Genomic DNA, 115,343 nt, shown 5'->3' with positions numbered 1-115,343 from the left:
CAGATTTAGTAAGAGGAGGTCATAAACTTACTAAAGGAGGCTGTAATATTTATTTAAATATGGGAACCAATGAAAACCCCGAATATACTTTTACAGGTAAACTTTTAACAGGAGGAAAACAGGCTTATGTACCTACAGATTGTTGCGTAGGGTTTGTACCTCGTGTGATTGATCTTGATGGAGACGGTATAGACGATATTCTATCTGGGTCTTATCCAGGTCAAGCTTATTTTTACAAAGGTATTGGCGAGGGGATGTATAAGGAATATCAGTTTTTAAGAGATAAAACCGATAAAGCTATGAATCCTGGACATACAACAACCATAGCTCCATTTGATTGGGATGAAGATGGCGATTTAGATTTAGTTTGGGGAGTACGATTTAAAGGAACATTTGTCTCTTTTAACACGGGATCTAAAACAGCACCTCAGTTTGAAGCACCAAAGCATATAGAGATGGAAAAATATGGAGATAAAAAAGAGGACTTATCTAGCCATAGTGTACCTGTAGATTGGGACGGAGATGGCCTTTTTGATTTGGTTTGCGGGAGTGAACATGGGGATGTTTTCTGGTATAAAAACATAGGCAAAAAAGGAAGCCCAAAATTTGGCGACCCGGAAATGCTTATTATCAATAAAAGAGATCATATGAATGCATTAGAAGGAGATAACAGGCCGCACGGCTATAGAAGTAAAGTATTTCCTTATGATTACAATAACGATGGTAAACTAGATTTACTTATAGGAGACGTGTTTAGCACTAAAGATAAGGCGCCTGAATTAACCCCCGAACAGCAAATTGAATTCGAAGAAGAGCTAGAAGCAAAATTAAATCCTAGTGAAGAGATTACTGAATTATATGCAAAATGTTCAGAGTTTGTCAAAGTCAGTCATAAGGAAATAATGGACAATAATGCAGACCTAACGGAACATGAAGCTAGGGGTCTGGCTTGGATGGACTTGCCTGAAGATCTTTTGGATCGAGTTATGGAAAACAATAAAAAAAATGAAGATTTTATGGATATCTATTTCAATTTTAATGCTAAACAGTATAGTCATGGTTATGTATGGGTTTATATAAGAAAATAATAAAATAAAAACGTAATAAAATGAAAAAAATAAATGTGATATTAGTAACAGCTATACTATTTATAGCTTGTAAACAACAAGAATCAAAAACTGATTATACCTTATTGTCTATTCAGGCAAAGAATGCAAAAAATGCTGTTATAGAACTTTATTCTTCGTCTACTCGAGAAAAAGTTAAGGACATCCATCTTGACGAAAATGGTTTTTCAAAAGATACCTTAAGAGATTTTGAAAAAGGAGAGTATGTTTATGGTGACGGCCGTAAAACCCCACAAGTTTATGTATATGTTAAGAATAACTCTGAAGTGGAAATTGCTTACAATTACACAAACCTGTTAGAGCCACCAACAATTGGCGGTATTAATTGCGTAGAAACTAAGTTTTTAAATGAAAAAAAATTATTTGATACTAATTTTTTTGCACCTCATTCAGATATGTGGAACTACGATCCCACAAAATTCATGAAAACCTTCCTACGGTTTGAGAAGGATGGCTTGGCAATTCTAGAAAAGTACAAAGATCAAATAGAGCCCGATTATTATAAAACTAAAGTAGGAGATATAAAGTATGGAACGTTTCAAGTTATGGGTAATTTCGAGTCGATTTATAAGGGAGAATTACCAGAAACCTTTATAAAAAAGCAGCAGGAGGCCAATTTAAATGATGAGTTTTTATTCAAGAATTCAGCGGCATTTGGATCATATGCATATAATTATTTAGCATATGCGTCTCATAAATTTGGTAAAACAGATAAACGTACTATGCCGTTAAAAGTTATGGATAAGATTAATGATGATATAACTAATGATTATGTTAAGGGTGGTATGTTGTCAAACACATTGGAAATGTTTTTGGTAAACACCGAAGATAAAAAAGCACTTTATAATAAGTTTATCACGTATTGTACAAATGCTGAATTTAAAGAAAAAGGAACTACTTTTTATAAAGATGTAATGAAGTTGGAACCAGGATCACCATCACCAAAGTTTGTTAATTATGAAAGTGCCACAGGAGAAAAGGTTTCCTTGGACGACCTTAAAGGTAAATATGTGTTTTTTGATTGTTGGGCAACCTGGTGTGCGCCTTGTATAAAAGAAATACCGTTTTTAAAAGAAATAGAAAAAGAATATCACGGTAAAAACATAGCATTTGTAGGTCTATCTTTTGATACACAAAAAAATAAAGACAAATGGAAAGCCATGGTAAAAGAAAAAGGGTTGGATGCCGAACATCAATTACTAGCAGACAATGCCTTAAAATCACAATTTACTCAAGAATATAAAATATTTACTATTCCAAGGTTTATATTATTGGATCCCGAAGGTAACATTGTGGATAATGATGCGCCAAGACCATCGAGTGGTGAAGAAATAAGATCATTATTGAATAGTTTGGAATTGTAATTGATAATTTCAAAAATTAGGAGCACGTTGGGAAACCAAGGTGCTTTTTGTTTAGGATATCTATAAGATTTTACAACATAAATAGTTAACGATTTTCACGCAATCAATAAAAAAATGAAAAATCTATTTGGACTTTATGCTTTATTCTTAAGTCTAACATGTTTAGGACAAGAAGCACCACAAACGAGTATTTATTCAAGTGTTATTGACAATATTCAACTAAAGCAAACAACTTCAGAAGAACCAGTAAGTATGAATGCTACTTTGGTAAAGAGTAGTATTTCAGAAGGTGAAACAACAAAGTTAATAGTAAAAACAGTTATACATAACAACTGGCATATTTATGCCTATGTACCTGAAGGAGGTTATTTTATACAATCTGAATTGAAAATTGAAGTACCAGAAGGAATAACCGTTAACTTAATTAAAGAACCTAAAATTAAGGGCTATGAAGCTGACCCAAACATTATGATTTATAAAGGGAATCTCATTTTTGTTTATGAATTAGATGGAAAATTTGAAGCAGGAGAACATCCAATTAAAGCTACCCTAACTTTTCAGCCTTGTGACCCATATCATTGTTTAGCTCCAAATGAAATATCAAAAGAATTAAAATTAACAGTAAATTAAATAGAATTAAAATGAAAAAAACAGTTATTCTATTATTGATAGTGCTATTTGTATTACCAATACAGGCTCAAAGCATTAAAAAATCAGATTTAAAAGTACTTTATGTAGGTCAAAATCCAGAAACACCTAACCGTTACATGTTTGCAAATTCTTTAGGCGATAAGATATGGAAGGAAGATATTATACCGGAACGAGCTAAAGTATTTCATGAATTCTTTCAGAAGTATTTTAATACTGTTGATTTGGTTTATGGAGAAGAATATAATGAAGGATTAACTAAAAAATATGATGTAGTGGTTTTTGATGCTGTTCCTCGTCAATTAAATGGAGAGTTAACAGAGAGTGGTTGGGATTTAAAATATATAAGTGATAATTACGACAAACCAACAATTCTAATAGCTGGAGTTGCAGGTCCTATTTTAAGTGAAAAGAAATCAAAAATTCAAGTGTTGTGTAATTGTTTAGATTCTCATGCTTATTATTTTGATGAAAATCATCCTGTTTTTTCTACACCTTATAAACTTCCAATAAAGACTGATACAGAAATGAGGGCACCAAACCAATCTGTTCATGTATATTTTTCAGGAAGAAATTTACCTGAAAAAATGCCGATGTTAAAGATGCAAGATGTGGATTTAAAAAAATATCCACCTGGTATAGTTGCCTTGCCAGGTTTCGATGATTCTCCTGATGCTGAAACCATTGCCTGTGGACCAAGTATTAAGATGGTGGAAGCTGTTTCCATTGGGCGTCACGGAAACTTTTTTCAATGGGGATATAGAGCAGATCCACGTCATTTAACAGAAAGTGGTAAACTAGCTTTAATCAACTCCATTCATTATATCTCTAATTTCAAAGGTCAGAAACCATTTGTTAAGCGTTTAAAACAACCAAGATCATTAGCTTTAAATTTTGTTTACAGTGCTACGGATAAAGCTTATACTTATGAAATTAAGAATAAACTGAAATCACATGATAGGCTTAATAGTGCGAAAATAAAAGAGTTAGGTGGAACACTAAAAGAAGAAAATAAATATATCTTGAATTACGAAACAAAGCTTCCAGATAGAGCTTATTATCTACAACAAGTACCAAAACAATTGCTCCAAAAATTTGGTGATGATTGGAATGCTTACCTGAGTTATTATGAAGCTAACGCTGGGTACATGGGTTTACGAAAAGAGATTACAGATGAAAAAACGGATGGTTTTCTTAAAATTATGTTTGACAAAGATTTGCAAAATTTAGGAATAGCTAATAACGATATTAAATTATTGGATACCTGTATTTTTATGTTGAAGTCTAATGATCGACCAGAATTAGCACAACGATTATTATTGCGTTATACTCAAGAAACATTTACTACCGTAAAACTATGGCAAAAATGGTTCAAGAAAAACAGAGACAAGTTGTTTTTTACAGAAACAGGAGGTTATAAATGGATGATTAATACAATAAGAGATAAATAAAAATAGATAGATGAAAAAAAAATATGTAATATTATTTACAGCTATATTATTTATAGCTTGTAAACAACAAGAGCCAAAAACAGACTATACCTTATTGTCTATTCAGGCAAATAATGCAAAAAATGCTATTATAGAACTTTATTCTTCGTCTACTCGAGAAAAAGTTAAGGACATCCATCTTGATGAAAATGGTTTTTCAAAAGATACCCTAAGAGGTCTTGAAAAAGGAGAGTATGTTTGTGGTGACGGCCGTAAAACCAAACAAGTTTATGTATATGTTAAGAATAACTCTGAAGTGGAAATTGCTTACAATTACACAAACCTGTTAGAGCCACCTACAATTGGCGGTATTAATTCTTTAGAAACGAAGTATTTAAATGAAAAAAAGGTTTTTGAAACTAATTTTTTGGCGTCTGGCCCAGATATATGGAGCTACGATCCCTCAAAATTTATGAAAACCTTTATACAGTTTGAGAAGGATGGCTTGGCAATTCTAGAAAAGTACAAAGATCAAATAGAGCCCGATTATTATAAAACTAAAGTAGGAGATATAAAATATGGAACTTTTTTGATTATGGGTAATTTCGAGTCGATTTATAAGGGAGAATTACCAGAAACCTTTATAAAAAAGCAGCAGGAGGCGAATTTAAATGATGAGTTTTTATTCAAGAACTCACAGACATTTGGAACATATATGTATAACTCATTAGCATATGCGTCTAATAAATTTGGTAAAACAGATAAACGTACTATGCCGTTAAAAGTTATGGATAAGATTAATGATGATATAAGCAATGATTATGTTAAGGGAGGTATGTTGTCAAACGCATTGGAAATGTTTTTGGTAAACACCGAAGATAAAAAAGCACTTTATAATAAGTTTATCACGTATTGTACAAATGCTGAATTTAAAGAAAAAGGAACCACTTTTTATAAAGATGTTATGAAGTTGGAACCAGGATCACCTTCACCAAAGTTTGTTAATTATGAAAGTGCTACAGGAGAAAAGGTGTCTTTAGATGACTTAAAAGGTAAATATGTGTTCTTTGATTGTTGGGCAACTTGGTGTGCACCTTGTATAAAAGAAATACCGTTTATAAAAGAGATAGAAAAAGAATATCACGGTAAAAACATAGCATTTGTAGGCTTATCTTTTGATGCACAAAAAGATAAAGACAAATGGAAAGCTATGGTAAAAGAAAAAGGGTTGGATGCAGAGCATCAGCTATTGGCAGACAACGCCTTAAAATCTCAATTTACTCAAGAATATAAAATATTTACTATTCCAAGGTTTATATTATTAGACCCAGAAGGTAATATTGTAGATAATGATGCGCCAAGATCTTCACAGCCTGAGTTGAGAACTTTATTGAATAGTTTGGAACTTTAGTAAAGAATGATAGTTAAGTATTGAACCGGGTAATTTATATAAAAAGGATTAATACAGATAAAAAGCGTTAGCCTATTAATACTATAATGGTTATTGAATTTTATTATTTCTTTAGATTAGTGACTATAAGAAAAAGATTAAAGGGTTGAGGTTTCAACCCTTTTCTTTTATGTTTTTGTTGTAAAAAAGAGAACCACTAAATATGAGATTTAAAAGAATACATAAAGCTTAACATTTTTTAATCGGAAATAATGTGCGCTTATCTATTACTGCAACAGGTTTCAATCCAATAAAAATTATAAAAGAGAATTTCAGTATTAATTACCTGATACTATCTGGATTTATTTTGATTATGATTGTATCAAATTTATACCACCTTCAAAGTTTTATAAAGGCTATAAACTTACTTTCTGTATCGGCAAATAGACAGCCATTACTTCGCATTAAAAATTACCAAATTTATAATCAAAAAAGCAATCGATAAAGGTATTGGTTATTAAATACAAAAATCATGACAAAATTAGAAGAATTAACAGCACTATTCGTTAATGAAATCAATGATTTTAAAAATGACATAGAGAAATTAGAAAACATCAATAATCAATTAAATGACACCAAAATCAAGATGGATTTATCGGAATATAAAACTATAATTTTTTCACACCAAAAAGAAATGGCATCTCACTTAAAAGCTAATGAAGCGCCTTTAAAATCGATTTAACAATAAAATTAACCAAGCTAAAATTTATCCTAATTGGGCGGTTGTAGTTTTTATAATTGCGGTATTGTTTGGTATTAGTGCAACAGCATTTCTAATATTCTCTGATTGACATTTTTGATAGAGATAGAAATTTAGTAAATAAAAACAATGGAAAACTAAAACGACCAATTATTGAAGCTAGCAGATAGTATTTGGCCTCTTTTAATACAACCAAAGACAATACTTCTAATTAAAATATTCCTTTCCTTTAAGAACGGTGTTCCATAGCATGACCTTAAAATAAACTATCTGTATTAATAAAATTTGCTTAATATTGTAATGTATGGCGCATATTGTAACAATTAAATAAAGTGTTTTTTTATTAAAAACTAATGTCGGTAAATCAAGCAGCACATAGTGAAAAGTTATTGGTTAAGCAAGTTATTGCTGGCAATGAAAAGGCTTTTATAAAACTTTATGATATCTATAAGAATAAAATCTATGGATACAGTTTAAAATTGTTAAAATCTCGGGTTAATGCCGAAGAAATGTTACAAGATGTTTTTATGAAAGTATGGCAAAAAAGAGAAACATTAGATGAGGCGCTCTCCTTTAAATCCTTTCTTTATACTATTACTAGAAATAAATGTTTTGATTTTTTGGAAAAAGCCGCCAATGACGAAAAGATGAAAAGAGCTATTTTCTATCAAAGTCAGAAATCATTCGTGGCTTCAGACAAGCAAGTCATTGAAGCTGATTTTATGCGTATCAAGAGAGAAGCATATGAAAGTTTACCTCCTAAGAGAAGAACCATTTTTAAAATGTCTAGGGAAAAAGGGATGACCTATGATCAAATAGGTAAGGAATTAGGTATTTCTACAAGCACAGTAAAATCTCAAATGAATAAGGCATTAGAGACCTTACGCAATTATTTTAAGGAACACCAAGATGTTTCTTTTACTTTATTATTGATTTTGAAAATTTTTTAGCGCTAATTCTGTAATTCTTTCTTTGTTATTTTACCTGTAATTTATTGAATTTTTTTAAAAAATGTTGAATTTCTCCATATAAGAGTAGTACTCTCTTTCATCTCACCCGTATTAGTAAGTGTATAGAAGATAATATGGAAGATAATATGGAAGATAATATAAAAATTAAGGAATTACTCCTAAAGTTTTTGAAGGACGATTGTAGTCAAATAGAGATTGATAGCGTTGTAAGTTATTTCCAAGCAGCAAAAAAAACAAAAGACTTTCCAACTGTAGAAAATGTCTTTGAGTTGTTTTATGAAATTTCAAAGGTAGATGAAGCTACTTCTAATCAAATTATCAAGAATATCCTATCAGATTCGAAACGGGGAAAAAGATCTAAGCACAGCATTTGGAAATATGCCGCTGCCGCTGTTGTGATTGGTATACTATCTACAAGCTATTTACTGAGAGATAATCTATTTAATAATCCACAAGAAGAGATTCCAATTATAGTTAATAATACCATTCAAACAGGTACAGACAAAGCAATTCTTACTCTAGAAGACGGTTCAATAGTAGAATTACAAAAAGGAAAAAACTTTAAAACTACAAATGTGGAAAGCAATGGGGAAGAGATTATTTATGCTTCTAGTAAAAGAAATACTAAAGAGATAGTTCACAATTATTTAACCATTCCTAGAGGAGGTCAATTTTTTATAGAGTTATCTGATGGGACTAAAGTTTGGTTAAATTCTGAAACCCAATTAAAATACCCTGTAGCTTTTAACCATGGAAAGACTAGACAAGTTGAGTTGATATACGGCGAAGCTTATTTCGATGTCTCTCCGAGTACTGAACATGGGGGAGCAAAATTCAAGGTATTTAATAAATCTCAGGAAATAGAAGTATTAGGTACAGAATTTAACATTAAAGCATATAAAGATGAAACTAATATTTATACCACACTGGTAGAAGGTAAAGTTGATGTAAGTATAGATAACAGAAAACAAAGCTTAATACCAACCCAACAATTAAACTTAAACCTTAATACGAATACAACTATAGTTAAAAAGATTGATGTTTATGGAGAAATATCATGGAAAGAAGGTGTGTTTAGTTTTGAAAATAAACCACTTAAAGATATGATGAAAGTATTATCTCGATGGTATGATGTCGATATAATAATTAAAAACAAATTAATTGAAAATGAAGAGTTTGTAGGAGTATTAAGGAAAAATCAAAGTTTAGAAAAAATACTTATTAGTATTAAAAATTCTGGAGTTATTAAAAACTTTGAGATTGCTGATAAAAAAGTAGTATTAGAATAAAAAAAGGGAACGAAGTCAAAACATTTCGCGGTGTCACAAACCTCGTCCCTCATATTGTATTAATTAAACTAATGTATAACTAACACCAAACAAATTTATGGAAATTAAATTAATTAATGTCCGTTCTCTAGTTAGAAAACGGCTTCTAGTAATGATTATGAGAACATTTATCTTTTTAATGTGCACAACCGTTTTTTGTCTGAACACAGAAAACTCGTTTTCTCAAAAAAAAGTAATAATAGAAAAAGATCAATTAGTTACTATTGATCAGGTATTTAAAATTATTAAAAAGCAAACCGATTTTAATTTTGTTTATCATAAAAGGCAATTTAAAGATATGCCTAAAGTTCAATTAAAAAAAGGTGAGATTCAAATAGCTAAATTGCTACAGCGAACTTTTTCTAATAGCAATGTCTCCTTTGTTCTTTCTACAGATAACACTATAATTATTAAGGAAGAAAAAGCTATTATTAATTCAAACCCTACTCGCGAGGAAATTCAACAAAAGCTGGTAAATGGACTTGTTACTGATAATTTTAGTCAACCTCTACCAGGAGCAACTATATTAATAAAAGGAAAGTCTATTGGCGCAACTACAGATTTTGACGGAAAATTTAGTATAGAAGCAGCGGTGTCTGATGTTTTAGTTTTCTCTTACGTTGGATTTTTAACCAAAGAAATGGTTCTAACCAATGCGAATATAGGATCCATTAAGGTATCGATGCAAGAAGATATTTTACAACTTGATGAATTGGTAATAACTGGAACTTCTGTTTTAACAAAAAAAAGACAGTTGGGGAATGCCATTTCATCTATAAAGAGTAGCGCTATTAAGAGTTCAGGTTCGCAAGATGTTACCGCAGCTTTATCTGGTAAATTACCAGGTGCTTTAGTAAATCAAAATTCTGGTAATCCAGCAGGGGGTGTTTCTGTAACACTTAGAGGAGCAAGTACAGTTTTTGGAAGCTCAGATCCACTTTATGTACTCGATGGTGTCATTGTAGATAACTCTTCAACAGAATTATTACCATTAGGAGGGTACGCGCAGAATCGTTTGGTCGATTTAAATACTAATGATATTGATCGAATAGAAATTATAAAAGGAGCTGCTGCCGCCGCAATTTATGGCTCAAGAGCAAGTAATGGTGTTGTTCAGATTTTTACAAAAAGAGGAGCTTCAGGAGAAACTAAAATATCTTTTTCATCAAGTATTAAAGTTAATCAACTAAGAAAGCAAATTGAAGAAAACCAAGAACCATTTCAATTTGAAGCTCCAGGGAGTAGTGTATTGGTTCCTGTTGAAAGGTTTAGAATGCAAGATAGAATCTTTAGAGATGCTTATGGAACAAATAATAATATATCTATAAGCGGTGGTGATGATAATACGCAATTTTATACTTCTGGTTCTTTTTCTAAAAATGGTGGAATTATTAAAAACACCGATTTTAAAAGGTACACTTTGAGAGCTAATGTTGATGAAAAAATTAATGATTGGCTAAAAGCATCAGTAAGCACTCATTATTCAATAAGTGATAGTAAAGAATTGCCAAATGGAGGTATGTTAGCTCCAGGGGAGTTTTTTGGGGTCTTAACTGGTTTTGCTTTTCTTAATACTAATTATGACCCAGATAGACAACCAGATGGTAGCTACATTAATAATCTAGGATTTACTTTAGCTGCAAACCCAGTCGCAGCAATTGAAAATTATGATTTTAGACAAAAAACAAATAGGTTTATCGGGAGTTTAAGATTAGAAGCTTCATTAAGTGAAAATTTAAACTTAGAATATATTCTAGGTTATGATGGTAGTTCATCAAGAGCTACTGCATTTATACCTGTTGGAATACTTCCTAAAGTAACAGGGTGGAGTAGAACTGCAGAAAAAACTTCGTTGTTATTAAATAATGATTTAAATATCCAATATTCATTAGACTTAACAGAAAACATTAAATCTGTAAGTAGTTTAGGTTTTACGCAACAATATGAAAGAACAACAATTTTATCCAATACGGCAGATAGATTGTCCCCTTCTATACAATCAACAACAGGAGGGAGTATTATAGCTCGAACAGATTTAAGATCCGAAAGATCTATAAGAGGTGGGTATTTTCAGCAAACGCTTAATTTTTCTGATAGATTTTTCTTAACAGGAGCAGTAAGATTAGATCAAGCTTCAACTTTTGGAGTAAACGAAAGAACTCAATTTTATCCAAAGGCAAGTTTTTCATACTTATTGTCTGATGAAGCGTTTTGGAAGAAAAGTTTAGGTAAAGTTTTCAATGTATTTAAATTAAGATCTTCTTACGGAGAAGCTGGAAATCTTACGGCATTATCAGCATTTGATAAATTAACAAATTATAACCCTGTACCCATAGGAGGACAAACAGGATTTGCACCAGATGCGCAATCGGGTAATTTGGATATTAAACCAGAACGTCAGAAAGAAATTGAGATAGGGTTTGATGCAAGTACTTTTGATGGTAGACTGGGAATTGAGTTTTCATGGTTTGATGTGAAGGTAGAAGATTTATTACTTAGTCGTGTACTTGCTCCTTCAACAGGATTTTCTAGAAGACTTGAAAATGTTGGTACGTTAACAAATAAAGGTTTTGAAATTCTTTTAAAAGGACAAATTGCTAGAACAAAAGATTTTTCTTGGGATGTAACTGCAATTTATAGTAAAAACAAGAATGAAGTAAATGATATTGAAGGAGGTCAATTAATATTACCGGACATTTTTGATCAAGCTGTAGTTGCTCAAAACGGTGAGGCTATTGGTGTTTTCTCGGGAACTTATTTTATAAGAGATGCGAATGGTGCTATTTCAACAGATGCTGGCGGTTTACCAATTACCTCAACGGATAAAAGGATTATTGGTGATCCAAACCCTGAATGGACAGGTTCTTTAATTAACGAAATTAGATATAAGAATTGGAGATTAAGAACTCAGTTTGATGCCGTTATGGGATTTGATGTGTTTAACTGGACAGATAGACTAAATAGTTTTACCGATCTTTTTGGAGGCGGACGTAGAGATGCTCAAGAAATAAGAGGAGAACTGCCACGAGGTTATAATGGAGCAACATTTCAAACATTTGAAAGGTATGTAGAAGATGGCTCTTTTGTGAAGCTTCGTGAGTTATCTCTTGCTTATAACTTTAATTTAAAATCTGAGAATATTGACAATATAACTGTAACGCTAACGGGTAGAAATTTGTTTTCAATCGATGACTATAGCGGATGGGATCCAGAAGTGAGTTCTTTTGGACAGAGAAACGGTTTTAGAGGAATGGATTTTAACGAAGTTCCAATACCAAGAACTATAGAATTAGGTGTAAATGTTAATTTTTAATTCGAAATTTTAAAAGATACTAAAATGAAAAATATAATATATAAAATAGTTTTGTTTACATTCTTATTACTTACTATAGGATGTAGTTTAGATTATTCTAATCCTAATGCAGCTGGTGAGGATGAGTTAAATAATAAAGATGCTCTTATTGCATTAGCCATAGGAATTCAGCAACAATATTCAGTTAAAGCATTAGATTTTGCAGTATTTGTGCCCGCAATGTCATCTCGTGAAGTTTCTTTAGTATTAACTAATGTGGCTAATCAAGAATTGGAAAAAGGAGGAACAGGACTTCTAGGAACAAACTTAAGAGTTATAGACTTATTCTCTTCTTTAACGCGTGTAAAAGGAATGGCAGAGACATTATTGGAAACTGCCCCAGAAACAATAGCTCCTGCTGGTACAATCTCTGGGTTAATGGCATGGGGTAATTTTTTTAGAGCCATTACTTTAGGTACGATTGTGCAAAGTTGGGAAGAAGCGCCATTAGTTAATTCTAGAAACAATGATGCTCAGTTCGTAAATAGAACTGTAGCACTTCAGGAAGCTGTTAATTTACTTGAAGCGGCACTTCAACAACTATCAAGCACACCTCCATCAGAAGAGTTCATAAATCTATTAGGTCAGAATATTGATTTAGAAAATAGTATTTATGCCTATTTATCAAGATATAATTTAATGCTAGGTAATTATCAAGAAGTTATTAATGCAGCAAACAATGTGGATCTAAACTCTACCTCTGTATTTAATTACGATGATCAAAATCAAAATCCGATGTATGTAGGGATGTTAAGACCAGGCGAAGTATTGTTCTATGCACCACGTGTAGATTTTGGTTTACCTGCAAGTTTATTGCCTGAAGCTGGAGATGAGAGAATACCGTTTTATTTAACGAGCGATGCTTCTACCAGTTTAAGCGGATTACCAGTTTTAAATGGTACAAATGCACCATTCTTTAACTCACCTACAGCAAGTATTCCTGTTTATTTACCAGGAGAGGTCTTATTAAATAGAGCTGAAGCTTATGCGAGATTGGCTCAAACTGTTAATGCCGTTAGCGATATAGATGCTATTAGAACAAAAACAGGAGCATCTGATGCTTTTGGTGTTGGCGCAAACCTACCAGCTTATACTGGTGGTGTTACAGAAACTGAATTATTAAATGAAATTTATAAGAACAGAAGGATAGAATTACATTTAACAGGATTGAGTTTAGAAGATAGTAGAAGGTTTAACAGAGAAGGGCCAACAACAGACGGTGATTTTTCTACTGAACGGAGTAGGAATTTTTATCCTTATCCGTCTTCTGAAAGAGTTAACAATTCTAATACGCCAGCTGACCCTAATTTATAATTAAGCTATATAAAATTGTCTTAGATTATTTAACAGGCAATGGACCATTGTCTGTTAAAATCTAAACTCGTTTAAAAAATAATGAGTTTAATTATCAATAAAGAACAGTAAGTAAAAAAAAAACAATAAATATAAAAAGATGAAAAACCTTATTAAAGTTTTTTTGCTTATTACAATATCGCTAGTAATAGTAAGCTGTAATAATAAGCCGCAAAAGGAAGAAGTTAGAAAAAAGGTGGGGCAATTATTTTTATTAGCCTTTTCAGGTAACGATATTAATGTTGTGCTTCCTTTAATAAAAGAAAGAGGTATTGGTGGACTCTATTTAAGTAATGATAACCTTGGTGAGCCAGAAGCGACAGCCGTTTTATTAAATAGTTTGCAAAAGGCAGCTTTAGAGGGTATATCAAAAACACCACTTTTAACTGCCGCGGATCAAGAAGGTGCATGGGGAGTTATGGTACCTTATTCGTCTACGGGGCCAGGAAACATGGCGTTAGGAGCATCAGATCCGATTAATACTCGTAAAATGTATTCTGTATTTTCAAAAGAATTATCTGCCGTTGGCGTATTTTGTAACTTATCGCCTGTTGCAGATGTAAATTCTAATGCTCTAAACCCAATTATTGGAACACGTTCATTTGGGGAAAATGCTTCAGATGTGTCTGATAGAGTAAAAGCTGCAATTGAAGGCCTTCATGAAAATGGAACAATTGCTACCGCAAAACATTTTCCAGGGCATGGAAATACTGCAACCGATTCACATAGCGGAATTCCAAAGGTCTCGAGATCACTTAAGGAAATTGAATCTGTTGACCTATTACCATTTAAAACGGCTGTTGAATCTGGAGCAGATATTGTAATGACGGCCCATATAATATACGATGCTATTGATAAAGAAAACCCTGCAACGCTTTCACCAATAATACTTAATAATTATTTGAGAGAAAAGCTTGGTTTTAATGGAGTAATAATAACAGACTCATTTAATATGCAAGCCATTCAAAAAAATTACGATCCGGCTGAAGCAGCAATTTTGGCAATTTTAGCTGGAGCAGATATGATTATGCTAGCAGAAGAAAGATATGGAGAAGATGTAGGGGATTATATAAAATCGCAAAATAGAATGCTGGATGTGGTAGAGCAAGCAGTTATTGATGGTAGAATTCCTATGTCAAGAATTGATGAAGCATATAACAGGTTATTAAGTTTAAAAAAGCGTTATAAATTGGCTGAAAAACTCCCTGTAGATCCTATTAAAGCTAAAGAAATTATAGGAAATGTTGAAAACAAACAAATAGCGCTTTCTTGTGCTGAGGCTGCTATGACTGTTGCTTACGATAACAAACAATCCATTCCTTTATCAAAGGATAGTAAGGTGTCAATTGTAAAATTGGCTAAAGAAAATGTTGACGAAATTATTAAAATTGCAGAAGGAATAGGACCTAATTATGCTAATGCTTACAGCGATTTTGTTATAGAAATGAAAGCAGAGAATTTTGATGTAAAGGAATACAATTTTGATGATAAAGAAATTCCAAGCGAAAATATAATTATAGCTGTGAGTGAAAATTATCCGTTGCCAGGAAAGTCTTTGGATCTTAAAGAACAACGTAGACGTCTATCTAAATTACAAGAAGAAAATGTGGGAACTACTATTATTAATGTGGCTTTAAAAGACCCCTATGATGCAAACTTAGTTAAACCTGATGCTTACATATGTGCAATAGGGTCTAACATATCTAATGTAAAAGCAGTTGTTAACTTACTTACCGGAAAAATTGAAGCTAAGGGTAAATTTCCCGTTACTCCAATTAATTAAATGATTTGAAGAATTTAAGTGTTATTATTTTTGAGTTCGTTTTTTTAGTTTTTAAAATGGTTGATTTGTATATATAAGTCAACCATTTTTCAGTGGGAGTTGTTGCATTTACTTAGACAAAAAATAAACCGATTATTAAATTCTCAACCTTCTGGAGTTGTATATTTAAGCTCGTGGTTAACAGAAAATGGTTTTTCCACGCAGTTGTTAAATCGCTACAAGAAGAGTAATTGGCTTTATTCAATAGGAACAGGTGCTTGGATGCGTGTGGGAGAAGAACCAACGTATGAAGGTGCTATATATGCATTACAAAAACAATCTCAATTGGGCGTTCATATAGGAGGTAAAACAGCCTTGTCTTTATTAGGAAAAGCACATTATTTGGAACTATCAACACAACAAATCATATTGTGTGGTGGCAGTAAAGAAAAGTTACCTGCGTGGTTCACTAAGTATGATTGGGGTGTGAAAGTAAGTTATTTTAGCACTTCCTTTCTACCTTCTAAAGCTGGATTGCAGACTTTAGAACAGAGCAACTTTGGTTTACAAATATCTAATCCCGTGAGAGCGTTATTGGAATGCTTATATATGGCACCAAAAAAACAAAAACTCGTAGAGTGTTATGAAATAATGGAAGGGCTTAATAACCTTAGACCAAAACAAGTTCAAGAACTTTTGGAGCAATGCACCTCTATAAAAGTAAAACGGCTTTTTTTATATATGGCTGAAAAATCAAATCACAATTGGTTTAAGTACATAGATGCAGAAAAAATTGATACTGGAAAAGGAAAACGTTCTCTAGTAAAAAATGGCGTTTACATCGCTGAATATGGCATCACTGTCCCAAAAGAACTAGCAGAATATGAGTAATTATAAAAATCAAGTCGCCCTATTATTACAAGTATTGCCAGAGGTAGCAAAAGAAAAATGTTTCGCGCTACACGGAGGTACAGCCATTAACTTGTTTATTCGGGATATGCCTAGATTGTCTGTAGATATTGATTTGACCTATATTCCAATAGAAGACAGAGATACGTCTCTTCAAAAAAATTATTGCAGCTTTGGATAACATAAAAGGCAATCTTGATAAAATTTTGCTTGATGCAGAAATTACACTAAAGGAAAAGGTTTTAAAACTACAAATTACAACACCCAAAGCGCAGATAAAATTGGAAGTAAATCAAATAAACAGAGGTATATTGGATGAACTTGTCGAACTGCCATTATGCGATAAAGCTCAAGAAGAATATGATGCATTTTGTTCAATTTTCGTAGTGTCGATGGGTCAATTATATGGCGGTAAAGTTTGCGCAGCATTAGACCTTTAAACGAAATGTTGCAACCTAACTTAATTGACCAAAGAGAAGCAATGGTCAATCAATTTGATGGTATGAGTTCTGACCCTTTCACCTACGAAAACTTCGAAAAAACTAGGGCAACATTGATTGATACCATACAGCAAAGTTTAACAACTAAAGACAAGGAGTTTTTAATAAGTTTCAGCAACGTAACACCAGATTGGAGTATTTATGATTTTGAAAGATTTCCAGCCGTACAATGGAAATTGCAGAATCTCACAAAACTTAAGGCAAACAATTTAGAGAAGTTTAATACATTCCATACTGCCCTAAAAAAGCTGCTGGAATAAGAATAATACGTTTATTAGAAATTAATAACTTTATCCAAAGCCGAATCAACATCCTTATGAATAAAGTTGGCTCGGTACTTTATAGTTGCAGTAACGGAAGAATGTCGATATAATTTTGTAGCATCTGAATAGAGATTTTATCGCCCGAAATATTTCCAAAACTGTGTCGGGCAATGTGCATACTCATATTTATTTGTCATAGGATTAATACAGGTTACGATAAGATTTTATTAAAGCACTGTTCAGTTAATGATTATGTTCATGTTACATGAACATAATCATTAACTGAACAAAATAGTCGTTTTGTTTTGATGACGTGCAATTTAAATTTTTTGAATTGTTCTTTTCTTTAGTGTCATTCATTTTAAGCCTACTTGATACGTCAAGTATTTTAAGCAAAAAAGTTGACATATCTTAAATGGAACATATATAAATTTGGGATTTGTTTTATGGAGAATTACTTAAAGAGGAGGATGTGTTAAAAACATTATTAGAAGTGAAACACCGACTTCAAAATATAAAGTGGAATATAAAAGTCAATGAAGGTGAAGTTTAGCGAATCAAAATAAGAGCAAGCTTTTATTAAGCTATCGATGCAAGAGAATATCCTTCATGTGTTAGGTAAAAAAAAGTCGTATCAACTTTAGTAAAGTTTCGATAAAATTACCAGATTTCGGTAATGATCTCGCATTTTTACTAAAAAGTATTTATAACATAGATCCCAAAATAATATCAAAGGAAAACAAAGTATTACACCATATTTACACCTCGTAACCTCCAAAGTAGTGTGTATCAAGGAAAGTTACATATTGTATCGGGAAAGTAATGTATCCATATTTACAGAGGTATAGAATTAAAGGACTACGTTATGAACCGTTACTACTATTCAATTTGGTAGAAGGATAAAGAGGCTTCAAAAACCTTTTATTTCTCTAGACTTTTTAATCTTAATTCCTTTATATTTACTTTTGAAGAAGAAATGATTTTTATATAAAGATCCTTTATTCTATGATTAAATAATCAATGAAATTAAATTCTAAAAATATAATATTTTTTTTTCTAGTTGTTTTAATCGGTTCGTTTCCTGCTAGTTCACAATCCCAACCTATATTCAACAAAATCAATCAATCAAACGGATTATCTAATGGCAGAGTAAGTAGCATTATAAAGGAAACCAATGGCTTTGTTTGGATTGGCACTAATAATGGGTTGAACCGCTATGATGGTCATAACATAAAAGTTTATAATAAGCAAAACAGCAGTCTTAATGCTAATGATATTTCAGACCTGTTTTTAGATAGTAAATCACGTATTTGGATAGGTACATTAGGAGGTGGATTAAATTTATATAATGCTTTAGAAGATACATTCACCGCTTACAAGAGTAGTATAAACAGCCCTGAATCTATTGCTTCAAATGAAATAAATACCATATTTGAAGACTCTAAAGGTAACCTATGGATAGGAACAAAAAATGGTCTATCTGTTTTTAAAGAAAATCAAAACACCTTTACTTCTTATGCACATCAATCTAATAACAGCCAGACAATAAATCATAATGATGTTAGAAGTATTTATGAAGATATAAATGGAAATTTATGGATTGGCACCTACGGAGGTGGTTTAAATAAATTTGCTCCCGAAAAAGGAGTGTTTGAATATATAAAACCATCAAATAATATTTCATCAGATTTTATTCATTCTATAGGAAGCCTGAACAACCATAAAATATTAATTGGCACCAATGGAGAAGGGCTACTTATATTTGATTTAAATACTTTAGAATTTGAAAAAAAGGAGTTAAAAGCCAAAGAACGTATTAATATTGTGCGTTGCGTAAAAAAAGCAAAAGATGGTACTATTTGGATAGGTACTGATGGGAACGGCCTTTTTAAATTAGAAAACAGCGCTCAAGTACACAATTACACCTATAATTCTCAATTAGAATCTTCAATCTCTAGTAATGCTATTTATGATTTGATGGAGGACGGAGACGCTAACATATGGATAGGCACTGCATGGAATGGCGTAAACATTCTAAATGAGAATAATGATTACACCTTTTTATCAAGCACGCTTAGAGGGGAAACACCTTCTCCCGTTTTATCAATTTACAAAGATGAAGATCAATGTTTTTTAGGTTTAGATGGGAAAGGGCTTTCTATTTTACAGGATGATAAAGCCAGTATTAAACGCTACAGTAAGGATAATAAAAAATCAATTGGAGGTGATTACATTCAATTTATTAAAAAAGGAAGCGACCAAACCTTTTGGATAGGGACTTTTGTAAATGGCCTTATTAATTTTAACCCTAAAACAGAAGCTTTTACACAGTATAAACACGAAACAGGAAACACTAAATCACTAAGCTATAATGATGTTCGTTATGTTATTGAAGATGATACTAATAATTTATGGATTGCAACTTGGGGAGGTGGTTTAAATTACTTAAATACTAAAACAAAAGAATTCAATAGCTTTCAAAAGCAAGAGGAAGACTCGCTTTCTCTAAGCAGTAATAACATCATTTCCATACAAAAAGAAGGAGACTCCTTATGGTTAGCAACTTTTGGAGGCGGTGTTAATTTATTTAATACTAAAACAAAGCAGACTAAACAATTTAGATACTCAGAAAACAACCCAAATTCAATTAGTAGTGATTATATCAATACTATTCTAAAAGATTCAAAAGAAAACCTATGGATAGGAACCTCAGGAGAGGGACTTAATTTATACAATGAAAAGACGGGGCAAATTAATCGCTTTGAGAAAAAAGAAAATATTCGATATCAAACCATAACGTCTATTATAGAAGATAATGATGGCCAAATATGGTTTAGTACCAAACAAGGTATTTTTAATTATAACTACGATACAAATAGTTTTAAAAGTTTCTCAAAGCTTTTTGGAGAGTACCATATAAATGCAGCTTTTAAAGACGAAAAGGGGCTATTGTATTTTGGCGGCTCTAAAGGGCTCGTTAGATTTAATCCAAAAACGATACTTACTAAAAACATAAACCCAAAAGTAAAACTCACCAACTTTAAACTTTTTAATAAAGAGGTACCAATAGGAGAAAATGAAGTTTTAAAAAAGAACATTACTCTAGCAGAATCTTTAACTTTAAAGCACAATTTGGATGTTATTACATTTGAGTTTGCCGCTATGGCATTTCCTTTTTCTGCAAATTGTGATTATGCCATTAAATTAGAGAATTTTGACAAAGACTGGAGGACTATTGGCAAAGACAAAACAGTAACTTATACTAACCTTGCACCTGGTGACTATATTTTTAAAGTAAAAAGTAAAACTTCTGGAAGTGACTGGGGAGAAGAAGCGACGTCTATAAAAGTAGATATATTGAAACCATTTTGGCTGGAATGGTGGGCCTTTTTAATTTATGGCTTATTTATCCTTTTTGCTTTCTACCTATTTCGAAAATATATTATTGCCTGGGAGAAAATGAAATCTAATTTAGAATTAGAACGATTAACTCACGAAAAAGATATTGAGCTATACAACTTAAAACAACAATTTTTCACCAATATATCTCATGAAATAAGAACACCTGTCACCCTCATTTTAGGGTCTATAAATAGGCTTTTACAGATTAACACCTTTAAAGAGGAAAAGCAACTAAACCCTGTAAATACCTTAACAAAGAATGCTAAGCATTTATTGAATTTAGTAAATGAACTGTTAGATTTTAGAAAGCTTGAACATAACAAAATTCAATTAAAAGTAACAAAAGAAGATTGGGTGCAATTTTGTGAAGAAACGTATTTGTCTTTTTCTGAAATAGCAAAACAAAAGCATATTGATTTTTCTTTTAATAGTTCTAATTTACAAACCCCCTTATGGTTCGACAAAAACCAAATGGACAAAGTGCTTTATAATTTATTATCTAATGCTTTTAAATTTACAGGAAAAGGAGGGGCTATTAATCTCACACTTTCTGAAACAGAGAAAAATGCTACATTAATTTTAAAAGATGAAGGTATAGGAATTTCTAAAAAACAACTTTCAAAGATCTTTAATAGATTCTACCAAACTGAAACAATAAATAGTTTTAAAGCCACTGGTTTTGGTTTAGGCCTATCCATCTCAAAAGAAATTATAGCCTTGCACCATGGAGACATCCAAGTTGAAAGTAAAAAAGGATTAGGAACTACATTTACAATTGTACTGAAAAAAGGAAAAAATCATTTTAAAGAAAGTGAATTAGGAGGACATGAATCTGATGCAGAACGCATTGAAAATTATTTGGTTGATAAACAAAAAGAAACTAAAAATCTGCCTTCAAACACTGATATAGTTAAAGAACAAACACTATTGATTGTTGAAGACAATAAGGATATTAGAGCCTATATTATAGAGTTACTTTCCGATGAGTACAATATTTTAGAAGCCAACAATGGGAAAGAAGGTTTAGAAATTGCTAGAACCCATTTACCAGATCTTATGATAAGTGATATTATGATGCCTGTTATGAATGGCATTGAATTAACTCAAGAATTAAAAACAAACATTTTAACCAGTCATATTCCCATAGTATTGTTAACCGCCAGAGCATCATTAATAAATCAAATGGAAGGCTTTAATACCGGTGCAGACGAATATGTAACTAAACCATTTAATGAATTATTACTTCGTACCAGAATTAAAAACCTAATAAAAAACAGAACGTTATTGCACAAAAGGTTTCTCTCTGAAGATATTATGCCTATTAGCGAATTAGCTAAAAACAAAACAGATCAGGAGTTTCTTCAAAAATTAGGACAATTAATTGAAAAGCATATAGATTCTGATGCACTAAAAGCCGATTTTGTTTCTCAAGAATTAGGTATGAGTCATTCTGTAATTTATAAAAAACTAAAATCGTTAACCAACCTGTCTTTGATTGAATATGTTAGAGACTACAAACTAAAAACAGCTAAACAACTGCTCATACAAAAAGGGTATACAGTTGCAGATGCGTGTTATTATGTAGGCTATTCCGACCGGAAGTATTTTAGCAAGCTTTTCAAACAGCGTTTTGGCAAAACCCCTTCATCTTTCCTACAGAAACAATAGGTCCTTCATAAGAAAAACGAATTCTTACCCCTGCGCAAATGAATTCATCACCCCTTATTGTCTCATACAATAAGTTACTTGCAGTGGGTTAATAATTGATTTATCCTAAATAAAAAATAACAAGTCAGTTTTTTTAATTTTGGTTTATAAAGGAGATCTATAATCGGTTTCCTTTATCACTTTATAATTCTATAAGTCATTTTATTAACCAAGAAAGCAAAACAACTTTAAACCAATATATATGACATGAATTTTACACGAATTGGGTTCTAAACTTTAATGAACTTAAAAAAAATAATTGAGGAAAATTATTCTAATTAGTATGAAATGAGCCGTAAAACAAAAATTAACTAATCAAAACGTTTAATGGCAAGTTACATCTGACCTGTTAAAAACAATAAAAATAAACGGATGAAAAAAACGAAAGCTAGGAGGTTAAAACAATTTAACTTCTCTAAACTAAACTTAAAACTCAATCTTACAGCCTTTATATTATTACTCTCAGTATCAAGTATTCAAGCCAAAGACAGTAACAAAACAACTAGCCCTAAAATTATAAATCAAAATTATACGGTTAACGGTATAATCGCAGATAATAACGGACAACCATTACCTGGGGCCAATATTATAGAAAAAGGTACAACAAATGGAACACAATCAGATTTTGACGGAAACTTTACATTGACCGTTTCATCAGAAAATGCTACACTTTTAATTTCTTACTTAGGTTTTATAGATAAGGAAGTTGCTGTAAATGGTCAAAAAACATTCTCTATTACTTTAGAAGAAGACACTGCACAACTTGATGAAGTTGTCGTTATTGGATATGGAACCTCAAGCATTAAAGAAACAACTGGTTCAGTCGCTAACATTAAAGTAGCTGACATTCAACAAGCCGCCAATACCTCCGTAGACCAAATGCTTCAAGGAAGAGTTGCTGGTTTAAACCTGGGATTAAGTACCGCACAACCTGGAGCCCGTGTAAGTGCTAATATAAGAGCAGACATATCACCAAGAGGTAGCGGAGAACCTCTTTATGTAGTTGATGGTGTCCCTATTATAAATAATTCTCCAGAACCAGGTTTAGATGCTTCTGATCTTGGTTTTTTCGGAGGTGTAGATAGAAGTCCTTTATCAACTATTAATCCGGCTGATATAGAATCTGTTGATGTTATTAAAGATGCCAGTACAACAGCCATCTATGGGTCTGCAGCTGCTAATGGCGTTATATTTATAACAACAAAAAAAGGAAAAGTGGGAAAAACCACGGTAGATTATAGAGTATCTACAACCGTACAAACACCTAAGGATTATCTAGGGTTTTTGAATGCTGAAGATTTTATGAGGCAGCATAACAGGTTAGCCTATGACAAATACCTTTTTGATAATAAGTACGCGCCTTATGGAGCTCAAAATGTACCAGTTAATGGGGTCTCGCCTTTCTTTTCTCAAAACGATATTGATAATGCTGGATCTGGTGTTGACTATGTAAATGGGTTAATTAAATCAGGCTTTATTCAAGAACATAATCTTTCAATAAGTAGTGGAAATGAAAACACTAAAATATTTTCTTCTTTTAATTATTATGGTAGTGATGCCATTTTAAAAAATTCAGATTTTCAAAGATATACTGCTAGATTTAACATAATCCAAAAACTGGGAGAACGATTTAATCTTAACCTAAAAACAAACCTCAGTCAAATTAATAGTAACAATGCATCAACAGGCGCCAATTCTGGAGGTAGTGAAAAATTTAATATGCTACAAGCAGCTTATGCATTTGCACCTAACATTCCTGTAAGAGAAGCAGATGGAAGCTTTTCCAGAACATATAACACATTAATAACAAATCCTTTTGCCTTTTTGGAAATTGATGATGATTTAAGGACCAATAGGTTTTCAATAACTCCAAAACTAGATATTACACTATTTGATGAATTGTCGTTAACCATGGTAGGTAGTATGGATAGAACAACCTCTACACGAAAATTCTTTATGCCATCAATAGTAGAAAATGCACAACTCCCTGATGGTGTGGCACAATTAGCTACCAATAGAAATGATGCATATACTGGCGAAGCGTATTTTTCATATTCGAAATCTTTTAAAAACAGCACATTATCAGCGGTGTTAGGAGCGGGTGTTTATAAAACATTAAGCGATGGGTTTAGCCTTCAAGCTGTTGGCTTTTTTACAGATGCATTAGGTGCAGATAATGTAGGTATCGCAGACCAATTGCTACGTAACAAGCAAAATTCGTTTAAGTTTGAAACAACCAGACTCTCACAGTTTGCCAGAATTAACTATAGCATTAATGGGAAATATATTCTTAACGGTGTAATAAGACGAGATGGTGCCAGTAATTTTTCAGACAACAACAAATGGGGTATATTCCCAGGGATATCGGCAGCATGGAGAATTAGCGAAGAGCCCTTTTTAGAAAACACCAAAGTATCAAATTTAAAGCTTAGAATAGGATATGGAGAAGTAGGTAATGTCGTATTGGCAAATAATGCATTTCAACTTTACGGTATTAGTGGCGAGTTTACATTTGGTAATACCGTACAACCAGGAGTTGTACTATCACAAGTAGCAAATCCTGATTTTAAATGGGAAACCAACACTAGTATTGATATCGGTTTAGACTTTGGCTTTTTTAATGATAGAGTAAGTGGAAGTGTAGAACTTTATGAAAAAAAGGCAAAGGATTTAATAGATTTTGACCCTTTACCATCAAACAATGCGGTAGGTAGAGTAGTTACAAATGTTGGCTCTACAAGAGCAAGAGGAATTGATGTTGCCTTAAATACAACTAATGTTCTAACAGAGAACTTTGAATGGAGTACAAACTTCACCTTTACAACCAGTAGATCAGAATGGGTAGAACGTAACCCTAATGTCACTTTACCAGAGTATGTTGGTGAAAATGACCAATTAGGTGATTTTTATGGTTGGGAAACCGATGGTATTATAAGATCATTAGAAGAAGTACCAAACTACATGGCAGGAGCATTCCCTGGTAATGTTAGATTTATAGACCAAAATAATGATGGTGTTTTAGATGTAAAAGATGTGGTTAAGTTAGGTACATGGGGACCAAGAGTAAATTTTGGTATAGGCACCAATTTTAGATACAAAAACTTCACATTAAGAGCTTTTGCTTATGGTAATGCCGGAGCACCTAGAGGTTTTGGGTTGTACCCAAATTCTTTTAGGTTATCTAACTCAACGCCCTCAAACACCCTTACTAGTGTAAAAGATATATGGTCTTTTGACAACCCTAATGGGTTTTTACCTGGAATAGCCTCAAACCCTTACAGCGGAAATAATCCAGCGGGTAATACCGATTTCTTATTGAAAAAAACCAGTTTTTTAAGAATCAAGAATATCAATTTAGGGTATAACCTTCCTATAGCAGATGATTCAAAACTACCATTTAATAAGCTTCGATTTTTTGTGGATTTACAAAATGTAGCCCTATTTACTGATTATGATGGGTTTGATCCAGAGTTAGATACTACTAATCCCTACCCTCAAGCCTTATCATCAACAATAGGAGTTGATATTCAATTTTAAACTAAAAAAAAGACATTATGAAAAATAGATTTAAAAATGTATTAATTTTATCGTTCTTATTCGCTCTTTTTATGCTAACAGTGGGCTGTGAAGATGAGTTAGAATCAAAAGTCTTTAGTGATTTAACGCCTGAAAATTTCTTTCAGACGGAAAAAGATTTTAATGCAGCATTAGTAGCATTATATAGTTCTTTCTCTATAGACTGGGGTGCAGAAGATCCTGGAGTAGGCATTTGGTATGCCAACCTCTATAATGCAAACAACCGAACTTATGTAATGAGAAGTATGCTAACTACTGATGAGCTTTGGAATGATTGGGACGCTGATATTTTAAACTTCACTTGGGGTCCAGCTACATTTTCTGGAACTGGTGCTTCTGCCTATTCCAGAATCAGATATGTGGCTAGAGCAACAGATATTATTGACAAAATTGAAAAGTCGTCGGTAAACAATTTAATAAAAAATAGATATTTAGCAGAAGCAAAAACATTGCGTGCATGGCTAATGTATATACTATACGATTTCTTTGGACCAGTAAATGCAAAAATTGACCCTGAAACATTAAGTGATACAGACATTACTCCAAGGTGGTCAGATGATGCATACACTGGTGTTATAGAACAAGATTTACTAGATGCTATTAGCACAGAAGAATTACCGGAAAAATACAACGGTACAGGAGATTGGGGTAGAGCTTCAAAAGGATTAGCCAGAACATTACTATTAAAACTCTATATGCATAAAAAAGCCTGGGTTAATGCTGAAGCTATAGGGAAAGACATTGTTAATTCAGGGGCCTATACATTAAACTCTAGTTATGAGGATATATTTATTACTTCTGGTAATAATGAGCTTATCTATGCTATAGTAAGTAATGATGCAGTACCAAATTGGTTTATGCAACATTTATTTCCTGGAGGGTATGCTCAAGGATTAGCAGGAACTACATCAATAGAACGCGGAGGCGGATGGTATGGTTATTCTATGCCTTGGGAGTTTTATGATAAATTTGAGAATGGCGATCTAAGAACCAATACCATTATTTCAGAATATACAAATAGCGGTGGCGAGTTTGTAGACAGGGATAATGGATTAAGAGGAGCCATCCCACTTAAATATACAAGCATACAAGGTAATGGCCCGAGTTATTCTGTGGATTGGGTTATTTACAGATATGCAGATGTATTATTATCAGTAGCTGAAGCTATTAATGAACAAAGAGGCCCATCAGATGCCTACCAATATGTGAATCAGGTGCGTGACAGAGCTGGAGTTTCATCATGGAGCGGGCTAACACAAGACCAATTTAGAGATGCTATTTTAGATGAAAGAGGACGTGAATTGTTTTGCGAAGGTCATAGAAGGCAAGACTTAATTCGCCATGGCAAATTTATTGAGAAAGCTGTTGAACGTGGAGCAACCAGTGCCAGTTCAAAACATATTCTTTTTCCAATACCATCCGATGTCATTCTAGAAGGTAATGGCATTATTGAGCAAAATCCAGATTACTAAACAAAAAACAAACACATGAAACACATTATAACATATTTAGCTTTCAGTATACTTATCACTGTATGTATAGGCTGTGAAACCTATGAAGTGATAAATACTGAAAATCCGGATATAAATTTTGAAAATAATTTTGAACAGAAGTTCTACAACGGGTCTGACCTTTCATATGTAAACGAAATGTTAGATTGCGGTGCCAGCTATAACGACTTATCGGGAAATAATGCAAATCCATATGAAATATTTAAAAATGCAGGGAATAATCTGGTAAGAGTTCGCTTATGGAACGATCCTTCAGAATGGACAGCATATTCTAATATAGAAGATGTAGAGAAAACCATAAGCAGTTCTAAAGAACAAGGTATGGATGTTTTGTTAGACTTTCACTATTCTGATACTTGGGCAGATCCTGGAAATCAAATAATACCTTCAGCTTGGTTAGATGTTGTAGATGATACCGAAGCATTAGGAGAAAGATTATACAATTATACCTATGAAACCTTAAATAATTTAGCTGCAAAAGAGTTATTGCCAGAAATTGTTCAAATAGGTAACGAAATAAATAGCAATATTTTAAACAAAGAAGCAGGAGCGGTAGACATTGATTGGGAACGCAATGCCTTTCTTCTAAATAAGGGTATTCAAGCAGTAAGAGACATTTCTAAAAAGTATGAGGCAAGAGTTCAAATCATGCTACATATTGCGCAACCAGAAAACGCTTTATGGTGGTTTGAACAAGCTAATGAAAATGGTATAGTAAATTACGATTGGATTGGTGTGTCATATTACCCAAAATGGTCAGATTATCAAGTGTCAGATGTTTCAGATGCCATAGTAACTTTAGGCTCTAGTTACAATAAAAAGGTAATGATTGTAGAAACGGCATATCCGTTTACAACTGAAAATGCAGATGTTGCTAATAATATATTAGGTAAATCGGTATATCCAGCAACGCAACAAGGCCAGTTAGAGTTTCTTTTAGATTTAAAAAGAGAAATAAAGGAAGGCAATGGTTTTGGTTTCGTATACTGGGAACCAGCATGGGTATCAACAGGTTGTGGTACGCTTTGGGCAGATTCTGGATCGCATTGGGATAATGCTACATTATTTGATAATAATGGAAATCCAACTTTAGGGCTTAATGCCTTAAACGATAGTTATATGCCAGATATTACTTGCTCAAGTATTTGGGCGTTAGGCAATGGTGTGCCAGATGCTTTATGGAATTGGGATAATGCTATTGAAATTACATGTGATGGAACATCAAACAGCATCGAAGTTAATTTAGCCGAAGGTCACTTTAGGTTTTTTCAAACTGAAGGCGATTGGACCTCGGGAATTGGGTACCAATATTTTGTTAATAGAGGTTACACTATAGATGCTAAACTTAAAGGAGTTGGTGATGGCGACGACAATTTTGTTTTTGAAGGTACTGAGGGGCTTTATACTTTAGAAATAGATCATAATGCAAAAACTATAGTGTTAGAACCTGTGATTTCAGAGCCTTTTTATGCTTTAGGAGATACCTTACCGGGAGGATGGAGTTTTGACGACGCTACCTTGGTAGAATCTCCTATTTTCGGAATAAGAAAAGCTACTGTAAATCTGTCTCCTGGCACTTTCAGGTTTTTTACTATAAAAGACGACTGGGCAAGTGGTTTAAATTATGCTTATTTTGCTGATCAAGGTTATACTATCGATGCTAATCTAGAAAATGCAGGAGATGGAGATCAAAACTTCAGATTTACAGGAACCATAGGAGAATATGTATTAGAAATAAATGATCATGATAAAACCATTACGTTGCTGGGAACAGGACCTTTTCCCTCATTATGGACAGTAGGTGATGCTGTACCTGGCGGTTGGGGTTTTAATGATGACACCATTGAATTCACGCAAACCTTTGGAGGTATATGGACTGCTAATCTTGATTTAAACTCAGGTGTATTCCGTTTTTTTCAAACCTTTGGAACATGGGACACTAATAATAACTATGCCTTTTATGCCAATGAAGGCTTTGAGATAGATGCAAATTTTGAAAATGATGGTAGTGGTGATGAAAACTTTAGATTTATTGGTACTCCCGGTGCTTATACCTTAACCATTAATGCCAATAATAAAAAAATAACCTTAGAAGAGTATGATAAATTGCCATCCCTTTGGGCAGTAGGTGATGCCGTGCCCGGAGGCTGGGGCTTTAACGATGATACCGTAGAGTTTACTCAGAGTTCTGAAAATATCTGGTCTGCCGAAATAGCTTTAAGCAATGGAGGTATATTCCGTTTTTTCCAAACTTTTGACACTTGGGATACCAATAATAACTACGCCTTTTATGCAGGTGAAGGCTATACTATAGATACTAATTTTTCTGAGCAAGATGCTGCTGATAAGAATTTTTTATTTAATGGTACAACAGGCCTTTATACACTTACCATCAATGGCAATGATAAGACCATAACCTTAGAATAAATTAAATACTGAAGTGATTGATTGCATTTATTAGAAAGGGCTTTTAATAGCTCTTTCTAATAATACCAGCTAAAACAATTTTAGCGCTTATAAAAGCTTCCCTTGAGAGAATTTCAGAGTTTAAAACCAATCCATTACAAACCGTATGGTAAAAAAAATAAGGGCTTAGCATATAGTATATGTAAAATAAATAACCTCCATGTTTCTTAAAATGAAGAATAGCTGAACTAAATAATAATTAACACTAAAAATTTAAATCATGAAAAAAACATTACTAGCCTTAACATTGAGTATAATATCAATAAGCAGTTTGATGGCTCAATCAGTAGCAGTTACATCCCTAAATACCAATCCAGCAGAAGTAAACAGCGATTTTATAGTTAATATAGAATACTCAACAACAAATGTTAACGATATTATTTATATAGCGTTAGAATTAAAAAATTCTGATGGAAACTGGGCTGCGACTATAGTAGAAGCATTTGTTAATCCTGTCGGTACTAGTGGAACTGACGTAGCTACATCATCAGTTATTACTATCCCTTCGAGCACTACACCTAGTGCAGATTTAACCGGGGGGCAATACTATGAATTAAAAGTTGAACTTAATGCAGAAGGTTGGGCAGGATGGCTGGCAGGAGATTATCCAGCTATGACTTTAGTAGCAGAAGGCACTTTAAGCGTAAAAGAGAATCAAATAAATCAATTAAGAGTTTATCCTAATCCTGCTACAAAGCATATCACGATTCAAAAATCAAATGATAAAATAGAAACTATAACATTAATTAACCTCTTAGGGGAGTCTGTTTATTCTATTTACAAAGCGAACACCAATTCAATAGATGTATCAAATTTACCCTCAGGGATGTATATTTTATCTGTTAATTCAGGAATCAAAGTAAAGCAAACGAAGTTCGTTAAACTTTAATTAAAAAATAGGTATTTATTAAAATAATAGCTTAAAATTTAAATAAAAATGAATCGTTTTAACCATAAGCCATATTTTAAAACCCTTTTATTTCTTGGAGCAATGTTGTTTTTATGCTGTTCTAAAAAGGATTTTTATTTTAAGAGGTTAACAATAAGTTTCAATCAAGATTGGGAGTTTACTAAACAAAAAACTATCGTCGATACTAAATTTTATACAAGCCAAATAGATAGCATCAAATGGCAAAATGTATCACTACCTCATACAGCCAATATAGAACCTTTAATAATAACCGAACAGCAGTGGCAAGGGAACTGTTGGTACAGAAAGACGTTTAAAATACAGCCAGAAAACAAAGGAAAACACATAGCCTTGTATTTTGAAGGCGCTATGCAGATAGCAGACATTTGGCTAAATGGAAAAAAGATCTTCCACCATAAGGGCGGGTATTTACCTTTTTATGTTAATCTTTCAGACAAGATTTATTTTGATAAAGAAAATGTCATAGCCATTAGATTAAATAATGAAGATAATCCGCAGGTACCACCAGGAAAGCCTATGGCAGGACTAGATTTTAATTGGTATAGTGGCATCTATCGTAACGTTAAGCTGATAATAAAAGATAAGATTCACATAACAAACCCCATCCAAACTAACATAGTTGCTGGAGGTGGTATTTTTGTTCAAACTTTAAAATCTAACAAAGAAAAAGCGCTTCTTAAAGTACAAACAGATGTTATAAATGAATCAAAGTCAGAAACTTCAATAGGCGTAAACATTTCAATCTATGATGCTTCAAAAACACTAATAGCATCATCTTTAAGTCAACAAAAAAAAGTTACTTCTTTAAATACGGTCTCCTTCAATAAAGAAATAAATGTAGAAAAACCCAATTTATGGTCGCCAGAATCCCCCAATTTATATACTGTAAAAGTAGAATTAATAAAAAATAATTCTATTATAGATGAAGCGGAAACCGCTTTTGGAATTCGTTCTATAAAATTTGATAAAAACGGCTTTTACTTAAACGGAGAAAAATACAATTTAAGAGGCACCAACAGACATCAAGAATACCCATATATTGGTTATGCTTTATCGGATAATGCGCAATACAGAGATGCTTATAAAATAAAACAAGCTGGCTTTAATTTTGTACGATTATCACATTACCCTCAATCAGAATCATTTATGAATGCCTGTGATGAATTAGGGCTTTTACTAATGGATGCCATATCTGGTTGGCAATTTTTTGGTGATCAACCTTTTCAGGAAAATTGTTATGAAGACATCCGTCAATTGGTTCGCCGGGATCGAAACCATCCCTCAGTAATACTTTGGGAAGCTTCTTTAAATGAGTCTGGAATGACCAAAGTCTTTATGGATAAAGCCCATGCTATTGTTCATGAAGAACTTCCGGGGGAACAAGTATATACCTGTGGTTGGATGGATTATGCATACGACGTGTTCATCCCTGCAAGGCAACACGCTAAAGCACCACAATATTGGAAAGAATACTCAGAAGATAAGCCATTATTTATTGCGGAATATGGAGATTGGGAATATTATGCACAAAATGCCGGATTTAATCAGGCCGAATATAAGAACTTAAAGGAAGAAGAGCGTACCTCACGACAGTTAAGAGGAGATAGCCAAAAACGGTTAGGACAACAAGCACTTAATTATCAGGAATCTCATAACGATAATTTATATAATTTGGCAGCAGGAGATGCTAATTGGTTAATGTTTGATTATAATAGAGGCTATGCGCCAGACATTGAAAGTTCAGGCGTAATGGATATTTTTAGATTACCAAAATTTGCCTATTACTTTTATAGTAGTCAGCAAGCACTAAATATTGAAAACCCAGTATTATTTATTGCAAATTATTGGAATGACCCCAACTATAATAATGTAAAAATCTATAGTAATTGTGATGAAATTGAACTTTGGTTGAATAATAAACTGGTAGGCAAGCAACTGCCAGATACTGATAGAAATTCGACTAATTTAAAGCACCCTCCTTTCACCTTTAAAGATGTAAAATATGAAAGAGGCACACTAACAGCTAAAGGGTATGTAAACGGGCAGCTAATTACTGAATCCTCTAGAGTTACACCAGGAAAACCTTCTAAGATAGAAATTAGCTTTGATGAATCTAATAAACCACTGCAAGCCAATAACAATGACGTAGCTTTTGTATATGCGAAAATAGTTGACAAAAATGGAAATTATGTACCTTCAGCAAAAAACAAAATCACCTTCGAAGTTGAAGGAAATGCAAAGCTAATAGGGGATAACCCTGTTGTTTCTGAAGCAGGTATAGCAAGCATTTTATTAATGGTTGGAAGTACGTCAGAGGCTATAAAAATAACGGCCTTTTCTAAAGAATTGAAGATAGATAGTATAATAATAAAAATAAAAAAATGATTAAATCAGTAAGTTATCTAACTATAAAAAATAGTGCTCTTAGAATTATTTTTTTTCTAGCGTTAATTCAATCGTCATATGCTCAAAACTATGCTATAGGAGCTGACTTGTCTTTTGTGAAAGATGCTGAAGATGAAGGATTCGTTTTTAAAGAAAATGGAAAACCAAAGCAATGTATTGAAATATTCAAAGATCACGGGTATAATTGGATCCGTTTAAGATTATTTCATAGTCCGGAATTAGATGAGACATATAAACTACCCAATAATCTAGAGTATACTATTGCTTTGGCAAAAGAAGCAAAAAGTAAAGGCTTTAAATTTTTATTGGACTATCATTATTCTGATACCTGGGCAGATCCTGGGAAACAATTTTTGCCAAAAGCATGGGAAGGAAAATCACCTGCCGAATTAGAACAAATAATTTATGAATATACGCGTTCTACAATGGTTGAATTCAGGAAAGAAAATGTATATCCAGACATGGTACAGGTAGGAAATGAAATTAGTAATGGGATGCTATGGCCTACTGGGAAGTTGCCAGATAATTGGAATAATTTTGCAGCTTTATTGCAAGCTGGTATAAATGGTGTTAAGGCCAGTTGTGGCAACAACCCTTGCCCAAAAATTATGATTCATATTGATAAAGGTGGAGATAAAGCTTTTACAAAATACTTTTACGATAAGATTAAAGACTATAGTATTGAATATGATGTTATTGGACAGTCCTATTATCCATGGTGGCATGGTAGCTTATTAGACTTGCGAGAATGTTTACATTTTGCTTCAAACGAATATGATAAAGATGTCATTGTTGTAGAGGCAGCATATAACTACAGGCCTAAAGAATATATAAATAAAAATGCTCCTTTTTCTGAATCGCCTGAAGGTCAAAAAGCATTTTTGGAAGCAGTAAATGATATCATTTTAAATGTTCCAAATGGCAGAGGGAAAGGTGTGTTTTGGTGGGAACCTGCAGCACCAAATAGAGGTTTTGAATCGAGAACATTTTTTGACCCAGAGGGAAACATAATGCCTGTGATTAATGTTTTTGATAAATATACAAGAGATTAAATTAAACATAAATATTATAGTTGAAAATAAATCAATAGACTGTTCTCATTTCAAAGATATAGTTTGTGCATTCATGTTAATAAAGGCAAACAAATCTTGTTTTTAATCTGTTCTTGTTTAATTGTTTTGGATTCTAATTGTACCAAATTTGTATCATTTTTATTAAAAAAAGCTTATTACTACAGCTGAGTTACTTTATGTATCCGAGATTATTATTTGGATTTCTGTCCATATGATTGGTGTTGTTTTTGTATGTTTTTGTACCATATTTGATGCGGTAGTAAGTAGATACAGATTTTAAGAAAAGTGCAAAATCAATAGATACCAACATTTATTAAATAATATTTACGATGATAAACTTTTTACTGTTAAAAAGCCTGCTTATAGGGCTTAAGAGTGTCTTTACTAGATAGGGGGGTAAAGTGAGCAGTGTAAATGATGATAAAAGTGCTTATGTATACGTAATGTGAACAAACCATCCATATAACCATTTTAACTTTTTTCTTTTCAGTAGTGTTAATTATTGTAAGAGTTTCAATAATAAGTTTTAAAGTTAAAAACCTATTAATTATATAATCAGGAGGAGTTGTAAGATGCGAAAATATAATTAATCTAAAATTAGAGTAATCAGTCACATAAGAAATTAATAACACAAGTATTGGTCAGTTTAATCATATAAAGAGTAATAATAAAGACGAACCTAAGTTCGTCTTTATTCCAAATATAATCTATACCTGTACACAGTTGAATACCTACAAACAACTAAAATGTACAGATCCTAACCATTTTAAAAATAACTAACAGAATAAACAATACAATATCAAAAACAATAAGTGATAATAATTAAGCAATAACTGTGGTTATAAATAATAAAAGGAAGAGGAAAGCTAAACTATTTAACATTTATATGAAGACGCAAAATATTATTAATTCTCGACTATTAACAAGTGGATGCGGAGCGTCTTATGGCATAGATAAAGTTGCAGAAGATTTGGAATGTAAAATAAAGATGAGCCAATCTGGCTCATCTTTCCCCTTAACTATAATATCCATCCTTTTAGATTAATAAAAAATAACTTTCATGAAATTAATTCCTCAGTTCAAGAAGGATGAAAGTGCTAAAATAAATAAGTATATAAAGAAACAATATCAAAAACAATAAGTGATAATAATTAGGTAATAACTGTAGTTATGAATAATAAAAAGAAGAAGAAAGCTAAACCATTTAAGATTTCGACTGCTAATTAAACTCAAAGTATTAAACGATAATTAAGCTACGAATAGCACAAATTTGCACGAATAGAATCTCAATAAGGTCGAGATTTCTATGCCCGACATAAATACGAATTAGACTTTCAGTCTGTCTCAAGCCCATACAGTCAGGTTTAAAATCCGCTAACAGACAGGAAAATTCGTATATACCTTTTATATAGTATTATTTTTAAGTATGTCCATGCATTAATTTTTGTGGGTACACTAGCTACTGGCAAAGTAGGGGTAGTTGGTTTCAAAAAATTCTTTATTAAAGAATTTTTTGAAACCAACTACCCTCAGGGCAGATTCACAGGGGTATTTCGCTGGTTTCATACCCAATCAATTTGTCCACAAGGTTTTGATCTCAAGGTCAAAAATCGAAATTCTGTATTTTACCTCACCCAGAATTGTCAAAAAAGCAATTCTGACCTCTCCAAGGGAGAGGTTAATAGGAAACCCTACCTTTGCCAGCAGGCAGGCCCGACCCAAGGGTCGGAGAATTTTTAGATTAAACTAAACTTATTTTCTTGTCATACTGGTCAGTGCTCTGGTTATTATTGAATAATTAAACCTTTTGTTATGTATTGTTTTCCGTTATTAAATGAAAATTTAAAAAAATACAAACCTTCATCCACCTGAGGTTTACTTATACTATTCGTCCCTTTTTTTACAGGTAGGTCTCCGTAGTTTGCAACACGTTTACCTGTAACATCATATATAGTTACCGATAATTGCTGTACGTTACTTGGCATAGTAAAATAAATATCTGTATCGATTACAGAAACTGGGTTAGGGTATAATGAAAGCTCATTTATACCAAGCTCAAGCTCTTCCGGGTCATTAAACCCTACCTCTTGTATTACTTCTATATCTTGCAGGTTAGGTGCTTTTAAACTAATAGCTGGTTTGTCGGTAACATCTGGAGAAGTGATAGTTATCGTTCGAGTTACTTCTGTCGCAGGATTTCCTGCAGCATCACTAACATTATAACGTACTGTATAATTACCTACCACATTCACATTAACCTCACTATCATCTATTACAATGTTGGCACTGATGTCGCCATCGATATCGTCACTTGCCGTGGCACCTGACTCCGTATAAGTGGTGCCTTGTTCTATCGATATTGTAGCATTTCCATTAAGCACAATCTCTGGCGGGCAGTTTTCCCCACCGTCCGTAATAGTCCAGTTCTTGTTGTCGATGATATCCTGTCTTACTTGTTTTGCATCGCAAAAGGTACTGTTACCTCCACCAAATATTACATTTGCCTTTAAATCTTGAGCGCCCCAGCCCGTGAGCAAGGCATCGTAATTAGCCGTAGAAAGGGTAACAGAATTAAACATATTACTCATATCAGTGACATTGCTTACATCCCAATCCCCAATATCCTGATTAAAAGAAGTGGCATTATGGAACATATGTCCCATATTAGTCACATTACTGGTATCCCAATCCCCAATATCTTGATTAAAAGAAGTTGCTCCAATGAACATAGTCGACATATTAGTCACATTACTGGTATCCCAATTCCCAATATCTTGATTAAAAGAATTTGCTCCAAGGAACATAGCCAACATATTAGTTACCTTACTTACATCCCAATTTCCAATATCCTGATTAAAAGAAGCTGCTGAATGAAACATACTTCCCATACTAATTACCCTACTTGTATCCCAATCCCCAATATCCTGATTGAAAGAAGTGGCACTAAGGAACATACCCCACATATTATTTACCTTATTTACATCCCAATTCCCGATATCCTGATTAAAAGAAGTGGCTCCTAAGAACATACGTATCATACTAGTGACATTAGAAAGATCCGGGGCATCCGATGCCTGTCCCGCAAGGTTGGCGCACCCATAAAAAGCATTATCCATAGAGGCCCATACTCCCGTCCCCCATTGGTCCACCGAGATAATCTTGTCCTTGTCCCCCGAGTTGTTGAAATAGATCCTTGGGAATTGCCCTTTAATTCGAATGGTATGATTTCCCGGGACTGGGTAATTGTGGGTTGCATTAGTAGTGAGCCCAAAAACATCAAAGGTACCATCGTTGTCCCAGTCTACGTCATAGTCATAGGCTGTTCCGGGCGCAACAGGAACGGTAATGGACTCGTTCGAGCCCGTTGTTGTCCATGTGCTTACAAAATGAGATTCGGGCGGGCAATTTTCCCCACCGTCCGTAATAGTCCAGTTCTTGTTGTCGATGATATCCTGTCTTACTTGTTTTGCATCGCAAAAGGTACTGTTACCTCCACCAAATATTACATTTGCCTTTAAATCTTGAGCGCCCCAGCCCGTGAGCAAGGCATCGTAATTAGCCGTAGAAAGGGTAACAGAATTAAACATATTACTCATATCAGTGACATTGCTTACATCCCAATCCCCAATATCCTGATTAAAAGAAGTGGCATTATGGAACATATGTCCCATATTAGTCACATTACTGGTATCCCAATCCCCAATATCTTGATTAAAAGAAGTTGCTCCAATGAACATAGTCGACATATTAGTCACATTACTGGTATCCCAATTCCCAATATCTTGATTAAAAGAATTTGCTCCAAGGAACATAGCCAACATATTAGTTACCTTACTTACATCCCAATTTCCAATATCCTGATTAAAAGAAGCTGCTGAATGAAACATACTTCCCATACTAATTACCCTACTTGTATCCCAATCCCCAATATCCTGATTGAAAGAAGTGGCACTAAGGAACATACCCCACATATTATTTACCTTATTTACATCCCAATTCCCGATATCCTGATTAAAAGAAGTGGCTCCTAAGAACATACGTATCATACTAGTGACATTAGAAAGATCCGGGGCATCCGATGCCTGTCCCGCAAGGTTGGCGCACCCATAAAAAGCATTATCCATAGAGGCCCATACTCCCGTCCCCCATTGGTCCACCGAGATAATCTTGTCCTTGTCCCCCGAGTTGTTGAAATAGATCCTTGGGAATTGCCCTTTAATTCGAATGGTATGATTTCCCGGGACTGGGTAATTGTGGGTTGCATTAGTAGTGAGCCCAAAAACATCAAAGGTACCATCGTTGTCCCAGTCTACGTCATAGTCATAGGCTGTTCCGGGCGCAACAGGAACGGTAATGGACTCGTTCGAGCCCGTTGTTGTCCATGTGCTTACAAAATGAGATTCGGGCGGGCAATTTTCCCCGCCGTCCGTAATAGTCCAGTTCTTGTTGTCGGTGATATCCTGTCTTACTTGTTTTGCACTGCAAAAGGTACTGTTACCTCCATCAAATATTACATTTGTCTTTAGATCCAGAGTGCCCCAGCCCGTGAGTAAGGCATCGTAATTAGCCATAGAAAGGGTAACAGAATTAAACATACCGTCCATATCAGTTACCTTGCTTACGTCCCAATTTCCAAGATCTTGATTAAAAGAAGTTGCTGCAATGAACATAGCCGCCATATCAGTTACCTTACTTACATTCCAATTCCCAATATCTTGATTAAAAGAAGTTGCTACCGCGAACATATGTGCCATACCAGTGACATTACTTGTATTCCAATTCCCAATATCCTGATTAAAAGAAAAGGCAGAAGAGAACATATATGCCATACCAGTGACATTACTGGTATCCCAATTCCCAATATCTTGATTAAAAGAAGTTGCTCCTTTGAACATAACTGACATATTATTTACCTTACTTACATCCCAATCCCCAATATCCTGATTAAAAGAAGTTGCTCCATTGAACATATAAGACATAGTAGTTACCTTACTTACATCCCAATCCCCAATATCCTGATTAAAAGAAGTTGCATTATAGAACATAACAGACATAGTAGTCACATTGCTCACATCCCAATTCCCGATATCCTGATTAAAAGAAGTGGCTCCTCTGAACATATATGCCATATCAGTGACATTAGACAGGTCCGGGGCATCCGATGCCTGTCCCGCAAGGTTGGCACAGCCATAAAAGGCACTTTCCATAGAGGTCCATGCTCCGGTCCCCCATTGGTCCACCGAGATAATCTTGTCCTTGTCCCCCGAGTTGTTGAAATAGACCCTTGGGAACTGGCCCCGAATGCGAATGGTATGGTTTCCAGCGACCGGGTAACTGTGCGTTGCTCCGGCTGTGAGCCCTAAAGCATCAAAGGTACCATCGTTGTCCCAGTCTACGTCATAATCATACGCTGCTCCCGGCGCAACAGGAATCGTAATGGACTCGTTGGAAACCGTTGTTGTCCACGTGCTTACAAAAGGGGCTTCGGGCGGGCAGTTTTCCCCACCGTCCGTAATGGTCCAGTTCTTGGTATTGATGATATCCAGCCTTATTTGTTTTGCTCTACAAAATCTACTCTTATTGGCACCGAATACCACATTTGGCTTTAGGTCCAGAGCCCCCCAGCCAGTGAGCAAGGCGTCGTAATTCGCCGTGGACAAGCCACCGTTCATAAAGCTGGGCAGATAAAACATATCGCTCATGTCCGTGACATTGCTTACGTTCCAATTCCCGATATCCTGATCAAAAGAAGGGGCAGAAGAGAACATACTGCTCATATATGTGACATTGCTCACATCCCAATTCCCGATATCCTGATCAAAGGAAGTGGCAGAAATGAACATACCCGACATATCCGTGACATTGCTCACATCCCAATTCCCGATATCATGATTAAAGGAAGTGGCTGCTCTGAACATATATACCATACTAGTGACATTAGAAAGGTCCGGGACATCCGATGCCTGTCCCGCAAGGTTGGAGCAACCATAAAAAGCACCTTCCATAGAGGCCCATGCCCCGGTCCCCCACTGGTCCACCGAGATAATCTTGTCCTTGTCCCCCGAGTTGTTGAAATAGACCCTTGGGAACTGGCCCCGAATGCGAATGGTATGGTTTCCAGCGACCGGGTAACTGTGCGTTGCTCCGGCTGTGAGCCCTAAAGCATCAAAGGTACCATCGTTGTCCCAGTCTACGTCATAATCATACGCTGCTCCCGGCGCAACAGGAATCGTAATGGACTCGTTGGAAACCGTTGTTGTCCACGTGCTTACAAAAGGGGCTTCGGGCGGGCAGTTTTCCCCACCGTCCGTAATGGTCCAGTTCTTGGTATTGATGATATCCAGCCTTATTTGTTTTGCTCTACAAAATCTACTCTTATTGGCACCGAATACCACATTTGGCTTTAGGTCCAGAGCCCCCCAGCCAGTGAGCAAGGCGTCGTAATTCGCCGTGGACAAGCCACCGTTCATAAAGCTGGGCAGATAAAACATATCGCTCATGTCCGTGACATTGCTTACGTTCCAATTCCCGATATCCTGATCAAAAGAAGGGGCAGAAGAGAACATACTGCTCATATATGTGACATTGCTCACATCCCAATTCCCGATATCCTGATCAAAGGAAGTGGCAGAAATGAACATACCCGACATATCCGTGACATTGCTCACATCCCAATTCCCGATATCATGATTAAAGGAAGTGGCTGCTCTGAACATATATACCATACTAGTGACATTAGAAAGGTCCGGGACATCCGATGCCTGTCCCGCAAGGTTGGAGCAACCATAAAAAGCACCTTCCATAGAGGACCATACTCCCGTCCCCCACTGGTCAACCGAGATAATCTTGTCCTTGTCCCCCGAGTTGTTGAAATAGACCCTTGGGAACTGGCCCCGAATGCGAATGGTATGGTTTCCAGCGACCGGGTAACTGTGCGTTGCTCCGGCTGTGAGCCCTAAAGCATCAAAGGTACCATCGTTGTCCCAGTCTACGTCATAATCATACGCTGCTCCCGGCGCAACAGGAATCGTAATGGACTCGTTGGAAACCGTTGTTGTCCACGTGCTTACAAAAGGGGCTTCGGGCGGGCAGTTTTCCCCACCGTCCGTAATGGTCCAGTTCTTGGTATTGATGATATCCAGCCTTATTTGTTTTGCTCTACAAAATCTACTCTTATTGGCACCGAATACCACATTTGGCTTTAGGTCCAGAGCCCCCCAGCCAGTGAGCAAGGCGTCGTAATTCGCCGTGGACAAGCCACCGTTCATAAAGCTGGGCAGATAAAACATATCGCTCATGTCCGTGACATTGCTTACGTTCCAATTCCCGATATCCTGATCAAAAGAAGGGGCAGAAGAGAACATACTGCTCATATATGTGACATTGCTCACATCCCAATTCCCGATATCCTGATCAAAGGAAGTGGCAGAAATGAACATACCCGACATATCCGTGACATTGCTCACATCCCAATTCCCGATATCATGATTAAAGGAAGTGGCTGCTCTGAACATATATACCATACTAGTGACATTAGAAAGGTCCGGGACATCCGATGCCTGTCCCGCAAGGTTGGAGCAACCATAAAAAGCACCTTCCATAGAGGCCCATGCCCCGGTCCCCCACTGGTCCACCGAGATAATCTTGTCCTTGTCCCCCGAGTTGTTGAAATAGACCCTTGGGAACTGGCCCCGAATGCGAATGGTATGGTTTCCAGCGACCGGGTAACTGTGCGTTGCTCCGGCTGTGAGCCCTAAAGCATCAAAGGTACCATCGTTGTCCCAGTCTACGTCATAATCATACGCTGCTCCCGGCGCAACAGGAATCGTAATGGACTCGTTGGAAACCGTTGTTGTCCACGTGCTTACAAAAGGACTATTAGAAAATTCAATACCAACAGCACTACTATATGGGCTGTCTTTTCCCGAATTGCTTATCAGAGAGGCTGCTCCTCCAATAAAAGCTCCATCGGTAAATGAAAAGGTAAGGCTCGATATATTATTGATACTTTGGTGATCTGTAGCTGTACCGTTAAAGGTTAAAACGCCTTCCGTTCTTTCTGCATTAAGTGTGAGTACTGGGTTAAGTCCTGATGGTAAATTACCTATGGTAAAATCTGTCCCATAGGTTAAGCTGGCAGTATTCTTAAAAGTATCGCCACGCAATGCAATAACTAAGGGATCGCTATTATCTATGCTGCCATCATTAGCGGTAGATTCCTTATAATTTTCTTCTCCTATTTTGTATTCATAAATCTTATCGTGTTGCTGCCCTACAAAGAAAAGCTTTGATCCATCTTGAGAAAAAACGATGCCTCTTGGGGCATTATCCCTTGTTATAACACTAACCTCTATTCTATTTGTTCCTGTAGACACATCATAAGGGGTGGGAAGATCATATTGATAAATTTTATCGGTGAGTGTGCCCAATACATATAACTTGGTTCCATTATAGTTAAAAGCCATATCGGTTGGATACCCTTCTCCCGATATTGGAAATTCATCCTGAAAAGACATTGTAGAAAGATCATAGGGAATAGAAAGTGTATACTCTGTAATATCTGCTCCAGTATTACCAACGACATACAGCTTGGTTCCATCATTATTAAAACTAAGATCTGTAGGGGCTGTTTCCTTATCTTTTACCGAATAACTATTTCTATAAGTAATTGTACCAGACAGATCGAAGGGTATAGATAGATCGTAATGGTTAATATCATCGCCATAATAACCAATGACATACATCTTGCTTCCATCATCATTAAATGCTAAACCCGAAGGGCTAACCTCCTTGTTATTTGTCGAAAAATCTGTTGTAAAACTTGCGGTAGAGATGTCATAGGCTGTAGTAAGGTTATATTGATAAATACTGTTTTTCTGAGTCCCCAGCACAAACATCTTAGTGCCATCTAAATTAAAAGTAATATCCCACGGGGTATTATCTTGTCCTCCCACTTCGAAATCTCTTAAATATCCTTCTATGCTAAGGTTATAAGACTTAGGTGGGTAATAGGATAAACTACGATTATTGTCCTTAAAGTTAACCCCAATACCACTGTTATAGGGTGTGATTGACCCTGAATTTTCTACATTAGAGGCATTACCACTAGTAAAAGCTGCATTGGTAAAGGTAAAGGTGAGACTCGATATATCATTAATACTTTGGTGATCTATAGCTTTACCTCCAAAGCTTAATACTGCTTCTGTTTTTCCTGCATTGAGTGTTAGTATGGGGATTAGTCCTGATGGGAGATTTCCAATCGTTACTTCTGTACCAACCTCTAATAAATTATTGTTATTACTGTCTGCAAAGGTATCTCCACTTATCCTAATGCTTAAAGGGCTTGTATTATCCAAACCACCATCGTTGACTAAAGATTCTCGATAGAATCTATCTCCTAAGGTATATTCGTATACCTGATTATGTTGATTCCCTAAAAAGAAAAATTTTGAACCATCTTGAGATAAAGCTACCCCTCTTGGGGCATTATCTTTACCTTTAATATCTATATTTCTTATTTTAACTCCCGTAGAGACATCGTAAGGTGTAGAAAGATCATATTGGTTAATTTTATCTGTATACGTCGCAGACACATATAGTTTAGTACCGTCATCATTAAACGCCATACCAGTAGGAAAACTATCTGTAATGCTCAAATTCTTAACAGTTGTCGCTCCAGTTAAAACATCGGGTGCGGAAAGATCATATTGAAATATTTTGTTATTCTGGTTTCCAACAAGATATAGTTTTGTATCATCGGGACTAATAGCAATCCCATGACCGCTATTATCAACTCCCGAAGTCCCTAAAGTCACTGTTGTGGTGCTTATAGTCGATAAATCATATGCTGTTCCAAGTGTGTATTGCACAATTTTATCGGTAACATCAGTTTGAGCCCCTCCGTTATCTATAACATAGAGCTTAGTACCTGAAGCATTAAAAACCATACCTGTAGGAAAAACAACCCCAGAGAGTGGATAAACACCTATATGGCTAACACCTCCAGATAAGCTATAGGGGGTGCTAAGTGTATACTCATCAATAGCATCGCCAACAGTACCAATAACATATAGTTTGGTCCCGTCGGAATTAAAGCGCATCCCCTGAACATCGGTCTCTTGTGCTGTTATTGAAAATACTGTAGTATACTTCGCAGTAGATACATCATAAGCTTTTGGAGGGGAGTAATGTAATTTTTTTTGTGCTTGGACATGCCAATTATTGAAAATGTATAAAGAAAAGAGTACTGTTGTTTTTAAAAGTAAAAATTTATTCATTTGTAATTGTATTATAATTTTATATTAACACTTTGTCTACTTAGAGGTATCGATAGTTCCGTCATTCTCATAATCTATTTGATAATAGCAAAAGTTCAATTCCGATTAAAAGAAGAATCTCCTGAGCACATACTTGCGCCATATTAGTTACATTGATAAAGTTGGTAAGAGACGGACGACTTATATTCATGTATAAAATCACTAGTATGTTCGATTGTGTATATTATGCTACCATTATTAGAAACAATATCTATGGGTAGATTATCATTCAAATTCAATGTATGTTCCTCCCAGTTATCCATGATGTTCTATACCATAAGCATTGGAGAAATAATAGTGTACTTTCTGCTGCGAGTTCATTAACTAAAAACACTATTGAAAGCTTTATAATGGAGGTTATGTTTTTCATTTTTAAAATATTTTATAGTTGTTTAATGTTTATTAGTTGCAATGCTAGTTATAATTAGCCCGTTAAAGGTCTTTCTTCAACCTATCCTTCTATTAATTTATGATAAGTAAAAACCTTTACTTAAAATAGCGACATTAATCTAAAGAATTCCTCAAGGCTCTGCGTCGGTTTTTCCTTATTCACCTCTCCTTAGGAGAGGTCGTAATCGCTAAAAGCGATTACGGGTGAGGTATAATACAGAGTTTCGATTTTTGACCTTGAGGTCAAAACCTTGTGGGCAACTTGATTGGGTATGAAACCAGTGAAATACCCCTGAGGATAGTTGGTTTCAAGAAATTATTTATTCACTTTGTTTTGCGACCAATAGTGATGGGCCGCTTGACAATGATGACTAATACTAGCCCGTCATCCACATTATTCTTTCAAAATAATAAGAGATAACCTTATTTCTTTACAGAAAATAAGTACGTTAAAAGTAAGTGATATCATAAAATAATTCACTGCATAAACCATAAGTGGTAGTAATTATAATGTAAATGGCATAAATAAAATAATAACTGTGATATTATGATTATAAGAAAATAAGAATGAGTTGATGGGTGAATTTGATAAGCGTATATTGTTCCGTGCAGAAATGATTGTAGTAACCGCTGTTGTTAAATGATCCCCGATGTATGCTTACTCTAATCGACTTTTTTTAAATAAACGATTATGTTTTTCAAAAGGGATTAAAAATAGCGCTTGCAGTCATTTTTGTAGGGTTACTTATGTGTGCGGTTTCTATAGTAGATACCTATTTAATCTAAAAATTCTCAGATGCTTGCGTCGGGCCTGCCTGCCATGCCTTTGGCTTGGTAAACCGGCAAAGGCAGGGTTTCCTATTAACCTCTCCTTTGGAGAGGTTAGAATTGCCAAAAAAGGCAATTCTGGGTGAGGTAAAATACAGAGTTTCGATTTTTTGACCTTGAGGTCAAAACCTTGTGGGCAACTTGATTGGGTATCAAACCAGCGAAATACCCCTGTGGCTCTACCCTAATGTCATTAAGTTAAGGGTGTTTATTCTATACTGTCACATTGAGCATTTGGACGAAAAATTCGTTCAAGAAAAGGAGGATTAGTAGCTATAAAAGCAGTAGCCAGAAAATTGGCTGAGTTATATTGGAAATTATTTGTTAAAGGGCTCGAATACGCGGAAAATGGAATACAAAAATATCAAGAAAAAATGCTGCTAAATAAGCAAAAAGCAGTCGTTAGAATGGCTAAAGAATTAGGAATGAAAACGGTCTTTGTATGAAATCCGTCAATGGTAGCGCAGTCGAAATGCTATCGAAAGACAGAGTTTTATTGTTTTCGACTGCGCTCAAACTGACATTTTAATATCATTAACTTAATGACATTGGGCTCTACCCTGGGGATAGTTGGTTTCAAGAAATTCTTTATTTGGTATAAAAAGACTAAATGTGGGGATGAAAGAGCATTTTGCAGCCAATTATAAAAAGTTTAAACTACTTCATATTAAAGCGTATAATCACAAAACAATAATTTCAAAGATTTACAGTAATAAGGGTGAAGCTATGGAATGATAAATTTGGGCTAGTGGTTTTTACGTAAATACAATAGGATGGTATTCAAATGAGGAAGCAATTAGGGATATGTAAAAAATCAAGAAAAGGAAAAAAGACATTCATGGTACAGCCAAATCAACTAGCTTTGTTTTTTATACCTCAATAGATTTGCCTCTAGGTAGTTCATTCCAGTCATAACTCTAACTTTTTAATAGCACATAAGTAATGGAAATCTTTAAGTTAAGTATAATTATAATACTAATTTTAATTAGTATTATATCACTGCTAGAAGCATCCCGTTTATTAAAAAAATCAAGAAAGGCCACGTCTTTTTTTCTCCTCAAGGGCAAATTAAAAACCGTCTCATTTATAAATGCCATGGTTATGACAGACTTGTCATTCCGAATTATTTTAATTACTACAACAATAGGGTACGTGTTTGGTTTTAAAGGTATTTTTTTTGGCGTCATATCTATTGTTACAACCATTTCGGGATATTGGATTTTTAAAAAGTATTTTAAAAAATTTATTGAAGATGTTAATAATGGAGGGACATTACCGGAGTTTATCAGTAGTCTTTTTATAAACGGTAATAATCAAGAAAAAATAAAGTATGTACGTTATTGCATCTCAGTAGTTAGTATACTTATCTTAATCGTTTCAATAATATTTGAATTGCATATTGCGGGTAGTATTTTTTCATCAATATTTGGAATAGATAATGGTATCGCTTTTTTTCCTCTGCTGGGATTAATAACATTATACGCCATTTTAGGTGGGTATCAAGGCATCATTGTTACAGATATAATTCAAATGTGCATGCTCATATTGGCATGCATGGCTGCTGCCTATTTTATGATTGAATTTAAACCCGAACATGACATAGAACTGAAGTTGACTACTGAAACAGCATTCCATGATGAAACAACTTCGAGTTTTACTAAGTATTTACGTTTATTGACGTCATTTTTATCAGGCTTTGTATGGCTGTTAACAACCACAGAATCCTGGCAAAGATTTAGTGCCACAAGAAGCTTTAAAATTTCTAATAAAGGAGTTTTGTGGTCTGGTTTGTTTAAGATGATCGCTCTGGTTTTTTTTATAGCTTTCGGAATTTATATCAGGGATGTTATTGAGCCTGTGGTTGAATACTATGAAAAGGTTCCTTCTAATGACTTAGTTCTAGTTGACTATTTTTTTAAAATAAACGATTATGTTTTTAAAAAAGGATTAAAAATAGCACTTGCATTAATTTTTGTTGGGCTACTAATGTGCGCGGTCTCTACAGTAGACAGTTACCTGATAGGTATTAGCCATTCTTTTACTTCAGATATGGCTTTAAATAGATCTTCAAAAAGGCTGGGGGGGTTAAACACTTATGAAAACCTCCGTTATAGTTATGTTGGCAAAATAGCAATTATTATTACATCTTTTATTATAATGATTGTTTGGTATTTTTTAAAAATGACAGATATTTTGAAAGACCCTGTTTATTTCTTTTTTTTTGCTTCTTCTTTTCAATGTATTCTTTTTTCTCTGTTGTTAATTGGTTTATTTGTAAAAAGGGTAAACATTTATGTGCTTATTTTTTCAATTATTTTAGGAATAACAACGACGTTTTTTTCTTGGTTTTATATTTTAAATTTTAGTAAAGGTTCGACTTTTTTATTAAATATGACTAAAGAAGATGGGATTAAGAGCTTGCCCCTGTTTATTTTTTTACTAACCACCGTTTCTTTTATAATAATTAACTATTTACCGATTATTTTCATGCGAGTATGCAACATAAAGAAAAGGGGGTAGATAGGGAAGTGATTTAAACTTTTTTAAATTGGCTGCAAAATGCCCTTTTTTACTCAATTTTCGTCTTTTTACTGCTCCATAGTACTACTATGAATCACAAAAACACTTTAATAGCACATAATACCATTTCTGTTATAAGTAATAGGAGTCTTTAAATTAAGTATCATTTATTGTATTGATTTTAATCTAAAAATTCTCCGACCCTTGGGGCGGGCCTGCCTGTTGGCAAAGGCAGGGTTTCCTATTAGCCTCTCCTTTGGAGCTACCGTGTGTGCACAAATATTGAACAATGAAAAGCTTGACACGAATATCACAAATTTTCACTAATTAATCTGTCGATAGACAGATTTTAAGCCTGTATGGGCCAGAGATTCGTATTTATGTTGAGTCCAATCTACGCCATAGAGTGCGGGATTCGTATGAATTTGTGTCATTCGTGTCTTTTTTAAATATGTGTACACACAGTAGCTCTCCTTTGGAGAGGTCAGAATTGCTTTTTTTTGGCAATCCTGGGTGAGGTAAAATACAGAATTTCGATTTTTGACCTTGAGCTCAAAACCTGTGTTCAACTTGATTGGGTATGAAACGAGCGAAATACCTCTAAGGCTCTGCGAGGATAGTTTATTTCAAGAAATTCTTTATTTGGTATCATATTTTTATTACATCTTAAAAACACCAGTTATTGTATTTTTAATACCATTTATTACACATTAAAACATTAATTATTGCATTTTTATATCAATTATTGTGTATTTGTTACCACTTATTGTTTTTTGTATTGTTTTTGTTCTATATGTATAGAGATTTGCATAAAATATACAATATGAAAAAAAATAGCTTTAAGTTAAGTTTATGTACTGGAGTCAGTACTTTAATATGTTTTTTTTTATGTGTCTTCATTCAGGATGTTAAGGCTCAAAATGCTTTATATGTTGGAGATGGAGGAATATTATATTTAAAGAAAGATTTGCCTCTTGTTTTTAATGGGAATTTGTCCAGATCTGCGACAGGTAACGTAGTTTTTGAAGCAGGGACGAACTTATCTTCATTAACAGATTATTTTGCCGGATCTGCAGGAAGTGATTATGTAAGTGTTTATGGAGCGGGAACGACGGTGGTTCCTGTAGGAAGCTCAATTGTAAGATCTCCAATTACAATTGTTAGTAATGCATCTAACGATAATTTTTCTATAGGCTATTTCTTGAATGACCCAGCCGTAGATGTTTCAGCTAGTTTAGATGCAGCCTTGTCGTCTTCTAATTACTTTTTAAGTGATGACGAATATTGGACTGTAAATAAGGTTTCAGGGACTTCAAATGGTTATGTAATAAGTGGAACCACTCCTAAATCTGATGCAAAATATGATGGTTCTGATGGTACGTCTTATAAAATGGTTTGGTTTAATGGTTCACAATGGGAGGAATATGTAGGTGACCAAAAGGAAGGTTCTTTTAGCTATGTTTCACAGAAATCAGCCCTTGGGATAGATGATGAGCATAATATAGGCGAGTTTTTGTTGTATCCTAATCCAGTTTCTGCTGTTGCTACAAATGTTTATTTTACGTTGCCTGCTAATGTACAGCAGTTATCTGTGACGGTATACGATGTTACGGGAAAACGTGTTGCGAATTACAACAACATACCTGTAAGAGTAGGTGTAAATAGTATAAGCAAACCAGAGTTGAGTAAAGGTTTGTACTTTTTAAAATTTTCATTTAATAACAGACAACAATACATGACAAAGCGTTTAGTAGTTCAATAATAAGGGAGGATTAAGCAAAAATAACAAGAAAAATAAATTTATTAATAACGTATTATGAAAAAGAAGATACTAAGTATAGCATTAACTGTTTTTGGAACTGTATTAATGTTTGGTCAAATAGGTATTGGCACTACAGACCCAGATGCTTCAGCAGCCCTAGAAGTGAAGAGTACTACAGGAGGCTTTTTAATGCCACGTATAAACACATCTCAGAGAAATGCTATAAGTGCCCCTGCGAATGGATTAATGGTTTTTAATACTGAGACAAATAGTTTTAACGTATATAAAAATGGTAGTTGGCAGATTTATATAGGCATCACAAATGTCCAGTCTGATTGGGATCAGACTGATACTACTAAAGATGATTTTATAGTAAATAAACCTACTACAATCTCAGAAGCCCAAGCAACTGCTATAGCAACTAACAGTTCCGCAGAGCAGAATGTCCAGTCCGACTGGAATCAGAATGATAATACTGCAGATGATTTTATAGTAAATAAACCTACTACAATCTCAGAAGCCCAAGCAACTGCTATAGCAACTAACAGTTCCGCAGAGCAGAATGTCCAGTCCGACTGGAATCAGAATGATAATACTGCAGATGATTTTATAGTAAATAAACCTACTACAATCTCAGAAGCCCAAGCAACTGCTATAGCAACTAACAGTTCCGCAGAGCAGAATGTCCAGTCCGACTGGAATCAGAATGATAATACTGCAGATGATTTTATAGTAAATAAACCTACTACAATCTCAGAAGCCCAAGCAACTGCTATAGCAACTAACAGTTCCGCAGAGCAGAATGTCCAGTCCGACTGGAATCAGAATGATAATACTGCAGATGATTTTATAGTAAATAAACCTACTACAATCTCAGAAGCCCAAGCAACTGCTATAGCAAATAATATAAGCTACACAGAAGCTCCTGTAGCATCAGAAAACAACAAAACAACTATTACTTTAAACAATATAGGAGGAGAACGTTTTGTAACAAGCGCAAACTCAGCAACAAATTATACTGTAAGTATTGCAGGTAGTAAAGCAGGTGCATGGGCTAAAATACTTATTAATGCAGCAACAGAGCCAACAATAAATGGCGTTAGTACTGGTAAAATAAGAGGTGCCATGTTTTCTCCAAACGGAGATATGTATCTGGTTATTTATACAGATAATGGAACAGATATAAACTATTTTTTTCTTGAGAAATAGACTAGTAAAAAATAAAGCATTTACAATTTAATTATTTCAAAAAGTATTATGAGGTCAGTCAGTTATTCTATAATAGCATTAATCTTATTGATTAGCAAACCAATTATAGCGCAAGATTTTATGTCTTTAGATGCATTAAGGCAGGAACAAATAGGTAAGATTAGGGGATTAGCGGGCAGGATTTGGATGGATCGAAATTTGGGGGCTACTCGGGTTGCCACGCATACAGGCGATACAGAGTCTTATGGCTATATATACCAGTGGGGCAGAAATAGCGATGGACATCAGTTTCGCAATAGTACTACGACTACTATAGATCTAAATGATGATGTAACGCAATGGGCTGTAACTCCTGGTACAGAAGGAGATAAATTTGTTCTTAATATAACGTTTCCATATGATTGGATTACCCCACAAGATGATAAACGTTGGAATAGTGGTACAGAAGAAAGCCCTGTAAAGGGACCTCATGACCCTTGCCCTGATGGCTATCGTCTACCCACACACACAGAGTGGAGGGCTGAGTTGGATGCTTGGGTAGAGAAGGAAAGAATAGATAATGGCTACCCAGATACTCCAGAAGGACTAATTCTAGCTGGTAAAAAAGCGAAAAACTTGACTTATGGTTTTAATGTTTTAGCGTTGTCAGGTATAGGGGGGCGCTTAAATCATACTGGAGAGATTCATAGTATGGAAACTAGCGCGACTTATTGGTGTAGTTCTCCTGCTGAAGGTGATGGTAGCACGTTTTTATGTGTCTTTTTTGCACTACTTGATGGGGAGTACCCAAATGCCAGCATGACGCATGACGTTCGTTCATACGGTGCTGCTATACGTTGTACTAAAGAAGATTAAATATGGCTGCTGCTATATATTAAAAGTAGTTTTGGGCTAGTATTTTTATACTTTAGATTAAGATTAAAATGTATTGAAGGATTTGGTCGGATTATGCGGGTACTACTGGCCTAGGAAATATTAGTTTATATCATATAGTGGAATATACTGAGAAGAAGGTTGGATGCATACTAAAATCTTGAAATATTTTCATCAATCACAAAATTTTAAAACATGAAAAAAAACGTAACAATCTATTATGATTGTTATAATACCTTGTACACCTTGTGTCGAGGTTGTTTGTTTTTATTAGTGTTTGTAATAAGCACCAAAGCACTTACAGCACAAACATTAAAAGGACAGTTAACCCAGCAAAGTAATCAAAAAATATGGCTTACAAGCTTTAATAATTACGAACTGGCAAAAACAACTGTAGATAGTTTAGGGAACTTTACCTTAAGTTATCCTGGTACTTATAATGGTGCTGGGATTTTAAAAACACAAGATAGTAGTAGCTTGGTAGTAATGCTTACACAAGCTAATATAAGTCTGCAAGGTACACACCTAAGCGAGCCTGATAATTTACATTTTATAAATAGCCCAGAAAACCAACAATTTATAACTATAGCAGCAGCGTATTCGCAAAACCAACAAGCTTATAAATGGCGTTATTTAAAACCAAAATATGCTAAAGAGTGTTTATCTAAAAGTATAGAGCAATTTAGAAAAATTAATTTTAACAACCCTAATTTTAAGATGTCGGGTCTGTTTAAAGACCTTATAGAAAAACACTATTTTTTGTTAGAAAATATGGGGAAACCTATAGATAGTGTTTACAAGCAAATGAATATAAGTACAGATTATTTAATAAATAATTTAAAAGAAAATGATAGCTTATTAAACACAGTCTCAGAAAAACTGTTTCATTTATTTGAAAACCGAGGGTTGTTTCCAGCGGCAGCATATTTATCAAACCAGCTCCTAGCCCAAAATCAATGTGTCCTTCATGATGGTTTAGCCAATACTATAGAAAAATACCGTACTTTAAAAGTAGGCAATACAGCTCCAGACATACAATTAACAACAATAAAAAAGTTAAGTGATTTTAATCAACCCGTTTTATTGGTATTTGGAGCCAGTTGGTGTTCCCATTGCGAAGAAGAAGCACCAGTTTTAAAAAAGTATTATAACGTTTGGAAAGATAAAGTAAATATAGAAGTGGTGTATATAAGTATAGATACCGATATAGAAGCTTTTAAAGAAGCTTACCAGAATACACCATGGCAAACGTACTGCGATTATAAAGGTTGGGATACTCAAGCAGCTAAAGACTATTTTGTAAACGCAACACCTACCTATATTTTATTAGATAAAACCCAAAAAATATTACTACACCCACGTTCTTTGGAACAAGTAAATACTTGGGTGAATTTAAATTGAATAATAGTTAAAATCTTCCTGGCTCTAGGTCTTAACCTAAACTGTATTTTATACCAATTCTCATTTGAAATAACCGTAATAAAACACCCTATTTTTATTTTCTACTTCAGTATAAAAAGAAACCGTAACTAAGCTATGCTTTATTTTTATATTTTGTATAAATCAAGAAATCATTATTTTATTTTACAGTAATTTGAAACAAGAAATGGTATTACTTCCTTTTTTGTTGTATAATAGGTTATTAACAATTAAATGACATTTATTTGAGTGCGGTTTTTATTTTGGACTTTTAAAACGGGATGTGGCGTAGCCTGGTTAGCGTATACGTCTTTGGCTTTTGGGAAAACTACCGTGTGTGCACACAAATATTGAACAATAAAAAGCTTGACACGAATATCACAAATTTTCACTAATTAATCTGTCGATAGACAGATTTCAAGCCTGTATGGGCCAGGGATTCGTATTCATGTTGAGTCTAGTCTACGGCATAGAGTGCTGGATTCGTGTGAATTTGTGTCATTCGTGTCTTTTTTAAATATGTGTACACACGGTAGTTTTGGGAAAAGCCAAAGACGCCCTAAGAAAACACGTAGATTATCCTAGTACAGGAAACGATTATTCGCTTTTGCCAATTTATTGCTCCCAAAAGCTAAATGAATATTTAAAACTCATAGTAGGGCTTTACAAAATTAGCAGTGATATGAAGCAGCTGAAAGAAAAAAGCAAAATGAAATTAAAAAATGATGTTGGTAAAAAAGAAAGGATAAACTGTTTTATTTACACAAAATTTTGGAGACTGTCTATTTATATACATTTAAGACTATCTTTAATCAGTTTTTTTAACGCTTTAATGTAAAATGCGATTTAAAAACATTTTTACCTGTAGTATCATCTTCAAACTCTATAACAAACCAATAATCCCCAGAGGGTAATTTTTTTCCGTTAATGGTTCCATCCCATCTAGGGTTTAAGGGGTTCAAATTTTTTATAAGTTTTCCATACCTGTCAAAGATAAATATTTCAGGTTTAATTAAAGCTTCGACCCCAATGATTTGCCACCTGTCATTAAAACCATCGTTATTTGGAGTAAAATACTTCATATAATCTATTGCAATCTTACTTACAATAACTTCACCACAGCCATTTAAATCTATAATACGAAACCTATGATATCCAGGAGTGATATTTAAAAATATAGGAGAACTTTGAGGTTCTTTGTCATCTATACCAAACACATAATCACCAAAGCCATTAGCCCTTATTTCTATGTTATGATTTTCTGAAAAAGGAGAGGTCGTAATCTTTACTTCTAATTCTTGAGGTGGGCCAGAAGGATAAATATATGTTGATTTTGTTGTATGACACCCTGTACTTTTATTTGTAATTTTCACAGTATGCTCTCCATAATCGATTACTATTAACTGTGAAGTTATTTCTTTTGTTAATAAATGATCATTATAATACCACTGAAAATCATAATCTAATTCAGAAAAAGGAGTTTTAATTACTGGTAAATTATAGTCTACTATATTGGGCGTATCATCACTGTTTAAACAAATAAAATCCTCGGTTAGTTCAAAATCTGGAGGTATATTGACGGTTATAGTAAACGCTGCATAGTTATAGCATCCTGTTTTCGAATTTGTTATTTTAGCATAGATATTATAACTATGAGTACCTTGGGTGGTGTAGTTGCTTTTTGGTATAGAAACATTATTAATTATAGCTTCTTCCGTTTTATGATATGTTACTTTAAATAGATTGGAATCACGGCCTTGTAAAATATCGGTATCTAGTTTTGATAAATCTATAGTTGTCATGTAATCATAATCATCATCACAATAAAACTGATGTACAGGTGTAATTAAAACTTCTGGATTTAAAAGTGTAATATTGGAACTGTTAAAAGCGCTACAGTTAAAAACCTCCAAAGTAAAGTCTTTATATACCCCACTACTTAATTTAGAAAGCATAATTTTTCCATCATCGTTTGAGGTGTATAAAGTTTTTTCTATTTCATTATCATTATAGAAATACGATAGATTGTATGAAGTATTTGCAATTAAACCAGATAAGGTTATTTTTCCATCAGGATCTTTACATGATAAAATATCTTGCTTTGTTAAATTAAAATTTGGAGGGTCTGGCTGAACAAGTTCAATAATTGCATTGCTTGCAGTTTCACAATTGTTGATTTCAACAACAAAATCTTTGTAAATGCCTTTGTCTAAGCCTGTAAGGTTAATATTTCCAGAACTATCTGTTGTGTGTGCTGCTTTTGCGATACTTGTATCATCATCTGTATAAGATACATGATATGTGGCATTTGGCATTAAACCTGTAATGCTAATAATGCCTTCAAAACTATCACACCTGGTTAAATCTTTTTTTATAAAACTATAGGTTGGAGCTGGGGGATCAGATAATTCAAAAATGGTTTCAACTGGAATACTACTACAGGTTTTATATTTAATTTCAAAATCAGTATATATTCCTGAATTTAAATTTAGGATTTCAATAGTTCCATTATTATCAGAAATATAAGTTTTTTCAGGAATTAAGATACCATCATCTCTATAGTTTACCAAATAAGAACTGTTACTATTTAGTCCAGAGATTAAAAACTTACCATCATTGCCATCACAAGAGGAAGGGTTTTCTTGTGTAATATCTACAATAAAGGGAGTAAAATTTTCTTCTATGTTTTCTAAGACATAATAATATACAAAATAGATGGTTTTTCCAGCAGAAATATCTCCTAGATTAAAAGCTATAGAAATAGCTTCATCTATATCATCTGTATTAGATCCTTCTCTATATGTAAACCCAGAACCATTCCACACACCGCTTGCCGATCTATTTGCAAACCCTCCGTAAGTTACTCTTGCTCTACTATCTTTAGCATAAAGACTTACATGTGAGCCGTCCTTATCTTTAGGAGTTCCTAAGGCTTTTTGAGAAGCTGTTACTAAGCAAATATTATCAGTTATTGAACTTGCTTGAAAAGCCAACTTTATATCAGTATTATAAGTTCCGCTTAAAGATTTGTTATTATCAGGATCAACATTATGCATAAAGAAGAGATTTTTCTTAGTTACTTCTGACACATTTTTAATAGAAGTCCTCATTTGAATGAATAACCCATCTTGAGTAACTCTATAATAACGTTTTATATTCAGCCCATCGATATTACCTTCCCAAGTAATTTGAGCTACATCTTCAAAACAGTCGGAAGATAATATAGTTGCACCTGTTGCTCTTCCAGAAATATCATAAAGCCCCTCAAAATTATTGTTATTGTAGTTGACCCCATTTATTTCAATAGCAAAACCTTCTTCTGGCTTGCCAGGAACAAAAAAATCACCATCATAGTCTATCCACCCATCTTTTTGAGGATTTGCTATAAAACCAAATAAACCTGATTTGTCTACATCTCTATTGTCATGGAATAAGGTTGGTTTTTTAGCCAGTTGTGCACCATACACACCTTTTGAGTTAATTCCAATTTCTATATAATTTCCTTTTATCCAGCCCTCTCCATCAATTAAGTGTGCTTTTAGCTGGGCTTTAGCTGTTAAGACCATAGATATATAAAAGAACGCAAACAGATATTTAGAAATATGACGTTTAGATAGTATCATTTGAGATGGCGCATATAATTTTTGCTTTAAAAAATTATGAAGGGAATAACTATTGTAAAATGCCCATATATAGATTGGTATGTAGTGAATAAGAAATAGGCTTTATTGATGATTATTTGTTTTCCAATTAAAGGTTAAAAACCCTGCAATTTTATTGTAGTTACTTTAGTTTCTATAAATTTTTTAAAGCTAGTTTTGTCATCCCCATTTGATACAGAATCCACTCTTTTCAAGTATGGGTTTCTACCTTACTGAAACAAGTTTAGTACAGATGGCAGTGAATGACAAGTAATCGCTAAAAAAGGATTTTATTCTTTACTTAAAACTATTATGGATTGAAAACCCATAGTGGTTTATTTAAAATACTTATTGTTAGGTATTACCCTCCAGAAGATAAAGCTATAAGGTTTTCTTCTTTATCAATTAGCATATGCTTTTTAAAAACACGTTTACATAAACGGTCTGTTTTTAATGTATATATGTTTGTAGTAAATATTTTTTCTTGTTCAGTATTTAAAAATGCTTTTATATTATGTAAATACTCATATTCAGCATGGTTCCACTTTAAGTTTCTGTTAGAAACACTAATCAAATTATCATCTCTTTTATTACTAATTTTCCTTAAGTTTATATAATAGAGAATAACAGCAGATTGAAGCTTTTTAATTTGATAGTCTTTTAACTTTAATTTTGTAGCTATGTTATTAGTCTCTTTTACTATTAAAGTGTCTATAGTTGTTTGTAAAATAGCTTCGTAATGAGCACTTTTGTTTATTTGTGCATATGTCGTATTAGTGTATGTAATATATATTATTAGTGTTAAAAAAAGCGTTTTCATCTGTACTATAATTTTAAACTAGTGGATTGTTGTATATATAAAAGCTCGACGAATCAAGTAAGTTTCATTCGGTTGCATTTTAGTATTGATAATAAATTTAAACCTGTTTTTTTAATAAGGCAGTTCTGTACATTATCATACATCAACAAAATTAAGGCATAACTGTGTTTAAATACTAAGTGTAAATAATATGTGGTCGTTACTGCTTGATAAGTGTACGTTAGTGCAGTCAAAATGAAATTAAGCAAAAGTAAAAGTTATTTAGTTTACCCAATTCTTGAAAAATTAAAGCTTTTTATAAAAGATTAGAACAAAAAGTAATTCATAAAGCATGAAATATCTAATAAGGTTAAAACTGAAAAGGGAAAGTTTTGTTTATGTGTGATTAAAACTTGTTTTAGTGGATAATAAACAATTGGGAGTTGAGTTTTAGGGATCGAAAGAAAGTAGATGCTTAACTTTAAAAACAAAGTTGCGAAATATGTAACATTTGGATATGTTGATATCGTATTTAGAGTCTCTTTTGATATGCTTTTTATGTTTAAAAAATATTTAAAATTAATGGAATTTGATTTAATTTATTCACAGTTTTCAGTTATCTTAGTAACTGATAAAATAAAGTAAAATCAAAGCGAAAGTTACTTATTCGGTTACCTGTTTATGATGAATTAAAACTTAATTATTAGTGGTATACAAAATGGCTATTAGTTCTGTCATCTCGACGAAATGAATAAGGTGATTTCGCGAAAGTGAAATCTGCTTATGTGTTTTTCAAACTCATTATTAGGAGTAAGAGTTTATGTGGATTATTAAAACTCTTTATTCCGAGAAGCAGTGTGATAGACTTACCTTAATTAATTCTAGATTTTTTTAATCGAAAAGAATTCTCCAAGGCTTGCATCGGGTCTGCCTGCCAACAAAGGCAGGGATTGGGTATGGAACGAGCGAAATAGCCATACGGCTTACCTTGGGGATAGTTTGTTTTAATAATTTTTTTATTTTGTTAATTAATGGGTTGTAATTTTTTTTATTTAAAATTCACTTTTTTATTTGTATTACTTACCGTAGGTTAGGGTTTGTTTTCTTTAAAAGAACTATTTTAAGAGTATAAATAATGGGGGCATTTAAGATAAGCATAATTATTTTATTAGTTTTAATTTGCATTATATTGCTATTTAAAGCAGTTTATTTAATTAAAGGAGCAAGAACCAGTACTTCCTTTTTCCTTCTTAATGGCAAGTTAAAAACCATACCATTTATAAATACAATGGTCATGACAGACTTGTCATTCCGTACCATTTTAATGTCTGCCTTAGTAGGGTATATATTTAATTTTAAAGGCATCTTTTTCGGGATTATTTCTATTGTTACAACCATTGTTGGGTATTGGATTTTTAAAAAACATTTTAAAAAATTTATTAAAGATGTTAATAACGGAGGTTCTTTACCAGAGTTTATCAGTAGTCTTTTCATAAACGGTAATAATCAAGAAAAAATAAAATATTTACGTTTTTGTATATCAGTAGTTAGTATGCTTATATTAATTGTTTCAATAATATTTGAATTACATATTGCGGATATTATTTTTTCATCAATATTTGGAATAGATACTGTCATTGTATTTTTCTCTCTATTGGGATCAATAACATTATACGCCATTCTAGGTGGGTATAAAAGTATCATTGTTACAGATGTAATTCAAGCGTTTATGCTCATATTAGCATGCATGGCTGCTGCTTATTTTATGATTGAATTTAAGCCTGAACATACTATAGAACTAGAGTTGAATCCTGAACCGGTCTTAGGGGTTGAATCAAATCCTATTACAAAGTTTTTGCGTCTGTTTGTTTCATTTTTATCTGGCTTTGTCTGGTTATTGACAACCACAGAATCCTGGCAAAGATTTAGCGCCACAAGAAGTTTTAAGGTTTCCAATAAAGGCGTTTTATGGTCTGGTTTGTTTAAAGTGATAGCGTTGGTTCTTTTTATGATTTTTGGAATTTACTTTAAAGATATTATAGAACCTGTACTCCAGTATTATCAAACAGATACTTCCCAAGAGGAATTTCTGATAATCGATTTTTTTAAAATAAGTGATTATGTTTTTCAAATAGGGCTGAAAATAGCGCTTGCAATAATTTTTGTGGGATTATTAATGTGTGCTGTTTCTACAGTAGATACTTATTTAATAGCCATGAGTCATTCTTTTACTTCAGATATAGTTATAAATAAACACCAAAAAAGCTTAGGAAACTTAAATGCTTATGAAAATCGTCGTTATAATTATGTTGGTAAAATAGCAATTATTATGATGGCCTTTATTATAATGCTTTTTTGGTATTTTTTAAAAATGACGGACCTTTTGAAAGACCCTGTTTATTTCTTTTTTTTTGCTTCTTCCTTTCAATTTATTCTTTTCCCTTTATTGTTAATCGGTCTATTTGTAAAAAAGACTAATATTTATGCGCTCATTATTTCAATTATTTTAGGAGTAGCAACGACATTTTTTTCTTGGTTTTATATTTTAAATTTTAGTAGCGGTTCGATGTTTTTATTGAATATAAGTAAAGAAAACGGGATTAAGACCTTGCCTCTGTTTATTCTTTTGGTAACCTCTGTTTCTTTTATAATATGTAATTATTTACCAGCTATTTTCATGCAAGTATGTAGCATAAAAAAAAGGGCTAGATGATGCGTAAAAAGAAGAAAAAATAGATCACCATGGTGTTTCGCTATCATGAATTTATTGCAGTTATTTTCATGTTTTACAGAGGAATTCTATTGTTAATTTTTCAATAGCGTATAAGTAATGGAAGTTTTTAAGTTAAAGGTCATTTATGTCTTAATTTTAATTGGTATCATATCATTGACTATGTTTTTAAATATCAACAATATTTTAATGTTACCATGAGGTATAACAAAGAGAGAAGTATTTTTGGTTTACCGTTATTCGTCTGTTCAATAACTATAGCTAAGTCAATATAAAATATGAGCCCACTAATATGCTAAAACAAAAATTATACAAGAAATTATGTTCCCCGAGCTTACTTGTGTTATAGTTACTTTAGGCCTGATAAACATATGATTTTGAGCATGCCTTACAGGTTCTTTAAATAGTGTATTAATAATAAAGAACCTGGAGCATACTGGGCAAAATGTCTCTTTAAATAGGAGGGTCTCTACAATACGGTTTTCTTAAATGATTTTTTCTCATTAAAATTTGGTAGCACCAAGAATAATCTTTTTATAAAAAAGAATATGTGTATAAACAGAGTGTTAGAAACCCCATTAGTAATCATTTTAAGAACGCTCAATATATTAGGATTTTAACTTTAAAAGTTTATTTAAATCACCCATCCTTCTTTTAGAAATAGGTAAATTTTTCCCATTGATCATCTTGGAATAATGGCCACCATCTTTACTAATATTAATAATATGCTTTAAATTTATAAGGTAACTGTGATGTATTCTATAAAATAGTTTTTTGTTAAGTCTATTCTCATATTCTCCCAGATTTTTTGTAGATAGCACTGTAGAACCATCCTTTAAAAAGAAAGTCGTATAGCTGCCGTCAGATTCAGCATAAATAATATCGTCAATTTTAGCAAGGTTTATCTTTTTTTGAGAGGACACTGCTATAAAGTCCATATCTGTATTATAAGAACTGGTTTTGCTAAAAAGTTCTTCTATCTGGTCGTTATTTATAAATCGTTTTTTACCCAAATCATTAATAGCTTTATTTACAGCACTTTTTAACTCATCTATTTGTATTGGTTTTAGCAGATAGTCAATAGCGTTTAATCTAAAAGCTTTTATAGCAAAATGGTCGTAAGCAGAAACAAAAATAACTTTAAGGTTTAATGCCAGATTAGATATTTCTGTTAATAGTTCAAAACCGTTGCCATCGCTTAAGTGAATATCCAGAAATACCAATTCTGGAGTATGTTTCTTTATCAGTTCTATACCTTCCTTTTTCGATGTTGCTTTGCCAACAATGTTTATGGAAGAGGAAGTGTGTTTTTTTAGATACCTTTCAAGTAAATCAAGAAGATTTATTTCATCATCTATAAGGAGGGTTTTAATTTGTTTCATTTTTATTTTTGTCTTTTAGGGTTTTTAATTTTAAACTAATGGAATAATTAATTTGACAAGACTTCCACTTGGGAGTCCATTTTTGGTTAAATCTTTAAACTTATATTTTACTTTTTGATCATGTATCTGATTAAAAATCTTGATTCTTTCTTCTATGGATTTTGTAGCCCACGATGTATGTTCTTTTTTCTTTTTAAATGCTGCTTTTCTTCCTACACCATTATCTTTTACGATACCAATTAAGAGGTTTCCTTTTTTATTAAAAGAAATGATAAGCTCACGATTGTCAGATTTTGGAGCCAAACCGTGAATAATAGCATTTTCAACAATAGGTTGAAACAACATACACCCTATTTTGTTTTCAAGAGATATGGTTTTATCTATATTATACTTTGCTTTTAGGTTATTATTCAGTCTAAATCTCATTAAATTTATATACAGTTTTAGATACTCTATTTCTTCTCCTATAGTTATAGAGTCTTTATTACAGATGTCAAGTGTTTTACGCATTAAAGATGTTAACGATCCAACATATCTATTGATTTCCTTTTCATTTTTTTTTATAAATAAGCTTTCTATACCACCAATGGTGTTAAAAACAAAATGAGGATTCATTTGTAATTGGAGCAATTTTAGCTTTAGATTTAAATGTTTAATCTCTCCCAGATATTTTGTTTTTAGTAAATAAGAATCATTATATAGTTTGTAAAGTGTAAAGATTAAAACAAAAATAACGGTACTTATAATGAAGACTTTATTTTTGTATAAAGCTAGTAGCTTTCCTTTTAAACTATAAGATGCCACATTATAGTTTTGTATTAAATTAATGGACCTGTTGGTTAAGAAGCTTTTCAAATCATTTTTATCATTTGAATAAAAAGAGCTAGCTACCAATACGCTTATTTCACTCTTATAAAGAAAAGATGTATTAGTAATCTGGGCAGGTAAAAAATGTGCTGTTAAGAGGTAAAAAAGATAGACTAAGCCATTTTTTTTTATAGGGCGGAGAGTAGGGCTGTTAATTCTCATCGAATACAATATCTGTATTTTATTTATGACGTTTTTATAATATAGTTAGGTTTTGAGAGAATGTTGCCCAACGTTTTCTGCTATTGAACCAGAAATATAAGATAATTTTTTAATCTACTTTGTACTAAGTAGCCTGTTTATAGTAGGTATTGTATGCCTATACAGGTTAAAATTTATCAACTAACCTTTAAAAAACACCACTTATGTCTAAAACATATACACTAATAAAAAGACTGTTGTCTTGGCAGAATACTAGGGATAATTTTGTGACTTAATAAAAAGAATGCCGATTTATACATTTTATCTAATTAAATGTACTTTGTTTTAATCGAGAAGAATTCTCAGGGGCTTGCCTCCGTTACCAAATAGATTTAGATGGTGATGATACTGTAGACAAAGACGGATGAATATTAATAAGTAAATAGTGTGTTAATAGGGTTTTTTAATCGAAAAGAATTCCCTGATGCTTGCTTCTGGATTTCCATTGAAATTGTCATTCCCGTGAAATCGTAAGATTCATGAATTCATTATTATAAAAATATTGCATAATGAATAAAACGGGAAATGCAAAGCATTCACGATTTCCTATTTAATGAAATAAAATGCATGAGTAATCTAAATACAGAATTTTGGTTTTTGACTTTTTTCAGGTCAAAACCTGTGGGCAACTTGATTGGGTATGAAACCAGCTAAATATCTCTATGGCTCTACCTCGAGGATAGTTGGTTTCAAGAAATTCTTTATTGAAAATATCAATAGTATTAAAATTCACATGATTTAAAATACATAACAAGTTATTGATAATACACAGTTAATAGTAATATATGTTCACTTATTGTACAAAACATCTCACTAATATAAAGTGTATTGTCTTAATACAATGGTTGAAGTATATTTGATTGAACATAGCTTATTTAATATAAGTTTTATTGAATTAACTAAGGAAATTTTAAATGATTAATGTACTTATTTTGGCTGTTAAACTAGTGTATTTTGTAAAGGTATGTATTATTTTTTAAGAGATAGATGTTTAAATATAGATGCTGTTGGTATACTAAAAATGTATGCGATGTGTTGTCTCCATAATTTAGTTTTTTCAGTACGTCATATAAATAAAAAGTTTTTTTGATAGTAAAACCTGAGAAGTAAAAATCAGAGAAAATAATATATAACCCTCAAACTTATGTCACAATTAAAAACAATCTATCTACTGGTGCTAATATTATATAACTACATTATACTATAGATTTTTTTGTATAAACATAAAGGATTGAGCATCTGGGTATAAACTTTAATAATTACGTATTGCTAAATGTAATTTGATCCGCCCTCTGTATGATAGTTTTTGGAGGTAGTAGGAAACTCCAGGGGTTGTATTCTTTATAAGGGGGTGGTTTTAGTAGAAGCTAAAAAAATTATAAAAGGTAATATAAAATGAATAAAATAAACGAAAAAGGTTATTAGAACGAATCGTTTTTACTTGCAAAAAAATATAACTATTTCTGTATCATGAAAGGAATCATCTTTAATATAACTGAAAGTTTTATCATTGATTATTATGGTGAGGAGGTTCTTAATGAGATTCTTAAGGAATGTGAATTGCATACCAAAGAACCGTATGTTGGACCTGGAACGTATCCGGATAGTGACATGATGGAGATTATAACTAGATCATCAGAAAAGTTATCTATAAATATATCAGATTTTTTTGTAAAACTAGGCAGATATACTTTGTATAAATTAGTGGAACGCTTTCCTAATTTTGTGATGCCTTACGATTGTCCTAAGGAATTTCTTAAAACGGTTGACAGTATAGTACATGTTGAAGTTCAAAAGCTTTATCAAGGAACTCAACTGCCAGTATTTCAGTATGCAGAGCCTAATAAGAATGAACTTATTATTACTTATTATTCTAAAAGAAAACTGTATTCATTTATGGAAGGATTAATTGATGGTGTAGCCAGCTATTTTAATTCATCGATAGAGCAAAGACATACCATTTATACTAAGAATGACTTAGAGTTTTGTGACTTTCATTTAAAGTTTAACGAATGATTGTGAGTACCAATATACATGAAAAAAAGCTTAAAAAGGCAGAAGAGAAGATTCGTATCCTTGAGAATATGATAGAAGATAAAACTCGAGAATTATATGTTTTAAATACAGAGTTGGAGCAGTTTATTTATATAGCGTCTCATGATTTGCAAGAACCACTTTGTACAATTACGAGTTTTGCTGATTTACTTGATGATGAATGTAAAAATGTTTTGGATGGAAATGCGAATGATTATTTACACTTTATTTTACAATCTGCTCTTATCATGAAATTAAAGATAAAAGGGTTATTGGATTATTTGCTTATAGGGCAGGATAAAGATTTAACAGTGGTAGACTGTAATATTCTAGCAGTGGAAGTCCGGGAAAGGCTTTCATCTACAATATCTGAAACGAAGACTATATTTCATATTAAGAAACTACCTAAGTTAAAAGGATATAGGAAAGAGTTATTAATACTATTTGAGAACCTGATATCTAATGCTATTAAGTTTCGCAAGAAAAATTCGGTACCAATTATTGAGATATCGGCACAGTTAAAAAATGACGTATGGATTTTTAAGGTAAAAGATAATGGTATTGGTATAGATCCTATACACCAGAAGAAAATATTTGGAATCTTTAGAATGCTGGGATCTAAAAATGAGTATAGAAGCTTAGGGGTTGGCCTCTTTTTCTGTAAGAAAATAGTAAACATACACGGTGGAAGAATATGGTTAGACTCGTGTTCTATCAGTGGAAGTACATTTTATTTTACAATTCCAAATATGATATAATTAAGATATGTTTTTAAAGTGAAAATGAATAGGAATAGAGCAATAGAAAATAAGGTAGACTGTATTTTGTTAATAGATGATGACAAGGCAACAAACTTTTTCAACAAATTAATTATTGAAAAAATGAATCTTGCAAAACAAGTATACATTGCGGAAAACGGACAAAAAGCTTTAGAGTTTCTAAAATTAACTGTTGAAGGAGAGTATCCGCAGCCAAATTTGATTTTTCTTGATATTAATATGCCAGTTATGAATGGTTGGGAGTTTTTAATGGAATACAAGAAACTGGATGTTAGCAAAAAGGACATAAAAATAGTAATGCTAACAACATCTTCAAATCCAAATGATGAAAAAAAGGCCGAAAGGATAGAAGAGGTTTCAAGTTTTAAGAAAAAACCACTGTCTAAACCGACAGTTAATAAAATTTTTGAGGATTATTTTCCAATACATAGCACATAGAATAAATAGTAGATAGAGTAGAGTTGAACTGTTTCTTGATGTTTAAGGAATATGTTAAAAACAAAAGATCTTGACTATATAATATTAATTAAAAGCACGTATAGGTGGAAAAAATAATAATTGTAATTATAATGTTTATTGCAAGCACCGTCTTACAAGCTCAAGACAAACGTTATACAGTATTTGGATCTATAGACCCTGGAGCTACTTATAAAGATGGTTTTAATATAGGAGTTGGTGTAGAGTATCAGATGACATATACTTATGTTAAAACGCAATTGTTTGCTTTTCCTGATTTAAGAGGGAAGGATTATTTCGAATGGACTAGTGTCCCATTTACAAGTATCAATTTGCATAGTCTTTTTGATGAATGGCGCTATTACTCAGGATTTAAAATAGGTTTAATAAAACGTGAAGCTGTTCATCCAACCATAGGTTTTGAAGCAGGCATAGACCGCTATTTTGATAATGGATTTTATATTGGAGTAACATCTTCGGAAGATTTAAGAACAGATGGTAAAGAATGGGAACCAGATATAGAAAACTATTGGAGGTTAAGCACATTTTTTAAAATAGGAGTTGCTTTTTAAACAAATAATTTAACAATGACATTAAATATACCTTCAGATTAAGAGCATAGATATTTTTAGTAAAGCTTTACAAGCTTAATCTTATTTTAAAACTAATTTATAGTAATAAAAAAACATACATAACATGGATATAAAACATTTGAACATAAAAAAAGATACTTCAACAAATAACATATTTTTGAATCAATTGGAATTATTGTATTTAAGGCTTCATGTTCATAATCTAAATGATGCCGAGATAAGCTCTTTTTTAGATATTGATAATAAAAAAACTACTAAAATTAAGAACAATATTAAAAAAAAGTTTAAAACTAAAAACTGGGTAGAAATAATTTTAGAAGCCTTTAATGTGGGCCTTTTACTAAAAAAGGATTTCGTTGAAGATATTATTAAAGAGGTTGCTTTAAAACATACTGAAAACATTTTTGATACTTACATTAATGCTAAAGTAATATCAAATAGCAAACTAAAACAAGATCTAATAGAGTTTTATGTTTCTTGTGAAAATGAAATGTTGGAGTATAGAAAGAACAAACAAAAGTTCAAGCTTGTAAAAGAAGAAATTGATTTTATGAAATATAAATATGAACATCAATGTTTACAAACTCGAGATATATTAAAACATTTAAATATCAAGTTTAATTATTTAAAGCACATAGACGAAAATATTTTTAAGAAACTAGGAGTTTCCAATTGGTTTAATGCTTTTAGAGTAGCATTTCAACTTAATATTTTAGATAAATCTACATATCAGTTTTTGAAAATTGAAAAGGAGCTAAACTACACTCTAAAAAAACTAAATGAGATAATTATGTTTAGTGGATTAGAGCCTTATGAAAAAAAGCTTATGATTTATTCAGAATTAAACGAATTATATATAGCTATCGAATATTTTTATTTATTTAAGAACCCTACTACAACTTTAAGTTTAATGAATTCTAGAGATGATTTATTATCTAAAAAAGCTTAAATGAATATTAATATTAAAGTATTTTCTTTATTAAAATAAAAAGAGATTAACGCTCTTTTTAAGAAAAATGTATTTGATATTATTACTAATTAAAAAATATTTATAGATCATGGAAGGATTAGAAACTGTAAAAAAAGTTAAAATAATAACGGCGAATAGGCCTGTAAAATTGGAAGCGTTGATTAATCAAGAAATAGAATGTTTTTATAAAAAAGGTATCTCAGTTATAGATATTAAATATGCTATTAGTAAAGATATAGGCTCTGCTATTATAATTTATATGGATTATCAGTTATCTAATTTAAAAAAAGCATAATAATTAAGAATATATTATAGATAGATTGAAATCCAGGTTTACAAGTTTTAACCTATTCTTTTTGGTTTTAATATTTTTTACAAATTGAAATTAAAAGTATTATAGTTATTGACGTATTTTTTTCTTGATGATTGTTAATTTCAAAAAGTTAAATGAGACGTAGGTAAGAAAAGTTGAAAAATTTTGTTTATTTGAATTAGTCATTTGTAAATTGAAATTTTAAGTGTTGTTAGTTTTAGAGGGGAAAGAGGGACGTTTTACATCCCTCTTTTTAACTGATCGACTCTGTTGCATCTAATCAGAATAGACTAATCATTTATCTTTAGAAAAAGCAACATGATTAAAGACCATAGTTTTCCAAAACCAATTATTCTTCAAGCCGTATATCTTAGATAATGAATTTTCCTTAATTTCAGGATTTAATATCTTACCAAACAGGAATATCTCAATCATTTCGACTTAGGAAAATTAGAAGAAATTTTAAACAAAGAAAAAGTTAAAAAAGATGATGTTTTCTTTCTTTCTTTCTTTCTTTCTTTCTGCAGGTCGTGTACATATATAGGTAAAGACTATTAATCGCTGAGATCCTGCAAACATCTGATATAACCTTATCGTATTTTTGATTTTGACAGGGTTGATAGTGACGGTAATAAACGAGATCTGCATTTAGAAGAGGCAATTGATGGATCAAGACCAATTGTTGTGTTTAATCAAAGAAGCGTATAGTTTGTAATTGTGGGGTTTTAGAAATAACACGAGTTTAATAACACGATATTAGTGTTCAACGCCGGCTAGTGAATGAGTAAAGGAGGGCTTAAGATAACATCTTGTATATAGTTTAAAGTATCCGAAAAAGATCGTATTGAAAACGAAAACATTAATCTAACTTGGAATTTAGACGCAGTCTAAAAAGTCAAAATTCAGAAATAGAGAGCGTAGGAATGGAGATGCAAAGCGCAGCTTTAAGCACGGAATTCCGTAGCGAATGGTGCTTTAGCGATTTCCTATATTTTGACATGATTTTTTGCTTCGTTTTGTATCAAGACAAAATGAAGGTATAGATTAGTGTGTCTGTTAGAAGTTAAGAGGTTTTGTTGATAAAAATTATTAGATGTAACCCAACATTCACACAACTTTTGTTCCTGATCCCAATTGATGCTATAGATTTTAAATCATATTCAGGGTACAAAACCATAATATGATAAAAAGAAATCAGATGAAATTCACCTTGTTCAATGTGAGTATTTTAAAGCCCAAAGGCTTAATCTGGATATAACTTTACAAAGAAGTTTAGTTGAAATTGATTCATTTGTAGTTTATATAGTTTTAGAAGGAGAGGGCAGTATTAAATTCGAAAAAGGAAGTGTAACTTATAAAAAGGGAGAGAGTATTCTTGTATTTGCGTTTTTTGAACAGGTGATTTTAAAACCAGTAAAATACTCTAAAATTTTAGAGATATTTATCTCAAAGTATTGGTTAGACTTGATAGTGATTGCTTTTGTCTTACATTATGGTCCAGTTGAATCCATATATAATTTAATGTATTGGGTGAGCTATTATAATAGGTAATTGTTTCTATTCATTAATTTTTTGTGAATTATCATCAAGAATGATATCAATACCATAATTGGCTTTCTGTTGCCAATATTCATGTCCGGGAGTTCCAGAGGTGGTTCTATATGAATTGGGAGATGTAAATTTTTGATCCAATTGTTTAAACTTACCCTGTAAAACATTTTTTTGTGAATAAACTAAATTTGAAAAAGCAATTTAATGTGATTAAATATATTGCAATAGCTATAGTGTTTTTATTCATTTTGATGCCGATTTAATTTTAAAACATAGAACCCAATAATTAATTTAGAGGAATGTCTATTATTTAAAATCATTAAGAGTGTTAGTAACAATACCTCCTTTTGCGCTATCTACGGTTACTTTATAATTATTCCCTCCTTTTACAATCCATCTTACTTTAATAACACTATTCCCTGGAATATTGGTTATTTTTATTATAGATGGCTTTATTTTTTGTTCAGTATTGACTTTAAAATCATCATTATTCACAACCATACCTGCCAGTACTTTGCCACCACTAATAGAAATATAATCGGGTCTTTCTATCTTGTTTTTTAAATCTTGACTGGCATGCGTAGGCATCATTCTATCATTTTTGATAATAGCTGTAACTTCTTTTAAACCACCCCCTAAAGACTTCTCTGTAATTTTATCTATTGATAGGTGTGGCATGTGATGAGCGTGATAAAAAGTAAAAACCATATTTCTATGTGCTTCTTCTTCTAACAAAAAACCAGGAGTAGCTCTGCCTACATTTTTTTGAAATCCTCCAATTTCTATATCTCCAAAAGTAGGATGGTCATACGGTTTCCAATTGGTAAAACCATCACCTAATAGTAAATCTTTATTGGCTTTATAATCTACATCTTTAATACTCTTATCTTTATAGTACGCATAATTTGTAAAAATTTCATTGGTAAACGTATATACTCCTCTAGCTCCATAAAACCAATCTAACTCACCTCCAAATACAGAATATAAATCTTTATAAACGGTCATGTATCTATAGCCAGGCAACATTTCTGCTCCTTTTTTTCCTATAGCATCATAAATACGAGTATCTGCTCTATCATATGTGCTTTTATCTTCTTCTGCTCCTGGTCCTCTTAGAAGCATCCCTCCTGAATTATGATAACTTTGAGCTCCAGCTATGTTAGGGTGTTTTAAAACAAAATCTGCAACAGCTCTGTTTTCTGGTGCTGAAAAAGGGTATTTATATGCACCTCCTTGAATATGTGCTGGTTGCCATTTCCATGCCCAATCTCTGTTTGGATCATAATAACCAGGGACATCTTCATTTACACTGCCATCTCCATCGTTATCTAACCCTTCTCCTCCCAGCAACTCATAGCGTTGTACGGTTACAACATCATCAGGATTTATACGAACCATTTTTCTTGGATCTAAAGGGTCGATAATCATATTTCCATTATCATTTTTTCTTCGCATCGAGGTAATAGAACCATCAGCGTCTAAATCATCATAAGTATCTTCATCAAATAAACCATCCCCATCATCATCAATAGCTATCATACCTGACCTTGGACTATGTGCTGTATTAGCCTCTTTCATATAATTATTACGAGCATCGGGGTTAATTGTTGGAACAATATAAAAAATACGATCTCTTAGCATATTTTTTATGTATGCTACATCATTAAAACTTTCTGTAAGATACCATGCTGTATAAATACTTATTTCACCACCTTGAATTTCGTTAGAATGAATGTTTCCATCTACATAAAAACCTGGTTTTCTATCTGGATTTCCCACCGAATAATCAGTGACAGCCAATAACCAAATATCTTTACCTTCTGTAGATTTTCCTATAGATTGACGTTTTACTAAATTTGGATATGCCTCTGCAATTTTCTTACTTAAACTGGCAAGTCCTTCTGATGTATAATATCTGTTAAAAGCAATATTTACTTTGGGGTTATGTGGAGTTCCTGCAGCCCTAAAAAAATCATTTACCTGCTGTGCATAAAGTGAATATGTTGTTGTAAAAAATAATACTACAATGGTAATTATATATGTATAACGTTTCATATTGTAAATGTTTAAAGGTTGATGGTTATGCTTTGCTTTCCTGCATGCGGTGTTGTAGCTTCAATTTGCAACTTACCACGGCCCTTTATTAACCATGAAAGTTGTTTGCTGCTATCTTCCTCTATAATACCCAATACCAGACGTTTTTTACCAGAAAGTACCTCTTGACCCTTTCCTAATTTTAAGCTTACATTTATTTTTCGTAACCATTTGGATTTAGCTCCCATCTCTGTATGTGTAGGGAGTAATCCTTTATTATAAAGGTCAACCGTTATACGCGTAAGATTACTTCCCAAATCTTCTGTTTTTAAATTGATAAGTTTTAGATCAGGTTGAATTTTAGCAATTTCTATAATAAATTCTGAGTGTTTAATCGCTATAGAATCTACTTTACTATAAGGAGGGTTATCCATTATAAAAGGAACTATGCCACCTACTTCTACTTTCTTATTCGGGAAATCTGGATGTTTAATAGAAGTCCATTCCACAAATGTATTTTCAATGCCTTCCTGCTCAGCCCATTTTAAAAAGTTAGCTTTTCTATTTTTAGGAGCCTTAACTAATGAATCTCCTTCAAATTTAGGAAACCACCAAGCGGGCGTACTCATGGCATGTCTTCCGAAATGAAAATAGGACCATTCGAAAAAACCACCTCCTGCAGTTACAGATTTAGGAGCGTCTTTGGTTTTTGTTATTTTATTATATATTTCTGAAATATGCTTATTCAGTTTCTCATCTTTTTTTAGAATACTAGTAATAATCCTCTTATTTGCTCTATCTGAATTATATTTTAATGGAACAGATAGGTTATTAGAAGGTCCAAAAGTCAATATGCTGTGAATATTCCAACGCTCATAAAGAAAATCTAACAAGGCTCTATTTTCTAATTCAGAAACGGCATGTTCTCCGGCTCCAGATTTAAAATACGGGTAGTTATAGGTGAGGTTTTTATTGAAAGCAACACCACCTATTCCATCTTCATTAAACACCCCATCTTTGTCATTATCTATACCTTCACTAAATATCTTATGTGTTCCTTTTTCTCCTTTTTGAGGGTTAGCTTTTACCATGATACGGGGATCCTCTTCTAGTGGCATATAATCTCCGGTCGGGTCTTCTACTCTAATTAAGGTAATTAATTTATCATTATTTAAGTCCTCAAATCCATCTTCATTAATACTTCCATCCCTATCATCATCGGTCTTTTTTGCATTAGCAACACGTTCATATTTGAGTTTTCCGAAATATTGAGCTGTAGCATCTGGACTTAAATTTGGGAAAATATAAAACGTCGTCTGATTGAGTACAGATTTATAATTCGTTAAAATTCGTTCAGCCATTTTTACACTTAGCTCAATACCTAATAAATGATTTCCACTAACACCTCCTGCTATTACTATTGCCGGATGGGCTTCTGGTTTTCCATTTGAAAGCGTAAGCACCCAAACATCTTTACCTCCTAATGTTTTTGTTAATGATTTTAACGAAGCATGTGATTTGTGGTTATTTACCAAATTACGTAGAGCTTTGTTAATATCTTCATTATTACGATAGTTTTGTTGTGCTAATACTGGTGAAAAGCAAAGGCAAATACACCAAGCAGATAGCTGAAAAAAAAGATTTAATTTCATATTAATTTAGCGGTTATTTTTAAGTTTCGAAAATTAGTATTTGTATAATAATTTGTATCAAAATTTAAGAATACTTTAAGAAAATAGCTGCTATTTTAACATATTGAAAATACGATTGTTTATAAAAGTAATATTTCTTAGGGAGGTTGTTTTCTATTTCTAGGAAACAGCTTTCTAAATCAAAACGACATCATCAAGGGACTCATGACTATTGAATTAGAATGTAGGGGATAGGATAAAAGGTTTATTTAATAACTTTCCTCTTTTTTTAATTTATGGAATATTAAACTAACAATTGTACCTTTCTCTTCTATACTTTTTACTTGAATTCTCCCCTTATGGAGATGCATAATTTGTTTACAAAGACTTAATCCAATACCACCACCAGATTTTTTAGTACTAAAAAAGGGAATAAATACGTCATCAATTATTTCGTTTGGAATGCCTTTACCATTGTCTTTTATTCGAATTATAGGTTGTCCATCAATACTCTTTTGAGTTGACAAAATAATTTTTGGTGACTCAATACCTTTACAGGCTTCAACGGAGTTAAGTATTAAGTTAATGAGTACTTGTTCAATCAAATAAGAGTCTATTTCTATTTCAAGATTAAAATTTTCAATTTCAAAATGTAATGCAATGCCCTTGCTTTCAAGGGATGGAAGCATTAACGTTTTTATATTTTCAAATAATTCAACCACCAATATTTTACTTAAATTAAGTTTGGTGATTTTATTCAAACTTCTGTAGGTTTTTGCAAATTTTAATAAACCTTCGCTTCTTTTCTTAATGCTTTCAATACCAGTATCTAAATCGTTCATATCTATTTGATGATTTTCTGGATGTTCTATAGATTGTTGGACTTTAGATTGTAAAGTTTCTGCTAATGACGATATTGGTGCAATAGAGTTCATTATTTCATGGGTCATCACACTTAATAATTTCTTCCATGCCTCCGTTTCGTTTTGCGTTAGGGTGCTATCAATATTTTGTATAACTATAAGTTTATAAGAATGTTCTTTTATCTGAAAAATAGAACTCGCAATTAATAGTTTTGTTTTTTCATTTTCAATGTCTACTGTAATACTATTTTCACTTGTGTGATTTTTCACGAAAACGGAATCAAATAAATCTGGTTTTCTATTTTTTACAAATTGGATGTTTTTAAGTGAAGGAATGTTTAGATTTTTTTTAAATGAATCGTTAATCCATAAAACTTCGCCAGAGTCTATGTTATATGCAATAATACCTGTATTAATTAATTCGAGGATTTTTTTAAGATATAAATGCTGAGCTTCCTTTTCTTTATTTATCTCATGTATGGTTTTATTAACTTCGTTAAAACCTTTATGCAATTCTCTAAGATCTTCCGCTCCAGATTTTTCGTTAAACCACCGTGAAAAATCTCGATATTTTACCGATTCAAAAAAATCATCCATTTCAGAAAACCTTCTAAAAACGAATCGATAAAGATTTCTAAAGGAATAAAATAAAATAAATAATATAGGAATTAGTATGACGATATTAAGAGGCAAGTTCTTTTGAAAATCTAGTATACTTATAGCAAACGCTAAGGCCGTTAGCGCAAAAAATAAAATGATGACTCTAATTACTAGAGCTAATTTATATTTTCTATAAGCCATACTTGTTTAATCTTCTATAAAGCGCTGTTCGTGTTATTCCTAATTCTTTAGCAGATTTAGAAATGTTGCCATTATTTTTTTCAATAACTTTTAAAATGGCATTTTTCTCAATGGTTTCAAGTTTTAAATCGGGAGTGCCTATATTATTTCCTTTTTTTTCTATAGGAGAAAATACCAAATCTTCTTTATATAAGCAGTCTCCATCCGCCATAATTACTGCTCTTTCTAGGGCATATTGAAGTTCTCGGACATTACCAGGGAAACAATAGCTTTTTAATTTTTCAATAAAGCCATCATCCAATTTAAAGCTGGATTTTAAATACTTTTCAGCATATAGCTTAATAAAATGTTTAGCCAGTAAAACAATATCTTTATCCCTATCCCTTAAAGGCGGAACGATAATTTCTACAGTATTGATTCTATAAATAAGGTCTTTTCTAAAATGGGCCTCATTTGCAAGAAATTCTATGTTTAAATTTGTAGCACAGATTAGTCTTATATTAATGTCTATAGAATTATTGGAGCCTAAAGGTGTTACTTTCCGATTTTGTAAAACGGTTAAAAGTTTAGCCTGTTGTTGCAGGCTAATATTTCCTATTTCATCTAAAAAAAGAGTACCGCCATCTGCAGCTACAAATCTTCCGGGTCTATCATTTTTTGCATCTGTAAAAGCCCCTTTTTTATATCCGAATAATTCGCTTTCAAAAAGTGTAGCAGTTAGGGATCCTACATCAACTTTAACGAAAGGCTTGTTTTTCCGTAATGAATTATCGTGTATGGCTTTAGCAATTAAATCTTTACCTGTGCCATTTTCTCCAAGAATTAGAATATTGGCATCGGTTGGAGCAATTTTTTTTATCTTCAAAAAAACATCATTCATGGCATGACTTTCACCTAATATTTCGGTTCGTGTAATTGAAAAATCTGCTTTTTTAAATGTGTTTGATTTCTTTTTATGAAGTATGTCTGTAATAGATTCTATGAGCTTGGTATTTTCCCAAGGTTTTACTAAAAAATCTGAAGCCCCTTCTTTTAAAGAGCGTATAGCTAAATCTAAATCTCCGTAAGCCGTTATTAAAACAACGGAGACTTCTTTATCAATTTCTTTAATTTTGTTAAGCCAATAAATACCTTCGTTACCGGTATGTATAAGGCCGTTAAAATTCATATCAAGAATAATAATATCAAATTTAATTTTCCGTATCAAAGAAACTATGTTGCCTGGGTTTTTTTCTACAACAACATCTTTAACTTTAGATTTTAATAATAACCTCATAGCAGTTAGCACATCGGCATCATCGTCTACAACTAATATGTTAGCGTTTTTTAACAACATAATTACAATATTACAATAATAATGAGCTCATTAAAAATTATTAAAGTATAAATATTGTATTGATTAAAAGTGTTTTATTATCGAACATGATTGTATCATTTTCGAACACCTATTACTTGCTTTGTGTTTTTAATATGCTGATTTAAAGATGTTTATAATATGGCACAATAATGCCTGTATAGAATATAAATTTTACTATAGCATGGACATCCCTCTAGAGAAGAAACGATTTGATAAGAAAAAGTTAAGTATAGCGGTTGGAATAGTCCTTTTGATTTCATTAATCACTTTTGTAGTTATTTCTACTGGAGGAAGTTCAAAATTAAACGTAGATAAAGAACGAATTTCTGTTAACGAAATTAAGGAAGGTATTTTTCAAGAAAACATTCCGGTAACCGGAAATGTAATGCCCATAACCACTATATATTTGGACGCTCTTGAGGGAGGCCGAGTAGATGAAATATTTGTAGAAGACGGTGCTATTATGAAGCAAGGCGAACCCATTCTCAGATTATCTAATACCGACTTGGAATTAAGTTTAATAAACCAGGAAACGGCAGTTTATAACTTATTAACGCAAATGCAGATATCTCAAAATGCAGCGCGACAAAATACCATTAATAAATTGAATAGAATGACCGATGTCGAGAATGCGCTTATTGAAGCCGATAGGTTATATATGCTTAATAAAAAACTGTATGATGAAAAAGCTATAGGACGTCATGAATTTCAAGAATCAAAAAATAATTATAACTATCAAAAACAGCGTTTACAACTTGCTCAACAAATATTAGAAGAAGATTCCATATCGGTAAAACAAGAAGCTAATCAAGTGCAAAGTTCGTTTGTGAGAACTCAAGGAGCCTTAAAATTAATGCGAAAAAAGGTTGAAGATTTGGTTGTAAAAGCACCCGTTGACGGACAGTTAACATCGTTAGATGCCGAAATTGGACAGTCTAAAAATAAAGGTGAGCGTTTGGGGCAATTAGATGTTTTAAGTGGGTTTAAAGTACGTGCCGATATAAACGAACATTATATTTCCAGAATCTATGCTGGACAACGCGGAACATTTAGTTTTAATGGTAAAGAATATAAACTTATCATTAAAAAAGTATACACTCAAGTAACTGGCGGGGTATTTCAAGTAGACATGCTTTTTGAAGAAAAAGTGGAAGGTATTCGTCGGGGGCAATCATTACAAATACGATTGGCTTTAAGTGAAGAAAAACAAGCTATTCTTGTTCCAAAAGGAGGCTTTTTTCAACAAACAGGAGGCAATTGGATTTTTAAATTAAATGAAGAAGGTACGATAGCTTATAAAGTCGATATTCGACTTGGTACAAAAAATATAGAGTATTATGAAGTTTTAGAAGGATTGGAACCTGGAGATAAAGTTGTAACATCTAGCTATGATACTTACGGCGATAAACAAGAATTGGTATTAAAGTAAACAAACAGACATTATGATTAAAATTAAAGATTTAGAAAAATATTATAAGACAGAAGAGCTGCAAACGATTGCTTTAAATAAGTTGTCTTTTGAAGTAAAACAGGGAGAGTTTATTGCAGTTATGGGACCATCAGGTTGTGGTAAATCTACCTTACTTAATATTTTAGGAATGCTAGACGATTCAGATGGAGGTAGCTTTGTTTTTAATGGAGAAGAAGTAATTAATTATAATGAACGAAAAAGAGCCAACATACGTAAACACAATATAGGTTTTGTATTTCAAAGTTTTAATTTGATAGATCAACTTACCGTTTTTGAAAACGTTGAACTTCCTTTAATATATACGGGTATAAAAAAAGCTGAGCGTAAAAAGAGGGTAGAAGCAGTGCTTGAAAAAATGCAAATTATGCATAGACGTAAGCATTTTCCGCAACAGCTTTCTGGTGGGCAACAGCAACGTGTAGCCGTAGCTAGAGCTGTAGTAAACGATCCTAAATTAATATTGGCAGATGAGCCTACAGGAAATTTAGATAGTAGTAATGGAAACGAGGTTATGGAATTACTAACCGAATTAAATGATCAGGGAGCTACTATCATTATGGTAACACACAGTGAGCATGATGCTAAATATAGCCATCGTATTATAAGAATGCTAGATGGACAAAAAGTCACTGAGAATAGTTTGATATAAACAATGAATCTATGTTTCTATATCATTTGTTGATGCATTTAAGAATTGAATAAAAAATAATAGATCAAAAACGAACAATCATGGTTCGAAATTATTTCAAAATAGCATTTAGAAACCTTAGGAAGGACAAAGTGTTTTCCTTAATTAATATAATAGGACTGTCTATTGGACTTAGTGCTTCTTTTGTAATTGGACTCATTATTTTCTATGATCTTACCTTCGATAAGTTCCATCCAGATAATGACCGTATCTATCGCATTACCAGTAATTTTACAACTCCTGAAGGGGAGTTTTATAATTCAGGTACTCCAATACCCCTGGGTGAAAGTTTAAAGAATACTACACCAGAAGTAGAAATCGCAAGCCCTTTTTTCACGTTATCTCCTGAAAATGTGAGAAATAGTGAGCTAAATAAAGTCTATACGAATCTGGAAAAGGTAATTTATACTGACAACAATTATTTTCAGTTGTTTCATTATCAATGGCTTGCTGGTGTTTCTGAAAATGTATTGACAAATCCTAATGAGGTTGTTCTTAGCGAGAATAGGGCTCAAAAATATTTTCCATCAGTGCCTTTAGAGCAAATAATAGGAAAAACTCTTATTTACAATGATTCTATCGCAGTAAATGTAATTGGTATTGTAGCTAATTTTAAAAAGCGTAGCGATTTGCTTTTTGAAGAATTTATCTCAGTAAAAACGGTAACCACCCAAGATATGGGAGTTATAGATGTTGATGCGAGTTGGAATACTACAAATTCTGCTTCACAACTATTTATAAAAACCAATAAGAATACACACATATCATATGTGAAACAACAGTTAAACATATTAGCAAAAGAGCATGAGGATAAACAATTGGTAGCGTTTGGTATGGAAAGAAAATTCCATTTACAGCCTTTGAAAGATCTACATTTCAATCTTGATTACGGTATTTTTAATGACAGCCCTAGTCCTGCAAGTAAAGCTACTCTTTGGGGGCTATCCTATATTGCAATGCTCTTACTCCTTTTAGGGTGTATTAACTTTATTAATTTAAGTACAGCCCAAGCTACAAAACGTGCAAAGGAAATAGGCGTACGTAAAACGTTAGGAAGTTCTAAAAATCAACTTGTTTTTCAGTTTTTAATAGAAACATTGTTATTAACTACTGCCAGTTCCATTTTATCAATTTTATTTTCAATTGGATTACTTCGGGTATTTTCAGATTTTATATCACAATCGGTGAATTTTGAGTTATTCGCTAATTTTGAAATACTTATATCGATTATTATATTACTATTGATAATCACATTGTTGTCAGGATTTTATCCAGCATTTGTAATTTCAAAATTTAAGCCTGTATTGATTTTAAAAAATCAAATAACTTCAGGTAAAGATAAATTTTCTCTGCGTAAATATTTGGTCGTTTTTCAACTTCTAATCGCTCAAGTTTTTATTATTGCAACTATTCTTATCGGTAAACAATTACATTTTTTAATAAACAAGGATATGGGTTTTAAAACAGATGCTACTGCATTTATTAGAACTTGGCGCAATCCATCAGCAGATAAACGTTCAAGATTCATAGAAGCAATAAAGACAGTACCTCAAATAAAGTCTGTAAGTCTTGGAGGAAACCCTCCTGCATCAAATAGTACTATTTCGAATATGGTTACCTATCATACTAATCAAGGGGAAATTCATACCAGTTTACAATTTCTTTATGGAGATCAAGATTACCGTAATGTATATAATATAGAACTCTTAGCAGGGCGTGAACGATTAAATGATAGTGTACAGGAATTTATAATCAATGAAGCTTGTTCAAAAGCATTAGGATTTAATAACCCGCAGGAAGCTATTGGGAAAATTCTAAAGATGGACAACCTACGTATTCCTATTGTTGGTGTTATGAAAGATTTTAACCAACGTTCCCTAAAAACAAATATAGAACCCATGGCGTTAATTGGTGATTGGCATCGTTCACAATTCAATACCATTCATTTTTCACTAGATAGACAAGCTTCCATGCAGTGGTCCAAAATAATAAAGCAGATGAAGAATACTTGGAAAACTATTTACCCCGAAGCTGTTTTTGAGGTAAATTTTATGGATAGCACTATAAAACAATTTTATGAACAAGAACATAAAACAGCCACATTATCAAAATGGGCTACAGGTCTTGCAATTCTAATTAGCTGTATGGGATTATTGGGATTGGTAACACATACCATTGAACGACGTACAAAGGAAATAGGAATAAGAAAAATTTTGGGCGCTTCCCTAACCCGATTAAACTTTTTGCTTTACAAAGAATTTTTGGTGTTAGTTCTGATTGCTTTCAGTATTGCTGTGCCTATAGCTTGGTGGGCACTCAATCGTTGGCTTGAAGATTTTGCTTACAGAACGGCACTGAGTTGGTGGATTTTTATTCTCTGTGGTTTAGCGATGCTATGTATTGCTCTAATTATTATGAGTATTAAGACCATCGTTTTAGTAAGAACAAACCCCGTAGATACCTTACGAATTGAATAAAACTCTAAACCTATGAGGTTTCCAAAATCTTACAGGTTTTAAAAAAATAGAAATCATGATTCAAAACTATTTTAAAATGACTCTTAGAATTTTGCTTAAAAATAAGAAGCTTTCTGCTATCAATATTTTTGGTCTAGCCATTGGGTTGGCAGCATCTGTTTTAATTGTTTTGTATGTGAATGCTGAGTTTAGTTTCGATTCTTTTCATTCTCAAGCAGATAGAATTTACAGGGTAGAAAGTAATTTCTATGAAGGCGATGTGCTAACAGATGCCTGGGCAACAAGTGCTTTTGGGTATGGACAAGCCATGAAAAATAATATGTCCGGAGTAGAAGCGTTCGCAAGACTGGCTTTAGATCAGACAGAGCAAATAGTGGGGTATAATAATGACTATATAAGAGAGAAAGGTGTGACTTATACCGACCCTTCATTTTTCGAAATATTTGATTTTAAATTGTTGGAAGGCGATAAGTCTACCATGTTATTAAATCCTACCTCCGTAGTCATTTCTCAAAAAGTAGCATTAAAATTATTTAAAGGGGAGCCTGCCTTGGGAAAAGTAATTTCTTTTGGCACAAAAAGCAGTGTTCAAAAATATGAAGTTACTGGCGTTATTGAAGATCTTCCAAAGAACTCACACATTCAATTTGATTATTTTATTTCCATAAACAGTCTTCCGGATTGGAAGAAAGATTTTTGGTATCTGCATGAAGCATACACCTATGTATTACTTAATAAAAATGTAACGGCTGAAAGTATAGAAAAAGCGTTTCCTGAGATGGCAGAAAACTATAAAACAGAGGCCGCTTTAAAATCTAAAACATGGAGCGTTTCGCTCGTACCATTAAGGAGTATTCATTTGAATGCTTGGAAGCAATATGAAAGAGAAACCAAAGGCAATAAAGTAACCCTATATTCTTTATTGCTTGTTGCCATCATGCTATTAACTATTGCTTGGAGCAATTATGTAAATATTTCAATTGCCCAGTCTTATGAAAGAACCATGGAAATAGCCGTTAAAAAGGTTCATGGTATTGGAAGAAAAATGTTACTTGGGCAATTTATGTTTGAGTCTCTCTTTACCAATAGCATGGCATTGGTTCTTTCTGTAATACTAATTTTTATAGCATTGCCTAGCCTAAGCCATTTAGTAGATTCAGAGTTATTATTCTTGCCGCTTAGTCAAAGCTATTTCTGGATCGCAGCAGGATTAATTTTTATTGTAGGTGTTTTACTTTCTGGGTTTTATCCAGCATTTGTTCTATCGTCTTTTAAGCCTATTGAAATGCTAAAAGGAAAACTGAAAGCTAGCAATAAAAGACTATCTCCTTTAAGTTTTTTGGTTGTTATTCAGTTAGTTATGTCTTTGTTTTTAATTATTGGTACACTTACCGTATATAACCAAATTCAATTTATGCAAATCCAGTCTTTGGGTATTAATATTGATGATAAAGTGGTCTTAAAGTTTCCTGCGAAAACTGAAGACATGGAACAAAAAATAAAAAGTTTTACGGAGAAACTTAAAAGTCGTCATGATATTAAAGGTGTTACATTATCGGGTTCTATTCCCGGTATGGAGGTCGCCATGTTTGCGTCAAATAAATTGAAATCGGCAACAGCAGATAAAAACCGTCTTTATGAAATGCTTACGATTGATTATGATTATTTAGATACTTATAAAATAGAGGTTTTGGAAGGGCGATCTTATGATAAGAGCTATGGTGATGAAAAGAATAACATTATGATAAATGAAGCGTCTCTTAAATCCCTTGAAATACCTAATGCTAAAGACGCTATTGGAAAAGAAGTGTTCCTCGAAGGGCAGCCTGAACCCTATAAAATAATCGGTGTTACAGAGAACTGGCATCAAAAAAGTCTTAATAATAGTTATACCCCCATTATGTTTATATTAAATGGAACTATTGGATGGATCCCTCCAGCTTATATCACTGTGAGTTTCACCGGTAATAATATAGATAACCTCATATCTGGTGTCGAAAATACTTGGAAAACATATTTTGAGAGTTCCAGTTTTGATTATTTTTTTACAGATAGTTTTTATAATGCCCAATATAGAAGTGACAAAAACCACAGAACAATACTCACATTCTTTACCATTTTAGCATTGATTGTAACCTGCTTGGGTTTATATGCATTAACCGCACTCACAGCGCATAAAAGAACAAAAGAAATAGGTGTTAGAAAGGTTTTGGGAGCAAACACTTTAGAGCTAGTTACTATGCTTTCTAAAGATTTTATAAACCTCACTTTAGTAGCATTTCTAATTGTAATACCAATAGCATGGTATTTAATGCATGCATGGTTACAAGGATTTGCTTTTCATATTGGTATCCAATGGGAGGTATTTATTATTGCAGGATTTACCGTACTAATTATTACACTGGCTACTATAAGTTTTCAAAGCTTTAAAGTAGCTAATGCTAATCCTGCAAAAAGTTTAAGAACAGAATAAAGTTGAACAATTATGATCAGAAACTATTTCAAATTAGCATGGAGAAACCTAATAAAAAATAAGGGTTATTCTTTAATTAATATAGGTGGACTAGCTATTGGTATAACGGCGTACCTTCTAATTATTCAATATGTGAATTTTGAATCCAGATACGATCAGCATCAACCTCGTATAGATGATTTATATAGGGTGACACTCTCTACCAATTTAGGTTCAAAAGGTTTTGTACATGCTGCTGCCACGCATCCAGCAGTTGGCTCTGCTATGAAACAAGATTTTCCAGAGGTAGAAAATTTTGTAAGAGTCGTAGATAAAGAGATTATGTTGGGATCATTTGTGCTTTCCTATACTAACGAACAAGGTGATTTGGTAAAGTCTAATGTGAGTAACGACAAGATATATCTTGCAGATAGTACAGCTTTAGACCTTTTTAAAATTAATCTCATAAAAGGAAACCCTAAAACAGCACTTAAGGAGCAGTTTTCTATTATTATATCAACTAAAGTTGCTCAACGCTTTTTTGGAAAAGAAGACCCCATTAATAAGACCTTAACTGCAAATGGAAGTGTACCTGTAAAGATTACTGGTGTTTTTGAAGAACTTCCAGAAAATACGCACTTAAAATTTGATATGCTAATTTCCTTTTCTTCTATAGGACAAAATATGGATACTGTGTGGAATTGGCCGGAATTTTATAATTATATAAGATTAAGACCTGGGACAGACCCCGCTACTGTCGAAGCAAAATTTCCTGATTTTGTTAAAAAATATTTAAGTGAAATTATGCAAGAGCATAGTTTTGAAGCAAGAATGGGGTTGCAACCAGTAAAAGATATTCATCTAAAATCTCATTTAAGTAATGAGATTAGTGTAAATAGTAATGAGAAAACATTAAATTTTCTTTGGCTTATTGCTGTATTTGTAATTCTAATTGCCCTGATGAATTTTATTAACCTTTCTACAGCAAAATCTACAGAACGTGCTATGGAAGTAGGGCTGAAAAAAGTGGTAGGAATTGGAAGAAGTGCTTTAATAATGCAATTTTTGTTTGAATCGGTAATCATTAATCTAATAGCTGCTATTATAGCTCTTATTATAATAACTACACTTATTAACCCCTTTAACGAATTTGTGGGCTTACACATATTAGCTTTAGATATGTGGTTACAACCACAAATATGGGGGCACATCATTGGACTTGTCTTTTTAGGAGGACTCTTGGCAGGAATATACCCAGCCTTTGTATTGTCTGGTTTTAAACCTATACAAGTGTTAAAAGGTAAATTTCATCAATCTGAAAAAGGAACTTTAATACGTAAAGCTTTAGTTGTTATTCAATTTACAATATCCATTGCATTAATAGCAGGCACCTTTATCATGTATAGTCAGTTTGCATATATGCAAAACCAAGATTTAGGCTTTGATTCTAAACACAATCTTATCGTAAATGCGCCTATGGTTGTAGACTCTACGATAAACAAAAAACTGGAAGTTTTTAAGGCCGAACTTTTACGAAATCCTAATATAAATGTTGTGACAGCAACAGCAGATATACCTGGTAAAAAAAATGCATGGTATAATACAACCCGACAAGTGCATGAAGAAAGGGAAGCGAGTGTCATTTGTAATCAATTTAGTATTGATCATGATTTTATGAAAACGTATCAAATAAAATTACTGGCAGGACGGAATTTTAGATTAGAAGATCATTCATTTTATGGTTTTCGAGGTCCAGAAGATTTAGGCAAACATAATCGAGTTATGGTTAACCGAGCTGCTGTAAAATTATTAGGTTATTCATCTATAGAAGCTGCGGTTAATAAAAAAATTATTTTTCAATTAGGACCTGAAGACCGTACTGCGGAAATTATTGGGGTTATGGAAAATTACCATCAACAATCGTTACAAAATGATTATGATCCTACAGTTTTCTTGTACCCGAGTTATTATAATGCAGAATATTTAACTGTTAATATAAATGCATCGAATATTGAAAGCACCATCAAAGCTATAGGCGAAAAGTACGAAACGTTTTTTCCTATGGACCCTTATGATTACTTTTTTCTAGATGCGCATTTTAATAAACAATATAAAGCAGATCGTAAGTTTGGACAACTCTTTTTCCTATTTGCAGGATTAGCCATTTTTATTGCTGCTTTAGGGTTGTTTGGTTTGGGGTCGTACATGGCAATGCGAAGAACTAAAGAACTCTGTGTTCGTAAAGTTTTAGGAGCGAATACCTTGCGTATTTTGCTCTTAATCCCTAAAAGTTTATTGATTTTAGTATTCATTTCTGGAGTAATAGCGATTCCTATCACCTATTTTATGGCTTCAGAATGGCTTTCTAATTATGCTTTTAGAGTTGATATAAACCTATGGATGTTTATGGCGCCATTAATTGTAGTTATAATCGTTGCGGCTTTATCTGTATTGCCAGAATCTATTAAAGTAGCTCTTGTTAAGCCTGCAAATTATTTAAGAAATGAATAATTGAGCTTTACATAAATAATTAAATATGGAAGCAAAAATTTTAAAGTATATAGAAGGAAAGATGGATGATTCCGAAAAAATGAAAATGATAGAATGGATAAACTCAAATAAAGAAAACCATAAGAAATTTAACATTATGAAGGCTAAATATGTTGCTTCAAAACTTAAGGACATTCCTAATGATGTAGATATAAATACTATGTTTTTAATAAAATGAACAATCATGGTACGAAACTATTTCAAAATCGCATGGCGGAACCTTATTAAAAACAGAAGCCTTTCTTTTATAAATATAAGTGGCCTTGCATTAGGTATGGCAGTGGTTATCCTTATAGGGTTGTGGATATATGATGAAATAACCTTTGACCAAAATCATGAAAACTATGACCGTATTGCTCATGTTTTAATGCATAAAACGGCTAATGGAAACAAAAGAACCAGAATGACCATGCCTTTTCCATTAGGAAATGAATTGAGAGATAAATATGGAGATAGTTTTGATTATGTGGTGATGAGTTCTTTTCATGGAGATAATATTCTTTCTGTAGATAACAAAAGCCTTTCTAAGTATGGAGGCTTTATGGAACCTGATGCTCTTAGGATGTTATCATTAAAAATGGTGTATGGAGATTGGGATGGACTTAAGACCCCTAATTCTGTTGTTATTTCACGGTCCACAGCAAAAGCATTTTTTGGTGATGTTAATCCTGTTGGAAAGTCTATAAAAATCAGTAATCTTTTAAATGTATTCGTAACAGGAGTATATCAAGATATCCCATTTAATGCAAGATTTAATGACTTAGAGTTTATTGCGCCTTGGGAATTATATGTAACTTCTTATGATTGGGTACGATATGCCCGTGACAACAACCTATGGGATAATAATTCTTACCAATTGTTTGTACAAATTGCTGATGACACAACTATGAAATCAGTAAATACAAAAATTAAAGATGCTGTTTATGATAATTTGCCAGATTATAGTAAAAGAAACCATCCGGAATTAGTATTGCACCCTATGAAAGATTGGCATTTACGATCCAACTGGAAAAATGGAGCTAATATCGGTGGTTTTATACAATATGTATGGTTATTTGGTATTGTAGGTCTTTTTGTATTGCTTTTAGCCTGTATTAATTTTATGAATTTAAGTACAGCACAATCAGAAAAACGCGCCAAAGAAGTAGGTGTTCTTAAGTCTATAGGTTCTTCTAAACGTCAGTTAATAAATCAGTTTTTAAGCGAATCGTTCTTAGTTGTTGTACTGGCATTTATGCTTGCAGTTAGCCTTGTTTTTTTAGTAATACCTGCATTTAATCAATTGGCAGACAAACAAATTATATTCCCATATAAAAACATGTCATTTTGGATAATGAATATGGGGTTTATATTAGTTACTAGTATTATTGCTGGAAGTTATCCTGCATTTTATTTATCCTCTTTTCGTCCTGTAAAGGTATTAAAGGGAACCTTTAAGGCAGGTAAAACGGCCACGTCATTTCGTAAAACACTAGTGGTTATCCAATTCACGGTGTCTGTTATACTTGTTATAGGCACCATTGTGGTGAAAAAACAGATTGAATATTCTAAAAATCGACCTATAGGTTATGAAAAGAATAGACTGGTAATGATTGAAAAGGTTACAGAGGATTATGAAGGTAAATATAACTTCTTACGTAGTGAACTTTTAAATACTAGAGCAATTATAGAGATGTCTGAATCCTCAAGCCCATTAACAGACGTATGGTCTAGTGGTGGTGGGTTTGAATGGGAAGGAAAAGATCCTAATTTTTTAACCAATATAGTAACCGTTTGTGTGTCTCATGATTATGGAAATACAGTAGGATGGAATCTTGTAAAGGGACGCGATTTCTCCAGAGCATTTTCAACAGACTCTACAGCATTTGTTCTTAATGAAGCAGCTGTTAAATATATGGGGATAAAAGACCCCATTGGTAAAACAATACGATGGAATAATCAAGAACATCAGGTTATAGGCGTAGTAAAAGATATATTGGTCGAATCTCCTTTTGAATCTGTGAAACAAGCCGTTTACATGATAAAGTATGATAACACGAATTGGATAGAATTAAAACTCAACCCAAATAAAAGTGCAAACGAATCATTAGTAGCTATAAAAACCATTTTTAGGAAACATATACCTAATGTTCCATTTGAATATCAATTTGTAGATGATGCCTTCTCTAAAAAATTTGTTGCGGAAGAGCGCATTAGGAAACTATCAACCATATTTACATTCTTTGCTATTTTTATTAGTTGCTTGGGACTTTTTGGGCTAGCATCCTTTCTTATAGAACAGCGTACTAAAGAGATTGGTATTCGTAAAGTGGTTGGCGCTTCTGTGTTTAATCTATGGCAGTTATTGTCTAAAGATTTTTTAAAACTTGTGATACTTGCTATCATTATCGCCATTCCTATAGCTTATTATGGAGTCGTTAATTGGTTAAATAATTATGAGTATCGAACAGAAGTTTCATGGTGGGTTTTTGCTATAACTGGAATTGGAGCACTGACCATTACAATATTAACTGTAAGCTTGCAGGCTATTAAAGCAGCAAATACAAATCCCATAAAAAGTTTAAAAACAGAATAGCCCCTCTGTCCAGTTTTGCTGGACATCTCCCCAAAAGGGAGAATGAAATAGGGATAGTAAAAGAAAAAAAGGATTAAGAATTATTTTAAATCATAAAATATGCTACTACAAATAAAAGATTTATTTAAATGGGTGAATTCCGGAGGAAATAGAATTTTCTTATTAAATGATATAGAGTTAACTGTTAATAAAGGAGATTTTATTTCAATAATGGGACCATCAGGATCTGGAAAAACAACCTTGTTAAATGTTATAGGTATGTTGGATGATTTTAATGAAGGTGAATACAATTTCCTTCATGAATCTGTACATAAATTAAAAGAAAAACATAGAGCCAATTTGTACAAGGAATATATTGGTTTTGTTTTCCAATTGTATCATTTAATTGATGAATTGACAGTTTATGAAAATATAGAAACGCCCTTACTTTATAAAAACTATAAATCATCAGAACGAAAATCTTTGGTGGCAGATATGTTAGATCGATTTAATATAGTTGGAAAGAAAGATTTATTTCCATCACAGTTAAGTGGCGGACAACAACAGATTGTTGGTATTGCAAGAGCACTAATTTCTAACCCTAAACTTATTCTTGCCGATGAGCCAACTGGAAACCTTAACTCAAAACAAGGCGAAGAAATCATGAGGTTATTTAAACAATTAAATGATGAAGGTGTTACTATAATTCAGGTGACACACTCTGAAAAGAATGCAGCATATGGCTCACGAATAATCAATTTATTAGATGGAAGAATAGTATAAAAAAAATTCAATCAATAATCAAAAAACGACAAACCAATATGATACGGAATTATTTTAAAATAGCTTGGAGAAGCCTTAAAAAGCAACCCTTCTTCACATTTTTAAACATATTTGGCCTTGCCATAGGAATGGCGGGAAGCTTACTTATATGTTTATATATTTATGATGAGCTGAACCACGATAATATGTTTGTGGATGCCGATAGAATCTATCGAATAAACACAGATATAAAGTTTGGGGGAGAGGTTAGTGAAAATTCTGAAGTATCGGCACCTCTAGCAAAAACTGTAGTTAAAGATATTCCTCAAATAGAAATGGCAACACGGTTTAGAAACAATTATAGCTTACTTATAAGGAAAACTGGTACTGATACCAATATAAAAGAAGAAGAAAGCACTTTTGTAGATGAATCATTTTTAGACATGTTTGGTCTCGATTTAATAGTTGGGGACCCTAAAACGGCATTAAAAGAACCTAACACTTTAATTTTAACAAAAACGGCAGCTGAAAAGCATTTTAGTGTTAACAATGCTTTAGGGCAAACGTTGTTATTAGATAATGACGTTACGTATGTAGTTACTGGTGTTATTAACGATTTACCAAAAAATTCACTGTTACGAAATCATAGTGTGTTTATGTCTATGGCTAGTTATGCAGATTCTTTTGTAAACAATTGGGGAAATAATAATTATCATACTTTTATTAAGATACTTCCTTCTGCTAAAGCTGAAGATATCCAAGAACCATTACAAGCTATTTTAAAGAATTATATATTACCGTTTGTTCAAGCATTAATCCCCGGGATTACTGAAGAAAACTTTTTAGCTTCTGGCAATTATTACAATTTTAGTATAATAAATATAAAAGATATTCATCTGCATTCTAATAGGTTTCCAGAACTTAGTCCTAACGGAAGTATTCAAAATGTATATATACTATCTTTTATAGCTTTGTTTCTTATTATTTTGGCAAGTGTTAATTTTATGAATCTGTCTACAGCGCAATCATTAAAACGCGCTAAAGAAGTAGGTATTCGTAAAACACTTGGTTCAAGTAAAATAGAGCTGATAAGTCAGTTTTTGGCAGAATCTGGTTTAATAACATTTGTTTCCTTAATAATTGCAATAATTATTGCTGCTGCAATGATGCCACTTTTTAATGACCTTTCTGGTAAGGCAATTATTATTCCTTATACTAATCCTATATTTTGGTCAGTATTATTGTTATGTACTATAGTGTTGGGGCTTTTTTCGGGCATGTATCCTGCATTTTTTATGTCCAGGTTTATTCCTGTTGAGGTACTTAAAGGTGGCGGAGAACGAAGTGCTGGAGGGCGAAATATTAGAAGCTTATTAGTGGTTTTTCAGTTTGCTATCTCCGTGTTTTTAATTGTAGGGACTTTGGTTGTTTTTCAGCAATTGGATTATATACAAAGTAAAGATTTAGGGTATACAAAAGATAGAGTCTTAGTTATTAATGATGTTAGTGTACTAGAAAACCAAAGTCAAAGAGAATCGTTTAAAGAGCAGGTACAACAATTGGCATCTGTAAAAAGTACTTCTTTAAGTAGTTTTTTTCCAACACCTTCTAATAGAAATGGAAGTTCATTTTTCGCAGAAGGAGCCATGGAACAGGATAAGGCTATACAAATGCAAAATTGGAGAGTAGATTATGATTATGTGCCCACAATAGATTTAGAAATTATTGCAGGACGAGATTTTGATAGACAATTTAGAACAGACTCTCTAAGCACCATTATAAATGAATCTGCAGTTCGTGTTTTAGGGGTGACACCTGAAGAAGCTCTTGGGAAGCGAGTAACAAATGATTTGGGTGAAGAAAACCCTACATTTTATACTGTTATAGGTGTGGTTAAGAATTTTCATTATGAATCGTTACGAGAAAATATTGGAGCTTTAGGAATGATGATAGGAGACTATTCTAATGCACTAGCTGTAAAAATTAATGCCGGAAATTATGCGAGTACTATTTCAAGTATTGAAAGCATATGGAAAACAATAGTTCCGGGACAAATTTTTGATTACTATTTTATTGAAGAACAGTTTAATGCTACTTACAAAGCTGAACAACGCCTAGGTAAAATTTTTATCACTTTCACTTTGTTGTCAATTTTAATTGCTTGTTTGGGTTTATTTGGACTCGCTGCTTTTAATGCCGAAAAACGAACTAAAGAAATTGGTATTAGAAAAGTGCTGGGAGCAAACGTTAGTCAGATAACTTATAAACTATCTATTGACTTTTTAAAGTTAGTAGGTATTGCCATTTTAGTGTCGTTACCCTTAGCTTGGTATGCCATGAGCAAATGGCTAGAAGATTTTGAGTACCGTATAGAAATGGAATGGGGCGTTTTTGCATTAGCAACCTTTTTGGCTGTTACTGTATCTATTTTAACAGTAAGTTTTCAAGGTATTAAGGCTGCTATAGTAAACCCCATAAAAAGTTTAAGAACCGAATAAGAATTAGGGAATCAATCAAATAAATCAAACGAGTAATAAATTAAAAGAAGGTAATAGGTACCAAAAGTATAAGAAGGCAGTGTGTTATAAATAATATTGTAGTGTATTTGTATGATCCGAAAAAGAGTAGACCAGTACCAGATATATATGATACGTTTAGTTTAATACCTAATAAAAATAATGAATAAAAAAGTAATTATATTAATAGTTTTATTGAATATATTCAATAGTATTGGATTTGCTCAAAATAATCAACAAAAGCAATTCACTTTAAACGATTGCATATTAATAGCTATTGAAAACAATATAGATCTTAAAAAATCTAACCTCCAGAAAAAATCATCAATTATCAATTATAAGCAATCAAAAAACGAATTGCTTCCTAACCTTAATATGAATTATAATATAGGGGTTAACGATGGTAGAAGTATAGATCCATTTACCAATAGTTATAGTAACCAGGAACTTACGTTTTCAACACTAGGTGTAAATTTAAACACAACTATTTTCAACGGTTTTAGGGTATTGAATAGTATTAAACAGAATAAGTTTAATATGAAAGCTTCAGAGATGGAGTTGGAAGAGACTAAGCAGAATTTAATTCTTCAAGTTACCATTGGGTACATTCAAATATTAAATAGCAAAGACTTATTGGAACTTTCAAAATCAAGATTAGCAACGACTGAGACCCAATTAAAAAGATTAAAAACGCATTATGATGAAGGTGTTGGAAACCCTGTTGATTATACTAACATGCAGGGGCAATATACGATAGATAAGATCAGTATTGTTGATGCAGAAAACAATTTAAAGACAGCAGTCTTAGATTTTGTAACCTTGTTAAATTTAGATTCTGACTCTGAAAAGGACTTTGAGAATATTTCAGGATTAATAGAGTCTGACAAGTATGCATTTTCTGCAAATGATGTTTATAATGACGCGCTGCAAAATCTAGCGACATTCAAATCAAAACAATTTCGAATTGATGCTGCAGATAGTGGAATTAAAGTAGCACGATCTAATTATTATCCCGAAATATCTGTTTTTGGGCAATTAAATACGAATTATTCTAGTGCAGCAGAGCTGTTTAATGAAACAGGTAGTAGTATTACAGAAACTGGGGATTTTGTGACCATTGCTAATCAGGATTATCCAGTACTTCAAAACGAAAAACAATTTTCTGGAACTAAAATTAGTTACGAAGACCAATTTGATAACAATCTAAATTCCGTTGTTGGAATTTCAGTAAGAGTTCCTTTATTTAATGGCTTTCGAGCAAAAAATTCCGTGCAATTACAAAAAATAGAATTAGAAGAAACGGTATTGGAATTAGAGAGTACAAAGTTACTTTTTAAACAAGCTATAGAACAAGCATATAATAATATGGAATCTGCATTTAGTAGATATCATATTTTATTAGATCAGGTGATGGCATTCGAAGAATCATTTCGTGTCAATGAAGTGAGATTTAACAATGGCGTATCCAACATTGTAGAATATATTAATAGTAAAAACAATATGGATGGGGCTCAACTTAATTTGAATAAGGCTAAGTATGAATATGTATTGCGTGTGAAAATTTTGGAATATTATAGAGGGCTTTAGTTAAATTAAACCAATTATTGGTATTAAACCAATGAAATAGTACGTCAAAAAATATTTGGTTGTCGTTGGAAAGTCTAGAGTAATTGAAAATCAAATATTTACAAAAAAAAATAAATTTTCCTTCCTTTTTTTAATAGTGGTATACTTCTTTTTTAATTTTAAAGGATCAAATAATCCCTGCCATCTTTATATTTGGTTTAGTCATTCTAAAATGAGTATCATTTTGAGATTTCAAGCACTGTTTGTATATTTATCCACACATGTTAAAATTACTTTTCAAATTTATTTTCCGCCTAAAAATTCTGGCAATAATTTTAATCTCTTTTTATACTTGCTCTTCTCCAGAGCGACCAGATATTGTATTTGATGATTTTGAACATGAAACATACAAACATTGGAACATTCAAGGAAGTTCATTTATAACACCCATATCAAAAGATTCCCTTAAACCTAAGATTGAAAATGGGCACGGTAAGTTTACAGCTGCCTCATTTTTAGATAACGATACAGCCAATTGGTATCCAGGAAAAAACCAAGGGAAACTAATTTCTAAACCATTTATAATAGACAGAAACTTTATTCAATTTTTAATTGGAGGTGGTCAGCATGAAACGAGAGAATGTATTAATTTAATGGTTAACAATAAAGTTGTAAAATTTGCTACTGGCAAAAACAATAATACTTTAAGTTCTGTACTTTGGGATGTTAGTACATTACAAGGCAAAGAAGCTGTCATAGAAATTGTTGATGCCTTATCCAATACAGATGAAGACGATTCGTTGGATTATGTAATAGTCGATCATATTGTTTTTACAGACAACATTCATGAAAAGGAATTGGTCTTTGAAAATTTTGAAAGTGGCACTTATAATAATTGGACAGTTGATGGAGATGCTTTTGAAATGCCTAGAAACAGAACAAACGTATATTACCCTATTTCTGCAAATGGGTTTAATGGGAATTATTTTGCCTTTTCTTTCGGAGATACTCATGATGTTAAGAAAGGAAAATTGACATCGGCTTCGTTTACAATTAATCATGATTATGTAAAATTTTTAGTAGGAGGTGGAGGTCATAAAGGCAGAACGTGTATCAATTTTGTGGTAAATGATAGTACTGTTTTTTCTGCAGAAGGCCTGAATGATGGACAAATGAGGCCTAAGCAATGGGATGTACGTGCTTTTAAAGGTGAAATGGCAAGAATTGAAATTGTTGATGATTATTCTGAAGGATGGGGACATATAATGGTAGACGATATCATTTTTTATGATGAAACCCCATTTTTTAAATCGGCAATGTTTTTTGTAATTATTCTTTTTGGTTTACTAGCAATTTTTGTAGTGATTCGGAAAATAAACTTTAAAAAGAAAGAAAAAACACCAAAGAAAATCGACAAAGAAATATTAGAAAAATTAGAGGTACTCAAATTAAATATTGCCAATACCGAATGCTATAAAAACCCATCCATAACCATAAAGGAGATATCAACGCAAACCGGATTTAAAATAGATGAAATAAATGAGTTGTTTGAAACGGTTGATAAAACATCCTTTGTACATTACCTAAACACTCTAAGGGTAAAAGCTTTTAAAGAAGAGTTGAAAGACCCTTTAAATAAGGCTTATACAATGATTTCAATAGCTGAAAAATGCGGATTTAGTTCAAAAACATCTTTTTACCGTGTTTTTAAATCTATTACAAATATGACACCTTCAGAGTATAAAAAATCGATTTAACTTCAAGTATAGATTGCTTCAAATTTTAAGATTACTGTTTTGTTTTTAAGACTCTATTTTGACTCAAATTAACTGCCTTAATGGTTGTTTTTGGGATGTCCCAATTCAATTGATGGGATAAATTACAGCATATTATCAATTAATTTCAGTTTCGTTGTTTCTATTTTAGTAGAATGTTTCCTTTTCATTAAAACAATAAATGGTACTATATTTAATTATAACTTTTGATGTTAAATTCATGAATTTTATCAAAAAAACAAAAAAGTTATGGATACTATGTATATGGTGTTCAATCCTATTATCATGTGGTAATTCAGAGGCTTCTTATGAACCATTGCCAAGACATGTTGATTTTAATTTCCATGTTCGCCCTATTCTTGTTCAAAATTGCTATTTATGCCATGGTCCCGATCCTAGTAGTCGAAAAGCAAACCTTAGGCTGGATACTTATGAAGGAGCAACGGCTGCTTTAAAAGAAGGAGGATTTGCCGTAGTTCCTGGAAAACCAAATAAAAGTCAATTAATTAATAGGATTAACCATCAACATGAAGATAAAATCATGCCTCCACTTGAAACTAACAATAAACTAACTAAAAGAGAAAAAGACCTTTTGGAAAAATGGATAGAACAAGGGGCAGAATGGAAACCACATTGGTCATTTATTAAACCTGCTCTTAAAGAGGATAATAATAACGTGGCTACAATTGATTTATTTATTGATAAGCGTTTAGAAGAAAAAAGCTTAAATAAGGTATTAATTGCAAATAAGAGCACACTTATTCGTAGAGTATCCTATTTATTAACAGGACTACCTCCATTAACAAAAGATGTAGAGAACTATATATCTGATTCATCGGAAAATGCTTATGAAAAGATGGTCGATAATTATTTGAATTCATCAGCTTATGGAGAACGATGGGCTAGACATTGGATGGACCTTGTAAGATACGCGGAAACTAAAGGGCATGAATTTGATTATGCTATTACTGGTGCTTGGAAATATCGCGACTATCTTATAAGAGCATTTAATGATGATGTTCCTTATGATCAATTATTAAAAGAACATTTAGCAGGAGATCTGTTAGAAAAAAAACGATACAACCCGGAAAGCGGCGTTTTAGAATCGCAAATAGCTACAGCCTTTTATACTTTAGGGGAGGGCACCCATAGCCCAGTTGATGTTCGACAGGATGAAGCCAATCGTATAGACAATATGATTGATGTAACTACCAAAACATTTCAGGGGCTTACAGTATCTTGCGCAAAATGCCATGACCATAAATTCGATCCTATTACTGCAGCAGACTATTATGCATTATATGGTGTTATGGAAAGTACCCGTTTCACCCCATTAGATTCAGACCGATCCGCCTTAAAAGAAATAACAGCGAAAGAAGTACTGGAAATTCAGAATTATATAAAAACGATGGTTTCTGAAAAAATTCAACCAAAAATTTCAAATCAGAAATTGGAAGTAAGCCCAAGTACTGAATATAAAACGATTGGCGATTTTAGAAATTCAGATTTTGATGGTTGGGTGAGTAGCGATCTTGCATTTGGAGATAGCACAACTTTAGGAAACCCAATAATTAATGAATCTTCCGGAAAGTTAATTGCTTTTGATGATGGAAAAGCATCTAGCAGAATTTTTGATACAGGTGTTTTTGGAACTTTGAGGTCTCCCAATTTTGTCTTGGATTCTGATTTCATTGGAGTCCGGGCTAGAGGTTATAAAAGTACCATTCGAATTATTATTGACAATTTTCAATTAATTCAATACCCTATTTATGGAGATTTAACCAAAGAAGTAAATATTTCAAAATGGAAAAATTACACATTTAATGTTGGTGCTTGGAAAGGGCATAAAGCTTATATAGAGATTCTTTCTGGGGAATATCATGAAAATAGTTCTGACATATCTGAAATGCATAGTTTTGACTTGTCTGAAAATGCTTTTATTGAAGCGCAATATGCTATTTCTTATAATTCTGAATGGCCTTCAGAAATAAAAATGACCAACAATTCTCTATCTCAAATCAGTGAGGTTAATTCCAGATTAAAAAGCGGTCAAGTAAAGGCCTATTTCCCCGAATTGATTACGGTTATTGATAGCAGTAAAAAACTGATTAAGGATTTAAAAAGTAGTTCATTTATTTATGGTGTTTCTGATGGTTTTGCAATTAATAGCCCTGTCTTTAATAGAGGGCGCTACCAAGACCTTTCAGAAGACAGTGTACCCAGGAGATTTTTATCAGCATTGCCATTAGGAAACACTGCTTTTAAATCTAAAGGTAGCGGTCGATTAGAATTAGCCAATGCTATGCTTAACAAAGAAAACCCGTTGACCTCTAGGGTTATGGTCAATCGCATTTGGCATCATTTATTTGGTCGGGGTATTGTTGAAACCGTAGATAATTTTGGACTTCAAGGAAAATTACCTTCGCACCCAGAATTATTAGACCATCTTGCCATTAAGTTTCAAAATGATGGATGGTCTATAAAAAAAATGATAAAATACATAGTTACTTCAGAAGCCTTTAAACGTAGTACGGTTACAAATAAAGAACTGTCAACAAAAGATCCTAACAATATATATTTAGCCTCGTTTCCAGTAAGACGCTTAGAATCTGAAGCTATTAGAGATGGTATTCTTGTAGCTTCCGAAAGTTTGGATTCTACGATTTATGGTTCTCCGGTACCTACTTATCTTACCAAATTTATGCAAGGTAGAGGAAGACCAAAAAAAACAGGTCCCTTAGATGGAAATGGCAGACGGAGTATTTATCAGGAGGTGCGACGAAATTTTTTAGAGCCTATGATGACAACTTTTGATCGGCCTATGCCATTTACCACTTTTGGTAAGCGTGATGTAACAAATGTGCCTTCTCAATCTTTAATTTTGATGAATGATCCTTTTGTAATCACGCAAGCCGAAATTATGGCACAAAAATTACTAGATCAAAAAGGTTTATCATTCCATCAAAAAATAGAGTGGATTTATATGCATGCTTTTTCTAGAAAACCATCAACAGAAGAAATAGCTAATGCTACAAAGTTTATTTCACTTCTTGAGGAAATGAAAAAAACAGAAAATTTTGATTTAGATATGAACTTAGAAATTTGGAAAGAATATTGTCACAGCATATTTAATTTAAAAGAATTCTTATACCTAATATAATGAGCAAGTATCATAATTTTATGCAAAAACCACTCTCACGACGTGAGATGTTAGATATCTGTAAAGGCGGCTTTGGATCACTCGCTTTTATGAGTTTATTTGGAGTGCTCCCTACGGCTTGTGGTCGATCAGAAAAATCAATTTTGGATGTTAGTTCAAATCTTAACTTAGGGCCGCACCATTTACCAAAGGCAAAAAATATTATCTTTCTTTATATGGATGGTGGGGTTTCGCAAGTAGATTCTTTTGATCCCAAACCAAGGCTTGCAAAAGAAAATGGACAAGACCCGAGAAAAAAGTTTAAAGTTGATGCTACACAGTTTAATAATGTAGGTAAGATTTTAAAAAGCCCATGGGAATTTAAACAATACGGAGATTGTGGAATGCCAGTTAGTGAGCTCTTTCCACATATTGCTACATGCGTTGATGATATTGCATTGATTAGATCCATGACATCACAATTTCCTGAGCATACCAATGCGAACTATTTTTTGCATACAGGTAGTGGGCTTCAAGGTAGACCGAGTATGGGCTCTTGGATGACTTACGGTTTAGGAAGCGAAAACAAAAACATACCAGGATATGTCGTTTTAGATGGCGGTTTAATTCCTCCAGGAGGTCTAGACAATTTTAAAAATGGTTTTTTACCTGCTTCTTATCAAGCATCCATTTTAAGGGCAGGAGCCCAACCTGTTGCTAATATTAAACCTAAAGAGAAAATTAAAAATTTGCAAGAACAAAAACTTGGGTTTATAAATCAATTAGATCAACAACAATTAGCAAAAATAGGAGAAGTAGATGCTGTAGAATCTGCCATTTCTAATTACGAATTGGCTTATAAAATGCAATCCTCCATTCCAGAATTAACAGAATTTAAGGCAGAAACAAAAGCTACTAAAAAATTATACGGTTTTGAATCTGATGATCCTCATACACGTGGTTACGCAGCGCAATGTTTATTAGCGCGTAGATTGGTAGAAAGAGGAGTTCGTTTTATAGAATTAACATGCCCTAAAGTAAGTGCAGACCGTTGGGATCAGCACGGAAATTTAAAAGATGGGCATGAAAGAAATGCCCATGCTGTCGATCAACCAATAGCTGGTCTTTTAAAAGATTTAAAATCGAGAGGATTGCTGGAAGAAACTTTGGTGGTTTGGACAGGTGAGTTTGGACGAACGCCTTTTGCACAAGGATCGAATGGACGTGATCACAATCCGTCGGCATGCAGTATGTGGATGGCTGGAGCTGGCATAAAAGGAGGTACCATATTTGGGAGAACAGATGATTATGGATACAGAGTTATTGAAAACGAAGTTACGGTACATGACCTTCATGCTACCATGATGCATTTAATGGGAATTAATCATGAGCATTTAACGTTTCGTTTTGGTGGTCGTGATATGAGATTGACAGATGTGCATGGACATATAATTAAAGACATATTAGCTTAAAAATAATAAACACTTACCTAATGAAAATAAATTCAATTTTAAAATTAAGTCTTTACCTTTTTTTAATCACTCCATTACTTTTATCGGCACAGAAATCAGCATCGGGTATTAGTCATTCTTTCTTTATTGCTGGCCCGCAATTTACGGGTATTATAGGAGAGGCTGGAGAAGTCGTTTGGGATTCTAAAAAAGTAGGAGCAAGAGATGGATATGTACTTAAAAATGGAAATATTCTAATTTGTTGGGGAGATGAAGTTAGAGAATACAACAAGAAAAAAGAAGTTATCCTTACTTATAAAAAATCTGAAGCGTCTATGGAATTAGGAACTGCTGTTCGACTTTCTAATGGCAACACGATGATTACTGAATCTGGAACAGCACCCAAAATTGTTGAGATCAATAAAAAAGGAAAAGTTGTTAAAAGCATACCACTTCAACCAGAAACCGACAATATTCATATGCAAACTAGAATGGCAAGAAAACTGAAGAATGGTAATTATCTTGTCCCTCATTTATTAGCCTTTGCAGTTAAAGAATATAAACCAGATGGGACCATAGTAAATACTTTTAGTACTGATTATAAATCATTTGGAGGACGTGAAGCTCAGACATGGCCATTTACAGCTATTCGATCTAAAAATGGAAATACCTTAGTGACGTTAACCCATGGAAACAGAGTAGTTGAATTGGATTCTGATGGAAAAATAATTTGGGAAATTAATAATTCGTTATTTGAAGAAAACCCCTTAGTAGATCCATGTGGGGCACAAAGATTGCCTAATGGGAATACCGTAATAGCGAGTTATGGTGCACAAAAGGGTATTAAGATATTTGAATTAGACTCAGATAAAAATATGGTTTGGACTTATGATAATTATCGCGCACATCATTTTCAAATATTAACAACGAATGGTAAACCAATTAAAGGAACACCGCTCAAATAAAGTAAATGGTTCTAAATATTTTACTCAATATTGATTCTGACACGCCTTCTGATATCATTTTGTTTTTAGGAAGGATTCACCCTTTGGTTGTTCATCTTCCTATAGGCTTTTTGTTATTGGCAGGACTTGCAGAAATTTCTACAAAATGGACAAAGTTTGAACCTATAAAGGCTTTTGTCCAGTATATATGGGGGCTTGGTGTTATTGGAGCATTTTTCGCAGTATTATTTGGTTATTTTCTTTCGTTATCTGGAGATTATAATGAAGACACTATTTTTTGGCATAAATGGAGCGGAGTTGCTGTACTTTTGTTTTCATTAGCCTGTTATTATATATCCAAAAAACAAATAAAAATCCCGTTTTATGGAAAATCAATACTTGTAACTATAGTCGTTGTTGCCATTTTTTACACAGGACATTTGGGAGGTAACCTAACACACGGATCTACTTATTTATTAGAATATGCGCCTAATCCAGTTCGTCAATTAGCAGGTTTATCAAAAAAGGCTATTCCTCGTAAAAAAGTAACCGTTCTGGATTCTGCCGATGTTTATCTGGACTTGGTTTCTCCTATAATGAATAATCGTTGTGTAAGCTGCCATAATGAAGATAAAAAGAAAGGAGATCTTAATTTAACAAGTTTTTCATATTTAATGAAAGGTGGAGAAAATGGTGAAGCTATAATTCCTGGAGACCCTAATTCAAGTGACCTTTTTAGACGCATTACACTTCCTACTACTCACGACGACTTTATGCCAACAGAAGGTAAAAGGCCATTAACAGATGATGAAGTTGCTTTTATTGGTTGGTGGATAAATAACAATGCACCGTCAAGGGGTTATTTTACAGCATTAAAACCTGATAAAGAAATGATAGATAATGTTAGCAGACAATTAGGTCTTGACAAAAATAATTTCTTAAGAGAAATGGTTCAATCCCCAAAAAAAGAAATTATAGATTCATTAAGCAATCAAGGTTTTATTTTGAATCTACTTATGAAGGATAATTATTTTTTGGAAGCAAATTTTAGTTTGAGCGAAAAGAAACTCACAATGCATAGTGTAGAATCACTCTTACAAATAAAAGATCAATTGATTTGGTTGAATATGAGCAATTCGAATGTAACCGATGGTAATCTTGAAAAAATAGGACGACTGGAAAACTTGATTAAACTAAACCTTAGTGGAAATAAAATTTCTGACAACGGTTTAGTACATCTGGAAAAATTAAAAAATTTAGAATCTCTAAACCTATTTAATACAGAAGTTTCTATTGGACTTTTAGCTGTAATTCCAAAGCTTACTCATTTAAGAACACTGTATCTTTCCGAATCGAATGCAACCAATGAAATAGTGTCCGAACTACAAAAGGGAAGTGAAAAATTAAAAATTAGTTTTGATTAATTATAAGCCGCAATAATAAAAAAACAGATGATTAAAATTGGAATTATTGGAATAGGAAGAATGGGAAAGATTCACCTAGAGAATCTTTCTAGGAAAATTAAAGGTGTTGAAGTACTTTCGGTAGTGAATCCTGGAGATGAGGGGCAGAAATTTGCCTTAAATAATGATATTAAAAATGTTTCTAATAATATAAATGCTATTATTGAGAATCCAGAAATAGATGCTGTAGTTATAAGCTCTCCTAGCAGCACGCATTCTGAATATGCAATAAAATCTGCTAAAGCTGGAAAAGCAATATTTTGCGAGAAGCCAATTGATATGTCTCTCGAAAAAGCAAGTGAAACAATATCTGTAATTTCAGAATTGAACGTTCCAATAATGATTGGGTTTAATCAAAGATTTGATAAGAATTTTTCGAAGGTAAAAGATGAAATATCTAAGGATACAATAGGATGCTTACGCAATCTTCATATAATTAGTAGAGACCCTCAGCCACCTCCTATATCTTACATTAAAAATTCAGGAGGCTTGTTTAAAGATATGACCATCCATGATTTTGATATGGCCCGATTTATAATGGGATGTGAAGTTGTTGAAGTTTTTGCCTATGGTGATTGTTTGGTTAATTCTGCTATTGGTGATGCAGGAGACATTGATAGTGCTACCGTTTTATTAAAATTTGAAAATGGTGCTATGGCTACCATAGAGAATAGTCGTGAAGCAAAATATGGCTATGATCAACGTTTGGAAGTATTTGGCTCTAAAGGTGTTATAAAGGTTGAGAATCCTTTGAAAAGTGATTTAAACATATTAACAGAATCCGGAACAAAATCTGATCGTCATTTGGATTTTTTCATGGATAGATATGAAGCTTCGTATCTTGAAGAAATGAAATGTTTTGTTGACACCCTAAAGAATAATAAATCAATGCCAGTTTCTGGAGAAGATGGACTTAAAGCTATGATAATAGCAGAAGCGGCAAATAGATCTCTAATAGAAAATCGATCAATAAAAGTTAATAGTATAAAAATTAAATAGCAAATGTATACATTAAGTAAAACTTTAAGACTATTTCTAATATCGATACTTATGTTTTCTTGTGCTAAGCAAGAAAAGGCAAAAACAAAAACGTTTCAAACGGTTGGTAAAATTGAAAGACTTGATAAACAATTAGACGACGTTATTTCACTTAATGCAGTTATTGAAATTCTTTCAACAGGACACAAGTGGTCAGAAGGGCCTATATGGCTTAAAGATGAGCAAAAATTGATCTATACAGATGTTGGCCATCAAAAAATATACCAGTGGACTGAAAAGGATAGTGTTACCTTATACCTTGATATGAAGGATGCCAATCCAGATAGACCGGGGCCAAGTGCACTTTTGGTCGATAATAATGATAAATTGGTTATCTTACAATATGGTCATGGACAAGCTGTAAAAATGAATAGTTCATTGGATAGACCTACAAATGATTTTAGCATTTTTGTTGATAATTATAACGGAGTTCGATTTAATAACACCAATGATGCCGCTTTTCATTCGAATGGAAATATGATTATGTCTGATCCACCTCCGGTTAAGGAAGGTGGTTTAAAAGCAGCCGTTTATCACATTACTCCTAAAGGGAACGTACAAGTTGTAACAGATACACTTTCTAGTCCCAATGGAATTGCCTTTTCTCCTGATGAAAAGACAGTATATATAGCAAACGCAGATTGGAAACATGCAATTTGGATAGCTGCCGATGTGGATGAAAATGGTCATATCTCAAACGGAAGACTTTTTTTTGATGCTACTGGGAATGCCCCAAAAGAAAAGGGACATCCAGATGGATTAAAGGTTAATAAACATGGAATTATATTTGCCACTGGTCCAGGAGGCGTTTATATTTTAAATCCAGAAGGTAAACACTTAGGTACTATTTTAAATAATGAATTTAATACCAATTGTGTTTTAGATGATAAAGAAGAAACCTTGTATATTACTTGTGGTCCAAAATTAATGCGGGTTAAGTTGAAACCTTATAGCTAAGTCGATATAAAATGGCATAGAATATTTAAAAATAAAAAATTGAAGTTCAAGGCAAAAAACGTAGGCATAGCCTAGTTACGGCGAGTATTTTTAACGAAGAAATTCGGTTTTTTACTCTGAAGATTCATGTTATTTTATATTGATTTAGCCATAATTACATATTACAACATATTGACACTGTACAACCTCCAAAGTACTGTGCATAGTTGATAATTACAATAGATTATAGGAATAAGTCTTAAGAAAAAACTCATTTCAAGGCTCTTTAGCTTGTATTTAGAGTACTATAATCGCTAAATGAAACATATTTAGTCGATATAAAACCAATATTCATAGAATCATTTTCCCGATTCATCTATCTTTCTTTTAGAAAATTAAATCTCTCTCTATATTGAAGTGGTTTAGACGCTCCAGTCAAGCTAAACATGTGTTTTTTTGATTGAAGCGAAAAATAGTCGTTTTCTGCCTGCTGGCAGGTATTCTTATAAGAAGTTTTTTTTGAGCTGCATAGCATCGTTATGGATAATAAACTTTATTGGTATATAAATACTAATTGAATCTTAAAATGACACCTTCAAAACCCCATAAACTCTTAATTTTTTTAAAAAAGATAGTGAACAAAGTGTTAATTCATAAAGGTAATATGTTTTTTATTAAGATTTTTGGCGGATAACTTCCTAAAGGAATTTTTAGAATTGAAATTTCGCAAATACAATATATCCGATAAATTAATTATAAAGATTAAGTTTGACAGAAACCAAAAAAAATAAAAACCAATTCTTAATCCATGTATTAATATGGACCGTATTAATTTTTGTTATTTCAATTCAACTGTATACAGAAGAAAATAAAATTTCGAAAATGTTTTTTTACAGAATGAGCGCTAACCTGTTCTTTTTCTATGTCAATTATATCATACTCGTTCCATTCTTATTATTAAAAAAGAGAAAAATCGCATATTTTGGTTCGATTTTTATCATACTAATTGCTTCTTACTTGCTTTTTATTAAACTGCTGCCTTTTCCTGAAGAAATGTCTAGTTTTAAAGGCAGAAAATCTTTACCTGTTGTATATTCTTTAATGTTCTTAGTACTAGGAACAGCCATTAAAATATATGAAGAATGGATAAGAAACGACACTGTCAAAAAGGATATCGAAGCTCAAAAAAATGTTTCGGAATTAGAAGCACTTAAAAACCAGATAAACCCTCATTTTTTGTTTAATTCGTTAAATAGTATTTATTCACTTACAGTAAAAAACTCGAATGATGCACCGGAAGCAGTTATTATGTTATCGGAACTTATGCGCTATATGCTATATACGTCAAATGATGATTTCGTGTTGTTAAAAGAAGAATTAACCTATATAGAAAATTATATAAAACTACAGCGTTTACGAATCGCCAAAAACGAAAATGTGAAAACCAATATTCATGGAACGGTTTCAACTCAAAAGATTAGGCCCCTATTATTTATATCTTATATAGAAAACGCTTTTAAATATGGAACCGACTTTAATGGTAATACCGAAGTGAAAATTGATATTAGTGTTAAGGATAATGAACTGCAGTTTAAATGTTTAAATTTAATAGGAAATAGAACTAAAAACAGTGAAAACTCTGGAATTGGAATGCAAAATACTAAAGATCGTTTGCAGTTGTTATATCCTGAAAAGTATTGGCTAACTACAGGAGAAAACGATGATAAATTTATTGTTGATTTAAAATTAAAATTGAATTAAAACTTATATAAGATGAAGTGCGTAATAATAGATGATGAACCGTTAGCAGTAGACGTTATAGAATCCTATGTTAACCAAATTTGTAGTTTAGAGATTGTTGCTAAATGTAACAATCCATTAGAAGCCATTACCATCCTTAACAAGCACCAAGTAGATTTAGTGTTTTTAGACATAGAAATGCCTAATTTAACCGGGTTAGATTTGGTTAAAACCATAGAAAACATGCCGCAATTCATTTTTACTACAGCCAGTCCACAACATGCTTTAGAAGGGTTTAACTTAAACGCAACCGATTATTTAGTAAAACCTATTCCGTTTCATCGATTTCTAAAAGCTGTTTCAAGGGCTAAAGAAAAGAATGCATTAGAGAATACCATTTCTGGTAGAATATCTTCTACTTTGAGTCAACAAGAAGTCATTCCTCAGAATGATTTTATTTTTGTAAAATCCGAATACGAAAATATTAAAGTAGATGTACAAGATATACAGTATATTGAAGGTTTAAAAGACTATATTAAAATTTACCAAAAGGATAATTCTAAGGCTTTATTGACCCTATCAAGTTTCAAAAGTATTTTAGACAAACTTCCTGAAAATTTTATGCGTGTACATCGCTCATATATTATAAATATAAATGCGATTAGAGCTTTACAAAAAACTAAGGTTGTTGTAGGAGACAAACGCATACCTATTGGAGAAACATATAAAGAAGAAGTTGTAATACGGCTTAAAGTTTAGCTTTTATACGGCGTCGAAAAACTTAATTATATTTTCTTTTCTGAAACCATAAATCTTCTAGACTAAAATTTAGAGTTAGTGTATGGTAATTTTCTTTAATTAAACCATTTGAGACTTGCCCCTTTTGCCCATACGAATAGCCTAAATTTATCATAGAGTGTCTTCGACCACCAGTAGGGAGTCCTAATCCTAAATTAATACTGTAATTAGTAATTCTATTATTTTTAATTGCTAAATTTCCATTATCCATACTAAAGCCTGCTCTATAATTTATTCGATTCCAATATTTAAGACTGCTTTTTTCGGGAGTGAATTCTGAGCCAAAACCAATAAAATCTTGATCTACGTAATCACCTATTAAATCACTCTGATCGGTATTATCCCAAAAACTCTTTTTATAATCAAGATTCAAGAACAATTTATCATTTAACTTTGTGTGTAACCCTAAGCCTACTTCTAAAGGTAATTTAAAAGCATCTAAACTATTTTCTTCTTCAACAGGCTCAACACCTCCAATAACAGTTCTTGTTTGATTGCCATTTAGGGTTGTAGGGAAATTAACAATACCTCCAATAGAGACTTTATTATTTATATCATATTGTACTCCTGTGCTTAAACGAAAACCATTATAAAAATTCTCTTCAGATATGTTTAAAATATTGTTACCAATAAAATCGGTTTCTTCCTCTTTTATGGTTCCAAATAAGTAGGAACCTTTAAGTCCGAGTCTGAGTTTATTATTTACTTTATACCCATAATTTAATTGGATGTCATTTAGCCCTCCAGAGCCAGTTATATTTGCTAAAAATGTATCTGTAGATCCATCAATTGATTTTTCCAAGCCAGATACTATATAGCCTACATTAGTAAACGGAATCAGGGTGATGCCTAAACCCGATTTTTTTGATAATGGAAATGCTATGCTGAAATTTGAAAAGTTTCCGTTATAGCGAAATTCTTTGATACCATCTTCATAAAGTGTTTCTTTCTGTACCTTAATGCCAATATCATATAAAAAACTTCCTTCAGGAATAGCTCCAAAAGATGCTGGATTTAAGTTATTTATCGAATACGTTGATGGCATTGCAAAACCAGTGTTACCAAGGGCATTTGTTTTTCCTGTATTTAACTCATTAGATATCCCTAACCCGTAAAGAGAATAAGGTGATGATGATAAACTATTTGTTGTTGTTTGCGAAAGTACTATTTGACCAATACAGAACTGGCAAATGATATAAAATAGAATGTGTGTTTTGTTAGTCATAGGTAGCGTAGGTTAATTCCAATTTCATTCGTACGTTATTTGGAGCGAGGTTACCATTAAAAATGTATCTGTCTACTGAATTGTTGAAGTTTTGAGAGTAAATAGCTAAAAAATATTCTTCATGAGTTTCGTTTTGTTTTAAACTGATAAACGGTAATATATTTATTGTATAAAAACCTGAATCAAATTCAGGATTGTCATTTTCTATAGTACTCATAATAGGTGTTTCACCATCAAAAGTTAAGTTGCTTAAAACGTTAGCTTTATTGTCAATGATGTAAACCTGTAAAGAATCTTTGGTATACAAGTTATCTGAATAGGTGTTCTCTTTTAAAGAGAATTTTAATTTGGCATCTACAACTACACCTTGAGAAGAAATATCATTTAACGATTTTAAATAAGGGATATCTAACCTGGTAACAATTCCAATTCCTGCTTGAATAAAAGAACTATTATCGGTTTCCGAACTAGGAATTAATGTTTCTTGGTTTACTATGTTTTCAAAATAAGTACCAGATTTCTCACTGCTTATTTGGTTAAAAGTATTTGATGGGTTAATGGCAAAATCAATCGTTTTTTCTTCTGGATCATTGTCATTATCATCTACCGTATAATATAGTCGAAGAAAGCTATCGGTTGAAAATCCTAAGACAGTAGTATTAACATTATTATTTGCTTCAATTAATAATCCTTTATATTCATCTAAAAACTCTGAACCACTATTAATGTCATTTTCTTTTAATTTGTTAAACAAAGTCAAACCAAAAACATCATTCACCTTAATATCTAAAGAATCACTTTTATTTGGTGTTGCTAAAAAATCTTTAACGGCAATAGGAATTGTATTATAGTTGAAGTTTGTTGTATTGTAATAGAAGCCTTCATCTGATTCTATATCATCTAAGACTTCATAGACTTTAAATTGTTGAATAGGTATGGTATCATTGTAAAAATATCTGTCAGGATTAAGCACTAATGCAATAGAGTCGTAAACTGCATCATCATCTATGCTGTAAATAGTATTTGTTAATTGCACAAAACTTTTACTCAAAGTTTTTCCAAAAGCAGGGTCGTTATATGCACCTATTAAAAGCCTGTTAGGGCTGGATACAATTAGAGAATCAAACTGAAATGTGGAGGCTTTAACAGTTAAGGTATCTATAAAATATACCTTAGTTGTACTCTCAACAAAGTCTTCTCCTATTTGTAACGTAAACTCTTCTTCTTCTTTATTGCAAGAAAGACAACTGACAATAATCAAAAGCAAAACTATATATCTCATCTATGGTTTTTTGTGCGAATCTATACGAGTTCACAGCTTCAAAAAAAAGAAGTATACAAAAGCTACTTTTTAAGCGTCTAACCTTTAATATTTATCGATAAACACAACAAAGCTATTTTGTCTATGAAAGTTTATAGTTTGTATAGAGAAATAGCAAGTATATCTATTTAGTTTTTTGACAGAAGTAACATATAATATGTTTGCTTAAAAAATATTGTAGATGAACAAAAAAGCTGTTAATAATATTAAAGGACAGCAGATTTTAAAGAAGGTTATGCCTTTTATAATACATATAAATTGCTGGATGAAAACAACAATGCTATTTACGATTTTAATATTGAGAATAGTCTCTGTTTTTCAGCGGCTGTAAAATTTAATTTAAAAAATAAATTTAAAAACAAGAATGAAAATGACAAACAATAGAAAATTTATGTTAGGGCTTATTTGCTCTGCTCTAGCTTTCTCAGGATGCTCAGATGATGATGGTTATGAAAGAGGAAATTGGAAAGAGCGCTCGGTTTTTGATGGTATACCAAGAAGTAGCGCTATTAGTTTTACCATAGGTGATAAAGGTTTTATGGGGACGGGTTATGATGGCGATGATTACTTAAACGATTTCTGGGAATATGATATAGAGGGGGATTTTTGGTCTCAAAAAGCGAGTTTTCCAGGGACACCAAGAAGTTCGGCATCTAGTTTCACACTGAATGACAAAGGTTATTTAGGTATTGGTTATGATGGAGATAATGAGTTGATAGATTTTTGGGAATATAATGTAAGTTCAAACTCATGGACTCAAAAAGCAGATTTTGGAGGAGGCCTTAGAAGAGGAGCCGTTAGTTTTGGGATTAATAACGTTGGGTATGTTGGAACGGGTTATGATGGTGATAATGACAGAAAAGATTTTTGGAAATATGACGCTAATGCTGATGAATGGTCCGAACTTGTTGGGTTTGGAGGAAATAAACGTAGAGATGCAACGACTTTTGTTTTAAATGAAAAAGTGTATTTAGGAACAGGTATAAGTAATGGTATATATGTAGATGATTTTTGGGAGTTCGATCCGAAAACTGAAGTATGGACAAGAAAGCTGGATTTAGATGAAGAGGATGATTATAGAATAACACGATCTAATGCGGTAAGTTTTTCTGTTAATGGATTAGGGTATATTGCCGCAGGGTATACTGGAGGTGCGGTAGGTACCATTTGGGAGTATACACCAGAAACAGATATTTGGGAAGAAATTACTGCATTAGAAGCTACCGTGCGTCAAGATCCAGTAAGTTTTTCAAATGGTAGCAGAGCCTTTGTATTATTAGGACGAACAGGTAATTTATATCTCGATGATAATTTCGAAATATTTCCTTTAGAGGAATATGATGAAGATGATTGATTGAGTAGTATTAATTATAGTAGTTTGATTATTGATTATATCCCCAAAACATTCTATAGGTAGAGTCGTTGGTGTTAGATGATAATGTTTTGGGGATATTAAATATAAGGTGAAAGATGAAGAAAATAGTAAGTCCTATTATTATAGCAGCTGGTTTAATAGTATTAATCTCTTTATTAGTATTAAATAAAAAGGAAGCTATAGACAGTAAAACATTTAGAGTTGACAATGGTTTTGGTTATGAAATAACTAGTAATAAGAAGGTTTTAATTAAACAAAATTATATTCCTGCAATTCAAAAAAATAAACCATTTTTTTCAGAAGAAGATGCCGATAAAGTAGCATGTTTAGTTATTAATAAACTAAAGACCAGGAACTCTCCGACTGTTTCATTAAAAGAACTAATAATATTAAAAATACAACTAAATGCGTTCAAATAATCTTAAAGTAATGAAATGTGTCGTGGTAGATACCTGTCCAAAAGTCATTGATACCTTAAAATCTTATCTAAACAGAATAGAGCATGTAAAATTAGTAGCATCATTTATTAACCCCATAGATGCTGTTACTTTTTTAAACAAGAATAAAATCGATTTGGCTTTTTTAGATGCGAAGTTGTTTTGTTCTAATTGGATTGAAATCACTAAAAAAATTGAACACTTACCACAGTTTATTTTTACTGCTGATGATGCCAAGTTTAGGTTAGAAGCTTTTAAATTAAACGCAACAGATTACTTAATTAAACCAATGGTGTTTAATGATTTATTAAAAGGAATATTTAAAGTTAAGAATAGAGATAAACAATTAAGTTCGAGTACTGTTAATATAGTTTCTGCTGGAACAAAAGAAACAAAGAAGGATAGAGGAGGTCTTTTAATTAAAACAGAATACGAAACTATTAAACTCGATATTAGCGAGATAAAATACATACAAACGGTGAAATGTGTTACTAAAATTTTTATAAATAATTATAGTGCTCCAATAATTACAACTTTAGAACTAGATAAAATTCTCGTTAACCTTCCCGATTACTTTAGGCAAATACATAAATCGTTTATTATTAACACGTGTTTAATTAACAAAGTCTTAAAACGAAAGGTAGTTATTGATGATATGCACATACCTATAGGAGAAATATACGCTGATAGAGTAATGACTGATTTGGCATATTAGTTTTTAAGTTTATAAACTTTATTATTCATGAATAATAAATAAGCGTTTCTAACAATTTTAAAGTTATTTTGGGAATTTACTGTAAAACCTATAAGAAGCTCTTACGTAATGTTCTATATATAGACTCCCAAAGTCGAAGATGGATCAATATCTTGGATATAGATAATTTTTAACAAAGTAGGTTTGTTCTTTAATTTGGACTTAAGAATATTAAATCATTATATAAGTTTGTATAATATATTCAGTGTTAGAAATAAAATTTTCATTTTTACGCCATTTTTATTTAATTGTAACTCACTACTATACTATGGATTTTGATAAAATTTAGGACAAAACGCAAAAAAATCGGTTAAAATGTTGTTTTTTAAGATAAATTGCATAGTTTTGTTTTTCATAATCAAGAAAATTTGTAATATGAAAATGAAAATTATATTTTTTAGTCTTAGCTTATTTTTAATAACAGGAGCTAGCTTTGCTCAAAAGGATGCACCTAAGAGTATTATCAGTGAAAAAGTAGGTATAAAAAAATACCATGATAAGGAAGAGTTAGATCGCATGCAAAAAGGTCAACTATTAGAACTTTATGTTGAGCGAATAAAACTTTTAGTTAAAACTTTACCTTATATAGCATTTGCTACGAAACCCGGTGTGACAATGGTCACTTTAGGAATTCCTAATACAAAAAGTAATAGAGAGACTTTGGATGATGAATTTGAAGCTTCGGATGCATTTTTGGAAACGACTCTTAATTTTCAAAGGACCATGTTGCCCTATTCAGATAAAAGTAACTTAATAGCGGCCATTATATTTTATGAAGATACAATGAAGGCACTGCATGAATACAGTGAATTTCGTTAATAACCATTTACTCATATTATTTGTTATTTAAAATAAATAATTAGTAAAATTTTCATTAATAATATTTAAGGTCAGAAAACCAAAATTCAAGTTAAACCTTAATTATCTATTTTGTGACGAGTTTAATTTATTAAGCATATTTTTTTGTGTAAAATAAATAAACAAAAGTCATAATAGTATTATAATAGATTTTTCTTTTTGTCTTAATTTTTATATAAGGATTTTATCAATGAATCCATATTGATCGTTTATGATTTGCTACAAAATCATTTAGTTCTGTAATCGGGCAGGCTATTATATTCCCATATTTTGTTTTTATTAAATCGTAGCGATGTTATGATGCGCAAAAAAATGCCATCTAGAAAGAAAAGCATGGCTTTTGGTTTGAATGAAAAAAGTCAAGATAAGTTCAGTAAAATCTAAATATAGCATTACAATTCTATTTCTATGGGGTGTTTAAAAGATGTGCATGCATTATACCGAATAAATTAATAGGTGTATTCCTACATAATTGTGCATTTCATCGAATTTATTAGCTTTTGGTGGAATTTAATTACAAATAATTGTAGATTTGAACTAAACATAGTGTTAATATTAATTGATATGAAAAAAATAACCCAAATCATGATGTTATTTCTATTGATAGGAAGTGCATCAGCCCAGCAAGAAAAAGGAATAATAGGTACAGAAAACTGGCTAAATAATTGGACAGATTTTGATCCTAAGAGAACAGACTACGGTGAGCCTAGTCAAATACTAACAGGAAATATTTCCAAAGACACGAAATTGTACAAGAGAGATACTTACTTGTTGTTAGGTAATGTTTTTGTTACAGATAGTACAACGCTTACTATAGAACCTGGAACTGTAATTATTGGTGATTTTGAAACAAAAGGATCTTTAACTATTGCTAAAGGAGCAACTATAATGGCAGAAGGTTTAGAAACCGATCCTATAGTTTTTACCTCTAATAGAAGTGTTAAAAAAGCTGGTGACTGGGGAGGTTTGGTTTTATTAGGTGATGCTCCAACTAATAAATTCGGAAATGGTTCTATTGCTTCACAATATTTAAACCTTGATTCATCTTCTTATAGATATACAAACTATGGTGGTACGAATATCAATAGTAGTTCAGGTGTGTTAAAGTATGTGAGAATAGAATATGCAGGAAGAAAATTAAGAAAAGGATTTAATTTTGATGGAATATTATTAGCTGGAGTAGGAAATGAAACAGTATTAGAAAATATAATGGTAAGTTATTGTGCAGGAGATTCTTTTGAGATATTAGGAGGAAGAGTTAATTTACTTAAGGCAGTTTCTTACAGTTCTAACAGTAATGACTTTAAGTTTAATTTAGGATCACAATCTAATTTAGATAATTCATTGGCTGTTCGATCTCCATATGCTACTAATAGTAGCGGTGCAAGATGTTTGCAAGTTACTTCATATGATAAAAAAGAAGAAGTCGATTTTACTAAGGAAGGAACAAAAGTAGTTGCTAAAAACTTGACTTTATTAAATAATAGTACAGATTTAAGTACTCATATTAAAATGGGCTTGATTAAAGAAGCGGTTTTTATAGGTGAAAATGCTTCGCTTGATATCAATAAAAGTGTTATTTCTGGATTTAACCCAGCAGTAATATTAGATGATAAGATAACGATTAATCAAGAGAATTTGGAAAAAATTAAATTTGTTGATATGTATTTCAACAATTGTAATGGAAACATATTTAAAGAATATAATTCTAATAATGAAGACTTAGAGAATTGGTATGGGAACAGATCTTTTTATAATGTGTACGCAAAAAGTCAGAATTCTGAAACATTTATTGATTTGAAGAATAAGAAAAGACCTGACTTTAGATTACGTATTAATAAAATAATAGCAGCCAACAGTAACAAAAATTAAAATAAAGAAAATTTTATTAGTTCTCCCTTAAACCTATAAAAGAGTTCTTTTTATTAAACCAACCAACAATTATTATAAAGTGATTTTCAATTCTAATGATATTGTTATTAGAACGATAATTGTTTCTAAAAGTTTTATTAACTAAAGAGAATAATATCGTATGCGAAATTTTACTATTATTAATATTGTTGTTGTTGTTCTCCTGTTACTTTCGGGGCATATAAGCGCACAAATTGTACACCCACCTGGTTTACAATTTAGCGCAGCATGTGCAAGTCCGTCGTTTAACAGTTATAACGTATCTGTTAATTTTGAAGCGGCATTAATAAACCCTTCTAATCAATTTGTGTTAGAACTTTCTAATGAGACAGGAGATTTTTCAACTCCTATAGTGCTTTTTACTTCGGCCGCTGGGGCAATTACCGTGTCGGGTACTTTGATTAATTTTTCTGTTCCTACAGACATAGCGGGAGAAGCGTTTAAAGTTAGAGTTAAAAGTACAGATCCCGTAGCAACTAGTAGCGGATCTATAGCTTTTCCTGCATATTATAAAATTCAGGATACACCTTTTACTATTAATGATTTAAATTCTACAGGTGTTTATTGTTCTGGTGGAAGTTATTTATTAACTA

At 32.6% G+C, this 115,343-nt stretch carries 72 protein-coding genes and 1 pseudogene (2 of these 73 cut by a window edge); 60 read left to right on the top strand and 13 right to left on the bottom strand.

Annotated elements, in window-relative coordinates; translation table 11 throughout:
- From Q4Q47_RS18085 to Q4Q47_RS18015, 15 genes are all read left to right on the top strand, one after another.
- A protein-coding gene (locus tag Q4Q47_RS18085; RefSeq protein ID WP_303308045.1) for an FG-GAP repeat domain-containing protein crosses the window boundary here: on the top strand, nt 1-1,088 show its 3' portion. 220 nt of this gene lie to the left of the window's left edge; the window shows 1,088 of its 1,308 coding nt (coding positions 221-1,308); its start codon lies off the left edge, out of view; it ends in the stop codon at nt 1,086-1,088.
- Between the two features lie 20 nt (nt 1,089-1,108).
- Nucleotides 1,109-2,491, top strand: a complete 1,383-nt coding sequence (locus Q4Q47_RS18080; protein WP_303308044.1) for a TlpA family protein disulfide reductase — start codon at nt 1,109-1,111, stop codon at nt 2,489-2,491.
- 114 nt (nt 2,492-2,605) lie between these two features.
- Complete coding sequence (locus Q4Q47_RS18075) at nt 2,606-3,121, top strand: protein-disulfide reductase DsbD domain-containing protein (protein WP_303308043.1); 516 nt, start codon at nt 2,606-2,608, stop codon at nt 3,119-3,121.
- Between the two features lie 11 nt (nt 3,122-3,132).
- The gene (locus Q4Q47_RS18070; protein ID WP_303308042.1) at nt 3,133-4,590 is read left to right on the top strand and encodes a hypothetical protein; all 1,458 of its coding nucleotides are present in this window, start codon (nt 3,133-3,135) and stop codon (nt 4,588-4,590) included.
- 10 nt (nt 4,591-4,600) lie between these two features.
- Entirely contained in the window at nt 4,601-5,980 is a 1,380-nt protein-coding gene (locus Q4Q47_RS18065; protein WP_303308041.1) for a TlpA family protein disulfide reductase, read from the top strand.
- A gap of 511 nt (nt 5,981-6,491) precedes the next feature.
- Nucleotides 6,492-6,701, top strand: a complete 210-nt coding sequence (locus Q4Q47_RS18060; RefSeq protein ID WP_303308040.1) for a DUF6730 family protein — start codon at nt 6,492-6,494, stop codon at nt 6,699-6,701.
- Between the two features lie 371 nt (nt 6,702-7,072).
- Nucleotides 7,073-7,669 carry an RNA polymerase sigma factor gene (locus Q4Q47_RS18055; protein WP_303308039.1) on the top strand — a complete coding sequence of 199 codons (597 nt, stop codon included), beginning with the start codon at nt 7,073-7,075 and terminating at the stop codon, nt 7,667-7,669.
- A gap of 134 nt (nt 7,670-7,803) precedes the next feature.
- Nucleotides 7,804-8,979 (top strand): FecR family protein, encoded by a 1,176-nt coding sequence (locus tag Q4Q47_RS18050; protein WP_303308038.1) that lies wholly within the window; start codon nt 7,804-7,806, stop codon nt 8,977-8,979.
- Between the two features lie 157 nt (nt 8,980-9,136).
- Nucleotides 9,137-12,331, top strand: coding sequence for a TonB-dependent receptor plug domain-containing protein (locus Q4Q47_RS18045; protein ID WP_303308037.1), 3,195 nt, complete (start codon nt 9,137-9,139; stop codon nt 12,329-12,331).
- A 24-nt stretch (nt 12,332-12,355) separates the two neighbouring features.
- Nucleotides 12,356-13,684 (top strand): RagB/SusD family nutrient uptake outer membrane protein, encoded by a 1,329-nt coding sequence (locus Q4Q47_RS18040; protein WP_303308036.1) that lies wholly within the window; start codon nt 12,356-12,358, stop codon nt 13,682-13,684.
- Nucleotides 13,685-13,823: 139 nt separating this feature from the next.
- Nucleotides 13,824-15,506 carry a glycoside hydrolase family 3 protein gene (locus Q4Q47_RS18035; protein WP_303308035.1) on the top strand — a complete coding sequence of 561 codons (1,683 nt, stop codon included), beginning with the start codon at nt 13,824-13,826 and terminating at the stop codon, nt 15,504-15,506.
- A gap of 60 nt (nt 15,507-15,566) precedes the next feature.
- Nucleotides 15,567-16,376, top strand: coding sequence for a type IV toxin-antitoxin system AbiEi family antitoxin (locus Q4Q47_RS18030; RefSeq protein WP_303308034.1), 810 nt, complete (start codon nt 15,567-15,569; stop codon nt 16,374-16,376).
- Nucleotides 16,369-16,575 carry a nucleotidyl transferase AbiEii/AbiGii toxin family protein gene (locus Q4Q47_RS18025; RefSeq protein ID WP_303308033.1) on the top strand — a complete coding sequence of 69 codons (207 nt, stop codon included), beginning with the start codon at nt 16,369-16,371 and terminating at the stop codon, nt 16,573-16,575. The genes Q4Q47_RS18030 and Q4Q47_RS18025 overlap by 8 nt, the downstream gene beginning before the upstream one ends.
- On the top strand, nt 16,568-16,834 hold the full coding sequence (locus Q4Q47_RS18020; RefSeq protein ID WP_303308032.1) for a hypothetical protein: 267 nt from the start codon (nt 16,568-16,570) through the stop codon (nt 16,832-16,834). Before Q4Q47_RS18025 ends, Q4Q47_RS18020 begins: the two co-directional genes overlap by 8 nt.
- Before the next feature lie 5 nt (nt 16,835-16,839).
- Complete coding sequence (locus Q4Q47_RS18015; RefSeq protein WP_303308031.1) at nt 16,840-17,154, top strand: hypothetical protein; 315 nt, start codon at nt 16,840-16,842, stop codon at nt 17,152-17,154.
- 14 nt (nt 17,155-17,168) lie between these two features.
- Here the strand turns inward: Q4Q47_RS18015 and Q4Q47_RS23865 are convergent.
- Nucleotides 17,169-17,341: pseudogene (locus tag Q4Q47_RS23865) on the bottom strand (site-specific integrase); the annotation flags it as partial.
- Nucleotides 17,342-18,177: 836 nt separating this feature from the next.
- On the opposite strand from Q4Q47_RS23865, the gene Q4Q47_RS18005 reads away from it, so the two are divergent.
- From Q4Q47_RS18005 to Q4Q47_RS17975, 7 genes are all read left to right on the top strand, one after another.
- Nucleotides 18,178-22,227, top strand: a complete 4,050-nt coding sequence (locus Q4Q47_RS18005) for a hybrid sensor histidine kinase/response regulator transcription factor (RefSeq protein ID WP_303308030.1) — start codon at nt 18,178-18,180, stop codon at nt 22,225-22,227.
- Between the two features lie 411 nt (nt 22,228-22,638).
- A complete protein-coding gene (locus Q4Q47_RS18000) occupies nt 22,639-25,803 on the top strand; it encodes a SusC/RagA family TonB-linked outer membrane protein (RefSeq protein WP_303308029.1) in 3,165 nt (1,054 codons plus the stop codon).
- Between the two features lie 17 nt (nt 25,804-25,820).
- On the top strand, nt 25,821-27,314 hold the full coding sequence (locus Q4Q47_RS17995; protein ID WP_303308028.1) for a RagB/SusD family nutrient uptake outer membrane protein: 1,494 nt from the start codon (nt 25,821-25,823) through the stop codon (nt 27,312-27,314).
- A 15-nt stretch (nt 27,315-27,329) separates the two neighbouring features.
- Nucleotides 27,330-29,780 (top strand): glycoside hydrolase family 53 protein, encoded by a 2,451-nt coding sequence (locus Q4Q47_RS17990; RefSeq protein WP_303308027.1) that lies wholly within the window; start codon nt 27,330-27,332, stop codon nt 29,778-29,780.
- A gap of 259 nt (nt 29,781-30,039) precedes the next feature.
- Nucleotides 30,040-30,708 (top strand): T9SS type A sorting domain-containing protein, encoded by a 669-nt coding sequence (locus tag Q4Q47_RS17985; RefSeq protein ID WP_303308026.1) that lies wholly within the window; start codon nt 30,040-30,042, stop codon nt 30,706-30,708.
- Nucleotides 30,709-30,756: 48 nt separating this feature from the next.
- Entirely contained in the window at nt 30,757-33,135 is a 2,379-nt protein-coding gene (locus tag Q4Q47_RS17980) for a glycoside hydrolase family 2 protein (RefSeq protein WP_303308025.1), read from the top strand.
- A complete protein-coding gene (locus Q4Q47_RS17975) occupies nt 33,132-34,208 on the top strand; it encodes a glycoside hydrolase family 53 protein (RefSeq protein ID WP_303308024.1) in 1,077 nt (358 codons plus the stop codon). Before Q4Q47_RS17980 ends, Q4Q47_RS17975 begins: the two co-directional genes overlap by 4 nt.
- Before the next feature lie 1,808 nt (nt 34,209-36,016).
- Here the strand turns inward: Q4Q47_RS17975 and Q4Q47_RS17970 are convergent.
- Nucleotides 36,017-44,506: a BspA family leucine-rich repeat surface protein gene (locus Q4Q47_RS17970; protein WP_303308023.1), complete on the bottom strand. Its 8,490-nt coding sequence runs from the start codon at nt 44,504-44,506 to the stop codon at nt 36,017-36,019.
- A 2,199-nt stretch (nt 44,507-46,705) separates the two neighbouring features.
- Here Q4Q47_RS17970 and Q4Q47_RS17965 point away from each other — a divergent pair.
- From Q4Q47_RS17965 to Q4Q47_RS17945, 5 genes are all read left to right on the top strand, one after another.
- Nucleotides 46,706-48,283: a sodium:solute symporter family transporter gene (locus tag Q4Q47_RS17965; RefSeq protein WP_303308022.1), complete on the top strand. Its 1,578-nt coding sequence runs from the start codon at nt 46,706-46,708 to the stop codon at nt 48,281-48,283.
- Between the two features lie 823 nt (nt 48,284-49,106).
- A complete protein-coding gene (locus tag Q4Q47_RS17960) occupies nt 49,107-50,045 on the top strand; it encodes a T9SS type A sorting domain-containing protein (RefSeq protein ID WP_303308021.1) in 939 nt (312 codons plus the stop codon).
- Between the two features lie 54 nt (nt 50,046-50,099).
- Nucleotides 50,100-51,254, top strand: a complete 1,155-nt coding sequence (locus tag Q4Q47_RS17955) for a hypothetical protein (RefSeq protein ID WP_303308020.1) — start codon at nt 50,100-50,102, stop codon at nt 51,252-51,254.
- A 48-nt stretch (nt 51,255-51,302) separates the two neighbouring features.
- Nucleotides 51,303-52,109, top strand: coding sequence for an FISUMP domain-containing protein (locus Q4Q47_RS17950; protein WP_303308019.1), 807 nt, complete (start codon nt 51,303-51,305; stop codon nt 52,107-52,109).
- A 213-nt stretch (nt 52,110-52,322) separates the two neighbouring features.
- Complete coding sequence (locus tag Q4Q47_RS17945; protein WP_303308018.1) at nt 52,323-53,528, top strand: TlpA family protein disulfide reductase; 1,206 nt, start codon at nt 52,323-52,325, stop codon at nt 53,526-53,528.
- A gap of 839 nt (nt 53,529-54,367) precedes the next feature.
- On the opposite strand, the gene Q4Q47_RS17940 is transcribed toward Q4Q47_RS17945, so the two are convergent.
- A complete protein-coding gene (locus tag Q4Q47_RS17940) occupies nt 54,368-57,169 on the bottom strand; it encodes a T9SS type B sorting domain-containing protein (RefSeq protein ID WP_303308017.1) in 2,802 nt (933 codons plus the stop codon).
- A 379-nt stretch (nt 57,170-57,548) separates the two neighbouring features.
- Nucleotides 57,549-58,007: a hypothetical protein gene (locus tag Q4Q47_RS17935; RefSeq protein WP_303308016.1), complete on the bottom strand. Its 459-nt coding sequence runs from the start codon at nt 58,005-58,007 to the stop codon at nt 57,549-57,551.
- Nucleotides 58,008-59,121: 1,114 nt separating this feature from the next.
- Between Q4Q47_RS17935 and Q4Q47_RS17930 the strand changes: the two genes are divergently transcribed.
- Nucleotides 59,122-60,699 carry a sodium:solute symporter family transporter gene (locus tag Q4Q47_RS17930; RefSeq protein WP_331497753.1) on the top strand — a complete coding sequence of 526 codons (1,578 nt, stop codon included), beginning with the start codon at nt 59,122-59,124 and terminating at the stop codon, nt 60,697-60,699.
- Nucleotides 60,700-61,325: 626 nt separating this feature from the next.
- On the opposite strand, the gene Q4Q47_RS17925 is transcribed toward Q4Q47_RS17930, so the two are convergent.
- Together Q4Q47_RS17925 and Q4Q47_RS17920 are read right to left on the bottom strand one after the other, a co-directional pair.
- Nucleotides 61,326-62,099: a LytR/AlgR family response regulator transcription factor gene (locus Q4Q47_RS17925; RefSeq protein WP_303308015.1), complete on the bottom strand. Its 774-nt coding sequence runs from the start codon at nt 62,097-62,099 to the stop codon at nt 61,326-61,328.
- Between the two features lie 30 nt (nt 62,100-62,129).
- Nucleotides 62,130-62,954 (bottom strand): sensor histidine kinase, encoded by an 825-nt coding sequence (locus Q4Q47_RS17920; RefSeq protein ID WP_303308014.1) that lies wholly within the window; start codon nt 62,952-62,954, stop codon nt 62,130-62,132.
- Between the two features lie 1,683 nt (nt 62,955-64,637).
- Here Q4Q47_RS17920 and Q4Q47_RS17915 point away from each other — a divergent pair.
- From Q4Q47_RS17915 to Q4Q47_RS23860, 7 genes are all read left to right on the top strand, one after another.
- Nucleotides 64,638-65,183, top strand: coding sequence for a heme NO-binding domain-containing protein (locus tag Q4Q47_RS17915; protein ID WP_303308013.1), 546 nt, complete (start codon nt 64,638-64,640; stop codon nt 65,181-65,183).
- A gap of 2 nt (nt 65,184-65,185) precedes the next feature.
- The gene (locus Q4Q47_RS17910) at nt 65,186-65,959 is read left to right on the top strand and encodes a sensor histidine kinase (protein ID WP_303308012.1); all 774 of its coding nucleotides are present in this window, start codon (nt 65,186-65,188) and stop codon (nt 65,957-65,959) included.
- A gap of 24 nt (nt 65,960-65,983) precedes the next feature.
- A complete protein-coding gene (locus Q4Q47_RS17905) occupies nt 65,984-66,418 on the top strand; it encodes a response regulator (protein ID WP_303308011.1) in 435 nt (144 codons plus the stop codon).
- 104 nt (nt 66,419-66,522) lie between these two features.
- Entirely contained in the window at nt 66,523-67,008 is a 486-nt protein-coding gene (locus Q4Q47_RS17900; protein ID WP_303308010.1) for a hypothetical protein, read from the top strand.
- Between the two features lie 124 nt (nt 67,009-67,132).
- Nucleotides 67,133-67,978 (top strand): hypothetical protein, encoded by an 846-nt coding sequence (locus Q4Q47_RS17895; protein ID WP_303308009.1) that lies wholly within the window; start codon nt 67,133-67,135, stop codon nt 67,976-67,978.
- A gap of 109 nt (nt 67,979-68,087) precedes the next feature.
- Complete coding sequence (locus tag Q4Q47_RS17890) at nt 68,088-68,294, top strand: hypothetical protein (protein WP_303308008.1); 207 nt, start codon at nt 68,088-68,090, stop codon at nt 68,292-68,294.
- 1,221 nt (nt 68,295-69,515) lie between these two features.
- On the top strand, nt 69,516-69,863 hold the full coding sequence (locus Q4Q47_RS23860; RefSeq protein ID WP_408612155.1) for a hypothetical protein: 348 nt from the start codon (nt 69,516-69,518) through the stop codon (nt 69,861-69,863).
- A 6-nt stretch (nt 69,864-69,869) separates the two neighbouring features.
- Here the strand turns inward: Q4Q47_RS23860 and Q4Q47_RS17885 are convergent, their stop codons facing one another.
- The 5 genes from Q4Q47_RS17885 to Q4Q47_RS17865 all read right to left on the bottom strand — a co-directional run bounded on the left by Q4Q47_RS17885 (nt 69,870) and on the right by Q4Q47_RS17865 (nt 76,528).
- Nucleotides 69,870-70,004, bottom strand: a complete 135-nt coding sequence (locus Q4Q47_RS17885) for a hypothetical protein (protein WP_303308007.1) — start codon at nt 70,002-70,004, stop codon at nt 69,870-69,872.
- Between the two features lie 165 nt (nt 70,005-70,169).
- Nucleotides 70,170-71,918, bottom strand: a complete 1,749-nt coding sequence (locus tag Q4Q47_RS17880) for a M14 family metallopeptidase (protein ID WP_303308006.1) — start codon at nt 71,916-71,918, stop codon at nt 70,170-70,172.
- 11 nt (nt 71,919-71,929) lie between these two features.
- Nucleotides 71,930-73,549, bottom strand: coding sequence for a M14 family metallopeptidase (locus Q4Q47_RS17875; protein WP_303308005.1), 1,620 nt, complete (start codon nt 73,547-73,549; stop codon nt 71,930-71,932).
- A gap of 248 nt (nt 73,550-73,797) precedes the next feature.
- Nucleotides 73,798-75,192 (bottom strand): sensor histidine kinase, encoded by a 1,395-nt coding sequence (locus Q4Q47_RS17870; protein ID WP_303308004.1) that lies wholly within the window; start codon nt 75,190-75,192, stop codon nt 73,798-73,800.
- Nucleotides 75,182-76,528 (bottom strand): sigma-54-dependent transcriptional regulator, encoded by a 1,347-nt coding sequence (locus Q4Q47_RS17865; protein ID WP_303308003.1) that lies wholly within the window; start codon nt 76,526-76,528, stop codon nt 75,182-75,184. Before Q4Q47_RS17865 ends, Q4Q47_RS17870 begins: the two co-directional genes overlap by 11 nt.
- A 202-nt stretch (nt 76,529-76,730) precedes the next feature.
- Here Q4Q47_RS17865 and Q4Q47_RS17860 point away from each other — a divergent pair, with 202 nt between their 5' ends.
- The 19 genes from Q4Q47_RS17860 to Q4Q47_RS17770 all read left to right on the top strand — a co-directional run bounded on the left by Q4Q47_RS17860 (nt 76,731) and on the right by Q4Q47_RS17770 (nt 106,830).
- Nucleotides 76,731-77,978, top strand: coding sequence for an efflux RND transporter periplasmic adaptor subunit (locus Q4Q47_RS17860; RefSeq protein ID WP_303308002.1), 1,248 nt, complete (start codon nt 76,731-76,733; stop codon nt 77,976-77,978).
- 13 nt (nt 77,979-77,991) lie between these two features.
- Nucleotides 77,992-78,669: an ABC transporter ATP-binding protein gene (locus Q4Q47_RS17855; protein WP_303308001.1), complete on the top strand. Its 678-nt coding sequence runs from the start codon at nt 77,992-77,994 to the stop codon at nt 78,667-78,669.
- Nucleotides 78,670-78,749: 80 nt separating this feature from the next.
- Nucleotides 78,750-81,185, top strand: coding sequence for an ABC transporter permease (locus Q4Q47_RS17850; RefSeq protein WP_303308000.1), 2,436 nt, complete (start codon nt 78,750-78,752; stop codon nt 81,183-81,185).
- A 76-nt stretch (nt 81,186-81,261) separates the two neighbouring features.
- Nucleotides 81,262-83,658 (top strand): ABC transporter permease, encoded by a 2,397-nt coding sequence (locus Q4Q47_RS17845; RefSeq protein WP_303307999.1) that lies wholly within the window; start codon nt 81,262-81,264, stop codon nt 83,656-83,658.
- Nucleotides 83,659-83,670: 12 nt separating this feature from the next.
- Complete coding sequence (locus Q4Q47_RS17840) at nt 83,671-86,148, top strand: ABC transporter permease (protein ID WP_303307998.1); 2,478 nt, start codon at nt 83,671-83,673, stop codon at nt 86,146-86,148.
- Nucleotides 86,149-86,173: 25 nt separating this feature from the next.
- On the top strand, nt 86,174-86,365 hold the full coding sequence (locus Q4Q47_RS17835) for a hypothetical protein (protein WP_303307997.1): 192 nt from the start codon (nt 86,174-86,176) through the stop codon (nt 86,363-86,365).
- 6 nt (nt 86,366-86,371) lie between these two features.
- Complete coding sequence (locus tag Q4Q47_RS17830) at nt 86,372-88,762, top strand: ABC transporter permease (RefSeq protein ID WP_303307996.1); 2,391 nt, start codon at nt 86,372-86,374, stop codon at nt 88,760-88,762.
- A gap of 99 nt (nt 88,763-88,861) precedes the next feature.
- On the top strand, nt 88,862-89,524 hold the full coding sequence (locus tag Q4Q47_RS17825; protein WP_303307995.1) for an ABC transporter ATP-binding protein: 663 nt from the start codon (nt 88,862-88,864) through the stop codon (nt 89,522-89,524).
- 38 nt (nt 89,525-89,562) lie between these two features.
- Entirely contained in the window at nt 89,563-92,001 is a 2,439-nt protein-coding gene (locus Q4Q47_RS17820) for an ABC transporter permease (RefSeq protein ID WP_303307994.1), read from the top strand.
- A 180-nt stretch (nt 92,002-92,181) separates the two neighbouring features.
- Nucleotides 92,182-93,606, top strand: coding sequence for a TolC family protein (locus tag Q4Q47_RS17815; RefSeq protein WP_303307993.1), 1,425 nt, complete (start codon nt 92,182-92,184; stop codon nt 93,604-93,606).
- A 260-nt stretch (nt 93,607-93,866) separates the two neighbouring features.
- The gene (locus tag Q4Q47_RS17810; RefSeq protein ID WP_303307992.1) at nt 93,867-95,342 is read left to right on the top strand and encodes a helix-turn-helix domain-containing protein; all 1,476 of its coding nucleotides are present in this window, start codon (nt 93,867-93,869) and stop codon (nt 95,340-95,342) included.
- Between the two features lie 238 nt (nt 95,343-95,580).
- The gene (locus Q4Q47_RS17805) at nt 95,581-98,520 is read left to right on the top strand and encodes a PSD1 and planctomycete cytochrome C domain-containing protein (protein ID WP_303307991.1); all 2,940 of its coding nucleotides are present in this window, start codon (nt 95,581-95,583) and stop codon (nt 98,518-98,520) included.
- A 20-nt stretch (nt 98,521-98,540) separates the two neighbouring features.
- On the top strand, nt 98,541-99,971 hold the full coding sequence (locus tag Q4Q47_RS17800) for a DUF1501 domain-containing protein (protein ID WP_303307990.1): 1,431 nt from the start codon (nt 98,541-98,543) through the stop codon (nt 99,969-99,971).
- 20 nt (nt 99,972-99,991) lie between these two features.
- Nucleotides 99,992-100,915, top strand: a complete 924-nt coding sequence (locus Q4Q47_RS17795; RefSeq protein WP_303307989.1) for a beta-propeller domain-containing protein — start codon at nt 99,992-99,994, stop codon at nt 100,913-100,915.
- A gap of 5 nt (nt 100,916-100,920) precedes the next feature.
- Nucleotides 100,921-102,318, top strand: coding sequence for a c-type cytochrome domain-containing protein (locus tag Q4Q47_RS17790; protein WP_303307988.1), 1,398 nt, complete (start codon nt 100,921-100,923; stop codon nt 102,316-102,318).
- Between the two features lie 27 nt (nt 102,319-102,345).
- The gene (gene iolG / locus Q4Q47_RS17785; protein ID WP_303307987.1) at nt 102,346-103,356 is read left to right on the top strand and encodes an inositol 2-dehydrogenase; all 1,011 of its coding nucleotides are present in this window, start codon (nt 102,346-102,348) and stop codon (nt 103,354-103,356) included.
- A 3-nt stretch (nt 103,357-103,359) separates the two neighbouring features.
- Nucleotides 103,360-104,352: an SMP-30/gluconolactonase/LRE family protein gene (locus tag Q4Q47_RS17780; protein WP_303307986.1), complete on the top strand. Its 993-nt coding sequence runs from the start codon at nt 103,360-103,362 to the stop codon at nt 104,350-104,352.
- A 996-nt stretch (nt 104,353-105,348) separates the two neighbouring features.
- The gene (locus tag Q4Q47_RS17775; protein WP_303307985.1) at nt 105,349-106,092 is read left to right on the top strand and encodes a sensor histidine kinase; all 744 of its coding nucleotides are present in this window, start codon (nt 105,349-105,351) and stop codon (nt 106,090-106,092) included.
- Between the two features lie 12 nt (nt 106,093-106,104).
- Entirely contained in the window at nt 106,105-106,830 is a 726-nt protein-coding gene (locus tag Q4Q47_RS17770) for a LytR/AlgR family response regulator transcription factor (protein WP_303307984.1), read from the top strand.
- 22 nt (nt 106,831-106,852) lie between these two features.
- Here Q4Q47_RS17770 and Q4Q47_RS17765 read toward each other — a convergent pair whose 3' ends face one another.
- Complete coding sequence (locus tag Q4Q47_RS17765; RefSeq protein WP_303307983.1) at nt 106,853-108,094, bottom strand: outer membrane beta-barrel protein; 1,242 nt, start codon at nt 108,092-108,094, stop codon at nt 106,853-106,855.
- The gene (locus Q4Q47_RS17760) at nt 108,087-109,376 is read right to left on the bottom strand and encodes a DUF4270 family protein (RefSeq protein WP_303307982.1); all 1,290 of its coding nucleotides are present in this window, start codon (nt 109,374-109,376) and stop codon (nt 108,087-108,089) included. Before Q4Q47_RS17760 ends, Q4Q47_RS17765 begins: the two co-directional genes overlap by 8 nt.
- A 409-nt stretch (nt 109,377-109,785) precedes the next feature.
- On the opposite strand from Q4Q47_RS17760, the gene Q4Q47_RS17755 reads away from it, so the two are divergent.
- The 6 genes from Q4Q47_RS17755 to Q4Q47_RS17730 form a co-directional block, all read left to right on the top strand.
- A complete protein-coding gene (locus Q4Q47_RS17755) occupies nt 109,786-110,769 on the top strand; it encodes a Kelch repeat-containing protein (RefSeq protein WP_303307981.1) in 984 nt (327 codons plus the stop codon).
- 116 nt (nt 110,770-110,885) lie between these two features.
- On the top strand, nt 110,886-111,209 hold the full coding sequence (locus tag Q4Q47_RS17750; RefSeq protein WP_303307980.1) for a DUF4907 domain-containing protein: 324 nt from the start codon (nt 110,886-110,888) through the stop codon (nt 111,207-111,209).
- Nucleotides 111,196-111,942 carry a LytR/AlgR family response regulator transcription factor gene (locus Q4Q47_RS17745; RefSeq protein ID WP_303307979.1) on the top strand — a complete coding sequence of 249 codons (747 nt, stop codon included), beginning with the start codon at nt 111,196-111,198 and terminating at the stop codon, nt 111,940-111,942. The genes Q4Q47_RS17750 and Q4Q47_RS17745 overlap by 14 nt, the downstream gene beginning before the upstream one ends.
- Nucleotides 111,943-112,356: 414 nt before the next feature.
- Nucleotides 112,357-112,800, top strand: a complete 444-nt coding sequence (locus Q4Q47_RS17740) for a hypothetical protein (protein WP_303307978.1) — start codon at nt 112,357-112,359, stop codon at nt 112,798-112,800.
- A 603-nt stretch (nt 112,801-113,403) separates the two neighbouring features.
- Nucleotides 113,404-114,711 carry a hypothetical protein gene (locus Q4Q47_RS17735; RefSeq protein WP_303307977.1) on the top strand — a complete coding sequence of 436 codons (1,308 nt, stop codon included), beginning with the start codon at nt 113,404-113,406 and terminating at the stop codon, nt 114,709-114,711.
- Nucleotides 114,712-114,871: 160 nt separating this feature from the next.
- Nucleotides 114,872-115,343 carry the beginning of a T9SS type B sorting domain-containing protein gene (locus tag Q4Q47_RS17730; RefSeq protein ID WP_303307976.1) on the top strand. Its footprint extends 971 nt past the window's final position, so only the first 472 of its 1,443 coding nucleotides appear in the window; the start codon lies at nt 114,872-114,874; its stop codon lies beyond the right edge, outside the window.

The organism is Flavivirga spongiicola, from assembly GCF_030540825.1.
Lineage (GTDB): Bacteria > Bacteroidota > Bacteroidia > Flavobacteriales > Flavobacteriaceae > Flavivirga > Flavivirga spongiicola.
Note: the sequence above shows the minus strand (reverse complement) of the source record. Positions and strands in the feature narration are given on the sequence as shown.

What these genes read in the sequence shown, in the direction of transcription:
- Q4Q47_RS17795 (WP_303307989.1), top strand. Translation starts at nt 99,992, where the DNA reads ATGAAAATAAATTCAATTTTAAAATTAAGTCTTTACCTTTTTTTAATC.
- Q4Q47_RS17765 (WP_303307983.1), bottom strand. Translation starts at nt 108,094, where the DNA reads ATGACTAACAAAACACACATTCTATTTTATATCATTTGCCAGTTCTGT.
- Q4Q47_RS18045 (WP_303308037.1), top strand. Translation starts at nt 9,137, where the DNA reads ATGAGAACATTTATCTTTTTAATGTGCACAACCGTTTTTTGTCTGAAC.
- Q4Q47_RS17890 (WP_303308008.1), top strand. Translation starts at nt 68,088, where the DNA reads ATGGAAGGATTAGAAACTGTAAAAAAAGTTAAAATAATAACGGCGAAT.
- Q4Q47_RS18065 (WP_303308041.1), top strand. Translation starts at nt 4,601, where the DNA reads ATGAAAAAAAAATATGTAATATTATTTACAGCTATATTATTTATAGCT.
- Q4Q47_RS17855 (WP_303308001.1), top strand. Translation starts at nt 77,992, where the DNA reads ATGATTAAAATTAAAGATTTAGAAAAATATTATAAGACAGAAGAGCTG.
- Q4Q47_RS17805 (WP_303307991.1), top strand. Translation starts at nt 95,581, where the DNA reads ATGAATTTTATCAAAAAAACAAAAAAGTTATGGATACTATGTATATGG.
- Q4Q47_RS18005 (WP_303308030.1), top strand. Translation starts at nt 18,178, where the DNA reads ATGAAATTAAATTCTAAAAATATAATATTTTTTTTTCTAGTTGTTTTA.
- Q4Q47_RS17835 (WP_303307997.1), top strand. Translation starts at nt 86,174, where the DNA reads ATGGAAGCAAAAATTTTAAAGTATATAGAAGGAAAGATGGATGATTCC.
- Q4Q47_RS17905 (WP_303308011.1), top strand. Translation starts at nt 65,984, where the DNA reads ATGAATAGGAATAGAGCAATAGAAAATAAGGTAGACTGTATTTTGTTA.
- Q4Q47_RS17870 (WP_303308004.1), bottom strand. Translation starts at nt 75,192, where the DNA reads ATGGCTTATAGAAAATATAAATTAGCTCTAGTAATTAGAGTCATCATT.
- Q4Q47_RS17755 (WP_303307981.1), top strand. Translation starts at nt 109,786, where the DNA reads ATGACAAACAATAGAAAATTTATGTTAGGGCTTATTTGCTCTGCTCTA.
- Q4Q47_RS17895 (WP_303308009.1), top strand. Translation starts at nt 67,133, where the DNA reads ATGGATATAAAACATTTGAACATAAAAAAAGATACTTCAACAAATAAC.
- Q4Q47_RS17930 (WP_331497753.1), top strand. Translation starts at nt 59,122, where the DNA reads ATGGGGGCATTTAAGATAAGCATAATTATTTTATTAGTTTTAATTTGC.
- Q4Q47_RS17860 (WP_303308002.1), top strand. Translation starts at nt 76,731, where the DNA reads ATGGACATCCCTCTAGAGAAGAAACGATTTGATAAGAAAAAGTTAAGT.
- Q4Q47_RS18015 (WP_303308031.1), top strand. Translation starts at nt 16,840, where the DNA reads ATGTTGCAACCTAACTTAATTGACCAAAGAGAAGCAATGGTCAATCAA.
- Q4Q47_RS17745 (WP_303307979.1), top strand. Translation starts at nt 111,196, where the DNA reads ATGCGTTCAAATAATCTTAAAGTAATGAAATGTGTCGTGGTAGATACC.
- Q4Q47_RS17975 (WP_303308024.1), top strand. Translation starts at nt 33,132, where the DNA reads ATGATTAAATCAGTAAGTTATCTAACTATAAAAAATAGTGCTCTTAGA.
- Q4Q47_RS18080 (WP_303308044.1), top strand. Translation starts at nt 1,109, where the DNA reads ATGAAAAAAATAAATGTGATATTAGTAACAGCTATACTATTTATAGCT.
- Q4Q47_RS17980 (WP_303308025.1), top strand. Translation starts at nt 30,757, where the DNA reads ATGAATCGTTTTAACCATAAGCCATATTTTAAAACCCTTTTATTTCTT.
- Q4Q47_RS17790 (WP_303307988.1), top strand. Translation starts at nt 100,921, where the DNA reads ATGGTTCTAAATATTTTACTCAATATTGATTCTGACACGCCTTCTGAT.
- Q4Q47_RS17970 (WP_303308023.1), bottom strand. Translation starts at nt 44,506, where the DNA reads ATGAATAAATTTTTACTTTTAAAAACAACAGTACTCTTTTCTTTATAC.
- Q4Q47_RS17925 (WP_303308015.1), bottom strand. Translation starts at nt 62,099, where the DNA reads ATGAAACAAATTAAAACCCTCCTTATAGATGATGAAATAAATCTTCTT.
- Q4Q47_RS17770 (WP_303307984.1), top strand. Translation starts at nt 106,105, where the DNA reads ATGAAGTGCGTAATAATAGATGATGAACCGTTAGCAGTAGACGTTATA.
- Q4Q47_RS18060 (WP_303308040.1), top strand. Translation starts at nt 6,492, where the DNA reads ATGACAAAATTAGAAGAATTAACAGCACTATTCGTTAATGAAATCAAT.
- Q4Q47_RS17990 (WP_303308027.1), top strand. Translation starts at nt 27,330, where the DNA reads ATGAAACACATTATAACATATTTAGCTTTCAGTATACTTATCACTGTA.
- Q4Q47_RS17945 (WP_303308018.1), top strand. Translation starts at nt 52,323, where the DNA reads ATGAAAAAAAACGTAACAATCTATTATGATTGTTATAATACCTTGTAC.
- Q4Q47_RS17740 (WP_303307978.1), top strand. Translation starts at nt 112,357, where the DNA reads ATGAAAATGAAAATTATATTTTTTAGTCTTAGCTTATTTTTAATAACA.
- Q4Q47_RS17880 (WP_303308006.1), bottom strand. Translation starts at nt 71,918, where the DNA reads ATGAAACGTTATACATATATAATTACCATTGTAGTATTATTTTTTACA.
- Q4Q47_RS17825 (WP_303307995.1), top strand. Translation starts at nt 88,862, where the DNA reads ATGCTACTACAAATAAAAGATTTATTTAAATGGGTGAATTCCGGAGGA.
- Q4Q47_RS18040 (WP_303308036.1), top strand. Translation starts at nt 12,356, where the DNA reads ATGAAAAATATAATATATAAAATAGTTTTGTTTACATTCTTATTACTT.
- Q4Q47_RS17940 (WP_303308017.1), bottom strand. Translation starts at nt 57,169, where the DNA reads ATGATACTATCTAAACGTCATATTTCTAAATATCTGTTTGCGTTCTTT.
- Q4Q47_RS17845 (WP_303307999.1), top strand. Translation starts at nt 81,262, where the DNA reads ATGACTCTTAGAATTTTGCTTAAAAATAAGAAGCTTTCTGCTATCAAT.
- Q4Q47_RS17875 (WP_303308005.1), bottom strand. Translation starts at nt 73,549, where the DNA reads ATGAAATTAAATCTTTTTTTTCAGCTATCTGCTTGGTGTATTTGCCTT.
- Q4Q47_RS17865 (WP_303308003.1), bottom strand. Translation starts at nt 76,528, where the DNA reads ATGTTGTTAAAAAACGCTAACATATTAGTTGTAGACGATGATGCCGAT.
- Q4Q47_RS17840 (WP_303307998.1), top strand. Translation starts at nt 83,671, where the DNA reads ATGATCAGAAACTATTTCAAATTAGCATGGAGAAACCTAATAAAAAAT.
- Q4Q47_RS17810 (WP_303307992.1), top strand. Translation starts at nt 93,867, where the DNA reads ATGTTAAAATTACTTTTCAAATTTATTTTCCGCCTAAAAATTCTGGCA.
- Q4Q47_RS17815 (WP_303307993.1), top strand. Translation starts at nt 92,182, where the DNA reads ATGAATAAAAAAGTAATTATATTAATAGTTTTATTGAATATATTCAAT.
- Q4Q47_RS17760 (WP_303307982.1), bottom strand. Translation starts at nt 109,376, where the DNA reads ATGAGATATATAGTTTTGCTTTTGATTATTGTCAGTTGTCTTTCTTGC.
- Q4Q47_RS17995 (WP_303308028.1), top strand. Translation starts at nt 25,821, where the DNA reads ATGAAAAATAGATTTAAAAATGTATTAATTTTATCGTTCTTATTCGCT.
- Q4Q47_RS18000 (WP_303308029.1), top strand. Translation starts at nt 22,639, where the DNA reads ATGAAAAAAACGAAAGCTAGGAGGTTAAAACAATTTAACTTCTCTAAA.
- iolG (WP_303307987.1), top strand. Translation starts at nt 102,346, where the DNA reads ATGATTAAAATTGGAATTATTGGAATAGGAAGAATGGGAAAGATTCAC.
- Q4Q47_RS17830 (WP_303307996.1), top strand. Translation starts at nt 86,372, where the DNA reads ATGGTACGAAACTATTTCAAAATCGCATGGCGGAACCTTATTAAAAAC.
- Q4Q47_RS17750 (WP_303307980.1), top strand. Translation starts at nt 110,886, where the DNA reads ATGAAGAAAATAGTAAGTCCTATTATTATAGCAGCTGGTTTAATAGTA.
- Q4Q47_RS18075 (WP_303308043.1), top strand. Translation starts at nt 2,606, where the DNA reads ATGAAAAATCTATTTGGACTTTATGCTTTATTCTTAAGTCTAACATGT.
- Q4Q47_RS17820 (WP_303307994.1), top strand. Translation starts at nt 89,563, where the DNA reads ATGATACGGAATTATTTTAAAATAGCTTGGAGAAGCCTTAAAAAGCAA.
- Q4Q47_RS17850 (WP_303308000.1), top strand. Translation starts at nt 78,750, where the DNA reads ATGGTTCGAAATTATTTCAAAATAGCATTTAGAAACCTTAGGAAGGAC.
- Q4Q47_RS17935 (WP_303308016.1), bottom strand. Translation starts at nt 58,007, where the DNA reads ATGAAAACGCTTTTTTTAACACTAATAATATATATTACATACACTAAT.
- Q4Q47_RS18070 (WP_303308042.1), top strand. Translation starts at nt 3,133, where the DNA reads ATGAAAAAAACAGTTATTCTATTATTGATAGTGCTATTTGTATTACCA.
- Q4Q47_RS17800 (WP_303307990.1), top strand. Translation starts at nt 98,541, where the DNA reads ATGCAAAAACCACTCTCACGACGTGAGATGTTAGATATCTGTAAAGGC.
- Q4Q47_RS18050 (WP_303308038.1), top strand. Translation starts at nt 7,804, where the DNA reads ATGGAAGATAATATGGAAGATAATATAAAAATTAAGGAATTACTCCTA.
- Q4Q47_RS17960 (WP_303308021.1), top strand. Translation starts at nt 49,107, where the DNA reads ATGAAAAAAAATAGCTTTAAGTTAAGTTTATGTACTGGAGTCAGTACT.
- Q4Q47_RS17735 (WP_303307977.1), top strand. Translation starts at nt 113,404, where the DNA reads ATGAAAAAAATAACCCAAATCATGATGTTATTTCTATTGATAGGAAGT.
- Q4Q47_RS18055 (WP_303308039.1), top strand. Translation starts at nt 7,073, where the DNA reads ATGTCGGTAAATCAAGCAGCACATAGTGAAAAGTTATTGGTTAAGCAA.
- Q4Q47_RS17965 (WP_303308022.1), top strand. Translation starts at nt 46,706, where the DNA reads ATGGAAATCTTTAAGTTAAGTATAATTATAATACTAATTTTAATTAGT.
- Q4Q47_RS17950 (WP_303308019.1), top strand. Translation starts at nt 51,303, where the DNA reads ATGAGGTCAGTCAGTTATTCTATAATAGCATTAATCTTATTGATTAGC.
- Q4Q47_RS17955 (WP_303308020.1), top strand. Translation starts at nt 50,100, where the DNA reads ATGAAAAAGAAGATACTAAGTATAGCATTAACTGTTTTTGGAACTGTA.
- Q4Q47_RS17915 (WP_303308013.1), top strand. Translation starts at nt 64,638, where the DNA reads ATGAAAGGAATCATCTTTAATATAACTGAAAGTTTTATCATTGATTAT.
- Q4Q47_RS18025 (WP_303308033.1), top strand. Translation starts at nt 16,369, where the DNA reads ATGAGTAATTATAAAAATCAAGTCGCCCTATTATTACAAGTATTGCCA.
- Q4Q47_RS18035 (WP_303308035.1), top strand. Translation starts at nt 13,824, where the DNA reads ATGAAAAACCTTATTAAAGTTTTTTTGCTTATTACAATATCGCTAGTA.
- Q4Q47_RS17780 (WP_303307986.1), top strand. Translation starts at nt 103,360, where the DNA reads ATGTATACATTAAGTAAAACTTTAAGACTATTTCTAATATCGATACTT.
- Q4Q47_RS17985 (WP_303308026.1), top strand. Translation starts at nt 30,040, where the DNA reads ATGAAAAAAACATTACTAGCCTTAACATTGAGTATAATATCAATAAGC.